Annotated in this window: 97 protein-coding genes, 1 tRNA gene and 2 pseudogenes (1 of these 100 only partly in view); 63 read left to right on the top strand and 37 right to left on the bottom strand. The window is 70.6% G+C overall.

Translation table 11 applies throughout. The features are described from left to right. The 3 genes from yidC to ABZS37_RS03915 all read left to right on the top strand — a co-directional run. A protein-coding gene (gene yidC, locus ABZS37_RS03925; protein ID WP_355165295.1) for a membrane protein insertase YidC crosses the window boundary here: on the top strand, positions 1-232 show its 3' portion. It extends 524 nt beyond the left edge of the window; only the last 232 of its 756 coding nucleotides appear in the window; its start codon lies off the left edge, out of view; it ends in the stop codon at positions 230-232. A gap of 71 nt (positions 233-303) precedes the next feature. After that, complete coding sequence (locus tag ABZS37_RS03920; RefSeq protein ID WP_355165293.1) at positions 304-1722, top strand: carbohydrate-binding protein; 1419 nt, start codon at positions 304-306, stop codon at positions 1720-1722. A 149-nt stretch (positions 1723-1871) separates the two neighbouring features. Then, complete coding sequence (locus tag ABZS37_RS03915; protein ID WP_355165291.1) at positions 1872-3290, top strand: cellulose binding domain-containing protein; 1419 nt, start codon at positions 1872-1874, stop codon at positions 3288-3290. Positions 3291-3340: 50 nt separating this feature from the next. On the opposite strand, the gene ABZS37_RS03910 is transcribed toward ABZS37_RS03915, so the two are convergent. Together ABZS37_RS03910 and ABZS37_RS03905 are read right to left on the bottom strand one after the other, a co-directional pair. Beyond that, positions 3341-4012 (bottom strand): DedA family protein, encoded by a 672-nt coding sequence (locus ABZS37_RS03910; protein ID WP_355165289.1) that lies wholly within the window; start codon positions 4010-4012, stop codon positions 3341-3343. A 59-nt stretch (positions 4013-4071) separates the two neighbouring features. Further along, the gene (locus ABZS37_RS03905) at positions 4072-4686 is read right to left on the bottom strand and encodes a DUF1349 domain-containing protein (RefSeq protein ID WP_355165287.1); all 615 of its coding nucleotides are present in this window, start codon (positions 4684-4686) and stop codon (positions 4072-4074) included. Positions 4687-4765: 79 nt separating this feature from the next. Between ABZS37_RS03905 and ABZS37_RS03900 the strand changes: the two genes are divergently transcribed. Both ABZS37_RS03900 and fabG read left to right on the top strand, forming a co-directional pair. Beyond that, positions 4766-6418, top strand: coding sequence for an alpha-amylase family protein (locus ABZS37_RS03900; protein WP_355165285.1), 1653 nt, complete (start codon positions 4766-4768; stop codon positions 6416-6418). 63 nt (positions 6419-6481) lie between these two features. Then, entirely contained in the window at positions 6482-7240 is a 759-nt protein-coding gene (gene fabG / locus ABZS37_RS03895; RefSeq protein ID WP_355165283.1) for a 3-oxoacyl-ACP reductase FabG, read from the top strand. Between the two features lie 129 nt (positions 7241-7369). Here fabG and ABZS37_RS03890 read toward each other — a convergent pair whose 3' ends face one another. Both ABZS37_RS03890 and ABZS37_RS03885 read right to left on the bottom strand, forming a co-directional pair. Then, a complete protein-coding gene (locus ABZS37_RS03890) occupies positions 7370-7786 on the bottom strand; it encodes a hypothetical protein (RefSeq protein WP_355165281.1) in 417 nt (138 codons plus the stop codon). Further along, the gene (locus tag ABZS37_RS03885) at positions 7779-8174 is read right to left on the bottom strand and encodes a hypothetical protein (protein WP_355165279.1); all 396 of its coding nucleotides are present in this window, start codon (positions 8172-8174) and stop codon (positions 7779-7781) included. Before ABZS37_RS03885 ends, ABZS37_RS03890 begins: the two co-directional genes overlap by 8 nt. A 291-nt stretch (positions 8175-8465) precedes the next feature. Here ABZS37_RS03885 and ABZS37_RS03880 point away from each other — a divergent pair, with 291 nt between their 5' ends. Further along, positions 8466-9371: a Gfo/Idh/MocA family oxidoreductase gene (locus tag ABZS37_RS03880; protein ID WP_355165277.1), complete on the top strand. Its 906-nt coding sequence runs from the start codon at positions 8466-8468 to the stop codon at positions 9369-9371. 117 nt (positions 9372-9488) lie between these two features. On the opposite strand, the gene ABZS37_RS03875 is transcribed toward ABZS37_RS03880, so the two are convergent. Next, on the bottom strand, positions 9489-9680 hold the full coding sequence (locus ABZS37_RS03875; protein WP_354995282.1) for a DUF2795 domain-containing protein: 192 nt from the start codon (positions 9678-9680) through the stop codon (positions 9489-9491). Between the two features lie 128 nt (positions 9681-9808). Between ABZS37_RS03875 and ABZS37_RS03870 the strand changes: the two genes are divergently transcribed. After that, entirely contained in the window at positions 9809-11065 is a 1257-nt protein-coding gene (locus ABZS37_RS03870; RefSeq protein WP_355165275.1) for an erythromycin esterase family protein, read from the top strand. Positions 11066-11204: 139 nt separating this feature from the next. Here the strand turns inward: ABZS37_RS03870 and ABZS37_RS03865 are convergent, their stop codons facing one another. The 3 genes from ABZS37_RS03865 to ABZS37_RS03855 form a co-directional block, all read right to left on the bottom strand. Then, positions 11205-13442 carry an MMPL family transporter gene (locus ABZS37_RS03865; protein WP_355165273.1) on the bottom strand — a complete coding sequence of 746 codons (2238 nt, stop codon included), beginning with the start codon at positions 13440-13442 and terminating at the stop codon, positions 11205-11207. Continuing rightward, positions 13442-14029, bottom strand: a complete 588-nt coding sequence (locus tag ABZS37_RS03860) for a helix-turn-helix domain-containing protein (RefSeq protein ID WP_355165271.1) — start codon at positions 14027-14029, stop codon at positions 13442-13444. Before ABZS37_RS03860 ends, ABZS37_RS03865 begins: the two co-directional genes overlap by 1 nt. 101 nt (positions 14030-14130) lie before the next feature. Continuing rightward, positions 14131-14565 (bottom strand): helix-turn-helix domain-containing protein, encoded by a 435-nt coding sequence (locus tag ABZS37_RS03855; protein WP_355165269.1) that lies wholly within the window; start codon positions 14563-14565, stop codon positions 14131-14133. A 74-nt stretch (positions 14566-14639) separates the two neighbouring features. Between ABZS37_RS03855 and ABZS37_RS03850 the strand changes: the two genes are divergently transcribed. From ABZS37_RS03850 to ABZS37_RS03830, 5 genes are read left to right on the top strand one after another with little or no spacing between them, the layout of a single operon-like run. Beyond that, on the top strand, positions 14640-16115 hold the full coding sequence (locus tag ABZS37_RS03850; protein WP_355165267.1) for an MFS transporter: 1476 nt from the start codon (positions 14640-14642) through the stop codon (positions 16113-16115). Beyond that, positions 16112-17071 (top strand): ATP-dependent DNA ligase, encoded by a 960-nt coding sequence (locus ABZS37_RS03845; protein WP_355165265.1) that lies wholly within the window; start codon positions 16112-16114, stop codon positions 17069-17071. The genes ABZS37_RS03850 and ABZS37_RS03845 overlap by 4 nt, the downstream gene beginning before the upstream one ends. Before the next feature lie 26 nt (positions 17072-17097). Then, on the top strand, positions 17098-17547 hold the full coding sequence (locus tag ABZS37_RS03840; protein WP_354995275.1) for a helix-turn-helix transcriptional regulator: 450 nt from the start codon (positions 17098-17100) through the stop codon (positions 17545-17547). 5 nt (positions 17548-17552) lie between these two features. Next, on the top strand, positions 17553-17963 hold the full coding sequence (locus tag ABZS37_RS03835) for a VOC family protein (protein WP_355165263.1): 411 nt from the start codon (positions 17553-17555) through the stop codon (positions 17961-17963). A 28-nt stretch (positions 17964-17991) separates the two neighbouring features. Continuing rightward, positions 17992-20373 (top strand): excinuclease ABC subunit UvrA, encoded by a 2382-nt coding sequence (locus ABZS37_RS03830; protein ID WP_355165261.1) that lies wholly within the window; start codon positions 17992-17994, stop codon positions 20371-20373. Between the two features lie 23 nt (positions 20374-20396). Here ABZS37_RS03830 and ABZS37_RS03825 read toward each other — a convergent pair whose 3' ends face one another. After that, a complete protein-coding gene (locus ABZS37_RS03825) occupies positions 20397-21023 on the bottom strand; it encodes a TetR family transcriptional regulator (RefSeq protein WP_355165259.1) in 627 nt (208 codons plus the stop codon). A gap of 123 nt (positions 21024-21146) precedes the next feature. On the opposite strand from ABZS37_RS03825, the gene ABZS37_RS03820 reads away from it, so the two are divergent. Then, the gene (locus ABZS37_RS03820) at positions 21147-23288 is read left to right on the top strand and encodes an ABC transporter permease (protein ID WP_355165257.1); all 2142 of its coding nucleotides are present in this window, start codon (positions 21147-21149) and stop codon (positions 23286-23288) included. A 106-nt stretch (positions 23289-23394) separates the two neighbouring features. Here the strand turns inward: ABZS37_RS03820 and ABZS37_RS03815 are convergent, their stop codons facing one another. Together ABZS37_RS03815 and ABZS37_RS03810 are read right to left on the bottom strand one after the other, a co-directional pair. Beyond that, positions 23395-23694 (bottom strand): hypothetical protein, encoded by a 300-nt coding sequence (locus tag ABZS37_RS03815; protein WP_355165254.1) that lies wholly within the window; start codon positions 23692-23694, stop codon positions 23395-23397. A gap of 69 nt (positions 23695-23763) precedes the next feature. Then, entirely contained in the window at positions 23764-24189 is a 426-nt protein-coding gene (locus ABZS37_RS03810) for a VOC family protein (RefSeq protein ID WP_355165253.1), read from the bottom strand. A 107-nt stretch (positions 24190-24296) separates the two neighbouring features. On the opposite strand from ABZS37_RS03810, the gene ABZS37_RS03805 reads away from it, so the two are divergent. After that, positions 24297-25265 carry a WYL domain-containing protein gene (locus ABZS37_RS03805; RefSeq protein WP_355165252.1) on the top strand — a complete coding sequence of 323 codons (969 nt, stop codon included), beginning with the start codon at positions 24297-24299 and terminating at the stop codon, positions 25263-25265. A 205-nt stretch (positions 25266-25470) separates the two neighbouring features. Here ABZS37_RS03805 and ABZS37_RS03800 read toward each other — a convergent pair whose 3' ends face one another. Further along, entirely contained in the window at positions 25471-26127 is a 657-nt protein-coding gene (locus tag ABZS37_RS03800; RefSeq protein WP_355165251.1) for a TetR/AcrR family transcriptional regulator C-terminal domain-containing protein, read from the bottom strand. An 80-nt stretch (positions 26128-26207) separates the two neighbouring features. Between ABZS37_RS03800 and ABZS37_RS03795 the strand changes: the two genes are divergently transcribed. After that, positions 26208-27467 carry an integrase gene (locus ABZS37_RS03795; protein WP_355165250.1) on the top strand — a complete coding sequence of 420 codons (1260 nt, stop codon included), beginning with the start codon at positions 26208-26210 and terminating at the stop codon, positions 27465-27467. A gap of 218 nt (positions 27468-27685) precedes the next feature. Here the strand turns inward: ABZS37_RS03795 and ABZS37_RS03790 are convergent, their stop codons facing one another. From ABZS37_RS03790 to ABZS37_RS03765, 6 genes and pseudogenes are all read right to left on the bottom strand, one after another. After that, complete coding sequence (locus ABZS37_RS03790) at positions 27686-28033, bottom strand: peptidase inhibitor family I36 protein (RefSeq protein ID WP_355165877.1); 348 nt, start codon at positions 28031-28033, stop codon at positions 27686-27688. 341 nt (positions 28034-28374) lie between these two features. Next, positions 28375-28470 (bottom strand): annotated as a pseudogene (locus ABZS37_RS03785) (haloacid dehalogenase); the annotation flags it as partial. A gap of 375 nt (positions 28471-28845) precedes the next feature. Further along, a tRNA-Arg gene (locus tag ABZS37_RS03780) sits at positions 28846-28920 on the bottom strand. 92 nt (positions 28921-29012) lie between these two features. Beyond that, complete coding sequence (locus ABZS37_RS03775; RefSeq protein WP_354995402.1) at positions 29013-29705, bottom strand: winged helix-turn-helix domain-containing protein; 693 nt, start codon at positions 29703-29705, stop codon at positions 29013-29015. Between the two features lie 614 nt (positions 29706-30319). Then, complete coding sequence (locus tag ABZS37_RS03770; protein ID WP_355165249.1) at positions 30320-30988, bottom strand: DUF305 domain-containing protein; 669 nt, start codon at positions 30986-30988, stop codon at positions 30320-30322. 8 nt (positions 30989-30996) lie between these two features. Further along, on the bottom strand, positions 30997-31809 hold the full coding sequence (locus ABZS37_RS03765; RefSeq protein WP_355165248.1) for a DUF3105 domain-containing protein: 813 nt from the start codon (positions 31807-31809) through the stop codon (positions 30997-30999). A 97-nt stretch (positions 31810-31906) separates the two neighbouring features. On the opposite strand from ABZS37_RS03765, the gene argS reads away from it, so the two are divergent. The 10 genes from argS to ABZS37_RS03715 all read left to right on the top strand — a co-directional run bounded on the left by argS (position 31907) and on the right by ABZS37_RS03715 (position 50213). Further along, a complete protein-coding gene (gene argS / locus ABZS37_RS03760; protein ID WP_355165247.1) occupies positions 31907-33574 on the top strand; it encodes an arginine--tRNA ligase in 1668 nt (555 codons plus the stop codon). 4 nt (positions 33575-33578) lie between these two features. Continuing rightward, entirely contained in the window at positions 33579-34964 is a 1386-nt protein-coding gene (gene lysA / locus ABZS37_RS03755) for a diaminopimelate decarboxylase (RefSeq protein WP_355165246.1), read from the top strand. Positions 34965-34972: 8 nt separating this feature from the next. Further along, positions 34973-36283: a homoserine dehydrogenase gene (locus ABZS37_RS03750; protein ID WP_355165875.1), complete on the top strand. Its 1311-nt coding sequence runs from the start codon at positions 34973-34975 to the stop codon at positions 36281-36283. 135 nt (positions 36284-36418) lie between these two features. Next, positions 36419-37468, top strand: coding sequence for a threonine synthase (gene thrC / locus ABZS37_RS03745; RefSeq protein WP_355165245.1), 1050 nt, complete (start codon positions 36419-36421; stop codon positions 37466-37468). Positions 37469-37620: 152 nt separating this feature from the next. Next, positions 37621-40884, top strand: a complete 3264-nt coding sequence (locus ABZS37_RS03740) for an efflux RND transporter permease subunit (protein ID WP_355165244.1) — start codon at positions 37621-37623, stop codon at positions 40882-40884. A gap of 134 nt (positions 40885-41018) precedes the next feature. Continuing rightward, positions 41019-41861: a polysaccharide deacetylase family protein gene (locus ABZS37_RS03735; protein ID WP_355165243.1), complete on the top strand. Its 843-nt coding sequence runs from the start codon at positions 41019-41021 to the stop codon at positions 41859-41861. 11 nt (positions 41862-41872) lie between these two features. After that, positions 41873-43117 (top strand): MFS transporter, encoded by a 1245-nt coding sequence (locus tag ABZS37_RS03730; RefSeq protein WP_355165242.1) that lies wholly within the window; start codon positions 41873-41875, stop codon positions 43115-43117. A 64-nt stretch (positions 43118-43181) separates the two neighbouring features. After that, the gene (thrB, locus tag ABZS37_RS03725; protein ID WP_355165241.1) at positions 43182-44126 is read left to right on the top strand and encodes a homoserine kinase; all 945 of its coding nucleotides are present in this window, start codon (positions 43182-43184) and stop codon (positions 44124-44126) included. Positions 44127-44423: 297 nt separating this feature from the next. Continuing rightward, positions 44424-46583 carry a transcription termination factor Rho gene (rho, locus tag ABZS37_RS03720; protein WP_355165240.1) on the top strand — a complete coding sequence of 720 codons (2160 nt, stop codon included), beginning with the start codon at positions 44424-44426 and terminating at the stop codon, positions 46581-46583. 153 nt (positions 46584-46736) lie between these two features. Next, positions 46737-50213 carry a phosphodiester glycosidase family protein gene (locus ABZS37_RS03715; RefSeq protein WP_355165239.1) on the top strand — a complete coding sequence of 1159 codons (3477 nt, stop codon included), beginning with the start codon at positions 46737-46739 and terminating at the stop codon, positions 50211-50213. A 45-nt stretch (positions 50214-50258) separates the two neighbouring features. On the opposite strand, the gene ABZS37_RS03710 is transcribed toward ABZS37_RS03715, so the two are convergent. Next, positions 50259-51155 (bottom strand): AAA family ATPase, encoded by an 897-nt coding sequence (locus ABZS37_RS03710; RefSeq protein ID WP_355165238.1) that lies wholly within the window; start codon positions 51153-51155, stop codon positions 50259-50261. Positions 51156-51430: 275 nt separating this feature from the next. Between ABZS37_RS03710 and rpmE the strand changes: the two genes are divergently transcribed. Next, positions 51431-51655 (top strand): 50S ribosomal protein L31, encoded by a 225-nt coding sequence (gene rpmE / locus ABZS37_RS03705; protein ID WP_030333150.1) that lies wholly within the window; start codon positions 51431-51433, stop codon positions 51653-51655. Between the two features lie 133 nt (positions 51656-51788). Continuing rightward, positions 51789-52877 carry a peptide chain release factor 1 gene (gene prfA, locus ABZS37_RS03700; RefSeq protein WP_355165237.1) on the top strand — a complete coding sequence of 363 codons (1089 nt, stop codon included), beginning with the start codon at positions 51789-51791 and terminating at the stop codon, positions 52875-52877. Between the two features lie 104 nt (positions 52878-52981). Here prfA and ABZS37_RS03695 read toward each other — a convergent pair whose 3' ends face one another. Then, positions 52982-54529 carry a GGDEF domain-containing protein gene (locus ABZS37_RS03695; RefSeq protein ID WP_355165236.1) on the bottom strand — a complete coding sequence of 516 codons (1548 nt, stop codon included), beginning with the start codon at positions 54527-54529 and terminating at the stop codon, positions 52982-52984. 72 nt (positions 54530-54601) lie between these two features. On the opposite strand from ABZS37_RS03695, the gene prmC reads away from it, so the two are divergent. The 4 genes from prmC to ABZS37_RS03675 all read left to right on the top strand — a co-directional run bounded on the left by prmC (position 54602) and on the right by ABZS37_RS03675 (position 59029). Continuing rightward, the gene (gene prmC / locus ABZS37_RS03690) at positions 54602-55549 is read left to right on the top strand and encodes a peptide chain release factor N(5)-glutamine methyltransferase (protein ID WP_355165235.1); all 948 of its coding nucleotides are present in this window, start codon (positions 54602-54604) and stop codon (positions 55547-55549) included. Further along, positions 55549-56196, top strand: a complete 648-nt coding sequence (locus tag ABZS37_RS03685; RefSeq protein ID WP_354995400.1) for an L-threonylcarbamoyladenylate synthase — start codon at positions 55549-55551, stop codon at positions 56194-56196. The genes prmC and ABZS37_RS03685 overlap by 1 nt, the downstream gene beginning before the upstream one ends. Then, positions 56197-56808, top strand: a complete 612-nt coding sequence (locus tag ABZS37_RS03680) for a phosphotyrosine protein phosphatase (protein ID WP_355165234.1) — start codon at positions 56197-56199, stop codon at positions 56806-56808. It abuts the gene before it with no gap. A 106-nt stretch (positions 56809-56914) separates the two neighbouring features. Next, positions 56915-59029, top strand: a complete 2115-nt coding sequence (locus ABZS37_RS03675) for a transglycosylase domain-containing protein (protein WP_355165233.1) — start codon at positions 56915-56917, stop codon at positions 59027-59029. 237 nt (positions 59030-59266) lie between these two features. Here ABZS37_RS03675 and ABZS37_RS03670 read toward each other — a convergent pair whose 3' ends face one another. After that, positions 59267-60730 (bottom strand): SDR family oxidoreductase, encoded by a 1464-nt coding sequence (locus ABZS37_RS03670; protein ID WP_355165232.1) that lies wholly within the window; start codon positions 60728-60730, stop codon positions 59267-59269. A gap of 35 nt (positions 60731-60765) precedes the next feature. On the opposite strand from ABZS37_RS03670, the gene glyA reads away from it, so the two are divergent. The 13 genes from glyA (at position 60766) to ABZS37_RS03605 (ending at position 71769) form a co-directional block, all read left to right on the top strand. Next, a complete protein-coding gene (glyA, locus tag ABZS37_RS03665) occupies positions 60766-62055 on the top strand; it encodes a serine hydroxymethyltransferase (protein ID WP_355165231.1) in 1290 nt (429 codons plus the stop codon). Between the two features lie 7 nt (positions 62056-62062). Further along, a complete protein-coding gene (locus tag ABZS37_RS03660) occupies positions 62063-62473 on the top strand; it encodes a hypothetical protein (RefSeq protein ID WP_355165873.1) in 411 nt (136 codons plus the stop codon). A 189-nt stretch (positions 62474-62662) separates the two neighbouring features. Further along, positions 62663-62899: a hypothetical protein gene (locus tag ABZS37_RS03655; RefSeq protein WP_354995248.1), complete on the top strand. Its 237-nt coding sequence runs from the start codon at positions 62663-62665 to the stop codon at positions 62897-62899. An 11-nt stretch (positions 62900-62910) separates the two neighbouring features. Next, complete coding sequence (gene atpB / locus ABZS37_RS03650; RefSeq protein ID WP_355165230.1) at positions 62911-63708, top strand: F0F1 ATP synthase subunit A; 798 nt, start codon at positions 62911-62913, stop codon at positions 63706-63708. A gap of 66 nt (positions 63709-63774) precedes the next feature. Next, on the top strand, positions 63775-64017 hold the full coding sequence (locus ABZS37_RS03645) for a F0F1 ATP synthase subunit C (protein ID WP_328419844.1): 243 nt from the start codon (positions 63775-63777) through the stop codon (positions 64015-64017). Positions 64018-64043: 26 nt separating this feature from the next. Further along, positions 64044-64583, top strand: coding sequence for a F0F1 ATP synthase subunit B (locus ABZS37_RS03640; RefSeq protein WP_355165229.1), 540 nt, complete (start codon positions 64044-64046; stop codon positions 64581-64583). Further along, positions 64583-65404 carry a F0F1 ATP synthase subunit delta gene (locus tag ABZS37_RS03635; RefSeq protein WP_355165228.1) on the top strand — a complete coding sequence of 274 codons (822 nt, stop codon included), beginning with the start codon at positions 64583-64585 and terminating at the stop codon, positions 65402-65404. Before ABZS37_RS03640 ends, ABZS37_RS03635 begins: the two co-directional genes overlap by 1 nt. Positions 65405-65545: 141 nt before the next feature. Continuing rightward, positions 65546-67198 carry a F0F1 ATP synthase subunit alpha gene (gene atpA / locus ABZS37_RS03630; protein WP_355165227.1) on the top strand — a complete coding sequence of 551 codons (1653 nt, stop codon included), beginning with the start codon at positions 65546-65548 and terminating at the stop codon, positions 67196-67198. A gap of 4 nt (positions 67199-67202) precedes the next feature. Then, the gene (locus ABZS37_RS03625) at positions 67203-68132 is read left to right on the top strand and encodes a F0F1 ATP synthase subunit gamma (RefSeq protein ID WP_354995243.1); all 930 of its coding nucleotides are present in this window, start codon (positions 67203-67205) and stop codon (positions 68130-68132) included. Then, entirely contained in the window at positions 68132-69568 is a 1437-nt protein-coding gene (gene atpD / locus ABZS37_RS03620) for a F0F1 ATP synthase subunit beta (RefSeq protein ID WP_354995242.1), read from the top strand. Before ABZS37_RS03625 ends, atpD begins: the two co-directional genes overlap by 1 nt. Positions 69569-69788: 220 nt before the next feature. Further along, positions 69789-70931, top strand: a complete 1143-nt coding sequence (locus tag ABZS37_RS03615) for an LCP family protein (RefSeq protein WP_355165226.1) — start codon at positions 69789-69791, stop codon at positions 70929-70931. Positions 70932-71019: 88 nt separating this feature from the next. Then, positions 71020-71301: a F0F1 ATP synthase subunit epsilon gene (locus tag ABZS37_RS03610; RefSeq protein WP_354995240.1), complete on the top strand. Its 282-nt coding sequence runs from the start codon at positions 71020-71022 to the stop codon at positions 71299-71301. A 12-nt stretch (positions 71302-71313) separates the two neighbouring features. Continuing rightward, a complete protein-coding gene (locus tag ABZS37_RS03605; RefSeq protein WP_355165225.1) occupies positions 71314-71769 on the top strand; it encodes a DUF2550 domain-containing protein in 456 nt (151 codons plus the stop codon). Between the two features lie 222 nt (positions 71770-71991). Here the strand turns inward: ABZS37_RS03605 and ABZS37_RS03600 are convergent, their stop codons facing one another. Further along, entirely contained in the window at positions 71992-72564 is a 573-nt protein-coding gene (locus tag ABZS37_RS03600; protein ID WP_355165224.1) for a cob(I)yrinic acid a,c-diamide adenosyltransferase, read from the bottom strand. On the opposite strand from ABZS37_RS03600, the gene murA reads away from it, so the two are divergent. Together murA and ABZS37_RS03590 are read left to right on the top strand one after the other, a co-directional pair. Then, positions 72563-74005 carry a UDP-N-acetylglucosamine 1-carboxyvinyltransferase gene (murA, locus tag ABZS37_RS03595; protein ID WP_355165223.1) on the top strand — a complete coding sequence of 481 codons (1443 nt, stop codon included), beginning with the start codon at positions 72563-72565 and terminating at the stop codon, positions 74003-74005. The two genes, ABZS37_RS03600 and murA, sit on opposite strands and share 2 nt — an antisense overlap. 80 nt (positions 74006-74085) lie before the next feature. Next, positions 74086-74934, top strand: coding sequence for a 3-hydroxyacyl-CoA dehydrogenase family protein (locus ABZS37_RS03590; protein ID WP_089019239.1), 849 nt, complete (start codon positions 74086-74088; stop codon positions 74932-74934). 238 nt (positions 74935-75172) lie between these two features. Here ABZS37_RS03590 and ABZS37_RS03585 read toward each other — a convergent pair whose 3' ends face one another. Both ABZS37_RS03585 and ABZS37_RS03580 read right to left on the bottom strand, forming a co-directional pair. Further along, a complete protein-coding gene (locus tag ABZS37_RS03585; protein WP_355165222.1) occupies positions 75173-76018 on the bottom strand; it encodes an ABC transporter permease in 846 nt (281 codons plus the stop codon). Beyond that, a complete protein-coding gene (locus ABZS37_RS03580; RefSeq protein WP_355165221.1) occupies positions 76015-76866 on the bottom strand; it encodes an ABC transporter ATP-binding protein in 852 nt (283 codons plus the stop codon). Before ABZS37_RS03580 ends, ABZS37_RS03585 begins: the two co-directional genes overlap by 4 nt. A gap of 150 nt (positions 76867-77016) precedes the next feature. On the opposite strand from ABZS37_RS03580, the gene ABZS37_RS03575 reads away from it, so the two are divergent. Then, complete coding sequence (locus ABZS37_RS03575; RefSeq protein ID WP_355165220.1) at positions 77017-79023, top strand: protein meaA; 2007 nt, start codon at positions 77017-77019, stop codon at positions 79021-79023. Between the two features lie 18 nt (positions 79024-79041). Here the strand turns inward: ABZS37_RS03575 and ABZS37_RS03570 are convergent, their stop codons facing one another. After that, complete coding sequence (locus ABZS37_RS03570) at positions 79042-79338, bottom strand: DUF1540 domain-containing protein (RefSeq protein WP_355165219.1); 297 nt, start codon at positions 79336-79338, stop codon at positions 79042-79044. Positions 79339-80353: 1015 nt separating this feature from the next. On the opposite strand from ABZS37_RS03570, the gene ABZS37_RS03565 reads away from it, so the two are divergent. Beyond that, entirely contained in the window at positions 80354-80908 is a 555-nt protein-coding gene (locus ABZS37_RS03565) for a hypothetical protein (protein ID WP_355165218.1), read from the top strand. A gap of 71 nt (positions 80909-80979) precedes the next feature. Here the strand turns inward: ABZS37_RS03565 and ABZS37_RS03560 are convergent, their stop codons facing one another. Next, entirely contained in the window at positions 80980-81597 is a 618-nt protein-coding gene (locus ABZS37_RS03560; protein WP_355165217.1) for a DUF4126 domain-containing protein, read from the bottom strand. Positions 81598-81668: 71 nt separating this feature from the next. On the opposite strand from ABZS37_RS03560, the gene nucS reads away from it, so the two are divergent. Beyond that, positions 81669-82328, top strand: a complete 660-nt coding sequence (gene nucS, locus ABZS37_RS03555; protein ID WP_355165216.1) for an endonuclease NucS — start codon at positions 81669-81671, stop codon at positions 82326-82328. Between the two features lie 5 nt (positions 82329-82333). Here the strand turns inward: nucS and ABZS37_RS03550 are convergent, their stop codons facing one another. Both ABZS37_RS03550 and ABZS37_RS03545 read right to left on the bottom strand, forming a co-directional pair. Beyond that, entirely contained in the window at positions 82334-82993 is a 660-nt protein-coding gene (locus ABZS37_RS03550; RefSeq protein ID WP_355165215.1) for a class I SAM-dependent methyltransferase, read from the bottom strand. An 80-nt stretch (positions 82994-83073) separates the two neighbouring features. Further along, positions 83074-84570, bottom strand: a complete 1497-nt coding sequence (locus ABZS37_RS03545) for an aldehyde dehydrogenase family protein (RefSeq protein ID WP_355165214.1) — start codon at positions 84568-84570, stop codon at positions 83074-83076. A 255-nt stretch (positions 84571-84825) separates the two neighbouring features. Between ABZS37_RS03545 and ABZS37_RS03540 the strand changes: the two genes are divergently transcribed. The 7 genes from ABZS37_RS03540 to ABZS37_RS03510 all read left to right on the top strand — a co-directional run bounded on the left by ABZS37_RS03540 (position 84826) and on the right by ABZS37_RS03510 (position 91212). Beyond that, positions 84826-85242: an FHA domain-containing protein gene (locus tag ABZS37_RS03540; protein ID WP_355165213.1), complete on the top strand. Its 417-nt coding sequence runs from the start codon at positions 84826-84828 to the stop codon at positions 85240-85242. 103 nt (positions 85243-85345) lie between these two features. Next, complete coding sequence (locus tag ABZS37_RS03535) at positions 85346-86410, top strand: alpha/beta hydrolase (RefSeq protein WP_355165212.1); 1065 nt, start codon at positions 85346-85348, stop codon at positions 86408-86410. 135 nt (positions 86411-86545) lie between these two features. Beyond that, positions 86546-88336, top strand: a complete 1791-nt coding sequence (locus ABZS37_RS03530; RefSeq protein WP_355165211.1) for a 3-hydroxybutyryl-CoA dehydrogenase — start codon at positions 86546-86548, stop codon at positions 88334-88336. A gap of 40 nt (positions 88337-88376) precedes the next feature. Beyond that, the gene (locus tag ABZS37_RS03525) at positions 88377-88871 is read left to right on the top strand and encodes a SigE family RNA polymerase sigma factor (protein ID WP_355165210.1); all 495 of its coding nucleotides are present in this window, start codon (positions 88377-88379) and stop codon (positions 88869-88871) included. Next, positions 88868-89935 carry a hypothetical protein gene (locus ABZS37_RS03520; protein ID WP_355165209.1) on the top strand — a complete coding sequence of 356 codons (1068 nt, stop codon included), beginning with the start codon at positions 88868-88870 and terminating at the stop codon, positions 89933-89935. The genes ABZS37_RS03525 and ABZS37_RS03520 overlap by 4 nt, the downstream gene beginning before the upstream one ends. 64 nt (positions 89936-89999) lie before the next feature. Next, a complete protein-coding gene (locus tag ABZS37_RS03515; RefSeq protein ID WP_355165208.1) occupies positions 90000-90323 on the top strand; it encodes a hypothetical protein in 324 nt (107 codons plus the stop codon). Between the two features lie 79 nt (positions 90324-90402). Next, the gene (locus ABZS37_RS03510) at positions 90403-91212 is read left to right on the top strand and encodes an alpha/beta hydrolase (protein WP_355165207.1); all 810 of its coding nucleotides are present in this window, start codon (positions 90403-90405) and stop codon (positions 91210-91212) included. 15 nt (positions 91213-91227) lie between these two features. Here the strand turns inward: ABZS37_RS03510 and ABZS37_RS03505 are convergent, their stop codons facing one another. From ABZS37_RS03505 to mce, 6 genes are all read right to left on the bottom strand, one after another. Next, entirely contained in the window at positions 91228-92307 is a 1080-nt protein-coding gene (locus ABZS37_RS03505; protein ID WP_355165871.1) for an AI-2E family transporter, read from the bottom strand. A gap of 311 nt (positions 92308-92618) precedes the next feature. After that, positions 92619-92807 (bottom strand): DUF397 domain-containing protein, encoded by a 189-nt coding sequence (locus ABZS37_RS03500; RefSeq protein ID WP_355165206.1) that lies wholly within the window; start codon positions 92805-92807, stop codon positions 92619-92621. A 343-nt stretch (positions 92808-93150) separates the two neighbouring features. After that, a complete protein-coding gene (locus ABZS37_RS03495) occupies positions 93151-95382 on the bottom strand; it encodes a hypothetical protein (protein ID WP_355165205.1) in 2232 nt (743 codons plus the stop codon). Positions 95383-95559: 177 nt separating this feature from the next. Then, positions 95560-96822 (bottom strand): DivIVA domain-containing protein, encoded by a 1263-nt coding sequence (locus ABZS37_RS03490; protein ID WP_355165204.1) that lies wholly within the window; start codon positions 96820-96822, stop codon positions 95560-95562. A 311-nt stretch (positions 96823-97133) separates the two neighbouring features. Next, complete coding sequence (ccrA, locus tag ABZS37_RS03485) at positions 97134-98489, bottom strand: crotonyl-CoA carboxylase/reductase (RefSeq protein WP_354995397.1); 1356 nt, start codon at positions 98487-98489, stop codon at positions 97134-97136. 382 nt (positions 98490-98871) lie between these two features. Further along, the gene (gene mce / locus ABZS37_RS03480; RefSeq protein ID WP_355165203.1) at positions 98872-99345 is read right to left on the bottom strand and encodes a methylmalonyl-CoA epimerase; all 474 of its coding nucleotides are present in this window, start codon (positions 99343-99345) and stop codon (positions 98872-98874) included. 63 nt (positions 99346-99408) lie between these two features. Between mce and ABZS37_RS03475 the strand changes: the two genes are divergently transcribed. The 6 genes from ABZS37_RS03475 to ABZS37_RS03450 all read left to right on the top strand — a co-directional run bounded on the left by ABZS37_RS03475 (position 99409) and on the right by ABZS37_RS03450 (position 106494). Next, complete coding sequence (locus tag ABZS37_RS03475; protein WP_354995216.1) at positions 99409-100608, top strand: acetyl-CoA C-acetyltransferase; 1200 nt, start codon at positions 99409-99411, stop codon at positions 100606-100608. Beyond that, a complete protein-coding gene (gene meaB, locus ABZS37_RS03470) occupies positions 100605-101609 on the top strand; it encodes a methylmalonyl Co-A mutase-associated GTPase MeaB (protein ID WP_355165202.1) in 1005 nt (334 codons plus the stop codon). The genes ABZS37_RS03475 and meaB overlap by 4 nt, the downstream gene beginning before the upstream one ends. A gap of 172 nt (positions 101610-101781) precedes the next feature. Continuing rightward, complete coding sequence (locus tag ABZS37_RS03465; RefSeq protein WP_355165201.1) at positions 101782-102192, top strand: Asp23/Gls24 family envelope stress response protein; 411 nt, start codon at positions 101782-101784, stop codon at positions 102190-102192. 95 nt (positions 102193-102287) lie between these two features. After that, positions 102288-103976, top strand: a complete 1689-nt coding sequence (locus ABZS37_RS03460; protein WP_355165200.1) for a methylmalonyl-CoA mutase family protein — start codon at positions 102288-102290, stop codon at positions 103974-103976. Between the two features lie 172 nt (positions 103977-104148). Next, positions 104149-105066, top strand: a complete 918-nt coding sequence (locus ABZS37_RS03455; RefSeq protein ID WP_355165199.1) for a tetratricopeptide repeat protein — start codon at positions 104149-104151, stop codon at positions 105064-105066. A 66-nt stretch (positions 105067-105132) separates the two neighbouring features. Beyond that, positions 105133-106494 carry an arginase family protein gene (locus ABZS37_RS03450; RefSeq protein WP_355165198.1) on the top strand — a complete coding sequence of 454 codons (1362 nt, stop codon included), beginning with the start codon at positions 105133-105135 and terminating at the stop codon, positions 106492-106494. A 143-nt stretch (positions 106495-106637) separates the two neighbouring features. On the opposite strand, the gene ABZS37_RS03445 is transcribed toward ABZS37_RS03450, so the two are convergent. Further along, positions 106638-108602, bottom strand: coding sequence for a penicillin-binding transpeptidase domain-containing protein (locus ABZS37_RS03445; RefSeq protein ID WP_355165197.1), 1965 nt, complete (start codon positions 108600-108602; stop codon positions 106638-106640). Between the two features lie 287 nt (positions 108603-108889). Between ABZS37_RS03445 and ABZS37_RS03440 the strand changes: the two genes are divergently transcribed. After that, the gene (locus ABZS37_RS03440) at positions 108890-113971 is read left to right on the top strand and encodes an NAD-glutamate dehydrogenase (protein ID WP_355165196.1); all 5082 of its coding nucleotides are present in this window, start codon (positions 108890-108892) and stop codon (positions 113969-113971) included. Between the two features lie 71 nt (positions 113972-114042). On the opposite strand, the gene ABZS37_RS03435 is transcribed toward ABZS37_RS03440, so the two are convergent. Next, positions 114043-114747 (bottom strand): class F sortase, encoded by a 705-nt coding sequence (locus ABZS37_RS03435; protein WP_355165195.1) that lies wholly within the window; start codon positions 114745-114747, stop codon positions 114043-114045. A 1-nt stretch (position 114748) separates the two neighbouring features. Next, positions 114749-115343 (bottom strand): annotated as a pseudogene (locus ABZS37_RS03430) (hypothetical protein); the annotation flags it as partial.

Raw genomic sequence — 115343 nt, 5'->3', positions numbered from 1 at the left:
GGCGTCGGCGGCGGTCGGCACGGTGGCCGGTACGCCCACCGAGGGCCCGGGTGCCGCCACGCTCGCCCGGCTGCTGCCCCTGCTGCCGTTCACGACGGTGCTGGTGGCGCTGGTGCTGCCGCTCGCGGCGGTGATCTACCTGGTGACCACGACCGCCTGGTCGGCTCTGGAGCAGGCGGTGCTCCGGCGCCCGCAGGCGGCTCCGGCAAACGTCGACGTAGATCGACGTTGACAACTGTCCCGGTGGGACGTACAACTCTGAGAGAGCGCTCTCTCGACCCGTCCCCGCAGAGAGGCATGTCCATGCCACCTCCTTCGGCGGCCACCGCCGCCCCACCCGCCCGACGCCGCCTGCTGGCGTCCGTCCTGCTCGTCGCCACCACCACCGCCCTGGCCGGCATCACCGTGACCGCGCAGGCCGCCGTTCCGCCCCCCGCCGCAGGCTGGAGCACGGTCTGGAGTGACGACTTCACCGGCGCGGCCGGCACCCTGCCGTCGGCCGCCAACTGGATCATCGACACCGGGCACAACTACCCGGGCGGCCCGGCCAACTGGGGCACCGGCGAGATCCAGAACTACACCGCCAGCACCGCCAACGTCAGCCACGACGGCGGCGGCAACCTGCGGATCACGCCACTGCGCGACGGCGGGGGTGGCTGGACCTCCGCCAGGATCGAGACCGTGCGCAGCGACTTCAAGGCCCCGGCCGGCGGCGTGCTGGCCATCGAGGGTCGGATCCAGATGCCGAACGTCACCGGTGCGGCGGCGGCCGGCTACTGGCCGGCGTTCTGGGCGCTCGGCGCGCCCTACCGCGGCAACTACCAGAACTGGCCGGGCATCGGCGAGTTCGACGTGATGGAGAACGTCAACGGGATCAACTCGGTCTGGGGTGTGCTGCACTGCGGCGTCGCCCCCGGCGGGCCGTGCGACGAGTTCAACGGCATCGGCGCCTCCCGGGCCTGCCCGGGTGCCAGCTGCCAGTCGGCGTTCCACACCTACCGGTTCGAGTGGGACGCCTCGATCAGCCCCCAGCAACTGCGCTGGTACGTCGACGGGCAGCTCTTCCACACCGTCACCCAGAGTCGGGTCGGTGATTCGGCCTGGTCCCAGATGACCTCGCACGCGGGCTACTTCCTGCTGCTCAACGTGGCGATGGGCGGGGCGTTCCCGAACGGGGTGGCCGGCAGCGGCACGCCGACCGCGGCGACCGTCCCGGGTCGGCCGATGCTGGTCGACTACGTGGCGGTGTACCGGCGAGGCGGCGGGACCACCCCGCCCACCACTCCGCCTCCCACCACGCCGCCGCCCGGCGGCACGAGGGACGCGTACGGGCAGATCCAGGCCGAGGCGTTCAGCGCGCAGAACGGCGTGATCGTCGAGGCGTGCGCCGAGGGCGGGCAGAACATCGGCGCGCTGCGTAACGGGGACTGGGTGCGCTACGACAACGTCGAGTTCGGCTCCACGCCGGCGCGGGACTTCGTGGCCCGGGTGGCCTCCGGCGCGGGTAGCGGGGTGAGTGGCCTGGTCGAGGTGCGGCTGGACAGCCCGACAGCGGCTCCCATCGGCAGCTTCGCGATCGGCAACACCGGCGGCTGGCAGAGCTGGAGCTCGGTGCCCGGCAACGTCGGCGCGGTGACCGGCCGCCACGCCGTCTACCTCACCTTCACCAGCGGCCAACCGAACGACTTCGTCAACGTCAACTGGTTCACCTTCCGCCGCTGAGGCGGGCCACTTCCGGGCCTCCCGTCGCGTAGTCGCGCGGCGGGAGGCCCAATCTTCCGCGTCCACCCCTGGACAGAAACAGTTAACTGTCTTAATAATTAGCGCCAACGTTGACGTCCATGGATGCCCGCCCGGGCGTGGAGGGTCGCATGAAACCTGCCAGATCCCTTGTTCTGTCCCTGGTCACCGCACTCGCGGCGACGATCGGCGCGGCCTGGGTGGCGCTGCCCGCGTTCGCCGCCGGACCGACCGCCAGCTTCGTCAAGACCGCCGAGTGGGGTGCCGGCTGGGAGGGGAAGTACACCATCACCAACGGCGGCAGCTCGACAATCAACGGCTGGAGCCTCGCCTTCGACCTGCCGTCCGGCACCACGCTCGGCAGCTACTGGGACGCGTTGCTGAGCTCCGCGGGTCAGCGGCACACCTTCACCAACCGGTCCTGGAACGGCAGCATCGCCCCGGGCGCCTCGGTCTCCTTCGGCTTCCTGGCCAGCGGTTCCGGATCGCCGAGCGGCTGCCAGCTCAACGGTGCGCCCTGCGGCGGCGGTACCCCGCCCACCACCCCGCCGCCCACGACCCCACCCCCCACGACCCCGCCGCCCACGACGCCACCCCCCACGACGCCACCCCCCACGACGCCACCCCCGACGACCCCGCCGCCCACCGGTGGGCTGCCCAAGCACCTGCTCACCGGCTACTGGCACAACTTCGACAACCCCGCCGTGGAGCTGCGGCTACGCGACGTCCCCGCCGACTACGACCTGGTGGCGGTCGCCTTCGCCGAGGCCACCGCGACGCCCGGTGCGCTCACCTTCGGCATCGACCCCGGGCTCGCCGCGTCGCTCGGCGGCTACACCGACGCGGACTTCACCGCAGACGTACGCACCCTGCACGCACGCGGCCAGCGGGTGATCCTCTCGGTCGGCGGTGAGGCCGGCCGGGTCACCGTGAACGACGTCGCCTCGGCCACCGTCTTCGCCGACACGGCCGCCGCGCTGATCGCCCGTTACGGCTTCGACGGGATCGACATCGACCTGGAGAACGGGCTCAACCCGACGTACATGGCGCAGGCGCTGCGCTCGCTCCGGGCCAAGGTCGGTGCTGGTCTGATCATCGCGATGGCGCCGCAGACCATCGACATGCAGTCCCCGGCCGGCGGCTACTTCAAGCTGGCGTTGGACATCAAGGACATCCTCACCGTCGTCAACACCCAGTTCTACAACTCCGGGGCGATGCTCGGCTGCGACCAGAACGCCGCGTACGGCCAGGGCACGGTGAACTTCATCGTCGCGCTGGCCTGCATCCAGTTGGAGGCTGGGCTCCGCCCCGATCAGGTCGGCCTCGGTCTGCCCGCCGGGCCGGGCGCGGCCGGTGGCGGCATCGTCGCGCCCAGCGTGGTCAACGCCGCGTTGGACTGCCTGGCCCGGGGCACCAACTGCGGCAGCTTCCGCCCGCCGCGCACCTACCCCGGCATTCGTGGCGCGATGACCTGGTCGGTGAACTGGGACGTCAGCAACGGCAACGGCTTCGCCCGCACGGTGGCCCCGCACCTGGACACCCTGCCCTGACAGCCCGGTTGGCGTCGTTCAGGGCGCCAGCGTCAAACCGGTAACGCGGATCAGCGACCGGCGGTCACCGACCGCCGGTCGTCGCGCTCCCGACGTCGACGGATCTTGCGGATAACCCAGCCGACCACCATGACGACGAAGACCGCGACGATCGCGTAGTTGAACCAGTCGCTGTAGCGCTCGACGTTCTGCCAACGGCTGCCGAGCGCGTAGCCGGCCCCGACGATGAGACCGTTCCACACCCCGCTGCCGATGGTGGTGAGCAGGATGAACTCGCCCAGCGGCATCCGGTTGGCGCCGGCCGGGATGGAGACCAGGCTGCGGACCACCGGCACCACCCGGCCGATCAGCACCGCCCACCGGCCGTGCCGCTCGAACCAGCGGTCGGCCTTCTCCAGGTCGTCGCGGTCCACCAGCGGGATGCGATCCAGCCAGCTCTTGAGCCGCTCCTCGCCGAGTGCCGCGCCGAGCCAGTAGAGCACCAACGCGCCGACCAGCGAGCCGACCGTCGCGGCCAGCACCACGAGTACGACGTTGAACTGGCCCTCATGGGCCAGGTAGCCAGCGAGCGCCAGCACGATCTCACTGGGGATCGGCGGGACGATGCTCTCCAGCGCCACCAGCAACGCCACGCCCACCGGGCCCATCGCCTCGATCACGGAGGCCACCCAACCGGTCAACCCGGTGAACTCGGACGGGTCGCCAGTCTGGGCGTACGCCATGGTCGTCCTTCCGTGGTCGGCTGTCGGGGATCAGGTGGTGATACCCGACAGCCGACCACCTACACCTGCGGGTGCAGCGCGGTGTCCGCCGGCCCCTGCCGCCAGCCGGTGAACACCACGGTCAGGCCGGCGCGGGACGGCGCGCAGCAGAACGGGCCGGCCATGGCCTCGGCCGCCGGGTCCAGGGGGGCGAGCCGAACCAGTCGCCACGGCTCGCCGTCGGCCCGGGCCCGGACGGTCAGCGCGTCGCCGGCCCGGCTGACCCGGACGGTCACCTCCCGGCCCGCCCACTCCGGCACCGGGGCAACCGACCAGTCGGAGAACTCCCGGGTCACCACCGCGCCGAGCTGTGACTCGCCGTCGCTCATCTCGACGCCGGCCTTGGTCCAGACCCGTTCGTCGACGCGGACGAGCGCGCCGGCCTGGTCGAACTGCGCCGAGAAATCGAGCCGGAAGCTCACCTCCATGGCGCTGCCGACCGGCAGCGGGGCCAGCAGGGCCGGACCGTTGTCGTGTACGAAGCCGTAGCTCGTCCGCCGCCACAGGTCGCTCTCCGCCGCAGGCTCGACGACCAGCTCACCGGTCGGGCCCTCCTCGACGCGGACCGGCGGGTGCAGCCAGCTGCCCCGGGCCCAGTCCAGCGGTTCGCTCGGCGGTACGACGTCGATCTCCATGACCGGCACGGTAACCAACCGCCTTCGACGACCGCCGGACGGGTTTGCCGCGGTGATCAACAGGAGATGTTCCTCCGGCATGGGTGACCGTTGGTATTCCGAAGCCGTCGTCTACTGCCTCGACATCGACACGTACGCCGACTCGGACGGCGACGGGGTCGGTGACATTCGTGGCTTGATCGGGAGACTGGACTACCTGGCCCGGCTCGGGGTGACCTGTCTGTGGCTGCACCCGATCCACCCGTCGCCCAACCGCGACGACGGCTACGACGTCACCGACTTCTACAACGTGGACCCGCGCTTCGGCACCCTCGGCGACTTCGCCGAGCTGCTGCACCAGGCGCAGAACCGGGGCATCCGGGTGATCATCGACCTGGTGGTCAACCACACCTCCGACGAGCACCCGTGGTTCCAGTCCGCCCGCTCCTCGCCGGACTCGCCGTACCGTGACTGGTTCCTCTGGTCCGACACCGAGCCGGACGACCGGCACCAGGGCATGGTCTTCCCCGGTGAGCAGAAGGAGACCTGGAGCTACGACCGGACGGCCAAGGCGTGGTTCTACCACCGGTTCTACAAGTTCCAACCGGACCTCAACTTCGCCAATCCGGAGGTCCGGGCGGAGGTCAAGAAGATCATGTCGTTCTGGCTCCAGCTCGGTGTCGCCGGCTTCCGGATGGACGCGGTGCCGTTCATCATCGAGCTGACCGAGCCGGGCAACCCGAACTCCCCGAAGGACTTCGAGTTCCTCACCGAGATGCGCCAGCACGTGCAGTGGCGCCGCGCCGACGCCGTCCTGCTGGCCGAGGCGAACGTCGAGCCGGACCAGCTGCCGACGTTCTTCGGCGACGCCGGCGGCTCCGGCAACCGCATCCACATGCTCTTCGACTTCATGCTCAACGGGCGGCTCGTGCTGGCCCTGGCCCGGCAGGACCCGGAGGCGCTGATCGAGGCGCTGCGGGACACTCCGAAGTTGCCCGTCGGCGGCCAGTGGGCCACCTTCCTGCGTAACCACGACGAGATCGATCTGTCCCGGCTCACCACCGAACAGCGCAACCAGGTGTACGCGGAGTTCGGCCCGGACGAGAACATGCGCATCTACGACCGGGGCATCCGCCGCCGGCTCGCCCCGATGCTCGGCAACGACCGGCGGCGCATCGAGCTGGCGTACGCCCTGCAGTTCTCGATGCGCGGCACGCCGGTGCTGCGCTACGGCGAGGAGATCGGGATGGGCGAGGACCTGTCGCTGCCCGGTCGGGAGGCTATCCGTACCCCGATGCAGTGGTCGTACCAGCCGAACGCCGGCTTCTCCACGGCGGACCCGGAGAAGCTGGTCCGCCCGGTGATCGACAAGGGTGAGTTCGGCTATCAGACGGTCAACGTCACCGCCCAGCGTGGCGACTCCAAGTCGCTGCTCGCCTGGTTCGAGCGCATGATTCGCACGCTGCGCGAGGCCCCCGAGATCGGCTCCGGCTCCACCACCCACATCGACGTGGCGATGCCGGCCGGAGTGCTCGCGCACCGGGCGGACGGGCCGACCGGGACCATGGTCTTCGTGCACAACCTGGGCACCGACGACGTCGAGGTGGACCTGAGCAGCCTCGAACCGGAGGCCGACCTGCCGATCGACGTGCTCACCGACCAGGGCTACGGCGAGCTGGGCAAGCTCGGTGCGGTGAAGGTCTCCGGCCACGGCTACCGCTGGATCCGGCTCTGCCGGGGCCCCGCCTGCTGACCTCAACGGGAGGGCTGCGGGGTTAAGCTCCTTCGATCGACCCCAAGTTACCGGGAGGTAATCATGTCGGAGGAGCCCCGCGTCGCCATCGTCACCGGAGCCGCACGCGGTATCGGTGCGGCCACCGCCCGGCGGCTGGCCGCCGACGGAATGGCCGTCGCCGTGGTCGACATCGAGGAGGCGGCCACCAAGGAGACGGTGGACGCCATCGCCGGCCTCGGCGGCCGGGCGCTCGGTGTGGGTGCCGACGTGTCCGACCGGACCCAGGTCGAGGCGGCGGTGGACCGCATCGCCGCCGAGTTGGGCGCGCCCACCGTGCTGGTCAACAACGCCGGTGTGCTCCGCGACAACCTGCTGTTCAAGATGACCAACGCCGACTGGGACACGGTGATGGGCGTGCACCTGCGCGGCGCGTTCCTGTTCAGTCAGGCCGCCCAGAAGCACATGGTGGACCGTAAGTGGGGGCGGATCGTCAACCTCTCCAGCACCTCCGCCCTGGGCAACCGGGGCCAGGCGAACTACGCCGCCGCCAAGGCTGGCCTGCAGGGCTTCACCAAGACGCTCGCCATCGAGCTGGGGCCGTTCGGGGTGACCGTCAACGCGGTCGCGCCCGGCTTCATCGTCACCGACATGACCGCGGCCACCGCCGCCCGGATGAAGGTCGACTTCGACGACTTCCAGAAGCACGCCGCAGCCGAGATCCCGGTGCGTCGCCCGGGGCGGCCCGAGGACGTCGCGCACACCATCTCGTTCCTGACGAGCGAGGGTGCCGGCTTCGTCTCCGGCCAGGTCATCTATGTCGCCGGCGGCCCACGGAACTGACCCGTACTCCCGACGAGGGCGCTTCCCGCGCGGAGGGAACGCCCTCGTCGCTGGGCCTTGCGGGTCGCTGAGGGAACGCCCTCGTCGCTGGGCCTTGCGGGTCGCTGAGGGAACGCCCTCGTCGCTGGGTCAGGCGGGGTCGCGGCGGGTGCGCCAGAGCCAGATCAGGCCGAGCACCGGCAGCACCAGCGGGATGTAGCCGTACCCGCTGCCGAACTGCGACCAGACCGTCTCGTCCGGGAAGAGCTCCTTGTCGACCAGGCTCAGGACGCCGACCGCGAGCACCCCGACCAACTCCACGGAGCAGCAGGCCAGCGCGACCCGTCGGCCGGTGTGCCCGGCGCGGGCCAACCCCACCGCCGCCACGATGTAGATGAGCGCGGCCACCGCGGACAGCAGGTACGCCACCGGTGCCTCGTCGAACTTGGTGGCGATCTGCAGGCCGGCCCGGCTGGTCGCCGCGATGGCGAAGAGCAGGTAGACCGCGATCAGCAGCCGGCCCGGGCCGGCGTTCGTGGCGCGTCCGGCCGGTCGTGTCTCAACCACCAAGCACCTCCCAGGTCTGCTGCAACCGGATCACCACCACCGGGGCCACCAGGCAGACCGCGCAGACGATCGCCGAACCCCAACGGGTCGGCTCCATCCGGGCCAGCACCCAGGCCAGCGGAGGCAGGCACACCAACGTGACCAGGTAGCCGAAGAAGGCGCCCGGCTCACCAGGCCGGTCCCCGCCGCCCACCGCGACCAGGGCCAGCACGCTCAACGCGATAAGCGCCAGTTCGAGGACGGCCAGGCCGATGAACTGCACCCGGTCTGGTGGTCGGTGGCGCAGCGTCACCACCAGCGCCCACGCCGCGACGAGCAGCGACAGCACGATCGATGCCGTCGCCAGGATCCCGTCCACCGGCGAGTTGGTCGCCGCCACACTGGTCATCGGCTCCACCCGGTCGTTGCCTCGGTCACCGGCACAGCCTACTAACCGTCGTAGTAATCGGGTGAACCTGCCTCGGCGCGCGTCCGTCGAGGTGTCGACAGGCTCTGCTCGGGCCACCTCGGCCACCGCCACGCTGCCCTTATCCGGGGCGGGCAGCCCGACCGCGTGGCCCCGGAAACGAAGGCTGGGCGGCTCCGGTTGGTCGACCCGCCACCGGTACGACCGGCGGGGCGACTAGCGTGGATCACGTCCGTGGCGTTGCCGCGGCGGGGGGAAAAAGCGGAGGTACACGTGCTGCGGTTCGGCTTGTTCGGCACCGGTCACTGGGCGATTGAGACGCACGGGAAGGCGTTGCACGCACATCCGGACGCGGAGCTGGTCGGGGTGTGGGGCCGTAACCCGGAGCGGGCCTCCAATCTGGCCGAGCTGTACGGGGTGCCCGCCTTCGCCGACATCGACGCGCTGATCGAGCAGTGCGACGCGATCGCCGTCGCGCTGCCGCCGAACATCCAGGCCGACATCGCGGTCCGGGCGGCCGCCGCCGGCCGGCACCTGCTCCTGGACAAGCCGCTGGCGCTCAGTGTGGCCGACGCGGACCGGGTGGTGGCCGCCACCGAGGAGTCCGGGGTGGCCTCGGTCGTCTTCTTCACCCAGCGGTTCCAGCCGAACGTGACCGCTTTCCTCGCCGCGACCGCCGCCGCCGGGGGTTGGCAGCACGGGCGGACCACCGCGTTCGCCTCGATCTTTCAGGAGGGCAGCCCGTACGGCGGCTCGTTGTGGCGCCGGGAGCACGGCGCGCTCTGGGACATCGCCCCGCACGCGCTCTCCATCCTCCTGCCGGTGCTGGGCCGGGTGACCCAGGTGGCGGCGATGGACGGACCGAGCGGGATGGTGCACCTGCTGCTCACCCACGAGGGCGGTGCCACCAGCAGCGCCTCACTCTCCCTGGATGCGCCGACCGAGTCGATGACCCGGGAGTTCGTGTTCTACGGCGAGAACGGCATCGAAACCGTCCCGCTCGGCGAGAACGACGCCGCCACGGCGTTCGGCGTCGCGATCGACCAACTCGTCGAGCAGGTGCAGGCCGGTACCCGGGATCACCGCTGCGACGTCCGTTTCGGCCGCGAGGTCGTCGGCATCATCGCCGCCGCCGAAACCGCCCGCACCGAATCCCGCACCATCCCCCTCCTCCCGTAACCCCCACCCCCACCCTTTACTGCGGTGATCAAGAGGTTTGCGTCATGCGGCACGGCGTGTCGTGACGCAAACCTCTTGATCACCGCGCGCAGGAGGGGGACACGCTGGCCGGGCGGGTTAGGAAAGGGTGGTTAGGGCGGCGTTTAGCTCGTCTGGTGAGTCGAACTGCTCCGCCGGCAACGCCTGCAACATCTGCAACATCGCCGTGCTGGCCCCGTTCTCCTGCCCCCAGCGGATCAGATCCTCCCGGGAGACCGGGTAGTCGAGCCCGGCCAGATACTCCTGCAACTGAACCCCGGTGACGGTCATGCCGGCCGGCTACCCGCTCGCTGTGCCCGTACACCGTCTCGGTTGGCCTGCACGGTGGCCCGGCGACCGGCGTGTCGGCCCACGACGCGCCGACGGTTTGTCGCAGCGGCGGCCGGGTAGCCGCTGCCATGCTGGTTCAGCGGCTCGGCACGCCGAGCGATTTCGACCCGTTGCTGGAGCGCGTTCGGGACGCCCGGGTGGTGATGATCGGCGAGTCCACCCACGGCAGTTACGACTACTACCGGCTGCGTGAGCAGCTCACCCGCCGGTTGATCGCGGAGTGCGGCTTCTCCTTCGTGGCCGTGGAGGGCGACTGGCCGGACTGCGACCGGGTGCACCGCTCGGTGACTGGCGCGCCGGGTGGGGCACTCGAGCCGCAGCTCGCGCTCGAACGGTTCGAGCGGTGGCCGACCTGGATGTGGGCCAACGCCGAGGTGGCCCGGTTCGCCAGCTGGCTGCGGGTCTGGAACCTGGAGCGGCCGGAGGGGCAGCGCGCCGGGTTCCACGGGCTCGACGTGTACAGCCTCTGGGAGTCGATGCAGGCGATCTTCGACTATCTGGGGGAGGAGGACCCGACGTCGCTGGAGGCGGCGCAGGACGCGTACCGGTGCTTCGAGCCGTACGGCAAGAGGGTTGAGGAGTACGGCGCGGCGAGCCGCTTCGTCTCCGCCCGTTGCGAGGAGGAGGTTGTCCGGCTGCTGGCCCGGACCCGCGAGCATGCGCTCTCCGACGGCCCGGACCGCTTCTCGGCCTGGCAGAACGCGGAGGTGGTGGCCGGCGCGGAACGCTACTACCGGGCGATGGTGGCCGGCGGGCCGGACTCGTGGAACATCCGCGACACCCACATGCAGGACACACTGGATCGGCTGCTGGAACGGTACGGCCCGGATGCCCGGGGCATCGTCTGGGCGCACAACACGCACGTCGGGGATGCCCGGGCCACCGACATGGCCGCGGACGGGATGATCAACATTGGCCAGTTGGCTCGGGAGCGGCACGGCGACGACGCGGTGGCGCTGGTCGGCTTCGGCAGCTACCGGGGCACGGTGATCGCCGCTCCCCGGTGGGGTTCGCCTCCGGAGCCGATGGTGGTGCCACCGGCTCGGGAGGGGTCGGTCGAGCGGCGGATGCACGAGCTGATGCCGGAGCGGGCGGTGCTGATCTTCGGCGGCGACGACCAGCCGGGTTGGGTGACCGGCACCGCGGACCACCGGGCGATCGGGGTGGTCTACGACCCGTCCTTCGAGTCCTGGGGCAACTACGTGCCGACGCGGCTCGGCGACCGATACGACGCCTTCATCTGGTGCGACGAGACCACAGCCCTGCACCCGCTGCCGGTTCCGGCGGTCCCCGGCGAGATGGAGACCTATCCGGCCGGCGTCTGACCCAGGCCCGTCGCCGATCATGGAGTTGTGGTGCTCGACGAAGGCCCCGGATCGGGGCACAACAGGCACCACAACTCCATGATCGACTGAGTGGAGGGGTGGAGGGGTGGAGGGTGGAGGGTGGAGGGTGGAGGGGTGGTTAGACCCGGGTTGGGGTGCGGTCCTCGATCTGGGCGCGCAGGCCTTCGCCTTCGATGTCGACGTTCGGCAGAATGCGGGAGAGCCAGCGGGGAAGCCACCAGGCGCGGTCACCGAGTAGTGACATGACCGCCGGGACGATGGTCATCCGGACCACGAACGCGTCGATGGCGACGCCGATGGCGAGCGCGAAGCCCATCGACTTGATCACCGGGTCCTCCAGGAAGACGAAGCCCCCGAAGACCGAGATCATGATCAGCGCGGCGGCGGTGACCACCCGCGCGCCGTGCCCCATGCCGCTGATGGTGGCCTGCCGGGCGGACTCACCGTGGACGAAGTCCTCCCGCATCCGGGACACCAGGAACACCTCGTAGTCCATCGCGAGCCCGAACAGGATGCCGATGAGCAGGATCGGCAGGAAGCTGATCAGCGGGGCCGGACTGTCCAGGCCGACCAGATTGGCGAGGTGCCCCTGCTGGAAGACCGCCACCGTGATGCCGAACGTGGCGGCGACGGTGAGCAGGAAGCCCAGCGCGGCCTTGAGCGGCACCAGCAGTGAGCGGAAGACCAGCATCAGCAGCAGAACCGAGAGCCCGACCACCAGCAGCAGGTAGGTCGGCAGCGCGTCGGAGAGCTTCTCGGAGACGTCGATACCGACGGCGGTGGCACCGGTGAGCAGCACGTCCACGTCGCGGATCCCGCCCATCGAGTCACGGACCTCGTGCACCAGGGTCTCGGTGGCCTCGTCGGTCGGGCCGGTCTTCGGCACCACACCGAGCAGCGCGGTACGGCCGTCCGGGCTGACCTGCGCTGGCGCCACCGCGAGCACGTTCTCCGTGCGCTGGAGCAGCGCCGTGACCTGCGGCACGGCGGCCGAGGTGGCCTGAGGCGTGTCACCCGCGACCACCACCGCGAGCCGGCCGGTGAAGCCCGGGCCGAAGCCCTCGGTGGTCAGGTCGCTCGACACTCGGGCAGGCGAGCCGACGGCCGCCGTCGAGGGGTCCGGCAGAGCCAGCCGCATGTCCGGCGTGGGCAGCGCGAGCAGCCCCAGGCCGAGCAGGCTGAGCAGGATGACCGGTACCCGGAAACGGGTGACCAGCCGCGCCCAGCGGAAGCCGAACCCGGACTGGTTCTCGCTCGGTGCCGCCTCGGCGGCCGGCCGGTTGGCGACGTCCGTGTCGTCCGTCGGCGCGCTGGTGTCGGCAGCCGTGCCGTCGGTGGCGACCCCGCGCAGTCGGCGGGGGAGCACCCGGCGGCCGGCGAAGCCGAGCAGTGCGGGCTGGAGGGTGATCGCGACGAGCACCGCGACGGTGACCGTGCCGGCGGCGGCGAGACCCATCACGGTGAGGAACGGGATGTTCACCACGGCCAGCCCGGCCAGGGCGATGACCACGGTGGCGCCCGCGAAGACAACGGCGGAGCCGGCGGTACCCACGGCACGGCCGACCGCCTCCTCCGGGGACAGGCCGTCGAGCAGGTTCTGTCGGTGCCGGGAGGTGATGAACAGCGAGTAGTCGATGCCGACCGCCAGGCCGAGCATCAGCGCCAGGATCGGCGCGGTGCTGGTCAACTCGATGACGCCGCTCAGCGCGAACAGGCCGGCCATGCCGGCGCCCACGCCGATCAGGGCGTTGAGCATGGTCATCCCAGCGGCCACCAGTGAGCCGAAGGTGATGATCAGAACGATCGCGGCGACCAGGACGCCGAGCGCCTCGGTTGAGCCGATCTCCGGCTCACCACCCAGCACCTCACCACCCGGGGCGACCTGCCAACCCTTCGCCTCGGCGGCGGCGCCAACCTCCTCGTACGCGGTGCGCTGCTCATCGGTCACCCCGTCGCTGCCGGTGGCGAACTGGACCTGGACCAGTGCGTACTGCCCGTCGGGCGAGACCGCGCCGACCTGGAACGGGTCGACCGCGCCGACCACGCCGGGCAGCGTGGAGGCCTGCTGGACGAGTTCCTGCACCACGGCCTGGCCCTGCGGGGTGGCCAGTTGGCCGTCCCCCGGTGCCTTGACCGCGATGGTGCCGGTGGCACCGCTGGCCGCGGGGAACTGCTCGGCGAGCAGGTCGAGCGCCTGCTGGCTCTCGGTGCCGGGCATGGTGAAGTTGCTCGCGGTCGGGCCGCGCAGGGTCGCCGCCGCCAGTCCGGCGGCGACGAGTACGACGAGCCAGAGCGCGACGACGAGCCGTCGCCGGCGCAACGCGCCCCGGCCGAGCCGGTAGAGCAGGGTGGCCATCAGGAGTCCTTGTCCTTGGTCGTGGGTTGTTGGGGCAGAGGTGCGTCGACGGGTTCGATGGCCCGCCGGACGAGAGTGAGCAGGGCGGGGCGCAACTCGTCGTCGGGGATGTCGATGAACTCGCCGCACGCCTCGGAGATGCCGGCGAGCAGCACCAGCGCGGCAATCCGGGCGCCCGGCCGGTCGGAATGCCCACCCAACGCGTCCCGCAGCCGCTCGGAGATCTGCTGGATGTGCGCGAAGGCCGGCTGGCACAGCAGCTCCGGGAACTCGCCGCGCAGTACGGCGATCTCCCGCCGGAACCGGACGGCGAGGTCGACGAAGCCGGTCGCGGCGACCTCCTGGGCGACCGCTCCGGTCAGGCCGGTGAGCTGGTCGTCGAGGTCCTGCAGCACCGCGATCGCCGGGGCCATCAGCTCGGCGAGCAGGGCTTCCTTGTTGGCGAAGTGGTAGAGAACGGTGGCCTTGGAGCAGCCGACCTCGCGGGCGATGTCCTGCAGGGAGGTGCCCCGGTAACCGGTCCCCGCGAACCGTCGCGCCGCCGCGGCGAGGATCTCGCCGTGCGTTTCGGACACCGCTCTGACCATGGCCGGTCCACCTCCCGCAGACCAGCATGCCTGACCGATCGGTCAGACCCTGACCGATCGGTCAGATTGGCGCGGTGGCGTTCCCCACACCCCGGTCTGGTTTAACCGGCGTGCTCCTGGTCGTACCTGGTCCGCGCCTCGGCGATGGCCCGGCGGTGCCGCTCGGCCCAGCTGGTCAGCGCCACCAGTGACTCGTACAGCTCCAACGCCATCGGGGTGGCCCTGTACTCGACCTTGGGCGGAACGGTCGGATAGACCGTGCGGTGCAGCAGGCCGTCACGTTCCAGGTTGCGCAGGGTCAGCGTGAGCATCCGCCGGCTGATCCCCTCGATGTTCCGCTCCAGCTCGGTGAAGCGCACCGGGCCGTGCGAGGCGGCCACCAGGATGCTGATGCTCCACTTGCCGCCGACCCGGTCGAGCACCTCACGGACGGTGCACGCCCGGGCCTGCCCCGGGGTGAACGGCACGTTTTCGGCCGTGCAGGTCAGCTCGGCCTCGACCAGCGCGGACACATCGCTGTTCCTCTGGGACATCACAGTGCCTCCTTCCGCTCTCGCTCATGGTCACAGACGATGACGTCGGTAACAAACCGTGCACCAAGGAGGCTTCCATGGATCCCGTCGTCCCGTCCCGCTGGCCGGCGCTGCTCGTGCTCTGCGCCGGCAGCCTGATGATCATTCTGGACGGCAGCGTGGTCTCGGTGGCGTTGCCCGCCGTACAGCGGGACCTGGGCTTCACCGCCGTAGGCCTCGCGTGGGTGGTCAACGCCTACCTGGTCGCGTTCGGCGGGCTGCTGCTGCTCGCCGGTCGCCTCGGCGACCTGCTCGGCCGGCGGCGGGTCTTCCTGGCCGGCGTCGCGCTGTTCACCCTGGCCTCGCTGGCCTGCGCGGTCGCCACCGGGCCGGCCCTGCTGGTCGCCGCGCGCTTCGGTCAGGGCGTCGGCGGCGCGCTCGCCATGGCGGTCAGCCTCGGCATGATCGTCCGGCTCTATCCCGAGCCAGCCGAGCGGGCGCGCGCGATCGCCGTGTTCAGCTTCACCGGGGCGGCCGGCGCGTCGGTCGGCACGGTGGCCGGTGGGGTGCTCACCGACCTGGCCGGCTGGCGGTCGATCTTCCTGGTCAACCTGCCGATCGGGGCCGTCATCCTGCTCGCCGCCGTCCGCCGGCTCCCCGCCGAACCGGGGATCGGTCTGCGGGCCGGCCTCGACCTGCCCGGCGCACTGCTCGCCACCGCCGGCCTGATGGCCGCCGTGCTGGGCATCGTGGGGACCGGCGAGCACGGCTGGACCAGCCCGCGAACCCTCGGCGCGGCGGCTCTCGCGGCGCTGCTGCTCGGCGGGTTCGCCGTCCGCCAACGCATGACCGCGACCCCGCTGCTGCCGGGCCGGGTGCTGCGCGTACCGGGCCTGGTCGCGGCGAACACCGTGCAGTTCCTCACGATTGCCGCGTTCTTCGGCTTCCAGTTCCTGCTCGCCGTTGAACTGCAACTGGTGCTCGGGCTGGACGCGGCGGCGACCGGCTGGGCCTTCCTACCCACCCCCGTGGTGATCGCGGTGGTCTCACTCGGCCTGGCCGGGCGGGTGATCGCCCGCTGGGGGGCCCGGACCGTGCTGCTGGTCGGGCTCGGCCTGGCAACCGTCGGTTTCCTGCTGCTCGCCCGCCTGCCCGCCGACGGTGGTTACGTCGCCGACGTGCTTCCCGCGATGCTCATCTTCGGGATGGCCGGTGGCCTGACCCTGCCGGCGGTCACCACGCTGGCCATGGCCGGCGCGACCGACGTGGACGCGGGGCTCGCATCCGGCCTGGCCAACACCACCCAGCAGGTCGGCGGTGCGGTCGGCCTGGCCGCGCTGAGCACGCTGGCCGCCGCGCGCGCCGACGGCCTGCGGGCCGACGGCTGGGCCGAGACGGCCGCTCTGGCCGGCGGCTACCGGACCGCGTTCGCCGTGGCCGCCGCCCTGGTGGTCGCCGCGCTGCTGGTCGCGCTGACGACACTGCCCCGAGACGCGGATCGTCAGAACCATCCCGCACCGAAGCGTCGCGTCCAGTTGACCGACGACACCAGGGCCGGGAGGGTGGTCGGGTGACCGAGGCTGACGAGACCCGTGACGGCGTGGCCCTGACCAACCTGGACCAGCCGCTGTCCGACCGCGACGACGCGACCAAGCGTGACCTGGTCGACTACCTCGACGCGGTCCGGGACCAGATCCTCCGGCAGCTGCGGGGGCGGCCGCTGTCGGTGATCCGGGTCCGCCCCGGCCAGCCGCCGTTCATGCAGAAGAACCTGCCCCGCTACACCCCGGACTGGGTCCGCCGGGTCCCGGTCTGGGCGGAGGCGTCGCACCGGGAAATCTCGTACGCCCTCTGCGACGACCGCCGCACCCTGCTGTGGTTCGCCAACCAGCGGGCCGTGGAGTACCACCCGACGTTGGCCACCGCCGCGGATCTGCACCGCCCGACCCACCTGGTGCTCGACCTGGACCCGCCGGAGGGCGACGGGTTCCGCGCCGCGGTGGCCGCGGCCCTGCTGGTCCGCCAGGCGCTCGCCGCCGCCGGCCTGGCCGGTGCGGTCAAGACCAGCGGCGCCAAGGGCGTGCACGTGTTCGTCCCGGTGGCCGATGACCCCACGGCGGAGGAGTTGGCCGCCGCCACCCGGGCGCTCGCCGTCCGCACCGAGCGGCTCGACCCGGCGCTGGCCACCACGGCGTACATCAAGGAAGACCGGGGTGGCCGGGTCTTCGTGGACGCCACCCGGGCCGGCGGGGCGACCGTGGCGGCGGCGTACAGCCCTCGGCTGCGCCCCGGGATGCCGGTCTCCTTCCCGGTCGACTGGGCCGACCTGACCGAGGTGACCCCCGCCGACTTCACCATCCGGACCGCGCCGACGCTGGTCGCCGACGGTGACCCGTGGGCCACCCTGATGCCGGCCCCGCAACCGCTCCCCGCCGACCTGGTGGCCGAGGGCCGGACCATCCCGGTAGCCCGGGTGCAGGCCATGCACGAGGGAAAGCGCCGGGCCCGCGCTCGGCGGCAGGCCGATTGACGGGGGGTTGTGGCACGATTTCCCAGGTGACCAGCAAACCCGACGCGAGCCAGCGACTGAGCGACCTGGCGCGGCTGCGCCGGGTCCGCGACCGGATCGACCGGGAGTACGCGTCTCCGCTGGACGTCGAGGCGCTCGCCCGTGGCGCGCACATGTCGGCCGGGCACCTCAGCCGCGAGTTCCGGCTCGCCTATGGCGAGTCGCCGTACAGCTACCTCATGACGCGCCGCATCGAGCGCGCGATGGCACTGCTGCGTCGTGGCGACCTGAGTGTCACCGACGTCTGTTTCGCGGTCGGCTGCTCGTCGCTGGGCACCTTCAGCACCCGCTTCACCGAGCTGGTCGGCGTGCCGCCCAGCGTCTACCGGCGTCAGGCGGCGCAGGCGACGGCGGGGATGCCGTCGTGCGTGGCCAAGCAGGTGACCAGACCGGTCAGGAATCGAGAAGCGCGGGTGACCGAGCCGCAACTAGCGTGACCAGCATGGACATCACCATTCACTCCAGTTTCCTTCCGCACACCGACCCGGAGGCCTCGCTGGTCTTCTACCGCGACATCCTCGGCTTCGAGGTCCGCCTCGACGTCGGGTATGAGGGGATGCGATGGATCACGGTCGGGCCGGTCGGTCAGCCCAGCACCGCCATCGTCCTGCACCCACCGGCCGCCAACCCGGGCATCACCGACGACGAGCGGCAGACCATCCTTGAGCTGATGGCCAAGGGCAGCTACTTCGGCGTCAACCTGGCCACCTCCGACCTCGACGCCACCTTCGCCAAGCTGGAGGCCAGCGACGCCGAGGTCGTCCAGGAGCCCACCGAGCAGCCGTACGGCGTACGTGACTGCGCGTTCCGGGACCCCGCGGGCAACATGATCCGCATCCAGGAAGTGCGCTGACCCGTCCGACCCGACAGATGGAGAGACGATGAGCACGGCCACCCAGCCGTCCGCGCCGCACCTTGCTGACAGCCACGACCTGATCCGCGTGCAGGGCGCACGCGTGAACAACCTCAAGGACGTCAGCGTCGAGATCCCGAAGCGCCGGCTGACGGTGTTCACGGGCGTCTCCGGCTCCGGCAAGAGCTCGCTGGTGTTCGGCACCATCGCCGCCGAGTCGCAGCGGATGATCAACGAGACCTACAGCGCCTTCGTGCAGGGTTTCATGCCGACGTTGGCGCGGCCCGAGGTCGACCTGCTGGATGGCCTGACGACGGCGATCATCGTGGACCAGGAGCGGATGGGGGCCAACTCCCGATCCACCGTCGGCACCGCCACCGACGCCAACGCGATGCTGCGCATCCTGTTCAGCCGGCTCGGGCAGCCGCACATCGGCTCGCCCAACGCGTACTCGTTCAATGTCCCCTCGGTGAAGGCCACAGGTGCGATCACCGTCGAGCGCGGCGCCGGCAGGACGAAGACCGAGAAGGCGACCTTCACGCGTCTCGGCGGCATGTGCCCGCGCTGCGAGGGCATGGGCGCGGTCACCGACATCGACCTGTCGGCGCTCTACGACGACAGCAAGTCGCTCAACGAGGGCGCGATCACGATCCCCGGCTACAGCATGGAGGGCTGGTACGGCCGGATCTTCCGCGGCTGCGGATACTTCGATCCGGACAAGCCGATCAGCAAGTACACCAAGCGGGAGCTGCAGGACCTGCTCCACAGGGAGCCGACCAAGATCAAGGTCGAGGGCATCAACCTGACGTACGTCGGCCTGATCCCGCAGATCCAGAAGTCCTTCCTCTCCAAGGACGTCGACGCGCTCCAGCCGCACATCCGCGCCTTCGTGGACCGGGCGGTGACCTTCACGACCTGCCCCGAGTGCGACGGCACCCGGCTCAGCAAGGAGGCTCGGTCCTCGAAGATCAACGGCAGGAACATCGCCGACGTCTGCGCGATGCAGATCAGCGACCTGGCCGCCTGGGTGCGGGACATCGAGGAGCCATCGGTGACCCCGCTGCTGGCGGGGCTGCAACACCTCCTCGACTCGTTCGAGGACATCGGGTTGGGCTACCTCTCGCTCGACCGGCCGTCGGGCACCCTCTCGGGCGGGGAGGCGCAGCGCACCAAGATGATCCGCCACCTCGGCTCGTCGCTGACCGACGTCACCTACGTCTTCGACGAGCCGACGATCGGGCTGCACCCGCACGACATCGCGCGGATGAACGAGCTGCTGCTGCAGCTGCGCGACAAGGGCAACACCGTGCTGGTCGTGGAGCACAAGCCGGAGGCCATCGCCATCGCCGACCATGTCGTCGATCTGGGCCCCGGCGCCGGCACGGAGGGCGGCGCCGTCTGCTACGAGGGCACCGTGGAGGGCCTGCGGGCCAGCGGCACCATCACCGGCCGCCACCTCGACGACCGGGCGGCCCTCAAGGAGACCGTGCGTACACCCACCGGCAAGCTGGAGATCCGTGGCGCGACGGCCAACAACCTGCACGACGTCGATGTCGACGTACCGCTCGGGGTGCTCGTCGTCGTGACCGGTGTCGCCGGCTCCGGCAAGAGCTCCCTGGTGCACGGGTCGATCCCCGGCGGCGCGGGTGTGGTGTCGATCGACCAGGGCGGCATCCGCGGCTCGCGACGGAGTAACCCGGCCACGTACACCGGGCTGCTCGACCCGATTCGCAAGGCGTTCGCGAAGGCCAACGGTGTGAAGCCGGCACTGTTCAGCGCCAACTCCGAGGGCGCCTGCCCGAGCTGCAACGGCGCTGGCGTCATCTACACCGACCTGGGGATGATGGCCGGTGTCGCCGCTCCCTGTGAAGACTGCGAGGGAAAGCGGTTCCAGGCATCGGTGCTGGAATACCGCCTCGGCGGTCGCGACATCAGCGAGGTGCTCGCGATGTCGGTGACGGAGGCCGAGAAGTTCTTCGGCACCGGCGAGGCACGTACGCCGGCCGCGCACGCCATCCTCGACCGGCTCGCCGACGTCGGGCTCGGCTACCTCAGCCTGGGTCAGCCGCTCACGACCCTGTCCGGCGGCGAGCGGCAGCGACTCAAGCTGGCCACCCACATGGCCGAGAAGGGCGGCGTCTACGTCCTGGACGAGCCGACGACCGGCCTGCACCTCGCCGACGTCGAGCAGCTGCTCGGTCTGCTCGACCGCCTCGTCGACGCCGGCAAGTCGGTGATCGTCATCGAGCATCACCAGGCGGTCATGGCGCATGCCGACTGGATCATCGACCTCGGCCCCGGGGCCGGGCACGACGGTGGCCGGATCGTCTTCGAGGGCACGCCGGCGGACCTCGTCGCCGCCCGCTCGACGCTCACCGGCGAGCACCTGGCGGCCTACGTCCGCACCTGAGCCCGCGTGGGCAGTGGTGGGGGTCAGCCCTGCGCGCGGCTTGGTCGGCTGATGGGGGCGGTGAGCATGCCGGTGATGGTGTCGACGAGGAAGTCGCCGACCTCGGGCCAGCGGGGGTCGTCGCCGTCGCGTTCGGCACTTGCCTCGACCTGGGCGGTTGCGGTGCTGACGATGCGGGTGATCAGGAGCGCCCGGCCGGCGACCACGTCCGGGTCGAGGTGCCGTAGCCGCGAGGCCAGTGATGCGCGCAGTTCCAGCGCCTGCGGCGTGGTGTCCTGGGCTTCCCAGACGATCGGCCGTGTGGCGGGGTTGTGGAGCACGTGATCGAGGAACCGGGCCCGCCAGCTCGGGCGCGGCAGCTTGTCGAGGACCTGCATGCTTGGTGCCACGAGACCCCGGATGTCGCCGAGGACGGAGTCCTCCGGTGGGGGCATTACCTCGCGTTGTTGGGCCACGTCGTGCACGTGGCGGGCTATGAGTGCCTTCAACAGACCCTCCCGCCCACCGAAGTAGTAGCGCACCGCTGAGTGGTTGGTGTTCCCGGCTGCCTCGGCCACCCTGCGGTCGGAGATCTCCGCGACTCCCGACTCGGCGAACAGCCGCTCCGCCGCGTCCAGCAGCGCGGTGCGTGCCGCCTCGGACCGCCTCATGACCGGCCCCCTCGTGTCTCCGCCCGGATGTGACTCAGCTCAACCTAGCTGGATTCCCGATTCCGACCAGCACCCCCTACAGTTTGTAAGTCACTTGGCGTACAAACATGGCCTGGAGCATGCATGGACACCGAAGCCGCGATCGAGGCTGCCGACGTCATCGACGGCCGCCCGCCCGGCACGGACCGCAAGGAACAGATCATCCGCATGGTTGCCCTGTTCGTGATGCCGTTCCTCATGGTCACGATGATGTTCGCGACCTACATGTCGACCATGCACTCACCGCACCCCCGGGACATGCCGGTCGCGGTCGTCGGCAGCGGTGCCACGGCGCAGGCCGTCGTCGACGGGCTCAACGCCGCGCCGGGTGACACCACCGAGGCCACGCTGGTGGCCACCCGCGACGACGCGGTTGACCTGCTGCACGACCAGGAAGCCACCGGCGCGCTCGTCCTGCCCACCGACGGCAGCGCCAGCGCGACCATCCTCACCGCCTCGGCGGCGGGAGCCTCGCAGAACGCCACCGTTCAGCAGTTGCTCGCGCCCGTGGCCATCCAGAACAGCTGGCAGACCACCACCGAGGACGTCGCACCGCTACCCGCCGGTGACTCGGCCGGCATCGCGGTCCTGTTCGCCGCGATGGGCATGATGCTGGCCGGTTACGTGCCGCTGAGCATCATGGTGATGGGCGTCCCCCACCTGCTGCGGCTGCGACGGTTCCTGCCCGTGCTGGCCGGCTGGTCCGCGGTCACCAGTTCGATCATCTGGCTCATCCTCGGGCCCATCGTGGGCGCCGTCGACGGTCACTACCTCACCTTCCTCGGCGTCGGCATGCTCGCCACCGCCGCCGTCGGCATGGCCCAGCTGCTGCTCTCCAAACTGATCGGGCCCCTCGCAGTGCTGCCCGGCATGCTGCTCTGGGTCGTGTTCGGTATGCCCGCGTCGAACCTGGCCCTCTCCGTTCACAACATGCCCGGGTTCTTCCAGTTCCTGCACGGCGTGCTGCCGCTCCCGGCGGCCGGTGAGGCGCTGCGCTCGGTCCTGTACTTCGACGGCAACGGTCTGGGCACCCACCTGATCGTCCTGGCCGTGTGGATCGTGGCCGCCCTCGCGCTCTGCCTGCTCAAGGAGCGCAGCGCGAGCGGGGACATGATCCCCGGCGTCCCGCCGATCGCCGACCCCGACGCGAAGGCCCCTGCCCTCGCCGGCGGGCCCCCGCGCTCCAAGCGATTCCGGTACGTGGCCGCGGCCGCCTTCCCGCTGTCCATCCTCGTCGTCGTCGTGGGCGCCATGGGCTTCTCCATGCACAAACCCCAACCGCACGACATCCCGGTCGTCGTGGTCGCCGCCGCTCCCGGGCAGGCCCAGCAGACCGCCGCCGGCCTCAACAACCAGCTCGACGGCATCCTCGACGTCACCGTCGCCGACACCGTGGATGACGCCACTGAGCAGATCCGCTCCCGCGACGTGGTCGCCGCCTTCGTCCTGCCGTCGGCACCGGACACCCCGGCAACGCTGTACTCGGCGTCCGCCGCCAACGCCAGCCAGCAGTCCACGATCCGCGCGATCTTCCAGCCGATCGCTGCGAGCCAGGGCATCCCGCTCACGCTGACCGATGTGCAACCCCTGAGCGAGACCGACACCGGCGGCAGCAACAGCATGTACGTCGGCATGTCCTGGATCATGGCCGGCTTCCTGTTCCTGGCCGTCCTGCGCGGCGGTGCCCCGCACGTGCGCCGCCTGCCCCAGTTCCTGCCGCTGCTGGGCGGCTGGGCGATCGGCATGTCCGTCTGGCTGTGGTTCCTCTTCGACGTCCTCATCGGCGCGATCAGTGGGAACGCCCTGGAGATGATCGCCTACGGTGCCCTGACCATCTTCTCGGTCTCCCTGGCCACCGGAGTCCTCACCCGCACCGTCGGCCTGGCCGGGATCATCCCGATGATGGTGGTGCTGATGATGGCCGGCGTACCCGCCTCCGGCGGTGGCATGTCGGTGTACCTGGTCCCCGAGGTGTTCCGCCCACTCCAGGACGTGCTGCCGCTGCCCGCAGCGGTCGACATCGCCCGATCACTGCGGTACTTCGACGGCGTCGGCGTCGGACAGAACCTGCTGGTCATCGCCATCTGGGGCGCTGCCGGACTCGTCCTGAACCTCGTGATCGACCAGTGGCTCAAACGCCGCGAGCGCCGCTTGGGCGCCGACGGCCCGGACGCTGGTTTGGCACCGGAGGTGCCCTTGAAGCTGGTGCCGGCCGACGCGCACTGAGCGGCATCGAGGAGGTCCACCGCCGATCGCCCAGGATCGGCGGTGGACCTCTCAACCTGATCCCGCACGAGGTCCGTCACGGCACCGCCGAGAAGGCCATCGAGTTCTATGCGACCGGCCGGCGTGCGCGCTGTGCCGTCGTGGCGGCGAGGACTCCGCACGTGGCCGTGATCAGCCCGAGGACCGCGGTGGTCGGATTGACGTACCCGGGCACGGATGAGGTGACGTACGCGCCGCCGCTGCTGAGGTGGCACTCGAAGCGGAGCGGTAGATAGCTGACCTCGTACCCGTCGACCTGGCCTGCCCGCTGCGGCCCGGCCTCCCGACAGGGTTCGATCGGGAAGGAGCCGGCGCCGCCGTCCTCCGCCTGCATCACCGCGTAGCCGAGGTGGAGCAGGCACAGCATGGCTCCATTCTTGATCTCGTGCGATCGCAGGCCTTCGCGGGGTGGAGGGCTGGCCGAAACCGGAGTTGGTCAGGAGGGGTTGTAGTCGGCGGCGACGTCGAGCACCCAGGTGGTGCCGAACGGGTCGGTGAGCATGCCGTAGAGGGGAGCCCAGCCGGCGGGTGCGAGGTCGACCACGACGGTCGATCCCTCGCTGAGCTTCTTCCAGTAGCCGGTGACCTCGTCGGCGTCCCTGCCGCGGACCGAGACGAAGAACGGGCTCTCACCCTGGCTCCACGGCCGCACCGACGGCACGTCGTACGCCATGATCTGGAAGCCCTCGGTGGACGTGACCTGACCCCACATGATCTGGTCGGCCTCGTCCGGGTTCTGCACGTTGTGAGCGTCGGCGTAGGTCACCGCGACGAGGTCCCCGCCGAACACGGACCGGTAGAACTCGAGAGCGGCCCGCGCGTTGCCCCGAAGGTTGATGTGCGCGACGGTGTTGATGCTCATTGCTGCTCCTCGTGTCACGGGTGCCCGTGGCTGTTGCCCCGGTACGGGGTGAACAATGGCAGGGGTAGCGGTCAGGTTGTGGCCGCTACCTGGGGAAGACTGGATGCATGCCAAAGACGTCGGCGAGACTGCTGTCGCTGCTCTCCCTCCTTCAGGCACGGCGCGACTGGCCGGGCGGCCTCCTGGCCGAAAGGCTGGACGTCAGCCCGCGTACGGTGCGGCGCGACGTCGACAGGCTGCGCGAGCTCGGCTACCCGATCAGAGCCTTCAAGGGACCGGACGGCGGGTACCGGCTCGACGCCGGAGCTCAGATGCCACCGCTGCTGTTCGACGACGAGCAGGCGGTTGCCATCGCCGTCGCACTCCAGGTGGCCTCGGCCTCCGGGGCGGACATCCAGGAGGGCGCGGTGCGAGCGCTGAACACCATGCGGCAGGTCATGCCCAGCCGGCTGCGGCACCGCATCGACACCCTGCAGGTCACCGCCGTCGAGCAACCCACCACCCGCGCGGACTCCCGGGTCGACAGCACCGTGCTGACAGCCATCGGCGCGGCCGTCCACGCCCACGACGTTCTCCGCTTCGACTACGCCTCGGCGACCGCCGGCACGGACGCGCCGCCACGCCGCGTGGAACCCCACCACCTCGTCACCTGGAAGGGACGCTGGTATCTCGTCGGCTGGGACCTCGACCGCGACGACTGGCGAACCTTCCGCGTCGACCGCATCAGCCCGCGTACGCCCACCGGGCCCCGCTTCACCCCACGGCAACTGCCCACGGCAGACGTGGCCACGTTCGTCGCCGGCCGCTTCCGAGGCTCGACAGACACCTTGGAGTGGCCGTGTGTCGGCGAGGTCATCCTCGACCTTCCCGCCAGCGTCGTCGCCGCGTACACCCGCGACGGGCTCGTCGAGGAACTCGGCACCGACCGTTGCAAACTCGTTCAGGGCTCCTGGTCCTGGACCGGTCTGGCAGCCGCCCTCGGCAGGTTCGACGCCGACATCGAGGTGATCGGGCCCGCAGAGCTCAAGGCCGCCTTCGCAGGGCTCGCCCGCCGCTACGCCAGCGCGGCAGAATGACGCCACCACGAAATCGATGCCCCTCGCAGGCGCCTGCGGGCAGAAACGCAAAACCGGGCGCGGGGAGTCAACATGCTCCTGCGCCCGGCGAGGGTCTGGTGAAATCCTCCGAATGGTGATCTTGAGGCCGACGGCGCCCGGCGTGGACGAGGGGGCAGGATCTGGACCGTCTGGTCCGGAGTCTCCCCATCAGGAGGTCATCAGTTCACAGGCTGAGGCCATGTCGAGCACCGTCCTGCGGTTGCGGGGTTGTGTGTTCGCTCGTGGCCGCCACTCCTCGGATCATCATGCGGACGCCGTAGGCGAACTCGGCTTCCAGGGGTACCGGTAGGTGCCCGGCGAGTGCCTGGATGGTGGGGTACTGCCGTGTGTCGGCGCGTTCGAACACGGCGCTGACGTTCTGACTGTCGTCGCTGGTGGCGTGCATCTGCATCGCGAATCCGAGGGTGTAGCGGCCGAGAGTTGCGGCCGAGGCAGCCGCCGTCGTCGGGGCGAGTCCGGCCTTGAGCATCACGGCGAGGCATGCCTCCCGGAAGGCCATTGCGTGCGGGCCGGTGGGGACGTGTTCGGCGAACAGCGGGGTGGCGCGTTGGTGGCGGGCCAGGACGGCGAACAATTCGTCGCACAACGCCGCGACGGCGGTTTGCCAGTCCTCGTGGTGCCCGGCCCCGGCGGTGAGGTCGACCTCGCCGAGGATGTGGTCGACGACTTCGCTGACCAGTTCCGCCCGGTCAGCCATGTGCCGATACAGCGTGGCCGTGCCTGATCCCAGACGTTCGGCCAGCGCTCGGAACGTCAACGCTTCGACTCCGCCGGTATCGACCAGCTCGACCGCCGCCTGGATGATCCGCTCGCGCGGCATACGAGGGCGGCCGGTACGACGGGAAGAAGGGTCGCACCTACCGTGTTCGCTGGCAGGTTGCCGGCCAGCGACGCAAAGAGGTGTTCAAGACTAAAGCTCTCGCGGAGAGCTTCCGGTCTGAACTGGTAACGGCTTCCCGAAAGGGTGAAGCGTTTGACGTTGAGTCGGGGCGTCCGGTCACCATGCGGCGTGAAACAGTCGCCATGTCGTGGTATGACCTGGCGTGTTCTTTCGCCGACATGAAATGGCCGCACGTAGCCGCCACGACTAGGCGCACTCACGCCGAAGCACTGACCGCGCTTACCGTGCTCATGCTGACCAATGGAAAGGGTCGACCGGACGGCAAGTTACTTCGCCACGCGCTAGGCCGGTGGGCATTCAACACTGCCCGCCGCAGCGCTGAGGACATGCCCGCCGACGTGGCGAAGGTGCTCAGTTGGGTGAAGCGGAACACCCGAGACGTGGCAAGCCTTAGCCGCCCGGAAGTGCTGCGGCCGGTGCTGGATGGCCTCACAGTGCGACTCGACGGCGCACCGGCCGCGCCGAGCGTCATCAGTCGCCGCCGGAAGATTTTCAACACGGCAATCGAATACGCAGTGGAAAGACGGGCGCTGCTGGCAAACCCGCTGCCGCAACTGAAGTGGAAGCCACCAAAAACCGTTGTGACGATCGACCGGCGATCAGTGGCAAACCCGGTTCAGGTACGGACTCTGTTAAACGGGGTCCGAGAGCAGGGGCGCATCGGTCCGCGCATGGTCGCCTTCTACGCCTGCCTCTACTACGCGGCTATGCGACCGGAGGAAGCGGTTCACCTCGCAAAGCCGAACCTTCACCTACCGGAGAAGGGCTGGGGAGAATTCACGCTCGACGGAGCTAACCCACACGCGGGTCGGGAATGGACCGACAGTGGGAAGAATCGGGACAGCCGCCAACTCAAGCAGCGCGCCCGAGGGGAGACACGAACGGTTCCCTGCCCACCCGAACTAACCGCAATCATTAATGCCCACATCGCGCTATTCGGCTACGGCCCAGACGGTCGGCTGTTCGTGGGAGAGCGCAACAAGGAGGAATTACCCAAGGGCACGATCAACCGCGTCTGGCGGTGGGCACGCGCCGCCGTGTTAACGCCCGAGGTCTACGCCTCCCCGCTGGCACGCACCCCGTACGACCTGCGGCACGCCGCCGTGTCGACACAGCTAAACGGGGGAGTGCCGCCGACCCAGGTAGCCGACTGGGCCGGACAGTCAGTGGAGGTGCTGCTCAGGATCTACGCCAAGTGCCTAGACGGCGGTGAGGCTGCTCTCCGGCAACGCGTCGAACGAGCGTTCGGCCACGGCTGACCCGTGCCGAACTTCGGCACTCAGGACTGCGATGGCCGGCCGCTTGCGTGCGGGCGATTGCGCGACGTATAGCCGATGCTAACAAGCCGAGAGCCGCCTACTGGTACTCGATTCGGGCGGGTCCATCCGTCCACCCTGATTGCTGAGGTGACTGGACGACGCGCGGTTGGACGCGTCGTCCAGTACCACCTTGTGAGTTGCCAGCCGTCAGGTAGGGATCATTGCCAACGGTGTGACCGTGCGTAGTAGTAAACGTCGCTGTTTTTCACGCCTTGCGCAAGATTATGTTGAGCAGTCACATAATTCGCGCCTTGGTAGAGTGTGACGCCACGGTAGGCCGAGCTGGTCCCGCGGTTGTAGACCGAGCGCACTGGCCAATTGAGAGACCAGGAGCAAGTGATACCGCTGCGCCAGTCGGGGTCGGCGTCACTCCAAAAGCAGCGCGCGCCCGTTCCACCCGTGCCGTCCCAGACGCAGAGGTTTCCGGAGGGGCAATCCCAAGCTGCCAGGGCTGCTGCCGGCTGCGGGGTGGCGGCTTGAGCGGCTACGGGTGGCGCGACGGCCATGCCTAGCGCTATAAAGCCCAAAACGGCAATGGCTTTTCGGATGATCCTCATATGCGCTCCCCGTTCGTTGTGCCCGCACTCGATTTTCCGGCGATCTCAAGCTGAAGATGCTGCGAAGTTGTCGGTACTTCTGGACCTTCATCATTGATTAGCGCGGCATATCGAGATATGGAAGTTAACAAGATCCTATCAACGGTATTTTGATGTGTCAAGGACTGGGGAGGAGGTAGCAAGGCGCTCCCGTGTCCACTTCTGTCGGTTAATCTAAGCCTCACTCTTTTAAAGGTGGGCCAGCGGGCAATCGTGGTGGGTATCTCAGTACACCTTCCCAAGTGTCGGCGCGCCGGGTATTCGGCGAAGCTGCCGCACACCGAGCCGTCGATGTTGAGCAGCGCCGCGCCTACCTCGCCGAGCAGCCGCCCGAGGTAGGCGTTCATCCGTCGTGCCGGAAGGTGACGGTCGGCCATGCCGAGTCGAACCACGCTGGCCCCTTAACGGCCGGCGATACATGCGCCGTGTTGACCTGGTTCAACGGGGGAGTCTTGCCGACCCAGGTAGCCGGCTGGGCCGGGCAGTCGGTGGAGGGGGTGCTGCTCAGCATCTACGCCAAGTGCCTAGACGGCGGTGAGGCTGCTCTCCGGCGACGCGTCGACCGAGCATTTCGGCCACGACTGACCGAGCGGCCGAACTTTGGCACGGATATGGCACAGACGCCCGCCACGCGCCGCTGACGGCCGGACACAGCCGGACACACGAGTAAGGCCCTTGACCGGGTTTCCCCTGGTCAAGGGCCTTTTCGTGCTGGTCATTGATGGTGCCCCCGGCAGGATTCGAACCTGCGCCCCCGCCTCCGGAGGGCGGTGCTCTATCCCCTGAGCTACGGGGGCTCAGCGACTGGAGAAGACTAGCAAACCTCCTCCGTGCACGCCGAATCGGTATCGGGTGAGCCGATCGTGTCGGCAACCGGCCCACCCGGTGCTCAGGCCGCGATCGCGCGCCCGCAACTGGGCAGCGGGTGCAGGACGATTCGCCGAGGGAGTCGACGTGGCCACTCGTTGCGCGGCCAGGAGCCGTCCACGATCAGGTGCACGGTGCGCTGCTCCTCGCCGCTGAGCCGCAGCACGAAGTCGCGGGGGAGCGGCGGGTCGACCGTCGGCGTGGTGATCATGAAGCGCACCCTGCCGCGGGACGAGACTGCGGAGATCACGTCGGCTGTCGGCATGGTGCCCCGCAGCCGGACCCGGCCGATCCAGTAGACCTCCGCGAGGTGCTCCTGGGCGGCCCGGGTGATCGCCGGGTATTCGCTGCGGACCCAGCGCTCGACCGCGCTGACGCAGAGCCCACAGGCCCGCTCGCGCGGCTCCCGCGGACCCAACCCCCAGGCCCGCAGGTACGCTCCGACCGCCCCAGCGTCCAGCGGCAGGTCGAACCGCCGTTGGATGAGCGTGGTGAGGCTCTGCCGCGTCCACAGCTCCTCGTCCAAGCCGAACTCGTCGGGGTGGACGCCCCGCAGTGTGTCGATCAGTTCGAGTTCCTGTTCGCGGCTGAGCATTCCCGGCTCGCCCTGCCGCTGTCCGCGACGGACGGCTGCCACCGCCCCGTCACCACCGATGGTGTGGCGTCGGCACCAACTGGTGACCGAACGCCGTGCGTCTCTGAGTGCAACCCCCACGTCTTGGGCAACGAGCCCGAATCGCAACTGGTCACGATATGTGCGGAGAAAACTCTCTAAGCAACGTAATCGGTTGGACCGCTCCAATCGCCCAAACCATGCCTTAAGGTGCAAGACCCCATAAGACCGGCCTGCCGAGAGCGAGTCATCCGCGCAGGCAGTGGTTCAGCCCTTGATCCACTCCATGTCGCCGATGTGGGGCCATCCACTCGCCAGGACACCCCCACGTCGCCGACGTGGAGTGGATCAAGCCGCGGCCGGTGCCCGTCGTGCGCGGGCATGACGAGACGGGCGCTGGCCGCGGGCCGCGTCCCGCGTTGCGCCGACATGACGAGACGGGCGCTGGCCGCGGCCGTGTCCCGCCCTGCGCCGACATGACGCGGCCCGCTGCCCGCGCCCCGCCGTGCGCCGACATGACGAGGCCTCCGGCCCGCGCCAGCCCTTGATCCACTCCATGTCGCCGATGTGGGGCCATCCACTCGCGAGGACACCCCCACGTCGCCGACATGGAGTGGATCAAGCCGCGGGCCGTGCCCTGCTGTGGGTGGACATGACGCGGCCCGCGTCCCGCCGTGTGCGGCGGTGACGCGGGCCGGATGCGCCCGTCCGGTCGATCAGCCCTTGGCCTGCGCCTGGAGCTGCCGGAGGTTGTTCAGCTCGGTCTGCTGGGTGGACTTCATGGTCCGTGCCACCCGCAGCACCTCGGCGTTGTCAGTCTCGCCCAGCACCGCGTCGATCATGTGGATGCCGCCCAGGTGGTGGTTGTACATCAGGGCCAGGAACTGCCGGTCGACCTCGATGCCCTGAGCGTCGCGCAGGGCGGTCATCTGCTGCGGGGTGGCCATCCCGGGCATCAGCCCGTCCTTGACGGTGGCCCCGTCGGACATCCACGACATCGGCGGCTGCGACCCGGTCGGGCTCAGGTCCCACTCACGCAGCCAGGTCTGCATGGCACCGATCTCGCCCTGCTGCCCGGTGGCGATGTCGACGGCCATCTGTCGTACCGCGGGCAGTGTCGCCGAACGGTACGCGGTCAGGCTCATCTCCACCGCCTGCGCGTGGTGGGTGGTCATGTCCCGCGCGAAGCCCGCCTCGACCGAGGTGTCACCGGGTTGGGTGAGCCGTGGGGTGAGCAGACCGCCGGCGTACCCGAGAAGCAGCCCCACCACCAGCAGGGCAGCCAGCGCGAGCACCCCGTAGCGCCGCGCCGGGGCCCGGCCGTCCTCCTCGGGGGCGGCCGGGACCTCGTCGTGCTCGCTGTCGGTGGTGGCGGGAGCAGTCATCGCCGTCCTTACTGGGTGGGCATCTGGGCGTCGAGGTCACGCGGCGTGGTGCCGGTGGCGGTCACGCCCTGGTTGCACAGCGCGGTCGGACCCTCGACGGAGGCGTTCACCCGCAGATCCTTGATGAACTCGTCGATCCGCGTGTCGTCGGCGTTGTCGACCTTGAGCTGGTAGCCCCACGCCTGGAGCGAGATCGGCTTGTCCAGGCCCTCGAACGGGCTCATCATCGTCTTCTCGACGCCGCGCACCTTGCCGGCGAGCTTGTCGATCTGGTCCTGCGGCAGGCCGGGGCGGTAGGTGATCCAGACAGCGCCGTGCTCCAGGCTGTGCACCGCGTGCTCGCTGGCGATCGGGGCGTCGTACACCTCACCCATGCAGTTCTGCCAGGCGGCGTTGTGCACCCCGCCCACCGGCGGCGAGTACTTGAAGGTCAGCGGGCCGGACTTGTGCGCCTCGTACTTCAGGCTGTCGGGGTCCGTCTTGCGGATGTTGACGATGCCGTCGATGGCGTTGGCCCGCTTGTCCCACGGCTTGGCGCCCTGGAACGACGCCCAGGCGCCGTACCCGATGATGCTTGCCGCGAGCACGCCGACCGCGACGAAGAGCGCGATCGGGCCCCAGGCCCGCCCCTGGCTCACCTTGATCGGGGTGATCGGCTTGCGGGGGCCCTTGCCACCTGCCCGCGGGGAGCCCGCCGGCTTGCCCGTCGGCTTGCCGGAACCGGCCTTGGCGCCGGACGCCGGCCGGCCTGCGGCCGGCTTCTTGCCGGTGCTGACCACGGTCGGGCGGCGCTCAGGGCCACCGGGGGTGCTGATGCTCATCGTGCCTCGTCAAGTCGGTCGGTCAGGGGAGTGGCGGGCCGGATGACGCGCAGGGTAGCCACCGAGTGCCCGAGTCTACCCCCGATAACATGGTTGGGTGACTCCTGCAGAACTCGCCTCGGTCGTCCTTGCCGCCGCCCACGCCGTCTTCAATGAGCGTGGGCTCGACCGCGCCGCGCTGCCGGAGCGCACGGTGGTGGAGCGACCGCGCAACCCCGAGCACGGCGACTACGCCTCGACGCTCGCTCTGCAGCTGAGCAAGAAGGTGGGGGTCCCGCCCCGGGACCTGGCCGCCGCCCTGGCCGACGAGCTGGGCCGGGCACCGGGTGTCAAATCGGTGGAAATCGCCGGGCCGGGCTTCCTGAACATCCGGCTCGACGCGGCTGCGGCCGGTCAGCTCGCCCGGGTGATCGTCGAGGCCGGCGCGGAGTACGGCCGCAGCGACCGGCTCGCCGGCGAGAAGATCAACCTGGAGTTCGTCTCGGCCAACCCGACCGGCCCGGTGCACATCGGCGGGGTCCGCTGGGCGGCCGTCGGCGACGCGCTGAGCCGGCTGCTGCGGGCCACCGGCGCCGAGGTGGGCACGGAGTACTACTTCAACGACGCCGGCTCGCAGATCGACCGGTTCGCCCGGTCGCTGCTCGCCGCCGCCAAGGGTGAGCCGGCGCCGGAGGACGGCTACGGCGGCGCGTACATCGCCGAGATCGCCACCGAGGTGCAGGCCCGCCGGCCGGAGGTGCTGACCCTCGACGACGCCGGCGCCCAGGAGATCTTCCGGGTCGAGGGCGTCGCGCTGATGTTCGACGAGATCCGCTCCTCGCTGCGGGACTTCGGGGTGGAGTTCGACACCTACTTCAACGAGAAGGACCTGCACGACCGGGGTGAGTTGGACCTGGCGTTGAACCGGCTGCGTCAGCAGGGGCACCTCTACGAGTCCGAGGGCGCCACCTGGTTGCGCACCACCGACTTCGGCGACGACAAGGACCGGGTGCTGCGCAAGTCCAACGGCGAGTGGACGTACTTCGCCGCGGACTGCGCCTACTACCTGGACAAGCGGGAGCGCGGCTTCGAGCGGGTCGTGATCATGCTGGGCGCCGACCACCACGGCTACATCGGCCGGATGAAGGCGATGGCCGCCTGCTTCGGCGACGACCCGGAGCGCAACCTGGAGATCCTCATCGGGCAGCTCGTCAGCCTGGTGCGCGACGGCGCCCCGATGCGGATGAGCAAGCGGGCGGGCACCGTGATCACCCTGGAGGACCTGGTCGACGCGATCGGCGTGGACGCCTCCCGGTACGCGCTGGCCCGCTACTCCAGCGACTCGCCGATCGACATCGACATCGAGCTGTGGACGCGGGCGACCCGCGACAACCCGGTCTACTACGTCCAGTACGTCGCCGCCCGGACGGCGGGCGTGGCCCGTAACGCCGCCGAGGTGGGGCTGGTCCAGGGCGACGCCGACGCCTTCCGCCCCGAGCTGCTCGATCACGAGAAGGAGAACGAGCTGCTCAAGGCGCTCGCCGAGTTCCCGGCGGTGGTGGCGACGGCCGCCGAGCTGCGGGAGCCGCACCGGGTGGCCCGCTACCTGGAGGAGAGCGTCGCGGCGTCCTTCCACCGGTTCTACGACAACTGCCGGGTGCTGCCGTTGGGCGACGAGGAGGTCACCGACCTGCACCGCGCCCGGCTCTGGCTCAACAACGCCACCCGCACGGTGATCGCCAACGGCCTGCGCCTGCTCGGCGTCTCCGCCCCCGAGAGGATGTGACGTCGTGCGCGCTCACGAGGCTGGTGCGCTGCACGCGGACATCAGCAACCGGGGGCCGGCGTGGCTGCGTACGCCGGAGGACGTCAACGCCCTGATGCCGGCGCTGTGGCCGCGCAGCGTGGCGCGCGGCGCCGACGGCGCGGTCGCCGTCGCGGGCCTGAGCGTCCGCGACATCGCGGCCGAGTTCGGCACCCCGGTGTACGTCCTCGACGAGGCCGATCTGCGCTCGCGCTGCCGCGACTTTCGGGCGGCCTTCCCGGGCGAGGACGTCTTCTACGCGGGCAAGGCGTTCCTCTGCCGGGCGGTGGTCCGGATGATCGCCGAGGAGGGGCTGCATCTGGACGTCTGCACCGGAGGCGAGCTGGCCACCGCGCTCTCGGCCGGGATGCCGCCGGAGCGGATCGGCTTCCACGGCAACAACAAGTCGGTCGCTGAGCTGACCCGGGCGCTGGACGCCGGGGTGGGACGGATCATCGTCGACTCGTCCACCGAGATCGACCGGCTCACCGCGCTGGCCCGTGAGCGCGGGGTCCGGCCCCGGGTGCTGGTCCGGGTCACCGTCGGCGTCGAGGCGCACACCCACGAGTTCATCGCCACGGCTCACGAGGACCAGAAGTTCGGCTTCTCGCTCGCTGGCGGGGCCGCTGCCGCTGCCGCGTTCAAGATCCTCGACGAGGGTGTGCTGGAGCTGCGTGGCCTGCACTCGCACATCGGCTCACAGATCTTCGACGCCAGCGGCTTCGAGGTCTCGGCCCGTCGGGTGCTCGCCCTGCAGTCGCAGATCCGCGACGCGCGCGGGGTGGAGCTGCCCGAGCTGGACCTGGGCGGCGGCTTCGGTATCGCGTACACCACCCAGGACGACCCGGCCACGCCCCAGGACCTGGCCAAGCGACTGCGCAAGATCGTCGACTCGGAGTGCGCGGCGGAGAACCTGGCCGTGCCGCACCTGTCGATCGAGCCGGGGCGGGCCATCGTCGGGCCGTCCGTGTTCACGCTCTACGAGGTCGGCACGGTCAAGGACCTCGACGGCATCCGGACGTACGTCAGCGTCGACGGCGGGATGAGCGACAACATCCGCACGGCCCTGTACGACGCGTCCTACTCGGCGACGCTGGCCTCCCGGGCCTCGGGCGCGCAGCCGTTGCTCGCCCGCGTGGTGGGAAAGCACTGTGAGTCCGGGGACATCGTGGTGAAGGATGAATTCCTGCCCGCCGACGTGCAGCCCGGAGATCTTGTCGCGGTGCCAGGCACCGGTGCGTACTGCCGGAGCATGGCCAGCAACTACAACCATGTGCCCCGGCCACCGGTGGTCGCGGTGCGCGACGGCCAGGCGCGCTTGATCGTCCGGCGGGAAACCGAAGAGGACCTGCTCGCTTTGGATGTGGGATGACGTCACCTGTGCGCTTGGCGCTGCTCGGCTGCGGCACGGTCGGCCAGGAGGTGGTCCGGCTGCTGCACGAGCAGTCGGCCGACCTGGCCGCGCGGATCGGCGCTCCGCTGGAGATCGCCGGCATCGCCGTCCGTCGGCTCGGCCGCGACCGGGGGGACCTGCCGGTCGACCCGGCCCTGTTCACCACCGACGCGCTCGGCCTGATCAAGCGTGACGACGTGGACGTCGTGATCGAGGTGGTCGGTGGCATCGAGCCGGCCCGGGGCTGGCTGGTCGAGGCGCTGCGGGTCGGCAAGAGCGTGGTCACCGCCAACAAGGCGCTGCTCGCCGAGGACGGCGTGGCCCTGCACGAGGCGGCGGCCGAGGGTGGTGGCGACCTCTACTACGAGGCGTCCGTGGCCGGGGCCATTCCGCTGCTGCGCCCGCTGCGCGAGTCGCTGCACGGCGACCGGATCAACCGGGTCACCGGCATCGTCAACGGCACCACCAACTTCATCCTCTCCGCGATGGACGCGACCGGCGCCGGCTTCGCCGAGGCTCTCGAAGAGGCCACCGCACTGGGGTACGCGGAGGCCGACCCGACCGCCGACGTGGAGGGCTTCGACGCGGCGGCTAAGGCGGCGATCCTCGCCTCGCTGGCGTTCCACACCCGGGTCGGCGCCGCCGACGTGCACCGCGAGGGCATCACCGAGGTGACCGCCGCGGACATGGCCAGCGCCCAGGCGATGGGCTGCACGATCAAGCTGCTCTGCATCGCGGCCCGGGGCGTCGACCCCGCCGGCCGGGAGACGGTCAGCGTCCGGGTGCACCCGGCGATGATCCCGCGCAGTCACCCGCTGGCCAGCGTCGGCGACGCGTTCAACGCGGTCTTCGTGGAGGCGGACGCGGCCGGGCAGCTGATGTTCTACGGCCGGGGCGCGGGAGGCGCGCCGACGGCCAGCGCCGTGCTCGGTGACGTGGTCGCGGTGTCCCGCAACCGGCTCGCCGGGGTGCGCGCCCCCAGCGAGAGCGCGTACGCGGACCTCGCGGTCCGGCCGATGGGCGAGGCGTTGACCCGCTACCACGTCAGCCTCGACGTGGCCGATCGTCCGGGTGTGCTGGCCTCGGTGGCGAGCGTGTTCGCCCGGCACGACGTGTCGATCGCGACCGTACGACAGGGCTCGGCGAGCGGGCCGCCCGGTCGTGACGGCGATGCCGAGCTGGTCATCGTCACCCACGTGGCACCGGACGCCGCGCTCGCCGCGACGGTTGGCGAGCTGCGCGGTCTGGACATTGTCCGGTCAGTGACCAGTGTGCTGCGGGTCGAGGGCGGGGCGTGAGTCGTTGTACCGGTGGGACGGCTCGCTCGTCCCGCCAGGTGGGTATCCCGGGGCCTGCCACGGGGCACTCCGGCAGGCTGGTCCAGGGTGTCCTGGTGCTCGGGTCGGCACGGCGGTAGAGGCGAGGAGAACGACATGTGGCGGGGTCTGATCGAGGCGTACCGGGATCGGCTGCCGGTCACCGCGGCCACGCCGGTCGTCACGCTGCACGAGGGGAACACCCCACTGTTGCCCGCGCCGGTGCTGTCCGCCCGGATCGGTTGCGACGTCTACCTCAAGGTGGAGGGCGCCAACCCGACCGGCTCTTTCAAGGACCGGGGGATGACCCTCGCGGTGTCCAAGGCGGTCGAGGCCGGTAACAAGGCCATCATCTGCGCCTCCACCGGCAACACCAGCGCCTCCGCCGCGGCGTACGCGGCTCGGGCCGGGCTGACCTGCGCGGTGCTGGTGCCGCAGGGCAAGATCGCGTTGGGCAAGCTGGCCCAGGCGCTGGTGCACGGCGCGAAGCTGCTCCAGGTGAGCGGCAACTTCGACGACTGCCTGTCGCTCGCCGCGAAGCTGGCTCAGGACCACCCGGTCGCGTTGGTCAACTCGGTCAACATCGACCGGTTGCACGGCCAGAAGACCGCCGCCTTCGAGATCGTCGAGGCGCTCGGTGACGCGCCCGACATCCACTGCCTGCCGGTCGGGAACGCCGGCAACATCTCCGCCTACTGGATGGGATATTCAGAGGAGCACGCCGCCGGCGCCACCACCCGGGCGCCCAAGATGTACGGCTTCCAGGCCGCCGGGGCGGCCCCGATCGTGACCGGCCAGATGGTGCCGGAGCCGTCGACCATCGCCACCGCGATCCGGATCGGCAACCCGGCGAGCTGGACCAAGGCGTTGGACGCCCGGGACGCCTCCGGTGGCCTGATCGCCGCGGTGACCGACCGGGAGATCCTTTCCGCGTACCGGCTGCTCGCCCGTGAGGTGGGGGTCTTCGTCGAGTTGGGCAGCGCGGCCAGCGTGGCCGGCCTGCTTCAGCAGGCCGCGGCGGGCGCGGTGCCGCCCGGTTCGACGGTGGTCTGCACGGTGACCGGCCACGGGCTGAAGGACCCCGAGTGGGCGATCTCCACCGCGCCGGCGCCGTTGACCATCGCGAACGACCCGATGGCCGCGGCCCGGGCCCTCGACCTGGCCTGAGTGCGCCGCCACCCGCCCGTGCGGGCAGGTGGTGACCGGCAACGGGCACACGGTCGGCGGCCGGTGTGGGGGCGGCCGGGGTCGGGGTGATCGAGTCCGGCACACTTTCGGGTATCCCCGCCCGCATTCTCGTTCAGGAGTGAGCCAGGCCGATGTCGCTGCTCGCCAGATTCAGCCTCGCCAACCGAGCGCTGGTTGCCCTCATCGCGGTGGTGATCACGGCGTTCGGAGCGTTCGCCGTGCCATCGCTGAAGCAGCAACTGCTGCCGTCGCTCGAATTCCCGGCCGCGTTCATCGTGGCCCCCTACCCCGGCGCCGGGCCCGAGATCGTCGAGTCGCAGGTGACCGAGCCGATCGAGAATGCCCTCCAGGGCATCCCGGGGCTGGACAAAATCACCTCCACGTCCCGTGAGGGATCGGCAACCGTCCAGGTCATGTACGAGTTCGGTATCGACCTGGACGACGTGGTCAACAAGATGCAGACCGCGCTGAGTCGGATCGACTCCCAACTGCCGGACAGCGTCGACCCGCAGGTCATCGCGGGTAGCACCGACGACCTGCCGGCGGTGGTGTTGGCCGCGACCGGTGCGGCGGACGAGCGGGCGCTCGCCGAGAAGCTGCGCGCGACGGTGGTGCCGGAGTTGGAGGGCATCGAGGGGGTTCGCACGGTCGAGGTGACCGGCACCCGCGACAACGTCGTGGTGGTCACTCCGAACCCGACGAAGCTGGCCGCGGCGCAGATCCAGCCCACGGCGATCGGCGCGGCGCTGAAGACCAACGGCGTGGCGATTCCGGCTGGCACGGTGACCGACGGCGCGCTGGCCCTTCCGGTGCAGGTCGGCACGCCGATCGCCACCCTGGACGACCTGCGCGGCATCGTGGTCGCCCCGGGCGCGGCACCCGTCCGCCTCGCTGACGTGGCGACCGTCGAGCAGCAGCTCGCCCCGGCCACCGCGATCACCCGGACCAACGGCAAGGACAGCCTCGGCATCGCGGTCACCGCCGCGCCGGACGGCAACGCCGTGCAGATCTCGCACGATATCCGCGACCGGCTCGCCGACCTGAAGGACGGTTCCGGCGCGGAGCTGACCGTGGTCTTCGACCAGGCGCCGTTCGTCGAGAAGTCGATCGAGTCGCTGACCACCGAGGGCCTGCTGGGCCTGGTGATGGCGGTCATCGTCATCCTGGTCTTCCTGCTGTCGGTGCGCTCGACGGTGGTCACCGCCGTCTCCATCCCGCTCTCCGTGCTGGTGGCGTTGATCGCCCTGTGGATCGGTGACTACTCGCTCAACCTGCTCACCCTCGGCGCGCTGACCATCGCGGTCGGCCGGGTGGTGGACGACTCGATCGTGGTGTTGGAGAACATCAAACGACATCTCGAGTACGGCGAGGAGAAGCGGCACGCCATCATCACCGGCGTCCGTGAGGTTGCGGGTGCGGTGACCGCGTCCACCCTGACCACGGTGGCGGTGTTCGCGCCGATCGCGTTGGTCGGCGGGTTCGTGGGCCAGCTCTTCGCGCCGTTCGCGATCACTGTGACGGTGGCCCTGCTCGCCTCGCTGCTGGTGTCGCTGACCGTGATCCCGGTCCTCGCGTACTGGTTCCTCAAGCCGCGCGGCGGCACCGCCGACGACGAGGCGGTGCGGCGCGGCGCGGAGGAGAAGGAGCTGCGTAACCCATTGCAGCGGGCGTACCTGCCGGTGATCGGGTTCGCCACCCGCAAGCGGTCGACTCGCTGGATCACCGTCGGGCTCGGCCTGCTGGTGCTCTTCGGCACCTTCGGCCTCGCGCAGAAGCTGGAGACCAACTTCCTGGACGACTCCGGCCAGGACACCCTCAACATGAGCCAGGAGCTGCCGGCTGGCAGTGGCCTGGCGGCCACCGACGCGGCGGCCAAGCAGGTCGAGTCGGTGCTGTCCCGCACCGAGGGCGTGGAGACCTACCAGGTGACCGCAGGCGGTGGGGACAACCCGTTTGCCGGCGGCGGCAACAACGCCGCCAGCTGGTCGCTGGCGCTCGACGGTGACACCGACGCGAAGCAGATGCGTGAGGTGCTCCGCAAGGAGTTCGACAAGCTCGGCACCGGCGTGGGTGAGATCAGCTTCGGTGGCGGGCAGGAGGCGTCCACCAGCCAGCTGGCGGTGATCGTCCAGGCCAGCGACCCGGAGGTGCTGACCCGGGCCGCCGAGCAGGCCAGGGCGGCGATGGCCGGTGTTCCGGACGTCGAGGACGTCTCCACCAGCCTGGCCGAGCGGGTGCCGCGAGTCGACGTGACGGTCGACCGGGTCGCCGCCGGTCGGGCCGGGCTCACCGAGGCCGCCGTGGGGCAGCTCGTGTCGCAGGCGTTCCGGGGAGCGCCGCTGGGTCAGGTCGCGCTCGACGGCCAGCAGCAGAACGTGGTGCTGCGGCTGGGCGCGCAGTCGCCGATGTCGGTGGAGCAGCTGCGAGCGCTGCCGGTGGGTTCGGTCAAGCTGGACGACATCGCGGACGTCACTCAGAGCGAGGGACCGCAGCTGGTCACCCGGATCGACGGTGAGCGCAGCGTGTCGGTGACCGGTACGGCGACCGGCTCGAACCTGGGCGCGACCAGTCAGGAGCTGCAGAAGCGGCTGGACGGCATCGACGTGCCGGGTGCGAGCTTCACCATCGGTGGCGTCAGCGCTGATCAGGCGGACGCCTTCGGTGACCTGGGCCTGGCGGTGCTGGCCGCGATCGCGATCGTCTTCCTGATCATGGTGGCCACGTTCCGCAGCCTCACCCAGGCGCTGATCCTGTTGATCTCCATCCCGTTCGCGTCGACCGGTGCGATCGGCCTGCTGCTGATCACCGGGACGCCGCTCGGCGTGCCGGCGTTGATCGGTGTGCTGATGCTGGTCGGCATCGTGGTGACCAACGCGATCGTGTTGCTCGACCTGATCAACCAGTACCGGGCGCAGGGCATGGGAGTCCGCGAGGCGGTGGTCGAGGGCGGTCGGCGCCGGCTCCGCCCGATCCTGATGACCGCGGTGGCGACCATCTTCGCGCTGCTGCCGATGGCGCTCGGGTTGACCGGAGAGGGCGGCTTCATCTCTCAGCCGCTGGCGGTCGTGGTGATCGGTGGTCTGCTCAGCTCGACGCTGCTCACGCTGATCCTGGTACCGACGCTGTACACGATGGTGGAGCACACCAAGGGGTCGCTGCGGGATCGGCGCAGTCGGCGTCGCTCCGGCGGCCCGGCGGAGACCGACGAGGTGGCGGGCCCGAACCAGGTCGCGGTGCCGAGCGGTGCGCCTACCTCGGCGCCGGCTGAGGGTTCACAGCCGGCCGGGCGACCCGCCCCGTCGGGCGCGCTCGTGGATGGAACGGACCAGTTCGAGGTGCTGCGGCTGCCCCGTAGCCGCACTTCGCCACTGCCTCCGGCGGAGCCGACCGAGTAAGTCGGACCGCAACACTGAAACGCCCTCGGCAGGGTTCTGCCGGGGGCGTTTCAGGTTTACCGGCCGAGACACTCCGACCCGAGCGAGCCTGCACTTTGTGTCATGTCTTGCATACTCCTGGTAGGTGTATGGGGGTGCGGGTGGAGCAGGGCGGGCGGATGACCGAGGGCGCGCGCGGGTGGGGGCGTCGCGACCTGCTGCGCCGTGGCCTGCTGGTCGCCGGTGGTGTTGCCCTCGGCGCGGGGACGTCCGAGGCGTGGTGGAGGACCAATCGTCGGATTCCGCTCGCCGGCGGCCCGGCCAGTGCCACCCTCGGCAACGGGCGCCAGGGCGTCGGCTCCGGCGCGGTGGAGGTCGTCTGGTCGGGACCGACCAGGCAGCGACTGGTGGCGCTCACCTTCGACGACGGCCCGGCACCACAGTGGACTCCGATGGTGCTGGACACCCTCGCCGAACACCGGGTCCCGGCCACCTTCTTCATGGTCGGGGCGCAGGTCCGGCGGCACGCCGACGTCGTCCGCGATCGGCTCGCGGGGCACGAGGTGGGCAACCACAGTTGGGAACACCGGGACCTGGCCGCGATGGACGCCACCGAGGCGTACGACGACCTGCGCCGCAGCCACGACGCGATCGCCGACCTGACCGGGAGCCCGCCCCGACTGCTTCGCCCACCGTACGGCCACCTGGGTGGGGCGGTGCTGCACGCGGCGGCCCTGCTGGACTATCGGCTGGTGCTCTGGACGCTGCAGATGGTGGAGCGCGAGTTTCCCGGCGATCCGGTCGGTCACGCCCAGCGGATCGTGGCCGGTGTCCAACCGGGAACCATCGTGCTCGGGCACGATGTGGGAGCGCGGCGGCGGCTGGTCGCATTGCACGGCCTGCCCGACATGATCAACGGGCTGCGGGGGCGTGGCTACACCTTCGTCACCGTCTCGGCGCTGCTGGGAGCAGGCGTAGGCCCGACTCCAAGCGGGTAGGGTGCCGCTCCGTGGCGTCCACCCTCTCGGTCCTCACCGGCAATCGGAGCTTTCGCAACCTCTTCCTCGCTGAGTTGGTGGTCTTCGGGGCCGACTGGTTCGTCATGGTGCCGCTGCTGGTGCTGCTGCCGCAGCTGACCGGCAGCGGGGTCTGGGGTGCGCTGGTGTTGGCGGTGGACACCGGCATCGTGGCGCTGCTGCTGCCGTACACCGGCACGATCGCCGACCGCTTCGACCGGCGGAAGATCATGATCGCCGCGAACGTGGCCGCGCTGGCGGGCGTGTTGCTGCTGCTCGGCGTGCGAGGCGCCGGAACGGCGTGGCTGGCGCTGGTCGCGATCGGCGTGGTGGCGGTCGCCAAGGCGTTCTACTCGCCGGCCGCCCAGGCCGCGCTGCCCAACGTGCTGGAGCCGCATGAGCTCGCCGCCGGTAACGCCGTGGCCGGCTCGGCCTGGGGAACCATGACGGTGGTCGGCGCCTCGCTCGGCGGCGTACTCAGCACCGTTGTCGGCCCGTACGCCTGCTTCTGGGTGGCGGCGGTGGGCCTGGCACTGGCCGCGGGCATCGCCACGCGGATCCGTCGGCCGTTGCAGGCGCCCCGGGACGCCGACCGACCGGCCCAGCGGACCTGGGCGGCGGTCCGCGAGGCGCTCGGCTACATCGGGCACCGGCCCCGGGTGCTCGCGCTGGTCACGGTGAAGTCGGCGGTCGGCCTGGGCAACGGCGTGCTGACCGTGTTCCCGTTGCTGGCCGGCGTGTACGGCGTCGGCCCGCTCGGCGCTGGCCTGCTCTTCGCGGTGCGCGGGGCCGGGGCGTTGGTGGGGCCGATCCTGATGCGCCGGGTGCTGACCAACCGGGCCTGGCTGCTGCCCGGGCTTGCGCTGTCCATGTCGCTCTACGGCCTGTCCTACCTGGGCGCATCGGTGGTCCGTTGGTTTCCGTTGGTGCTGCTGTTGGTCTTCGTGGCGCACTTCGCGGGCGGCAGCAACTGGGTGATGTCGAACTTCGCCCTGCAGGGCGAAGTTCCGGACCGCTTGCGTGGGCGCGTCTTCGCCACCGACATGATGCTCGCGACGCTGGCGATCTCGGTGAGCCAGCTGGCGGTGGCCCTGGTGGTGGACGTGGTCGACGAACGGGTGGTGCTCGCCGGCTGCGGGCTGATCACCCTCGTGTACGCGGTCGGCTGGCGGATCGCCACCCGCCGGCTCTCGCTCACCGACCCGGCCGCGGAGCCGGTTCCGGAGCCGGCCGGCTGACTTCGGCGGTCCCAGGCTGCGGACGCGGAAGCGGATCGTCGGTGCCGAGCCCTAGCATGGGCGCGTGCCGACGAACTTCACCGCCGGACCGGTTCGTGTCCGGGTTCCCGCGACCAGCGCCAACCTTGGCCCGGGCTTCGACGCGCTGGGTCTCGCCCTCGGGCTCTACGACGACCTGGCCGCCGAGGTCGCGCCGGGTGGGGTCCGGGTGACGGTGACCGGGCAGGGTGCCGGCGAGCTGCCCGACGATGACCGGCACCTGGTGGTGCGGGCCATGCGGGCCGCCTTCGACGTGCTCGGCGCCCACCCCGAGGGGTTGCGCGTGGAGTGCGTCAACCGGATCCCCCAGGCGCGAGGGCTCGGCTCCTCGTCAGCCGCGATCGTCGCCGGGGTGCTGCTGGCACGCGCCCTGGTCACCGACGGAGAGCAGCAGCTGGACGAGGCAGGCGTGCTCCGGCTGGCCGCCGAGATCGAGGGCCATCCCGACAACGTCGCGCCGTGCCTGCTCGGCGGTTTCACGGTGGCCTGGTCAGAGTCGACCGGCGCCCGGGCGGTGTCCCTGCCGGTCGCCGACGGGGTGCGGCCCACCGTTTTCGTGCCGGCGGAGCGCGGGTTGACCGCGACCGCGCGGGCCGTGTTGCCGGCCACCGTGCCGCACAGCGACGCCGCGCTGACCGCCGGGCGGGCCGCATTACTGGTGCACGCTCTCACCGCCGACCCGGCCCTGCTGCTGCCGGCCACCGTCGACCGGCTCCACCAGGAATACCGCGCAGCCGGGATGTCAGGCACATCTTCCCTGGTCAGCGCGTTGCGAGCGGCGGGTGTGGCGGCTGTGGTCAGTGGGGCGGGTCCGACTGTGCTGGCGCTCAGCGAGCCCCCGGCGAGCTTCCCGACGGGAACAGACTGGCAGATCTGGCAGTTACCGATAGACGTCAGCGGTGCGCGGGTCGCCCGGGGTAGACTTGGACACGCCGAGCGGGACCCTGTTGCCGCAGGTCGGAAGAGTTGATTACGCTCTAGACCTAGCACAGCCGCGAAGCACGCGATCTCCTGCGGGTCGGCGCACCCCCGAAGCTATCGGCGGTCAGCCCGTCACCCCTGCCAAAGGCCCACGCCGCACCGCAGTTTCCACAGGTCGCCGCAGACGGCGAGACCTGCTCACCGATTTTGGTGAGTCGGGATACCGACCGGCTGCTGTGTCACAGACTCCCGCGACGCGTCCTTGCGAGGCGGGTGCACCGAGGCCGCCCGGCCACCTAAGTTCCGACTCCGGGCAGTCCCGGCCTTTATCGAGGGAAGGAATCCATTGAGCGACACCACCGACGTGACGTCGGATGTCTCCAACGTCGCCGGCGATGCCACCGCCGCCGCTCCCGCGCGTCGTCGGCGTAGCGGCACCGGTCTGTCGGCGATGCTGCTGCCAGAGCTGCAGAGCCTGGCTGCGTCGCTCGGCATCTCCGGCACGGCTCGCATGCGTAAGGGCGAGCTGATCGCCGCGATCTCCGAGCGGCAGGGCGGCAACGCCGCCGGCACCCCTCGACCGCGGGCCGAGGTCGCGGCCGCGGCTGCACCCACCCGTGAGGGGGTACGCGCCGACGTGCGGGAGACCGCCGACCGGCCGGCAGCCGAGGGGCGCAGCGCCGAGCAGGCGCCGGCCGCCGAGCCGACAGAGGGCCGCAGTCGCACCCGGCGGAGCCGGACCGCAGCGGCGGAGGCTCGTCCGACTGAGGAGCGTCCCGCTGAGGCGCGTCCGGCTGAGGAACGTCCTGCCGAGGCGCGTACCACCGAGGCGCGTACCGAAGAGGCGGAAGCCGGCGAGCGGGCCGACCGTGGCGAGAACCGCCGGGAGCGCGCCGAGCGTCCGGAGCGTGCTGAGCGGGGCGAGCGTCCGGAGCGCACCGAGCGTGCGGACCGGGGCGAGCGTGCCGATCGGGGCGAGCGTGCCGAGCGTCCGGAGCGGGGCGAGCGTGCGGACCGGGGCGAGCGTCCGGAGCGCACCGAGCGTGCGGACCGGGGCGAGCGTCCGGAGCGCACCGAGCGTGCCGACCGGGGCGAGCGTTCCGATCGGGGCGAGCGTTCCGATCGGGGCGAGCGTTCCGATCGGGGCGAGCGTGCCGAGCGCAACGACCGTCCTGAGCGCAACGACCGTAACGACCGCAATGACCGTGGTCAGCGCGTGGAGCGGGACAGCGACGAGGACGACGGCGAGGGTGGCGGCCGGCGCGGCCGGCGCAGCCGTTTCCGGGACCGTCGCCGCGGGCGCGGCGAGCGCACCGAGACCGGTGCCGACACCGGTGGACGTGAGCCGCAGGTCAACGAGGACGACGTTCTCGTTCCGGTGGCCGGCATCATCGACGTGCTCGACAACTACGCCTTCGTACGGACGACCGGTTACCTGGCCGGCCCGAACGACGTGTACGTCTCGATGTCCCAGATCAAGAAGTACGGCCTCCGCCGCGGTGACGCGATCACCGGTGCGGTGCGGTCGGCCCGTGAGGGTGGCAACACCGGCGATCAGCGACGGGACAAGTACAACCCGCTGATGCGGCTGGACACCATCAACGGCATGGAGCCGGAGGAGGCGCGGCGCCGGCCGGAGTTCTACAAGCTCACCCCGCTCTACCCGCAGGAGCGTCTGCGGCTGGAGACCGAGCCGCACATCCTCACCACCCGGGTGATCGACCTGGTCATGCCGATCGGCAAGGGCCAGCGGGCGCTCATCCAGTCTCCGCCCAAGGCGGGTAAGACGATGGTGCTCCAGGCGATCGCGAACGCGATCACCCGGAACAACCCGGAGTGCCACCTGATGGTGGTGCTGGTGGACGAGCGGCCCGAAGAGGTCACCGACATGCAGCGGTCGATCAAGGGCGAGGTCATCGCGGCCACGTTCGACCGGCCGCCGCAGGACCACACGACGGTGGCGGAGCTCGCGATCGAGCGGGCGAAGCGCCTGGTCGAGCTGGGCCACGACGTCGTCGTGCTGCTCGACTCGGTGACCCGGCTCGGTCGGTCGTACAACCTGGCGGCGCCGGCCAGCGGCCGGATCATGTCGGGTGGTATCGACTCCACCGCGCTCTACCCGCCGAAGCGCTTCCTCGGTGCGGCCCGCAACATCGAGAACGGCGGCTCGCTGACCATCATCGCCACCGCGCTGGTGGAGACCGGGTCCATGGCGGACACGGTCATCTTCGAGGAGTTCAAGGGCACCGGTAACGCGGAGCTGAAGCTGGACCGGAAGATCGCTGACAAGCGCACCTTCCCGGCCATCGACGTCAACCCGTCCGGTACCCGTAAGGAAGAGGTCCTGCTCGCCCCTGAAGAGCTGGCCATCATCCACAAGCTCCGCAAGGTGCTGCACTCGCTGGACTCGCAGGCCGCCATGGACCTGCTGCTGGACCGGCTCAAGAAGTCCCGCACCAACATCGAGTTCCTGATGCAGATCGCGAAGTCGACGCCGGGGGAGTAACCGTCCCCGGTTGACCGACGACGAAGGGGCACGGCCACAGCGGCCGTGCCCCTTCGTCGTGAGGGAGGCCGGAGCCCGCCCTCGGTGGAATTTTCCTTCAGTTCAGTCCTGAGGTATTGAAACTTCTATTCACTGCCGGGTTGACTGTGGTCCATGCGTACCCGCAGACAATCCGCCCGTCGCACCGGCGTCCTGCTGCTGTCGCCGCTGCTCGCCCTGGCCGCGCCGTTGCCGGCCGCCGCCGCGCCTCCGGCCCCGCCCGTCGTGGCCTCGTCCACCATCCCTGAGGATCTGCCACCCGCATCGTCCCGGCCGGCCGGCTCGGTCAGCCTGGCCGCCGACCCCGCAGCCGCGACCTCTTCGACCGCCGCCGCGGGTGGTCTGGAGCCGGCCGGCGGTCTGGAAACCACGAAGTCCACCCGGCCGGTCGCGCCGGGCGTTCAGCTCACGTCCTTCGACCGGTACGACGCCGACGGCTGGCTGCGCGCCGACGCTCTCACCACCGACCTCGCCGGCGACTCGACCGTCGACTACGTCAACTCTGGGGCGGTCAGCCGGGCCGAGCCACTGCGGAAAGCGGTGGACGACTCGCGCGCGGTTGCTGCCGTCAACGGTGATTTCTTCGACATCAACAACTCCGGGGCCGCCCAGGGCGTCGGCGTCCGCGACGGCGAGCTGGTCCAGTCGGCGGTCAGCGGTCACCGCAACGCGGTGGCGATCACCGCGAACGGGCTCGGCCGGGTGATCGAGGTGAACTTTGACGGTAGCGCCACCCTTCCCACCGGGCCGGTCCCGCTGACGCAGTTCAACAACATGGTGCAGGCCGACGGCATCGGCGCGTTCACCGAGCTGTGGGGCACGTACTCCCGGCAGCGTGCCGTGGAGAGTGCGGCTCGCGTGGTCGAGGTCACCGTGACCGGCGGTCGGGTGGCCACGGTGACCGGTGTGGCCGGCAGCGGCCCGATCGTCGCCGGCAGCACCGTGCTGCTCGGCCGCGACGCCGGCGCGGACGCGCTGGCCGGGCTGCGCCCCGGTGACCCGGTGACGGTGGCCTGGCGGCCGAAGCCGTCCGACGGCAGCACCCTGCACGTTGCGGTCGGGGGCGGCAACGTCCTGGTCCGCGACGGAGTCGTGCAGAGCATCGCCGACCCGACGCTCGCCCCGCGCACGGCGGTCGGGTTCAGCGCCGACGGTCGGAAAATGATCATGCTGACGGTGGACGGGCGTCAGGTCGACAGCCGCGGCGTGACGCAGACCGAGATGGGCCGGATGATGGCCGAGATGGGCGCCCACCACGCGCTCAACCTGGACGGCGGCGGCTCGTCCACGCTGCTGGCCCGGGAGCCGGGCGCGCCGGCCGTGCAGGTGGAGAACGGCCCCTCCGACGGGAGCGAACGGGCCGTGCCCAACGGCCTGGCCATCTACGCGCCGAAGGGCAGCGGCCGACTCAAGGGCTACTGGATCGAAACGGCGAGCGACCCCACCGCCGCCCCGGGAGTCTCACCTGTGCGCGGTGGCCGGCCGGATCGGGTGTTCCCCGGGCTGACCCGCACCCTCACCGCTGCCGGCTACGACGAGACGTACGGTCCGGCGGCCGGTCAACCCGCCTGGCGGGCCACCCCGGCGGTACGCGGCCGGGTCGATCGCGACGGGGTGTTCCACGCTGGCACGCCGGGGCCCAGCACGGTCACCGCCTCGCGCGGCCGGGTTACGGGCTCGCTGGGCCTCACCGTGCTCGGCCCGCTGGCCCGGATCGGCACCACCGCACAGCGGGTCGGTCTGACCGGCCGGGACGGCAACGCCCTGGTCGGCGTGGTGGGGTACGACGCCGAAGGCAACACCGCGCCGATCGAGCCGGCCGATATGACCCTCGACTACGACCGGGACCTGCTGCGCGTGACCCCGACCGGAGACGGCAACCTGACCGTCACCGCGTTGCGGGACACCGGCTCTGCCCTGGTAACCGTTCACGTCGGACGCCGGAGCACCGTCCTGCCGGTAACCGTCGGGCTGACCGACGTTCCGGTCGCCGGCTTCGACGACGCCGCGTCCTGGCGGTTCAGTCAGGCCCGGGCCAGTGGATCGGTCGCGCCGGCGCCGGGGCACACCGGCACCGGCCTGCGGATGTCGTACGACTTCAGCCAGTCCACCGGCACCCGGGCCGCGTATGCCGACCCGCCCGCCTGGATCGAGGTGCCCGGCCAGCCGCAGGCCTTCGGGATGTGGATCCACGGCAACGGCACCGGGGAGTGGCCCAGCCTGCACCTGCACGACGCCCAGGACACCCAGCACGTCCTGCGCGGTCCGCTGATCACCTGGACCGGTTGGCGTTACGTGGAGTTCGCGGTGCCGGCCGGAGTGCAGTACCCGCTGCGGGTGCGCCGCTTCTATGTGGCCGAGACGAACGCCGCCGCGCAGTACACCAGCGAGGTGATCATCGATGACCTGGTAGCGAAGGTGCCGCCCACGGTCGACGTGCCGGCGGTGGCCCCGCGTACCGATCAGGTGGTGGTCCGCGACGGCACGGTGGACGGCGCGCCCTGGCGGTTCGCGGTGCTCTCCGACGCTCAGTTCGTCGCGGCCGACCCGGACAGCGACCTGGTCGCCCAGGCTCGGCGGACACTGCGCGAGGTGCGGGCGGCCCGGCCGGACTTCCTCCTGATCAACGGCGACTTCGTGGACACCGCCTACCCGGCGGACTTCGCGCTGGCCCGGCGGATCCTCGACGAGGAGTTGGGCGATGCGCTGCCCTGGTACTACGTGCCCGGCAACCACGAGATCATGGGGGCCCCGATCAGCAACTTCGAGGCCGCGTTCGGTGCCACCTCACGGGTGTTCGACCACAACGGCACCCGGTTCGTCACGCTGAACTCGTCCACCGGGACGCTCCGCGGCGGCGGCTTCGACCAGGTACGGATGCTGCGCGAGACGCTGGACGCGGCGGCCACCGACCGGCGCGTCGGCTCGGTCGTCGTCCTGCACCACCACCCGGCGCGCGACCCTAGCCCGGCGCAGGCCAGCCAGCTCGGCGACCGCAAGGAAGCGGCGCTGCTGGAGCAGTGGCTGGCCGACTTCCAGCACCGCACCGGCAAGGGCGCGCTGTTCGTGGGCGGGCACGTGGGCACCTTCCACGCCGACCGGGTGGACGGGGTGCCGTACGTGATCAACGGCAACTCGGGCAAGGCGCCGTCCACCCCTGCCGACCAGGGTGGTTTCACCGGATGGACGGAGTTCGGCGTGGACCCGGTGACCCCGGCCGAGGCCGACCGGGCCCGCCGTGACCCGCTCGCCGAGGGGGCACGCTGGGTGGACGCGGAGTTCCACGCACACGTCGACCGGCTCACGGTGACCGCCCCGGCCAGCGTCGCGGTCGGCGCCCCTGCCGAGGTCACCGCCACGCTGACCCAGCCCGGCGGGCGTACGGTCCCGGTGACCGTACCGGTCAGCGCGGACTGGTCGGCCTCCACGGCGGTCCACATCGGCGCGGCGGCGGGAGTGCGCCCGTGGCACACCGCCCGCTTCGACCCGGCCACCGGCACGCTGACCGCTCTGCGGCCCGGCGCACCGATACGCCTGACGGTCACCGTCAACAACGTCCGAGCCGAGGCCACCGTCGCCCTCACCCGCTGAGGTGTGGGCCCCTCGCTATCGCCGAGAGCGAGGGGCCCACACACCTCAGAAGTCGCCGTCGGCCACCTGGAAGACGGTGAGGCCGAGGGCTCGCCACATCTGGACCACCTGGACGCGGTCGTCGAAGACGCCGGCCACCCGGTAACGGTCCCGGATCTCCCGGTCGTAGATCTCCCGCTTGACGATCGAGTCCTTGCGGGAGTCGCCGACGGCGCGCAGGTGCAGGCCGAGGTAGGGAACCCGTACGTGCCGGGCCAGCCACGCCTCGGTGGCCGCGCGGGCGGAGGCGTCCCGCCCGGAGCAGAAGACCACCCCGTACCCGGCGGTGTGCATCGCCCGGACCGCCGCGATCACCGCCGTGTTCGGCTGGTCCTCGCCCACGCGGGTCATGTCGTAGGGGCTGCGTGAGACGGCCAGGGCGACGGTGCCGTCGATGTCCACCAGGACGATCTCCGGTGGCTCGGTCGACGGTGGGTGCACGATGGCGGGGCGTCCGCTGCGAGCCTGCGGCACCGGCAACGGCAGTGTCCGCCCCTCCAGGTACCGCTCGTGCAGGCGGCGAATCGCGTCCGCGCCGACCTGGTCGGCCGCCGGGCGAGCGGCGTCGCGGCGCAGGCACTCGGCCAGTGGCACGTCGGTGAAGTCGTGCACCTCGAAATCCGCGCCGTGGCGGGCGGCCAGGTCGGCCCATCCCCGTAGGGTCCGCGCGCGCAGGTTGGTGTCGTCCACGCAGACGTCCGCCCGGGCCTGCAGCAGCGCCTCGACCTGGGCCCGCTGTACGACGGTCACCTGCGCCTCGGCCCACTGGGTGAAGAGCCGCTCGCCGTGCAGCATGCGGCGCAGATCGTCCCGGTTGACCCGCAGCACGGACGGCTGGAGCGTACGGGCGAACGTTGTCTTGCCCGAGGCGGGTAGCCCTCGGGTGGCGATCAGGCGGGTCATCGGTGCACCCCCGGCTCGACGGGCGTACCCCCTGGGGGGTACCCGGCGGTGGCCCGCCGGGTGGGCGAATGCCCCGCCGGGCGGCGGGAATGCGGATGGGGAGGCATGTGTTGACGATGCCGGACGAGGTGTGCGGCCCGATTACCGGGTCGGCTCAGGCCCATGGCACACTGGTCAATCGGCCACCGGTTCCGGTTCACGCCCGAGCCCGTCGCGTACGGCGCGACGGGCGGTGACGGCGACCCGGCGACCACCAACGAGAGGACCGAAGCGAGATGAAGGCAAACATCCACCCGGAGTACGTGACCACCGAGGTCAGCTGCTCCTGTGGCAACACGTTCACGACCCGCAGCACCGCCAAGGGCGGGGCGATCCACGCCGAGACCTGCAGCGCCTGCCACCCGTTCTACACCGGTAAGCAGCGCGTTCTCGACACCGCCGGCCGGGTCGCGAAGTTCCAGCAGAAGTACGCCAAGGTTCAGGCCAAGAAGGCGAAGTAACTCCTCGTTCGGCGCCCGCGTCCGGTTTTCCGCCGGAGGCGGGCGCCGTCCGCGTTTCACCCAGTTTCCGCACGGCCGCCGGCCTTCCGGGCCGGCCCGACCGGCGCCGTACCGTCGAAGGAGCATCCGCAGCATGAGCAGCGAGCGTCTGGCTGGCCTCCTCGACGAGTACGCGGAGCTGGAGAAGCGGCTGGCCGATCCGGCCATCCACGCCGACCAGGCCACCGCGCGCAGGGTCGGCCGGCGGTACGCCGCGCTGGTGCCGCTGCACAAGGCCGCCGATGAGCTGGAGCAGGCCCGTGCCGATCTGGCCGCGGCGCGCGAGCTGGCCGCCGAGGACCCGTCCTTCGCGGGCGAGGCGGACTCCATCGCGATGTCCCTGCCGATGCTGGAGGAGCGCCTCGCCGAGCTGCTCATTCCGCGCGACCCGCACGACGCCAAGGACGTGATCGTCGAGATCAAGGCCGGTGAGGGTGGCGAGGAGTCGGCGCTGTTCGCCGGTGATCTGCTGCGGATGTACACGCGGTACGCCGAGCGGCACGGCTGGATCACCGAGGTGATCGACGCACAGGATTCCGATCTCGGCGGGGTCAAGGACGTCTCGTTGGCGATCAAGACCAAGGGTGTGCCGGCGGGTGGCAACGGCGTCTGGTCCCGACTGAAGTGGGAGGGCGGCGTGCACCGGGTGCAGCGCGTCCCGGTCACCGAGTCGCAGGGCCGGATCCACACCAGCGCCGCCGGCGTGCTGGTGCTGCCGGAGGCCGAGGACGTCGATGTCACCATCGACCAGAACGACCTGCGCATCGACGTGTTCCGCTCTTCTGGCCCGGGCGGCCAGTCGGTGAACACCACCGACTCGGCGGTGCGGATCACCCACCTGCCGACCGGCATCGTCGTCTCCTGCCAAAACGAGAAGTCCCAGTTGCAGAACCGTGAGCAGGCGATGCGGATCATGCGGGCCCGCCTGCTCGCCGCCGCCCAGGAGCAGGCCGACGCCGCCGCCTCGGACGTCCGCAAGGCGCAGGTGCGCACGATGGACCGCTCGGAGCGGATCCGCACCTACAACTTCCCGCAGAACCGGATCACCGATCACCGGATCGGCTACACCGCGTACAACCTCGACCTGGCGCTCGGCGGCGAGCTGGACGGGGTGCTGGACGCCCTGGCTGAGGCCGACCGCGCCGCCCGGCTAGCCGGCGACACCGAGCTCACCCGCCGCTAACCGCAGCGCCCCCGTCGATCATGGAGTTGTGGTGGGTGGATTGTTGCGTCGTGAGCCTTTTGTGAGGCACCACAACTCCTTGATCGACGCCAGCGCGTGGGCGATCAGCTCGCGCGGGGGCGGGACTTGGCGCGGAGCATTTCCCGGTCGGCCTGCTCGAAGGCGACGCTGAGCGCGTCGCGCAGCCCGCTGCCGCCGGAGACCTCGGCGAAGCCGATGCTCACCCCGACCGGGGTCCCGGGCACCAGCGACTCCCAATCCTCAAGTCGGACCGCCGCCTCGATCCGGCGGGCCACCTCGGCGGCCTCGGTCATGCCGGTGTCCGGCAGCACCACCACGAACTCGTCACCGCCGTAGCGGGCCACGAAGTCGCCTCGACGCATCACCCGGTTGATCACTCCGGCGATGCGTTGGAGCACCAGATCGCCGGAGTGGTGCCCGTGCCGGGTGTTGACCGCCTTGAAGCCGTCCAGGTCGCAGACACCGATCACCACCCGCCTGCCCCGGTTGACCACGGCGGTGATGTACCGCTCCAGCCGGCGCCGGTTGGGCAGCCCGGTGAGTGGGTCGGTCAACGCCTCGCCCTCGAAACGCGCCGCCTCGCGACGCATCTCCTCGTGGTCGATGCGGGCGGCGATGCCGTCGATGTAGACGTCACGCAGCCGGTCGTTGCGCTGGGCGGCGAGTCGGAACGCCAGCCGGTCGGCGCGGTGCGCTGCCAGGTGATCGCCGGCTCGGGCCAGCGCGATGCTGCGTAGTCGGGCCGGCTCGGCTGCCCCGAGCGTCTCGTTGGACACCTGGACCGTGTCCAACCGGGTGACCGCCTCGATCGGCCGCCCGTCGGCGACGGCCAGGCACACCTGCCCGAGTTGACGCATGTCGCGGGCGCGGGCGCTGTCCCCACCGTGGCTGATCAATCGGGCCGGCTCGGCGTCCCCGTCGGTCTCCACCTGGTCACCGAGCGCGGCCTGCCGAGCCGCCGCGTAGCCGTACGCGGCGAGGCTGCTCGGACGCAGCCGACCGGACCGCCCCGTGCGTACGAAGCGGGCCAGGTCGGCGGCCACGTCCCGCAGCACCCGCAGACAACCGTCGCTGTCGCCGTTGTGGTCCAGTGCCACGGCGTTGCGCAGCCGGATGCCCGGCGCGGCGAACGTCTCCTCCGGGATCCCGGCCGTCAGCCCGAGCTGTCGGGCCCGTTCGATGGCGCCCAGCGCGTACCCGTGGAAGCTGAGATAGCTGTAGGCCATGGCCAGGTCGTGCCAGCCCCAGGCGGTGTCCCGGTCCGGATCTTCCACGGCGCCCAGCGCCCGGGCGGCTCTGACGAGGTGCGTGACGCAGCGGTCCAGTGCGCCCTGGTGGTGCGCGGCGAGCGCGGCCAGTGCGTTGAGGTGCCCGTGCAGGTACGGCTCGGCGAGGTCGCGGACCGCCGCGGACGCCTCCTCGATGGCGCGGGTGAACTCCGCGGTCCGGCCGAGATTGATCAGCGCGGAGAGGCGCTGCACCATCGCGTCCGCTCGCGCCGCCGGGTCGGTGGTGGTGCGGATCACATGCTCCAGCAGAACGTACGACTCTGCTGAACGGCTGGCCTCCTGCAGCGCCCGGGCGTGCGTGAGGGCATCAACCTGGTCATCGACCCGGTCGAGCCAGCCCACCCGCCAACCTCCCGTCGTGCGCGTCCGCGCGCACCGTTCGTCACGTCGTCCGCGACGCTTCATGATTATGTCGTGAGTACTCTGCCGCAACACCCCCCCGAAGGGACAGGCCCCATCCGTCCGTCCGCCGCGGTGGCCCGGGCGGCCCGCGCGCTCGCCGCCGCCGGGGTTGGCTCGGCCCGGGTGGAGGCCGAGTTGCTGGCGGCGTACGTGCTGGGGGTGCCCCGGGGTCGGCTGGCGCTCGCCGACGACCTCAGCGATGACCAGTTGGCGCGGCTCGACGGCCTGACGCGTCGTCGTGCCGCGCGCGAGCCGTTGCAGCACCTGACCGGTCGGGCCGGGTTCCGCCACCTCGAGCTGGCGGTCGGCCCGGGTGTCTTCGTGCCCCGGCCCGAGACCGAGCTGCTGGCCGGCTGGGGCGTCGAGCAGGCCCAGGGCCGGCCCGACCCGGTGGTGGTCGACCTGTGCAGCGGCTCGGGCGCGATCGCGCTGGCGGTGGCCCAGGAGCTGCCGCGGGCGCGGGTGATCGCGGTGGAGCGGTCTCCGGCGGCGCTGGTTTGGTTGCGGCGCAACGCGGCGGAGCGGGCCGCGGCAGGGGACCGCCCGATCGAGGTGGTCGAGGCCGACGTGACGGCGCCGAGCCTGCTCGCCGACCTGGTGGGTCGGGTGGACGTGCTGCTCTGCAACCCGCCGTACGTTCCGGACGATGTGGTGGTCCCGCCGGAGGTGGCCGGGCACGACCCGGCGGAGGCGGTCTTCGGCGGCGCGGACGGTCTGGCGGTGATCCGGCCGGTCGTCATCCGGGCGGCGGCGCTGCTGCGCCCCGGCGGCGTGGTCGGCGTCGAGCACGACGACACGCACGGCGCGGCGGTGCCTGGGCTGCTCGCCGAGGGCGGCCAGTTCACCGCCGTCACGGAGCATCTGGACCTCACCGGCCGCCCTCGCTATGCCACCGCGTCCCGACGGGCGGACGGCCAGCACGCCCCGATCGGCGCGGCGTGGCAGACTGACTCCTCGTGATGCTCTACGACTGCCGGTCGCCCGCCGATCGGGACCGCGGCATTGCTGCGGCGATCGAGGCGGTCAAGAACGGCGAGCTGGTCGTCCTTCCGACGGACACCGTGTACGGGATCGGCGCGGACGCGTTCACCCCGTACGCGGTCAAGGCGCTGCTGGACGCCAAGGGCCGGGGCCGGCAGATGCCGCCGCCGGTGCTGATCGGCTCGCGACACACGCTGGACGGGTTGGTCTTCTCGCTGCCCACGGCCGCACGGGACCTCGTGGAGGCGTTCTGGCCGGGTGCGCTGACGATCGTGGTCGAGCACTCGCCGAGCCTGCAGTGGGACCTGGGCGACAAGTCGGGCACGGTCGCGGTGCGGATGCCGCTGCACCCGGTGGCGCTGGAGGTGCTGCGCGAGACCGGCCCGATGGCGGTCTCGTCGGCCAACAAGACCGGCCAGCCCGCCGCGGTGACCGCCGAGGAGGCGCGTGACCAGCTCAGCTATTCGGTGCGGGCATACCTGGAGGCCGGGCCCTGCCCGGACCCTGTGCCCAGCACGATCGTGGATCTGACCGGCGAGGTGCCGCGGCTGCTGCGGGCCGGTGCGATCCCCCTGGAGAAGCTGCGCGACGTCGTGCCGGATCTCATCGACGAGCGGGGGGTCTGAGTGCCCCCGTTCACGGTTCTGCACGTCTGCATGGGCAACATCTGCCGCTCGCCGATGGCGGAGCGGCTGCTCGCCCTCGCGGTGCGGGAGCGGTTGACGCGGCGTGCGCAGGACCCGGGTGGGGCCGAGGAGTTGGTGCACAGCCACAGCGCTGGCACAGGTGGTTGGCACGCGGGCGAGGAGATGAACCCGCCGGCGGCGCGGCAGGTCACCGGCCGTGGTGGGGACGTGGAGGGCTTTGCCGCGCGCAAGCTGCGCTCAGATCACATCGACGCCGCCGACCTGGTCCTGACCGCCACCGCCGATCAGCAGGAGTACGTGGTGGCGCTGCGGCCGGACGCGGCGGCCCGCACGTTCGTGCTGGGTGAGTTCGGCAGGCTGCTGGCCGCGGTGGACGCCGCCGCGTTGCCGTCGGGCGAGGCGAACCCGGAGGCCGTGTACGCCCGGGGTGTGGCCCTGGTGGCGGCGGCTCACGACGCCCGGTTGGGCGCTTCGGCGCTGCCCACCGATGATCTGGATGACCCGTGGGGTCGCGGCGACCAGTGTTTCAGCCGGGTCGCTGACGAGATCGAGGAGACGGTCCACCCGCTGGCCGGCGCGCTGCTGCCCTGAGCGTGGCGCGAGTTTCCTCCGGGTTTGGGGAAAACCCGGGGCGAAAGGTGTGTTCCGGGTCATTCTGAACGGGTCCTAGCGTGACCGGCTCCTGCGGGGAGAGCTGATGATCCGGGCCCATCTCGACAAACTGCTGACCGTGGTGATCGCCGGTGTGCTGGCCGGATTGGTGCTGGCCGTCGCCGCCCTACCGGTGGCCCTGGTCTTCGGGATCGGCTTCAACGCCCTGTCGACGCCCTACTCGGAGCTGCCGAACACGCTCCGCGCGCCGCCCACCGCCCAGCGCTCCAACCTCTACGCCAACGACGGCACCACCCTGATCACCTCCTTCTACCAGGAGGACCGAACGGACGTGCCGCTGCACGAGGTGGCCCCGGTGATGCGCCAGGCGATCGTGGCCGCCGAGGACGTCCGGTTCTACCAGCACAGCGGGGTGGACCTGCGGGGCGTGGTACGCGCGTTCACCATCAACAGGCGCGACGGCCAGACCCGGCAGGGCGCCTCCACGCTGACCATGCAGTACGTCCGCAACGTGCTCAGCAGCGACCCTCGGCTGACCGAGCAACAGCGCCAGGCCGCCACCGAGCTCACCACCGTTCGCAAACTTCAGGAGATGCGGTACGCGCTCGCGCTGGAGAGGGAACTCGACAAGGAGGAGATCCTCACCCGCTACCTCAACATCGCCTACTTCGGCGCCGGGGCGTACGGCATCGCGGCGGCCAGCAAGCGCTACTTCTCCCGGTCCCCGGCCGAGCTGACCCTGGCCCAGGCGGCGCTGCTGGCCGGCCTGGTCCAGTCGCCGGACACCGACGACCCGATCAACGGCGACGCCGACAGCGCGCTGGCGCGGCGGTCGTACGTGTTGGAACGGCTGGTGGAGTCGGGGCAGGTGCCCGCGGACGCGGCGGCGGTGGCGCGGGCCGAACCATTGCAGCTACGGCCCAGCGAGACCCCGAACGACTGCGCCGCGGTGCCCGAAGGGCACAACGACTGGGGCTTCTTCTGCGACTGGTTCACCCGCTGGTGGAGCAGTCAGTCCGCATTCGGGGCGACCGCTGACGAGCGGCAGCGCACGCTGCGCCGGGGCGGGCTCTCCATCGTGTCGTCGCTGGACCCGGGGGTGCAGCGGGCCACCACCGAGCAGGTGCTGAAGATTTATCAACCGACGAATGCCAAGGCGGTGCCGACCGCCGTGGTGCAACCGGGCACCGGGCGGGTGCTGGCGATGTCGGTGAACCGCGCCTACAGCGTGAAGGGCAACCCGGTCGGGCAGAAGAACCACCCGAACACGGTCAACCAGTTGATCGCCGGCGGCGGTGCGATCGAGGGGTACCAGGGCGGCTCGACGTTCAAGCTCTTCACCATGCTGGCGGCGCTGGAGTCCGGCCTGCCGCTGTCGACCGACTTCGTGGCGCCGACCCAGTTGCTCACCCGCTTCCCGGCGACCGGTGAGGCGAGCTGCGACGGCCGCTGGTGCCCGGAGAACGCCGACCCGTCGTCGATGGACGGCCCGCGCACCATGTGGAGCGCGTTCGGGCGCTCGGTGAACACCTACTTCGCCTGGCTCACCGAGCGGGTGGGCGCCGACCGGGTGGTGGAGATGGCCGAGCGGCTCGGCATCGTTCTGCGCGCTGACTCCGATGCCCACCTGGCCCGGTACGAGGCGAAGAGCTGGGGCGCGTTCACCCTGGGCGTTGCCGCCACCACCCCACTCGACCTGGCCACCGCGTACGCCGCGGTGGCGGCCGAGGGAACCTGGTGCGCGCCACTGCCGGTGGTCTCGATCACCGACGCGGGCGGACGGCCGGTCGACGCCGCCAAGCCGGACTGCCGACAGGTGCTCGACGCCGACGTGGCCCGCGCGGCCACCGACGCGGCCCGCTGCCCGGTCGGCGACCAGTCGATGTACGGGCGATGCGACGGTGCCACCGCACCCGACCTGCGCGCGAAGGTCGGCCGTCCGGTGGCGGGCAAGACCGGCAGCTCGGAGCGGTACGAGACGGAGACGGTGGTGGCGTTCACTCCGCAGCTCGTGGTCGCCTCGATGGCGGCGAACCCGGACGATCCCCGGGACGCGGTCGGTCAGGCGGTGCAGACCCGAATGGTGAACGCGGTCAGCGAGGTGCTCTCCGTCGCCCTGCGCGACCAACCGGTACGCGACTTCGTCCCGCCAAGCGAACGCACCGCCCTCCAGGTCACCGGAGCACGCACCGGCAACTGACCCACCCCACCCGCCCCACCCGCCCCACCCACCCCACCCCCACCCCACCCCCACCCCGCCCCCGCCCCCGCCCCCCACCCCGACTCAGTTGATCAAGGAGTTGTGGTGGGCGTTTGCTCCATACACGCCCCTTCTGCGCGGCACCACAACTCCATGATCGACGCGGGCGCGGTGGCGCGGTGGCGCGCGGGCGCGGGGTCGAGGTCGGGGCGGTGGGGCGGGGGTGGGGGGTGGGGGTTAGGGGGTTTGTTCGGCGTTGCGGCCTATGTTGCGCGCCATTCCGCCGAAGACCACCGCGTGGAACGGGGCCACCGATCCCCAGTAGGCGTGCCCGGCCAGCCCGCGTGGCAGGAAGACCGCTCGTTGCTGGTAGCGGCTGCGGCCATCGTCGGTCGGCAGCACCCGCATCTCCAGCCAGGCCCGGCCGGGCAGCCGCATCTCGGCGCGCAGCCGCAGCAGCTCGCCCGGGATGATCTCCTCGACCCGCCAGAAGTCCAGCCCCTCACCGACCTGCAGGCGATGCGGGTCGCGCCGGCCCCGACGCAGCCCCACGCCGCCGACCAGCCGGTCCAACCAGCCGCGGATCGACCAGGCGAGCGGGAACGAGTACCAGCCGTGTTCGCCGCCGACGCCTTCGATGACCCGCCAGAGCGCCGCCGGTGGAGCGTCCACCGCCCTCTCGCGAACATCGATGTAGGTGGTGCCGCCGGACCAGTCCGGGTCGCTGGGCAGCGGCTCGGCGGGCGCGTCCGGGCCGCTGGCGGTCGACCAGCGGGTCTCCACCTGGGCGTCGCGCACCTTGGCGAGCGCCAGCGCCACGGCCTGGTCGAAGCCGGTCAGCCCGCCGGGTGGGTCGGGCACGTACCGGGCGATGTCGTGTTCGTGCGCGACCGCCTCGTGGATCAGGCTCTCCACCAGGGGGCGGGCGATCGCGTTCGGCACCGGGGTGATCAGGCCGACCCAGTGCGAGGAGAGCGACGGGGTGAGCGGGCGGACCGGCACGATGACCCGCCGGCGCAGCCCGGCCACCCGGGCGTAGCGCTGCATCATCTCGCTGAAGGTCAGCACGTCCGGCCCGGCGATGTCGAAGCCCCGGTTGACCTCCGGTGGCAGCTCACCGCAGCCGGCCAGGTAGCGCAGCACGTCGCGGACCGCGATCGGCTGGATCCGGTTGCGGACCCAGCGCGGGGTGATCATGGCGGGCAGGCGCTCGGTGAGGTACCGCAGCATCTCGAACGACGCCGAGCCGGAGCCGATGATGACCGCGGCGCGGAGCACCGCCGTGGGCACCCCGCTGGCCAGCAGGATCCGGCCCACCTCGGCCCGGGACCGCAGGTGCGGGGAGGGCACCTCCGCGTCGGACGCCGGCTCCGGGCCGCCCAGGTAGACGATTCGGCGTACGCCGGCCGCGCGGGCCGCCTCCGCGAAGTTGGTCGCCGCCGTCCGGTCAGCCTCCTCGAAGTCGGGCCGGCCCAGCGAGTGCACCAGGAAGTAGGCGACGTCCACGTCGGCGAACGAGGCGGGCAGTGTCTCCGGCCGGCTGAGGTCCCCCTCGACGATCTCGGCCGCCGAGGCCCAGGGCACGTCGCGCAGCCGCACCGCCTTGCGGGCCAGGCAGCGCACGGTGTGCCCGTCGGCGAGCAGCAGTGGTGTCAGCCGCCCGCCGATGTAACCGGTGGCTCCGGTGACGAGGCATCTCACAAGTCCCAGTGTGCGGCCCCCTAGACTCGTTCGCTGTGGAGACCGAGACGAGCACCTTCTGGGGGCCGGATTTTGCGCAGCTCAGGGCCACTGATCCGGAGATCGCCGGGGTGGTCCTCGGCGAACTGGACCGGTTGCGGGGCGGCCTGCAACTCATCGCCAGCGAGAATCTGACCTCGCCGGCGGTGCTGGCCGCGCTTGGTTCGACGCTGACCAACAAGTACGCCGAGGGCTACCCGGGTCGGCGTTACTACGGCGGCTGCGCCGAGGTGGACCGGGCCGAGGAGATCGGCATCGCGCGGGCCAAGGAGCTCTTCGGGGCCGAGCATGCCAACCTCCAGCCGCACTCCGGGGCGAGCGCCAACCTGGCCGCGTACGCCGCGCTGGTGCAGCCGGGGGACACGGTGCTGGCGATGGACCTGCCGCACGGTGGGCACCTCACCCACGGCAGCCGGGTGAACTTCTCCGGCAAGTGGTTCCACCCGGTCGGCTACCCGGTCCGGCCGGACACCGAGCTGATCGACTACGACGAGGTACGGGACCTGGCGCGCGCGCACCGACCCAAGCTGATCATTTGTGGGGCGACCGCGTACCCCCGCCTGATCGACTTCGCGCGGTTCCGGGAGATCGCCGACGAGGTCGGCGCGTACCTGATGGTGGATGCGGCGCACTTCATCGGCCTGGTCGCCGGTCGGGCGATCCCGTCCCCGGTGCCGTACGCCGACGTCGTCTGCGCCACCACCCACAAGGTGCTGCGCGGCCCGCGTGGCGGCATGATCCTGTGCCGCGAGTCGCTTGCCCAGCGGATCGACAAGGCGGTCTTCCCGTTCACCCAGGGCGGCCCGCTGATGCACGCGGTCGCCGCCAAGGCGGTCGCGCTGCGCGAGGCCGCCCAGCCGGAGTTCCAGACGTACGCCAGGCAGGTGATCAGCAACGCCCAGGCGCTCGCCGCCGGGCTGGCCGACGAGGGGATGCGCCCGGTGTCCGGCGGCACCGACACCCACCTCGCCCTGATCGACCTGCGGGAGCTGGGGGTGACCGGCGCCGAGGCCGAGCGTCGCTGCGACACCGCGTTGATCACCCTGAACAAGAACGCCATCCCGTACGACCCGCAGCCGCCGATGGTCGCCTCCGGCATCCGGGTGGGCACGCCGAGTGTCACCACGCAGGGCATGCGGGAGGGGGAGCTAAGGCAGGTCGCCTCCCTGATCGCCCGTGCGGTGCGCACCGATCCCGGGGCACCGGGCGGCGCTGACGAGCTGACCCGGGTCGGTGCCGAGGTGGCCGAGCTGGTCGCGGCGTTCCCGGCGTACCCCCGTGGCTGAGCCCGGGATGGTCGAGGCCGACACCGACCGGCGTTGGCGGCTGCGACACCTGCCGGTGCTCCTGACCGCGTCGGCCGCGCTGGCCGCGGTCGCCGCGGTGGTGGGTGCCGTGACCGGCGGGGCGACGGCCGCGCTCGGCGCGGCGGCCGGGGTGGGCGTCACGGTGCTCAGTTACACCCTCACCACGGTGGTGCTGGCCCGGGCAGACCAGATCAACCCGCAGTTGTTGTTGCCGCTCGGGCTGGGCCTGTACGTGCTGAAGTTCACCCTGTTGGGTGTGGTGATGGTAGCGGTGGCATCCACCGGCTGGCCTGGGTTGATCCCGCTCTGCCTCGGCATCGTCGCCGGGGTGGCAGTGTGGACTGCGGTGCACATCTGGTGGCTGACCACGGTGCACGCCCGTCGGTCGCGCAGCTGACCTGCCGATCGGCCGGTCGTCCCACCTAGCGGACGCGCGGCAATGTGTCGGCCTCCGGTCATTTTCCGACGGGCGGAAGGGGAGTAGCGTGCCCACAGACGACGGCGCCCACGAGAAGCCCACACAACCACGGTTGTGCGGGGGGTGAGGCACAGCCTCGTCTTCCCGGCTGATATCGTTCGCCCCGTCATGGCTGGTGACCAAACCCCCCGTCCCGCCGGCGAACCAGACGAAATTCCGTCCGGTGCCGGTCAGGGTTGGACCGCGCTCAGCTACCTCATCGGAGGCATGCTCGTGTGGGGTTTCATCGGCTGGCTGGTTGACCAGTGGCTCGACACCGGCGGCGTCGCCACCGGGATCGGCGTCGTGCTCGGTATGGCCGGGGGAATCATCCTGGTCGTCCGCCGACTCGGCACGCCTACTTAGGAAGGGACGCGGTGTTCGGACAGGCGAACGTTCTGGCAGCGGGCCAGGCGGCATTCCCACCCAGTGTGGAGGACTTTTACCTGCCCAGCATCCTGCCCTGGGGTGCGCACGACTCGTACTGGTTCACCAAGATCACGGCGATGGTCTGGATCGCGGTCGGCGTCCTGATCATCTTCTTCCTGGCGACCTACCGGAATCCGCAGCTGGTGCCGACCAAGAAGCAGTGGTTCGCCGAGTCGATCTACGGCTTCGTGCGGAACAACATCGCGGTCGACATGATCGGTCACGCGGGTGTGCGGTTCGCCCCTTACTTCACGACGCTGTTCTGCTTCGTGCTGTTGACGAACGCGTTCGCGATCATCCCGTTCTTCCAGATCTCGCCGAACTCGCACATCGCCTTCCCGGCGATCCTCGCGATCATCAGCTACGTGCTGTTCAACTACATCGGCATCCGGCACCACGGCTTCGTGAAGTACTTCAAGAACTCGCTGATCCCGCCGGCACCGTGGTACATCCTGCCGCTGCTGATCCCGATCGAGCTCTTCTCGACCTTCATCGTCCGGCCGTTCTCGCTCGCGGTTCGTCTCTTCGCGAACATGTTCGCCGGTCACATGCTCCTGCTGGTCTTCACGCTCGGCGGCTTCGCCATGCTGAGCGCAAACGCCTGGCTGGCTCCGGTTTCGGTGCTCTCCTGGGTGATGACCATCGCGCTCACCTTCCTGGAGTTCCTGGTGATCTGCCTGCAGGCATACGTCTTCACCGTCCTCACCGCCAGTTACGTGCAGGGCGCGCTCGCCGAAGAGCACTGATCCACCGCACCAACCGTTGTCGTCCCGCGTGAGAGTCACGCGTGATAACCAGGAGGAACCACACCAATGGACGCTAGCGTTCTCGCCGAGGTCACCGGTAGCACCGCTGCCATCGGCTACGGCCTCGCCGCCATCGGCCCGGGCATCGGCGTTGGCCTGGTCTTCGCTGCCTACATTCAGTCGACCGCCCGTCAGCCGGAATCCTCGCGGATGACCCTGCCCTACGTCTGGATCGGCTTCGCCGTCATCGAGGCGCTGGCGCTGCTGGGCATCGCCTTCGGCTTCATCTGGGCCGGTACTGCTAGCTGATTCCGCCCTTAGACCGGGAGGTAACCATGTTTTTCCTCGCCGCTGAGGGTGGTGAGTCGACCCACAACCCGATCATCCCGCTCTGGCAGGAGATCGTGGTTGGTTCGGTCGCCTTCGCCGTGCTCTGCTTCGTGTTGATGAAGTTCGTCTTCCCGCGCATGGAGCAGACGTTCCAGGCTCGGGTCGACGCGATCGAGGGCGGCATCAAGCGCGCCGAGGCCGCCCAGGCCGAGGCGAACCAGCTGCTCGAGCAGTACCGTGCCCAGCTCGCTGAGGCCCGGACCGACGCCGCCAAGATCCGTGACGACGCTCGGGCCGACGCCGAGGGCATCCGGCAGGACATCCTCGCCAAGGCGCGGGAAGAGTCCGACCGGGTCATCCAGTCCGGTAAGGACGCGCTCGCCGCCGAGCGGGCCACCATCGTGCGTGAGCTGCGTGCCGAGGTCGGCACGATCGCGGTGGACCTGGCCAGCAAGATCGTTGGCGAGTCGCTGGCCGACGAGGCGCGACGCAAGGGCACCGTCGACCGGTTCCTGAGCGGTCTCGAAAGCACGGGGGCCCGCTGATGCAGGCCGCCAGCCGGGAGTCGTACAAGGTCGCGGCCGAGCGCCTCGACGCGTACGTTCGCGGCACCGACGCGGTCGACGTGGCGCACACCGCGAACGACCTGCTCGCCGTCGCCGGGCTGCTGCGACGGGAGCCCCGGCTGCGCCGGGCGCTCTCGGACCCGGCCCGGTCCGGCGAGGACCGCGCCGAACTACTCAGCGGGATGCTGCGCGGCAAGATCGGCGAGGCAGCGCTCGAGCTGCTCGCCGCGCTGGTCGCCGGCCGCTGGTCGGCGCCGTCGGAGTTGCTCGACGGCACCGAGAGGCTCGGTGTGGAGGCGGTGCTGGCTAGCACCGAGGCCGCCGGTGACCTGGGCGAGGTCGAGGACGAGCTGTTCCGTTTCGGGCAGGTCGTCACCGGCCAGCCCGCGCTCTCGGCGGTGCTGTCCAACCCCGCGGCCCCAGTGGACCAGCGGGGGGTCCTGGTCGGCGAGTTGCTCGCCGGCAAGGCTCGCCTGGCCACCGTCCGCCTCATCGAGGTGGCGCTGTCCGGCTTCGGTGGGCGCTCCTTCAGTGGATCGCTCACCCGGCTGGTCGAGCTCGCCGCCGAACGGCGGGACCGTCAGGTGGCCTACGTCACCGTGGCGGCCCCGTTGAGTGACGAGGAGGAGCGCCGCCTGGGTGCGAGCCTCAGCGCGATATACGGTCGAGAGGTCTCCGTCAAGCAGACGGTCGACCCCCACGTCCTGGGTGGCGTGAGCGTGCGGGTCGATTCCGACCTGTACGACGGCACCATCCTCCGCCGCCTCAACGAGACCCGCAACGCGCTCGCGAAGCGCTGATCGGCTTCGCCGTCCAACGGCTGAGCGGCTCCGCCGCCCAGCGTTGGGGCGGCTTCGTCGCCCAGCGCCCGGATTGACAGACGCCATTCGGACCGGTCGGTACTAGGTATCCCGGGCCCCTGAATTTTAAGGAAGCAGAGGATGGCCGAGCTGACCATCTCGACGGAAGAGATCCGCGGCGCCCTGGAGCGCTACGTCTCCTCCTACTCGTCCGACGTCTCCCGCGAGGAGGTCGGCACCGTCGCCGACACCGGCGACGGCATCGCCCACGTCGAGGGCCTGCCCTCGACCATGACCAACGAGCTCCTGGAGTTCGAGGACGGCACGCTCGGCGTGGCGTTGAACCTCGACGTCCGGGAGATCGGTGTCGTCGTTCTCGGTGACTCCTCCAAGCTGGAGGAGGGGCAGCGCGTCAAGCGCACCGAGCGGGTGCTCTCCGTCCCGGTCGGCGACGCCTTCCTCGGTCGCGTGGTCGACGCGCTCGGCCAGCCGATCGACGGGCTCGGTGACATCGCCAACGAGGGCTTCCGCGAGCTGGAGCTGCAGGCTCCGAACGTGATGTCCCGCCAGTCGGTGTCCGAGCCGCTGCAGACCGGCATCAAGGCGATCGACGCGATGACCCCGATCGGTCGGGGCCAGCGGCAGCTGATCATCGGTGACCGGAAGACCGGCAAGACCACGGTCGCGCTGGACGCCATCCTCAACCAGCGGGACAACTGGCGCACCGGCGACCCGAAGAAGCAGGTTCGCTGCATCTACGTCGGCATCGGCCAGAAGGCCTCCACGATCGCCTCGATCAAGGGGCAGCTGGAGGAGGCCGGGGCGATGGAATACACCACCATCGTCGCTTCCCCGGCGTCCGACCCGGCCGGCTTCAAGTACCTCGCCCCGTACACCGGCTCGTCCATCGGGCAGCACTGGATGTACGGCGGCAAGCACGTCCTCATCGTCTTCGACGACCTGAGCAAGCAGGCCGAGGCGTACCGGGCAGTGTCGCTGTTGCTGCGTCGCCCGCCGGGCCGGGAGGCGTACCCGGGTGACGTCTTCTACCTGCACTCCCGCCTGCTGGAGCGCTGCGCGAAGCTCTCCGACGAGCTGGGTGGCGGCTCGATGACCGGTCTGCCGATCATCGAGACGAAGGCCAACGACATCTCGGCCTTCATCCCGACCAACGTCATCTCGATCACCGACGGCCAGATCTTCCTCGAGACCGACCTGTTCAACCAGGGCGTCCGGCCGGCGATCAACGTCGGCACCTCGGTCTCCCGGGTCGGCGGCGCGGCGCAGGTGAAGCCGATGCGTAAGGTCGCCGGTTCGCTGCGGCTCAACCTGGCCCAGTACCGCGAGCTGGAGGCGTTCGCCGCCTTCGCCTCCGACCTGGACCGGGCCTCCCGGGCCCAGCTGGACCGCGGCGTCCGCCTGGTCGAGCTGCTCAAGCAGCCGAACTACTCGCCGTACCCGGTGCAGGAAGAGGTCGTCTCGGTCTGGGCCGGCACCGAGGGCAAGCTGGACGACATCCCCGTGGGTGAGATCCGGCGCTTCGAGGCGGAGTTCCTCCAGTACCTGCGGCACAAGCACGCGGGTGTGCTGGCCGGGATCGCTGACAACCAGTGGAGCGATGACATCATCGCCTCCCTGGACTCCGCGATCAGCGAGTTCAAGCAGGTCTTCCTCGGCAAGGCCGACGAGCGTCAGGTCAACGACGCACCGGCCGCGCCGCTGGAGGGCGAGGAGAACCGCGAGACGGTGACCCGCTTCCGCGACGGCACGACCGACCGCCCGGCCGAGAGCTGATCCCGTGGCGGCCCAGGTACGCGTTCTTCGTCAACGGATCCGCTCGGCGAAGTCGATGAAGAAGATCACCAAGGCGATGGAGCTCGTGGCGACGAGCCGGATCGCCAAGGCCCAGGCCCGGGTGCAGGCGTCCCTGCCGTACGCCCAGGCCATCACCGGCGTGCTCACGGCGCTGGCGTCCAACGCGCGGATCGACCACCCGTTGCTCACCCCGCGCGAGCGGGTGCGGCGGGCGGGCGTCCTGCTGGTCACCAGCGACCGCGGCCTGGCCGGCGGTTACAGCTCCAACGCGATCAGGATGGCGGAGTCGCTGATCGCGCGGCTCAAGGCGGACGGCAAGGAGCCGGTGCTCTACGTCATCGGGCGTAAGGGCGTCGGGTTCTACCGGTTCCGCGATCGGCCGATCGAGGCGAACTGGACCGGGTTCAGCGAGCAGCCGTCGTTCGAGGACGCCCGCGCGGTGGGTGAGACGCTGATCAAGGCGTTCACGGCCGGTGCGGACGACGTCGACGGTGGTGCCGGTGCGGACGGGGTGCTCGGCGTCGACGAGTTGCACATCGTCTACACCGAGTTCCACTCGCTGATGACGCAGAACCCGGTCACCAAGGTCATCGGTCCGATGCAGGTGGAGGACCGGCCGCGCTCCGAGGGGCTGCTGCCGGCGTACGAGTTCGAGCCGGAGGCGGAGGCGCTGCTCGACGCGCTCCTGCCGAGGTACATCAACACGCGGATCTACGCGGCGTTGATCGAGTCGGCGGCGAGTGAGTCGGCGGCACGGCGGCGGGCGATGAAGAGCGCCACCGACAACGCCGAAGACATGATCGACAAGTACACGCGTGAGATGAACTCGGCCCGGCAGGCCGGGATCACCCAGGAGATCAGCGAGATCGTCGGCGGCGCGAACGCGCTGGCCGCGTCGGGAAGTGAAGTGTGATGACTGCACCAGTAGAGACCAAGACGGCCACGGGTCGCGTGGTCCGGGTCATCGGCCCGGTCGTCGACGCCGAGTTCCCGCGCGACGCCATGCCGGCCCTGTTCAACGCCCTGAACGTTGACGTGAACCTGTCCGGCGGTGAGAAGACGCTGACCCTGGAGGTTGCCCAGCACCTGGGTGACAACCTGGTTCGCGCCATCTCGATGCAGCCGACGGACGGTCTGGTTCGCGGCGCGGAGGTGCGTGACCGCGGCGAGCCGATCAGCGTTCCGGTGGGCGACGCGGTCAAGGGCCACGTGTTCAACGCGATCGGCGAATGCCTCAACCTCACCGAGGGTGAGACCATCCAGGCCGACGACCGGTGGGGCATCCACCGCAAGGCCCCGGCCTTCGCCGACCTGGAGCCGAAGACCGAGATGCTGGAGACCGGCATCAAGGTCATCGACCTGCTCGCCCCGTACGTCAAGGGCGGCAAGATCGGTCTGTTCGGCGGCGCGGGTGTGGGCAAGACGGTGCTCATCCAGGAGATGATCACCCGTGTGGCCCGCAACTTCGGTGGTACCTCGGTCTTCGCCGGCGTGGGTGAGCGCACCCGTGAGGGCAACGACCTCATCGCCGAGATGACCGAGTCCGGCGTCATCGACAAGACCGCGCTGGTCTTCGGCCAGATGGACGAGCCGCCGGGCACCCGGCTGCGGGTGGCGCTCTCCGCGCTGACCATGGCGGAGTACTTCCGCGACGTGAAGAAGCAGGAGGTGCTGCTCTTCATCGACAACATCTTCCGCTTCACCCAGGCCGGTTCGGAGGTCTCCACCCTGCTCGGCCGTATGCCGAGCGCGGTGGGTTACCAGCCGACCCTGGCCGACGAGATGGGCGAGCTCCAGGAGCGGATCACCTCCGTCCGGGGCCAGGCCATCACCTCCATGCAGGCGATCTACGTGCCGGCGGACGACTACACCGACCCCGCCCCGGCCACCACGTTCGCCCACCTGGACGCGACCACCAACCTGGAGCGGTCGATCTCCGACAAGGGCATCTACCCGGCCGTGGACCCGCTGGCGTCCTCGTCCCGGATCCTCGCCCCGGAGTTCGTCGGCGCCGAGCACTTCCAGGTCGCCACCGAGGTGAAGCGGATCCTGCAGCGCTACCGCGACCTGCAGGACATCATCGCCATCCTCGGCATCGAGGAGCTCTCCGAGGAAGACAAGATCACCGTGCAGCGCGCGCGGCGGATCGAGCGCTTTCTGTCGCAGAACACCTACGCGGCGGAGCAGTTCACCGGCGTGGCGGGCTCGACGGTCCCGATCAAGGAGACCATCGAGGCGTTCCGCAAGATCAGCGAGGGCGAGTACGACCACTTCCCCGAGCAGGCGTTCTTCATGTGCGGCGGTCTTGAGGACCTGGAGCGCAAGGCCGAGGAACTGATGAAGGACTGACAGCTCGATCAGAGCTGAAACAAAAGACTGCCCCGGCAACGCCGGGGCAGTCTTTTGTTCATCTTCGCGTCCTATCATCGTCGCGGTCCGTTACTCCTGGTCGTCGGTTCCGAGTCGCCCGAGATACGGTCGATCCGCGCTCACCTTGAACGAGCGTTGATCTTTGCAACCTTTCGACGACGTGCGCCCGTCTTCCTCTTCGTGGGCGTAACGAACGGAGATGCTCGTGGGTAAGGCCGGCAAGAGTGGCCGCAAGTCGTCCGTCTGGCGTGGTGTGCCGCGCTGGGCCAGGATCTGCACGGTGTTCGGCACCGTGCTGACCGTGCTCAGCGGGGCGGTGCTGGTCGGCACTGAGGTCCTCCTGGCCCGCTACGAGGGGGCGGTCGGCAAGGCCGACCTGTTCGGCGACCAGGCGGCGGGTGCCCAGGCGAAGAAGAGTGAGATCAAGGGCCCGCTCAACATCCTGCTCGTGGGCATCGACCCGCGTACGCCGACGGCGGCGCCCCTGGCCGACTCGATCATGGTGCTGCACGTTCCGGCGTCGATGGACCGGGCCTACCTGTTCTCGATGCCACGGGACCTCTACGTGCACATCCCGCCGTTCAAGAAGGCCGAGTTCCCGGGCGAGACCACGAAGATCAACGCCGCCATGTCGTTCGGCAGCCGGGTCCCCGGGGCGAACCCGGACGCGGCGCGGGGCTTCGAGCTGCTGGCCACGACCGTGCAGAACGTGACCGGCATCAAGCGGTTCGACGCTGGCGCGATCATCAACTTCACCGGCTTCCAGAAGATCGTCGATGCCATCGGCGGTGTTGACATGTACATCGAGCGGGACGTGAAGTCCGAGCACAAGCAGCCGGACGGCACGGCACGGCCGGGCAATACGCGCGGCGAGGGCTATGTCGGCCCGCAGGCGATCTACAAGAAGGGCAACCAGCACCTGAGCGGGTGGCAGGCACTGGACTACGTCCGGCAGCGTTACCCGAAGAATGGTGTCCTGGACTCCGACTACGGCCGGCAGCGCCACCAGCAGCAGTTCGTCAAGGCCATGGTCGGCCAGGCGTTCAGCGCAGACGTGGTGTCCAACCCCATCAAGCTGGACAAGGTGCTCCGCGCCGCCGGCCAGTCGCTGATCTTCAACGGTCGGGGCAACAGCGTTGTCGACTTCGGGATCGCCCTGAAGGACGTCCGCCCCAACACGATCCAGATGATCAAGCTTCCCGGTGGTGGGGTCTTCGAAGGCAAGAAGTACCTGGGTGAGCAGTTCCAGGCAGGCGTACCGGACTTCTTCACAGCCCTGCACAACGAGCAACTCGACCCGTTCCTACTGGAGCACCCGGAATTCCTGAACAAGGCCAAATAGACGTGGCGCGGTTCTCCCCACCCGTGTTGGGAGCGCGTGAGCGTCAGGCTAGACTTTCGGCAATCCGTCGCCGCAGCAAGGAGACAGCGTGGCACAGCAGCTTCACGTCGAGCTCGTCGCCGTCGAGGAGAAGGTCTGGTCGGGTGACGCCGAAATGGTCGTCGCCCGGACGACCGAAGGCGAGCTCGGTGTCCTGCCAGGGCACGCGCCGCTCCTCGGTCAGCTCGCCGAGCCCGGCCAGGTGCGCATCAAGCTTGCCGGCGGTGAGCAGGTCTCCTACGAGGTGGCCGGCGGCTTCCTCTCGGTGAGCGCCAACGGCGTCATCGTGTTGGCCGAGAGCGCAACCCCGGTTTCCGCGCAGAGCCGCTGAGCCGTACCGGGGATGGAGATCGTCGGAGGATTCGGAATCGGCGTTGTCGTCATCCTCGGCGCGCTTCTCATCCTCTTCGTCCGGCGAGCTCTGGTCACCCGCAGCGGTGGCATCATCCGGCTCAGCGTCCGGGTCACCACCATGCTCGACGGTCGCGGCTGGTCACCGGGCTTCGGCCGGTTCGCGGGTGACGAGCTGCGCTGGTATCGGATGTTCAGCTTCGCGCTGCGGCCCAAGCGTGTGCTCTCCCGCAAGGGCCTCGCGGTGGAGCGCCGTCGCTTGCCGGAGGGTCAGGAGCGGCTCTCCATGCCGGCCGACTGGGTGATTCTCCGCTGTACCAGTCACCACGCACCGGTGGAGATCGCCATGGCGCGGTCGACCGTGACCGGCTTCCTTTCTTGGCTCGAGGCCGCCCCTCCGGGGGCGGTCTCGCCGCGTATGGCCTCCCAGGACTGGCCCGCCGCCTGACCCGTCGTTGGTCGCTGTCAGGGTTTCCGGCGGCTTGATCGACACGGTATCGGCGATGTCGGGGTGTCCGGCTGGCTTGGATGCCCCGACATCGCCGACCTGGAGTTGATCAAGGGGTCGGGTCAGCCGGCCAGCCCAGCTTGTCGAGGAGCCGCCCCCGGCTACGCGTGGGGGCGGCCAGATCGGGAACCCACACCTCGACGTGGTGCAGAGTGCCCCCGTTCAGCGCTTGCCGCCCGGCACCCATAGCACATCGCCCGCCGGATTTGCCGTTCTTGACAGGATAAAGAGCAGATCGGAGAGCCGGTTGAGATACTTTGCCGGGAGCGGGCTGGTCCGTTCCGGATCGTGGCTCACCAGCGCCCACGCTGACCGTTCGGCACGCCGGGCGATGGTCCGCGCCACGTGCAGCAGCGCCGCACCCGCGGTGCCGCCGGGGAGGATGAAGGAGTCGAGGTTGCTCAGGCGTGCGTTGTACTCGTCGCACCAACCTTCCAAGCGCTCGACGTACTCCTCGGTCACCCGCAGCGGCGGGTACTTCGGGTCCGGCTCGACCGGGGTGGCCAGGTCGGCGCCCACGTCGAAAAGGTCGTTCTGCACCGACCCCAGCACGCCCCGCAGTTCCTCGTCGAGATCGCCCAGGGCGATAGCGGCGCCGATCGCCGCGTTGCACTCGTCGACATCCGCGTACCCGGCGATCCGTGGATCGGTCTTCGGCACCTGCTCGTTGTTGCTCAGCCTGGTCATGCCGGCATCGCCGGCCTTGGTGTAGATGCGCGTGAGGTGGACGGCCATGACGCACAGCCTACGGATTCCCGACCTGACGATCCCGACGCGGCCGGACAACACTGCCGGCTGGCCGGTGGTGGCGGGTCCCGGCGACGCCGGCGATCCAGCGGTCAGCGATGTCGACGTCATCCGGGTCCACGGTGACGCCCGACTGGCCGGCACCGTGCACGTGGTCGGCGCCAAGAACTCGGCGTTGAAGTTGATGGCCGCCGCGCTGCTCGCACCGGGCCGCAGCGTGATCACGAATGTCCCGCGGATCACCGACATCGCGATCATGGGGGAGGTGCTGCGTCGGCTGGGCTGTGACGTCCGGTTCGACGCGGACGACCCGGTGGACCCGATGGTCGCCCGCGGTGGCGTGGCCCGGTCCCGTTCGGTGACCATCGACGTGCCTGAGCAGCCGGGCGCGGACGCCGACTACGACCTGGTCCGACGGTTGCGCGCGTCGATCTGCGTGCTCGGCCCGCTGCTGGCCCGCCGGGGGTACGTGCGGGTGGCCCATCCCGGCGGCGACGCCATCGGGTCACGGGGGCTGGACATGCACATCTCCGGGCTGACCCGGATGGGCGCGGAGATTTCCGGTGAGCACGGCTTCGTCATCGCCTCCGCCCCGCACGGGCTGCGCGGCGCGGACATCGTGCTGGACTTCCCGAGCGTCGGCGCGACCGAGAACCTGGTGATGGCGGCGGTGCTGGCCCAGGGCACCACGATGATCGACAACGCGGCCCGGGAGCCGGAGATCGTCGACATCTGCACGATGCTCAACCAGATGGGCGCACGGATCTCCGGTGCCGGCACGTCCATGTTGCGGATCACCGGGGTGCCCGGCCTACGACCGGTCCGGCACGCCACGGTGGGGGACCGCATCGTCGCCGGCACCTGGGCGTTCGGGGCGGCGATGACCCGGGGCGATGTGACGGTGACCGGGCTGGACCCGGCGTTCCTGGAGGTCGCGCTGGACAAGGTGGTGGCGGCCGGCGGCCTGGTGGAGACCCAGGGGGACGGCTTCCGGGTACGCATGGACGACCCGCCCCGAGCGGTGGACGTGGTGACGCTGCCGTACCCCGGCTTCGCCACCGACCTCCTGCCGATGGCGATCGGGCTGGCCGCGGTCAGCGACGGCGCCTCCCTGATCACCGAGAACATCTTCGACGGCCGGTTCATGTTCGCGAACGAGATGATGCGGCTGGGCGCGGACATCAAGACCGACGGGCACCACGCGGTGGTCCGGGGGCGGGACCGGCTCTCCGGTGCCCCGGTGCGGGCCACCGACATCCGCGCCGGCGCAGGGCTGATCATCGCCGGGCTCTGCGCGGAGGGGGTCACCGAGGTCTCCCATGTGCACCACGTCGACCGGGGTTACCCGGACTTCGTGGCCGACCTGCGGGCACTCGGGGTGGCCGTCGAGCGGGGCACCACGCCGGAGGAACCGGCGCTGGAGATCTGACGCCCGACCGGGCTTAGCCATCGTTCAGGCTCGCCGACTAGGGTGCAGGGAGGCACTCAATCGCAGCGAGGGAGAAGTAGATGGCGGGTCGACTCGCAGTCGTCGGGGCCGGGCTGATGGGCTCCGGCATCGCCCAGGTGGCGGCGCAGGCCGGCTGGCAGGTGACGTTGCGTGATCTGGACGACGCGGCCACCACCCGGGGGCTCGGCGGCATCCGGAAGTCACTGGAGAAGTTCGCCGAGAAGGGCCGGATCGAGGCGTCCGAGGTCGAGGCGACGCTCGCCCGGATCACCCCGACCACCGACCTGGAGGCGGCGGCGGACGCGGACATCGTGGTCGAGGCGGTCTTCGAGCGGCTGGAGATCAAGCACGAGGTGTTCCGCGCCCTGGACAAGATCTGCAAGGCCGATGCGGTGCTCGCCACCAACACCTCGGCCATTCCGGTCACCCAGATCGCCGCGGTCACCGAGCGGCCCGAGGCCGTCGTCGGTACGCACTTCTTCTCCCCGGTGCCGATGATGCAGCTCTGCGAGCTGGTCCGTGGCTACAAGACCAGCGACGCCACGCTGGCCACCGTGCGGGCCTTCGCCGAGGAGATCGGCAAGACGGTCGTGGTGGTCAACCGGGACATCGCCGGCTTCGTCACCACCCGGCTGATCTCCGCCCTCGTGGTGGAGGCGGTCAAGCTGGTCGAGTCCGGCGTGGTGTCCGCGGAGGACCTGGACACGGCCTGCCGCCTGGGCTTCGGGCACGCCATGGGCCCGCTGGCCACCACCGACCTGACCGGCGTCGACGTGCTGCTGCACGCCTCGAAGAACATCTACACCGACACCGCGGACGAGAAGTTCTTCCCGCCGGAGCTGCTCCAGCGGATGGTCACCGCCGGAGACCTGGGCCGCAAGACCGGCAAGGGCTTCTACACGTACTAACCCCCACCGCGCCCCCGCCCCGCCGCCCGCCCCGCCCCGCCCCGCCGCGCCCCGCCGCCCCCGCGCCCCGCCGATCTAGGGCTAATCGCTGTCGTTTGAGATCAACAAGCAACAACGAGCCCTAGATCGGCGGGGTAGGGGCGGGCGGGGTAGGGGCGGGCGGGGTAGGGCGGGGCGGGGTAGGGGTGCGGGGTAGGGGGGCCGGGCGGGTGACTGGGCCGGGCCGGAGGCGGGTGGGTTAGCCGTCGCGCTTTGTGGTCCAGCGGAAGGTGGTTAGGCAGAGCACCACGCCGATCACGCACCACAGGGCCAGCACCAGCGCGACCCGGCCCAGCTCGAACGAGCCGCCCGGTTCCTGGGCGCCGAAGCTGGACGGCAGGAAGACCGACCGCAGCCCCTGGCACATCCACTTGAGCGGGAACAGTGCCGCCACCTGCTGCATCCAGGTGGGCAGGTCGGTGAAGACGAAGAAGACGCCGGAGATGAACTGGAGCACCAGGGCGACCGGGGTGACCACCGCCGAGCCACTGCGGGCGGTGCGGGCCAGCGAGGAGATCGCGATACCGCACAGGGTGCAGGCGGTCACGCCGAGCACGGAGACCCAACCGAAGGTGAGCCACTTCCCGGCCGTACCCGGCAGGTCGAGGTCGAACAGCGCCACCGCGACGGCCAACAGCAGCGCGGTCTCGGCGATGCCGATCGCCACCACCATGATCACCTTGCCGGCGAACCAGACCCACTTCGGCATCGGCGTGCCCCGGTAGCGCTTGAGCACGCCCCGGTCCCGCTCGATCGGGATCCAGATGCCGAGGTTCTGGAAGCTCACCGTCATCAGGCCGGTCGCGATCATGCCGGTGATGAAGTACTGGGTGAACTTGACCCCGCCGCCGATCTCTCCGCTGAAGATCGACGCGAAGATCAGGATCATGATGACCGGGAAGCCCATGGTGAAGACCACGGACTCCCGGCTGCGCAGGAACTGGGTGATCTCCAGCCGGCCCTGCCGCAGGGCGAGAGCGCCGGCACCCGGCCGTCGGCTGCGGGTCGCGGCGACCGGCGTCGCCGGCTTCGTCGTGGTCGTCATCGCGCGTGTCCGATCATGGTGAGGTAGACGTCCTCCAGGGTCGGCCGGGTCACGGTGAGGCCGGGGACCTCGCCGCCGTAGCGCGCGGCCAGGTCGGCCACCAGGGCCGTCGGCGTCGCGCTCTGCGCGCTCTCCAACGTCCCGTCGGGGGTACGCCAGGAGACCGTCGCGAGGGCCTCCTGCCGGTTGCCCAGCCGGTTCGGGGCGGCCACCTCGACCAGCCGGCCGCCAGCGATCACACCGACCCGATCGGCCAGCGACTCCGCCTCGTCCAGGTAGTGGGTGGTCAGCACGATGGTGGTGCCGGCGGCAGCCAGATCGCGGATCAGGTCCCAGAACTCGCGGCGCGCCTCCGGGTCGAAGCCGGTGGTCGGCTCGTCGAGGAAGAGCAGCTCGGGCCGGCCGATGATGCCGAGCGCCACGTCGAGGCGGCGCTTCTGCCCACCGGAGAGGGTGTGGGTGCGTGCCTTCGCCTTACCGGCCAGCCCGACCCGCTCGATCACCTTGTCCGGGTCGTCGGCGTCGGGGTAGAAGCCGGAGAAGTGCCGGATCACCTCGGCCACGGTCAGCTCGTCGAACTCGCCGGTGCCCTGCAGCACGATGCCCACCCGGGACCGCCAGTCGGGGCCGGGATGCGCGGGGTCCACGCCGAGAACCGAGACCTCGCCGCCGTCCCTGGCCCGGTAACCCTCCAGGATCTCCACCGTGGTGGTCTTGCCGGCGCCGTTCGGGCCGAGCAGGGCGAACACCTCGCCACGGTGTACGTCGAGATCCACGCCCGCCACCGCGACGTTGTCGCCGTACGCCTTGCGCAGCCCCCGTACGGAGATCGCCAACTCGTCATCCATGGCATCCAGTGTGCGCCTGGCCGGGGTTGCCTGGTTCCCCGGGTGTGTCGGTGTGCGCCATTGCGCGTGCTTCGCAGCCGGACGTCCCCGACATGGACCTGTGTGGTTTTCCACAGCCCGTTTTACTGAACGGTAACTTAAACTCCGGCCATGGATGAGACGGCATCTTCGGGGCGGCTGCCCGAGCGGGACCGCCCGTGGGTGATGCGCACCTACGCTGGCCATTCGTCGGCCGCCGCTACCAACGCCCTCTTCCGCCGCAACCTGGCGAAGGGGCAGACCGGCCTCTCGGTCGCCTTCGACCTGCCGACCCAGACCGGGTACGACCCGGACCACGAGCTGGCAGCCGGTGAGGTCGGCCGGGTCGGCGTGCCAGTGGCCCACCTCGGCGACATGCGGGCGCTCTTCGACGGTCTCCCGCTCGCCGAGATGAACACCTCGATGACCATCAACGCCCCGGCGATGTGGCTGCTCGCCCTCTACGGCACCGTGGGGCTGGAGCAGGGCGCCGAGCTGGCCCGCTGCGCCGGCACCACGCAGAACGACATCATCAAGGAGTACCTGTCCCGGGGCACCTACATCTTCCCGCCAGCGGCGTCGTTGCGGCTCACCGCCGACGTCGTGGCGTACACGCTGCGCGAGATGCCACGGTGGAACCCGGTCAACATCTGCTCGTACCACCTCCAGGAGGCCGGTGCCACGCCCGTGCAGGAGGTCGGCTTCGCGCTGGCCACCGCGGTCGCCGTGCTCGACGAGGTCCGCGACTCCGGCCAGGTGCCCGCCGAGCGGATGGGCGACGTGGTGCAGCGGATCTCGTTCTTCGTCAACGCCGGGGTGCGCTTCGTCGAGGAGATAGCCAAGATGCGCGCGTTCGGCGTGCTCTGGGACGAGATCACCCGGGACCGGTACGGGGTCACCGACGCCAAGCAACGCCGGTTCCGCTACGGCGTGCAGGTCAACTCGCTCGGCCTCACCGAGGCGCAGCCGGAGAACAACATCCAGCGCATCGTGCTGGAGATGCTCGGCGTGACGATGTCCCGCGATGCCCGGGCCCGCGCGGTGCAGCTGCCCGCCTGGAACGAGGCGCTCGGCCTGCCCCGCCCCTGGGACCAGCAGTGGTCGCTGCGGATGCAGCAGGTCCTGGCGTACGAGTCGGACCTGCTCGAATATCCCGACCTCTTCGCCGGCTCGCACGTGATGACCGCGCTGGTCGACGAGATCGTCATTGGGGCGCGGGCCGAACTGGACAAGGTGCTGGAGCTGGGCGGCGTGGTCGCCGCCGTGGAAACCGGCTACCTCAAGAGCGCCCTGGTCGCCGCACTGGCCGAGCGCCGCCGCCGGATGGAGTCCGGTGCCGACGTCGTGGTCGGCGTCAACCGGTACGCCGAGACCGAACCCTCCCCGCTGACCGCCGCCGGTGCGGAAGCCGTCGAGCAGGTCGACCCTTCGGTCGAGGCAGCCGCCGTCGACGGCGTACACCGGTGGCGGGCCGATCGGGACACGGCCGCCGTCGATGCGGCCCTTGCCCGGCTCCGCGCGGACGCCGCGACCACCACCAACCTGATGCCGGCCACCCTGGAGTGTGTGCGAGTTGGCGTGACCACCGGCGAGTGGGCCGGTGCGTTGCGCCAGGTCTTCGGCGAGTACCGGGCACCGACCGGCCTGGCCGGCGGCACCGGCAGCGGCGGCGACCCGGGCCTCGCGGCCGTCCGCGAGCGGGTCACCGCCACCGCCCGCGAGCTGGGCAGCGGCCGGCTGCGGCTGTTGGTCGGCAAACCAGGCCTGGACGGGCACTCCAACGGCGCGGAGCAGATCGCGGTACGCGCCCGTGACGCCGGCTTCGAGGTCGTCTACCAGGGCATCCGGCTGACCGCAGGGCAGATCGTCGCCGCCGCCGTCGAGGAGGACGTCGACCTGGTCGGGCTGTCCGTGCTCTCCGGGTCGCACCTGGCCGCCGTGCCCGCGGTGCTCGACGGGCTGCGCGCCGCCGGCCGGGCGGACCTACCGGTGGTCGTGGGCGGCATCATCCCCGCCGGTGACGCGGACACGCTCCGGGCCGCCGGGGTTGCCCGCGTCTTCACCCCGAGGGACTTCGCCCTCACCGGCATCATCGACGACCTGGTGACGGTGATCCGCCGCGCCAACGACCTGTCCTGAACGGCCTGGGGTGGAGGGTCAGCGGCCGTCGTAGGTCATGCAGTCGGCCAGGTCGTTGTCCGGGCCGACCTTGATGGACGACGCGTGGCACTCGAGCTGCTCATTGTGCCGGCAGTCGGACCGCTGGCACGCGCCCACCTGAGCGATCAGGCTCTCCACGCCGCCCCGCACCGACGACTCGAAGAACGTGTGGCAGTGCGCGTGATCCATGCTGCCGATCGTGATCGCGAAGGCGTGGCAGTCGCCGGCGTTGTTGTACGCGCAGGCAGCGACCACACATTCCTGCACTCGGGGCATCTCCAACGCTGCGGTCATGACGACCTCCTCTAGTCTTTTGCCCGATCGTAGGCTTTTGTCGGCTTCGTGACCCTCGCTATGCCAGCCCATCCCGCCGATGGGTGGCCGGCCCCGCCCGGTCGGGGCGTGTTCGCCGTGGCCTCGCCCGGTCCGCGTGTTCGGCGTGGCCTTGCCCGGTGGGCGTGTTCGGCCTGACCTTGCCCGGTCCGCGTGCTCGCCGCGACCTCGCCGGGTCTGGTGGCGGGGACGTTGCTCGGTGGGCGCGATACCTCACAGGCATAAATATGCCTGTGAGGTAAACGCTGACTGTCGACCCGCCCGGGGTGCCTCGTCGCGGCGTCCGTACCCCCGTATCGGCGATATTGCGGTTTCCCGACCCCGGGATGCCCCCATGTCCGCGACATGGAGTCGATCAACCCCTCTGGGGTCGGTCCACGCCCGGAACGTTCGATTGTTTATGGCCCGAGTGTCCAGTATGCGAGTTTCGTCCTGTGGTCGATCGCACCCGTGGCCTGGAATCATGGCCGGCCCGGGGTCGTTACATACCCTGACGATCGCAGTACCACCGGCCCGCCACCCCGCGCCTTGGGGTGCCCCACGGGCTGGAGCGTTGGCCCCGAGGATTTGGAATGCTCGGCGCCGCCCGGTCGTTACAGTCCCCACGAACGACCCCCGGTCACCGCCTCGCCGTGGGTGCCGATGGAATTGGGCGCCGATGGATGGGCCACCCCCGGAATGACTCCCGGCCCCCGGTCGTTACACCTGGACCCGCCGCCACGAGCCTTTCGCCCGTAGGCCGCCGAACCCGGCGCCACGAGCCCCTCCGCCCGTAGGCCGCAGATCCAGGCGCCATGAGCCTTCCGCTCGTAGGCCGCCGACCCCGGCGCCCCAAGCCACCCCCGGCCGTAGGCGCCGAACCCCAAAAGACTTTTCCCCCTGATTTCTGATGCGCCCGGACGAGGTGCTCACACCCGCGTGACCGTTGCCCCTGATCGGTTGGTGGGTGTCCTTACCCCCGAAGGAGCTAACCCTCATGAACACGATCATTCGTAAGAGTGTGTTGTCTGTTGCTGGTCTCGCGTTCGCCGGTGGTGTCTTCGCCGGCCCGATCGCCGCCCACGCCAACCCGGTCGACACCAAGCCGGTAGCGGTCGCGGTGCAGACGGCCAAGCCGCAGGGTGACCAGTCCCGGATCACCCTGAACGAGGAGCAGACCACCAACGTCAAGGCCATCATCGCGGCGACGAAGAAGGCCGGTCTGCCGGAGCGGGCCGCGGTCATCTCCATTGCCACGAGCCTGCAGGAGTCGAAGCTGGAGAACCTGGGCCACCTCGGCGACGCCAACGACCACGACTCGCTGGGCCTGTTCCAGCAGCGTCCGACCAGCGGTTGGGGCACGCCGGAGCAGATCACCGACCCCGCCTACTCGACGGCCGCGTTCCTGAAGGGCCTGAAGCAGGTCGACGGGTGGCAGGACATGCCCCTGACCGTCGCCGCGCAGACCGTGCAGGTCTCGGCCTACCCGGACGCGTACGCCCAGTGGGAGCAGCAGGCCACCGACCTGGTCGCCCAGCACTGGAACAGCTGACCTCCACACAAGCACCTAGACCGCTGGCCGGCACCCCAACCCGGGGTGCCGGCCAGTGGCATGCGACCTCGTCAGACGCGGAAGCCGGCGGCGCGCGCCGCTTCGCGTTCCCGGCGGCGTTCGGAGCGTCGGCGGAAGAACCAGTAGACGAAGACCACCAGGCCGAGCAGGAAGACGAGCACCAACACCGGCAGGATGATCGCCACCAGGGAGACCACCACGCTGGTGGCGTCCTCGGCGGTGCTGGCGACCGGGGCGCCGAACCCGGCGGTGGTCGCGTTGACGATGGGACGTGCCGCGGACTTGAGCAGGTGCACGCCGAATGCCAGCAGTACGCCCGTGACGACCGGCACCCATTGGTGGGACGAGAAGAAGCTCCCCGGGTCGCTGACCGTCACCGTCTCCGACGAGGACCCGGCGCCGAAGGCCAGGCCGCCGGCGGTGGGTCGGACAACGGTCTGCACCAGGTCGTTGAAGTGGTCGACCACGGGCACCTTGTCCGCCACCATCTCCACGACGAGCAGCGCCGCCAGGATGACGATGACCCAGCCGTTGCCAAGCCAGGTCCAGCCGCTGGGGAGGTCGATCAGGTCGGTGTAGCGGCCGAGAAGACCGAGGATGAGCAGGGGTATGTAGGCGTTCAGCCCCGCTGAAGCGGCGAGGCCGGTGCCGGTGAGGACTTCGAACACGTTCTCAGCATCGCATCGACGCGCCAGTGCCGCTCGATGGCGACCGGCGGGTGCTCGGCTACCCTCGTCGGGTGCGGTTGGTCATTGCGAAGTGCTCGGTGGATTACGTCGGACGGCTCTCGGCTCATTTGCCGCTGGCCACCCGGTTGCTCATGGTGAAGGCGGACGGGTCGGTGTCGATCCACGCCGACGACCGGGCGTACAAGCCGTTGAACTGGATGAGCCCGCCGTGTCGGCTTGAGGAGGCCCCCGGCGTGTGGCGGGTGGTCAACAAGGCTGGCGAGGAGTTGCGGATCACCCTGGAGGAGATTTTCCAGGACACCTCGTACGAACTGGGTGTGGATCCGGGCCTGCGCAAGGACGGCGTGGAGGCGCACCTGCAGGAGTTGTTGGCCGCGAACCCGGGCACCTTGGGTGAGGGGTTCACGCTGGTCCGTCGCGAGTACATGACGGCGATCGGGCCCGTCGACCTGCTCTGCCGGGACGCCAACGCCGGTGCGGTCGCCGTCGAGGTCAAGCGGCGTGGCGACATCGACGGGGTGGAGCAGTTGACCCGCTACCTCGAGTTGATGAACCGTGACCCGCTGCTCACCCCGGTCGCCGGGGTCTTCGCCGCGCAGGAGATCAAGCCGCAGGCCCGGGTGCTCGCCACCGACCGGGGCATCCGGTGTGTGGTCGTGAACTACGACAAGCTGCGGGGCATCGAAAAGGACGAGCTGACTCTCTTCTGAGCGGCTTACTTCCCGGTACGCACCGCGATCAGCGACTTGGGTAGGCCGAACACCCGCTCGACCAGCATGCTCGAGTCGGGGAAGTAGTGGCGCATCTGCGAGCGGTCCAGCAACTCGGTCCAGAGCACCTGGTGGATGGCGGCGGCATGGCTGCGGGTTGGCTTGTGCCCCAGGGGCCACCGTTGGGCGAACGCGGTGCGCAGTCGCACCGGCAGGAACTGCATGCCGGGCGCGATCCAGTGTGGCTCGATGGGGAAGTAGCGGTAGGGCGTCTGCACCCAGTGCCGGTCGGCCAGTGAGCGGGCCGCCGCGGCGAAGCGAAGTCGGCGTTCGTGCCCGCCCACATGCTCCAGCACCGAGTTCGAGAAGACCATGTCGTAGTCGCCCTTGGCGAGGTGCGGCGGCAGGTCGCAGGCGTCGGCCTGTTCGACGTGTGCCCACTCCGGGACGACGGCAGGCGGCTGCTCCAGGTTGACGACGGTCACCCGGGCCGGCCGGACAGTGGCGCGGTGCCAGGTGCCGAGCCGGCCGCCGAGATCGACCACGTGCATGTCACCGATGTCAGGGAAGATGCGTGCCAGCCAGTCCGAGCGGTGCCGACGCCGTCGGGCGCTCCACGACTGGTCACTGTCGACAAGGCGGTAGCGCAATCGATTGGGGCCCATTTAACGCAATGTACCGCCGTGACCACGGTGCACAAACATGTGGATACGCCGATCTTATTTGAAGATCGGTTATCCGACACTCACCTTCCGTACATCATCTTGATGGCCTTGACGAGCCGGGCCATGTCGGTCGGGGTTCGTTCGAAGGTCATCGACGGCAGCAGCGACCGGGCCCGACGGCGGGTGATCGCCTTGGCGCGGCCGAACTCACGCAGCCCGTCCTCCCCGTGGATCCGCCCGAAGCCGGAGTCGCCGACCCCGCCGAACGGCAGGGTGGACATGCCGGCGAAGGTCAGGGTGGAGTTGATCGAGGCCATCCCGGAGCGCAGCCGCCGGGCGATGGCCACTGCGCGCCGTCGGCCGAAGACCGAACCGCCAAGGCCGTACGGCAGGGCGTTGGCGCGCGTGACGGCCTCGTCGGCGTCACGGACCCGGCTGATGGTCAGCGTGGGGCCGAAGGTCTCCTCGCGGACGGCTGCCGAGTCCTCCGGGACGTCCACGAGCACGGTCGGGTGGACGTACGGCGGCTGCACCGCGCTCGGGCCGCCGAGCACGGCACGCCCGCCGGAGGTGATCGCGGCGTCGATGTGCCGGCGGATCACGTCGAGTTGGCGGGGCATGGTGATCGGGCCGATGTCGGTGCCCTCCGGCCCGACGGTCAGCTTGCCGGCGCGGGCCACCACCTTGTCGAGGAAGGCGTCGAAGACCGAGTCGACGGCGTACACCCGCTCGATGCCGATGCAGGTCTGGCCCGCGTTCGTCATGCCGCCCCAGACGCACGCCTCGGCGGCGGCATCCAGGTCGGCGTCGCTGTCGACGATCATGGCGTCCTTGCCGCCGCCCTCGATGATCACCGGGGTCAGCGTCTCGGCGCAGGCGGCCATCACCTTTCGGGCGGTCGCGGTGGAGCCGGTGAAGGCCAGCTTGTTGACCCCGGAGCGGCACAGCGCGGCGCCCACGTCGCCCAGCCCGTGCACGGCGGTGAACACCGGCTGCTCGGGCACCACCTCGGCGAAGCTGTCCACCAGCCATTGGCCGACGGCGGGCGTGTATTCGCTCGGCTTGAACACCACGGCGTTGCCAGCGGCCAGCGCGTACGCGGCGGAGCCGATCGGCGTGAAGACCGGATAGTTCCACGGCCCGATCACGCCGACCACGCCGTACGGCTGGTATTCGAGATGTCCGGAGAACTCGGCGAGGATGAGCCGGGACCGCACCCGGCGCGGACCGAGCACGCGGCCGGCGTTGCGGGCGGCCCAGTCGATGTGTTCGATCGCGGTGACGATCTCGACGATGGCGTCGGGGATAGGCTTGCCGCCCTCGACGTGCACCAGCTCGGCCAACTGCTCGATGCGCTTGGCGAGCAGGGCGCGCCACTGCAGCATCCGTTCGCGGCGGCCGGTGAAGCCGAGCCCGCCCCACCACTCGCTGGCGGCGCGGGCTTGGTCGACGGCCCGCCGCACGTCCGCTTCGGTGGCGACCGGGAGGCGACCGGCCTCCGCGCCGGTGGCCGGGCTGGTCGAGACCAGCCGGCCCGCCTCGATGACCGGGGTACCCGGGACATGCACAGCCGTCATGTCGGAAGTCTAGACCCGAAGATTACTCGCCGGTAGTTCTCCGATCGGGGCGGCGGGACCGGAGTCGCACCGGCCCGAACGATCGTTGATCAGTGCAGGTCAGGGTGCTGGTGTCCGATACGGCCCGCCCGAACCGTCGAACGGCAGATGGCCGGGAGGTGACGAGGAGCTGACCGGCCGGTCGGTATTGACGACTACCGTCTGATGGCAGGCTGACGCGCGGAGTGACGGTGCGGGGTGGAGGGCTGACTGTCCATGGAGGAACATCCGGAACTGATGCCGCTGTTGACGGTCGCGGGTGGGCCGATGCGCGGGGCGAGCTTTCGAGTGCGTGCCGAACCGCAGGTGATTGGCCGGGCGCCGAGCGGCGACGTGGTCATCAACGATCCGCACCTGAGCCGTCGCCACGCCGAGGTGTGGCTGGCCCCGGAGGGCCCGTCACTGCGGGACCTGGGCTCCACCAACGGCACCTGGCTCAACGACCGCCGGATCACCGAGGTGGAACGGCTCTCCGACGGCGACGTGATCCGGCTCGGTCGCACCGAACTGCGCCTGTTCGACCCCGGAGTGGCGCACACCGATCCGGTGGGGCTCAGCTTCGGCCCGTCCCGGCGTGACGTCCGACCGACACTGCCGCTGCCGTTGGCCACGCCGCCCAGCGCGCGCCGCTGACCGCGGGCCGGACCTCCTGGTGGTGGGGGCCACACCGGGTAGTGCGGCCGGGTGGCTGTCCGGCATATGGACCGGCGGGGGCGGGCATGGCAGCATGCCGCGGATGGAGACCGAGCAGCGGACCGTGACGGCGAACGGCATAACCCAGGCGGTACGGGTCGCCGGCCCGCCGGACGGCACGCCGGTGCTGCTCATCCACGGCAACTGCTCGTCCGCGCTGTTCTGGGAGCCTCTGGTCCGCAGGCTGCCGCCGACGCTGCGGGTGGTCGCCCCCGACCTGCGGGGGTACGGCGACTCCGCGACGGCCCCGGTGGACGCCACCCGGGGTCTGCGGGACTTCTCCGACGACGTGGCCGCCCTGCTGGACGACCCGACGCTCTTCAGCGCCAGCAACGCCCGCCCGGTGGTCGTCGGGCACTCCCTCGGTGGCGGAGTGGCGATGCGACTGCTGGTCGATCACCCGCACCGGGTGGGCGCGTTGCTGCTCGCGGCGCCGGTCTCCCCGTACGGCTTCGGTGGCACCCGCGACCTGACCGGCACGCCGACCACCCCCGACTTCGCCGGCACCGGCGCCGGCACGGCGAACCCGGACTTCGTCGCCCGCCTCGCGGCCGGCGACCGGAGCGCGGACGCCCCGGCCAGCCCTCGCGCCGTGCTGCGGGCGACCTATGTGGCCGATCCGGCCTCGCTGGGCGCGGACGAGGAGTTGCTGTTGGACACCGTTCTGTCCACCGCCACCGGGGACGACAACTACCCGGGCACGGCGGTGCCCTCGGAGAACTGGCCGGGCACGGCACCGGGGGAGCGGGGGGTGCTCAACGCGCTCGCGCCGACCTTCTTCCGGCTCGCCGACGAGCTGGTGGCCGTCGCCGAGAAGCCCCCGGTCACCTGGGTACGCGGGGACGCCGACGTCATCGTCTCGGACACCTCGCTGTTCGACCTGGCGTACCTGGGCTCGCTGGGTCTCGTGCCCGGCTGGCCCGGCGAGGAGACCTGCCCGCCACAGCCGATGATCGGCCAGACCCGGGCGGTGCTGGAGCGGTACGAGGCGGCCGGTGGCGCGTACCACGAGGTCGTGCTGCCCGGCTGTGGTCACAGCCCGCACCTGGAGCGCCCGGCGGAGTTCGTCGCGGAGCTGCTGGCCCTGACCACCGTGCCCGCCGCCTGAAGGCGTCCGGGCACCTGCGGCGTTGTGGGTGAAATATGCCACGGCGCCTCGACAACTGAGCGTCACGTGGCAGACTCGCGCGCATAACCTTAGCGGCCGTTCAGTGGCCGTGCGGAGTGTCTGGGGAGGCCGGTCGTGGCGCGCGAGTTCAGCACCGTAGGCGTGGTGGGGCTGGGCACCATGGGTGCCGGCATCGTCGAGGTCTTCGCCCGCAACGGCATCGACGTGGTGGCGGTCGAGATCTCCGAGCCGGCGCTGGAGCGGGGCCGGGTCACCCTCACCGGCTCCACCGACCGGGCGGTCGCCAAGGGCAAGCTCGCCGCGGCCGACCGGGACGCCCTGCACGAGCGGGTGCACTTCGCGGTCGGGCTGGAGGCCCTGCACTCCGTCGACCTGGTCATCGAGGCGGTGCCCGAGCACCTGGACCTCAAGCAGCGGATCTTCGCGGAGCTGGACCGGATCTGCCGGCCGGAGACCATCCTCGCCACCAACACCTCGTCGCTGAGCGTCACCGAGATCTCCGTGGCAACCAGCCGGCCCAACCAGGTGATCGGCATCCACTTCTTCAACCCGGCGCCCGTGATGAAGCTGGTCGAGGTGGTCCGCACGGTCGTCACCGCACCCGAGGTGGTCGCCGACGTGGAGGCGCTCTGCTCCCGGCTCGGCAAGGTCGACGTCACCATCAACGACCGGGCTGGCTTCATCGCCAACGCGTTGCTCTTCGGCTACCTCAACCACGCGGTCGGCATGTTCGAGTCGCACTACGCGACCCGGGAGGACATCGACGCCGCGATGAAGCTCGGCTGCGGCCTGCCGATGGGTCCGCTGGCGCTGATGGACCTGATCGGCCTCGACACCGCGTACGAGATCCTGGACACCATGTACCGGCGCGGCGGGCGGGACCGCCGGCACGCACCGGTGCCGCTGCTCAAGCAGATGGTCACGGCAGGGCTGCTCGGCCGGAAGTCCGGTCGGGGCTTCTACACCTACGAGCGGCCCGGCTCACCGGTGGTCGTACCGGACGAGGCGACGCCGCTGGCCACGGAGTCCGCGCTCGCCGACGGCGCGCGAGCCATCACCAAGGTTGGCGTGGTCGGCTCGGGGACGATGGCCACCGGGATCATCGAGGTCTTCGCGAAGGCCGGCTACGAGGTCATCTCGGTGACCCGTGGCATGGAGAAGTCCGCGAAGGTCTGCGAAGCGGTGAAGACCTCGCTGAACAAGGGCGTCGTACGCGGCAAGCTCGCCGAGGCCGACCGGGACGCCGCGCTCGGCCGGATCAGCTGGTCGGCCACGCTCGACCACCTCGCCGACGTCGACCTGGTGGTCGAGGCGGTGGTCGAGGAGTTGAGCGTCAAGAAGGCGCTCTTCGCGAGCCTCGACGAGATCTGCAAGCCGGGCGTGGTGCTGGCCACCACGACCTCCTCGCTGCCGGTGATCGACGTGGCGATGGCCACCCACCGGCCGGCCGACGTGGTGGGGCTGCACTTCTTCAACCCGGCGCCGGTCATGCCGTTGGTCGAGGTGATCCGCACCATCCGCACCTCCCCGGAGGCCACCGCGACCGCACGGGCGGTCTGCGCCGCACTGGGCAAGACCGGCGTGGTCTGCGGCGACCGGTCCGGGTTCATCGTCAACGCGCTGCTCTTCCCGTACCTGAACGACGCGGTGAAGATGCTGGAGGCCAGCTACTCGACGGCCGACGACATCGACCACGCGATGAAGCTGGGCTGCGGCTACCCGATGGGCCCGTTCGAGCTGCTCGACGTGGTCGGGCTGGACGTCTCGCTGGCCATTCAGCGGGAGCTGTACCTGGAGCTGCGCGAGCCGGGCTTCGCACCCGCGCCGCTGCTGGAGCACCTGGTCACCGCCGGCTACCTGGGCCGCAAGACCCGCCGGGGCTTCCGCGACCACTCGCACCGCTGACCGGGTCAACGCCGGACGGCCCCGGCGGCGTCTGCAGGGTGTGACCTTCGAGGAGTACGTCGGTAGCCGCGGCCCGGCCCTCGTCCGGCTGGCCCGGCTGCTGACCGGTGACGAGCACCGGGCCGAGGACCTCACCCAGGAGGTGCTGTCCCGGGCGTACGTGCACTGGCGCAAGATCGCCCGAGCCGACCGGCCCGACGTGTACGTACGCCGGATGCTCGTCAACGCCAACAACTCCTGGTGGCGTCGCCGGTCGAACCGTGAGCTGGTCGTCGACACCGTCGTCGACAGGCCGCAGCGTGGCGATCTCGGCGGCGAGGTGGCCGACCGGGACGAGATGTGGCGGCTGATCCTCGGCCTGCCCGACCGTCAGCGTGCGGTGCTGGTGCTGCGCTACTACGAGGACCTCGACGACGCGACCATCGCCCAGATCCTGGACTGCTCGCCGGTCACCGTCCGTACCCATGCGATGCGGGCGTTCGCCAACCTCCGGGAGCGCTGCGGTGCCCCGGCCACGAACGGGAGCCGGCCGTGATCGACCTCGACGAACAGATCGTCCAGACCCTGCGGGAGCGTGCCGAGGGTGACGTGGACACCAACCGGCTGCTGCGGGCGTCCCGTGCTCGGGGCCGCCGCCGACAGGTGCACCGCCGGGTCGCCGCCGGCACCGCGCTTTCCCTGCTCGGAGCCCTCGGCGTCGTCGGGGTGACCGGGACGGGCCTCGACGGGCTGACCGGCCGCATGCCCTGGACCACCGCTACTCCCGCCGTGGTCCCGCCGGTGCCACCCCGCGCCGACGGGGTGCCCGGTGCCGCCGCCGACCCGACGCTGGTGGGTGCCGATCCGCAGGTGCTGCACGTCGGCCTCGACCCGACCCGAGCCCGCTACCTCGGCTGGGAGGTGATCCGGGATCAGGGCGAGACCGTACGGCTCAGCGTGGCAGGCAGCGAAGAGGTGCGCATCGACGTCGGCAGGTCGGCCGACTTGTTCAGCAGCGTCAACATCGACGGCGTGTCCTTCGAGGTGACCGAACTGGGACGCCCGAACTTCGACGGTGCGGTCCGTCCGGCCAGCGGCATGGCCCGTGGGCTGGTCAAGTTGTGGCAGCCCGCGCCGGGCCTGTACGCCCGTGCCGTCATGCTGCATGGGGACCCGGCCGTGCTGAAGCAAGCGGTCGAGGCCCTGCGCTGGAAGGAGGCCCGCCGGTGCGCCGCGCCGCTGCGGCTCGGTGCCCTGCCCGAAGGCGCGAAGCTCACCGTCTGCACGGTCGACGTCGCCTCGTACCCGAGACTGGTCACCGCCCGCTTCGGTCTTCAACGGGCCGCGAGGGAAAACATGTCGGTGGAGTACCGGTACGCGAGCCGGGCGGGCACCTATACCGAGGCAGATCGGACCATCGCCGGCCGACCCGCGCTGCTCTCCGCGAAGGGGACGAGGTTGGAACTGATCGGCATCCCCCACACGAGGGTGATCGCCGACTTCGGCTGGCCCTGGGACGGCGAAAGACCCGCGAACATCTTCACCGAGGCGGAGGCGACGGCCCTGCTGGCGGAAGTGAAACTGTCCGAGGACCCGACCCAGCCGCAGAGCTGGCAGTGACCTCAACCGTCGGGCGGGCCGGCCGCGAGGTCGTCCCGCCCGACGGACCGTACGCTTGGTGACTGTGAGCCCTCGTCGCAATCGCCCTCGCCGGGACGAGAACGTCAACCTGGACGACGATCGGGTCCGGCAGGGCGTCGCCTCGGTGCAGCAGTGGACCGACGGCGCCTGGCAGGTCCGCGGGATCGGCGCGGGCGCGTCGGTCAAGACGTACCGCTGCCCCGGCTGTAACCAGGAGATCCGACCCGGGGTGGCGCACCTGGTGGCCTGGCCGGCGGACGGCCTGGGTGACCTGACGGACCGGCGGCACTGGCACAGCGGCTGCTGGCGCGCCCGGGACCGGCGTGGCCCGGCGGTGCAGCGTGGCCGGGGCGCCCCACGCTACTGAGCGGCGCTACTGAGCGACCTGGATCACCCTGTTCGTGCCTGGGCGGGCGGTGGCGGTGAGTTCGCGACAGACTTGGGCGGTGAGCACAGCGATCCGCGCGTCGTCGATCCTGCCCGGCCGCCGGGAGGACATCGAGCTGCACACCGCCGACGGTCTGCGGCTGGTGGGCGAGCTGGCCCTGCCGGCCGACCGGCCGCCGGTGGCCACCCTGGTCTGCCTGCACCCGCTGCCCACCCACGGCGGGATGATGGACAGCCACGTGTTCCGCAAGGCGGCCTGGCGGCTGCCCGCGCTGGCCGACGTGGCCGTGCTGCGGTTCAACACCCGGGGCACCAGCAGTCTGCGCGGCACCAGCGAGGGAGCGTTCGACGGCGCGGTGGGGGAGCGGTACGACGTGGCGGCCGCCATCGAGTACGCGGAGTTCGCCGAGCTGCCCAACATCTGGCTCGTCGGCTGGTCGTTCGGCACCGACCTGGCCCTGAAGTACGGCTGCGATCCGGCGATCGCCGGCGCGATCCTGCTCTCCCCGCCGCTGCGCTTCTCGGCCCCGGAGGACCTGGCCACCTGGGCCGGCTCCGGTCGGCCGCTCGTGGCGCTGGTGCCGGAGTTCGACGACTACCTGCGCCCGGCCGAGGCGCGTGAGCGGTTCGCCGCGGTGCCGCAGGCCGAGGTCGTCGGGGTGCCGGGCGCCAAGCACCTCTGGGTGGGCGACGCGGAGACGGTGCTCGACGAGATCGTCCGGCGGGTCAACCCGGCCGCCGAGGTGCCGCTGCCGACGACCTGGGACGGCCCGATGGAGGCCGGCGACGTCAGCGCGTACGCCGATCGGACGGTGGCCTCGTTCGCCGACACACCCGTTCCCGGCCCGACCGCCGGCAAGGCCGACTGACCTGCGGGACGCGGGTCAGCGCGTCTCCTGGCGGGGCAGCACCACCTCGCGCAGGATCAGTTGCAGCGCGGCCACCGTGGGGATGGCGATCAGCGCGCCCACCACGCCCAGCAACGCCACCCCGAGCAGCGCGCCCAGCAGGGCGGCCACCTCGTTGACCTCCACCGAGCGCCGCATCACCTTCGGGTAGATCAGGTAGTTCTCCACCTGCTGGTAGATGAGGAAGAAGACCGCGCAGGCGATGCCGATGGGTAGGTCGCTGGCGAAGCCGACCAGACTCACGATCACCGCGCCCAGGGTGGCGCCGATCTGCGGGATCAGGTCGGTCACCGCGACCACCACGGCCAGTGCGAACGGGTACGGCAGCCCGACGATCAGCGCGAACACGAAGGTGGTCGCGCCGGCCAGCACCGCGATGCTCAGCGCGCCGACCATGTACGCGCCCACCTTGGCCAGGATCTCGTCGCCGATCAGCTGCACCCGCTGCCGCCGTGACCGGGGCACCAACGAGTAGCCCAGGGAGCGCAGCCGGTTGAAGTAGGCCAGGAAGTAGATGGTCAGCACCAGCACGGTCAGCGTCCGGAACACCGTGCCGAAGATCAATTGGGCGCCGCCCAGCACCCCGCCGAGCGCCCGGCCGACGGTCTGGGCGTTGGCCGCGCTCTGCACCCGCTCCACCACGTCGTACCGCTCCACCAGGTCGTTGACCGTCGGATTGCGGCGCAACTCGTCGAGCAGGCTCGGGATCTGGTCGATGAACTGCCCGGACTGGGTCACGATCGGCGGGACCAGCGCCACCACGCCGCCGCAGAGCAGCAGGACCACGGTCAACGCGACCACCGCCACCGCCAGGCCGTGCGGCACCCCCCAGCGGTGCAGCCGGACCACCGCCGGGTTGAGGCCAACCGCGAGGAACAGCGCGATCACCACCAGCACCAGGATGCCGCCGGCATTGCGAATGCCCAGATAAAGGGTGTACGCCAGCAGCACGCCCAGCGCACCGGTGAAGCCGATCAGGAAGCTGCTGCGCCGCAGCGGACGCCCCGGCGTGCCGAACTTCCCGGACGGGACCGCCGGCGGCTCATCCGGGTCGATTCCCGGGGCGGGGACCGGCACCGGAGGTGGCGCCTCGGTGTGCGGCGTTTCAGTGTGCGGTGCCGCGCTGTGCGGTGCCTCGCTGTGCGGCGTATTGGTGTGCGGCGTCTTGGTGTGCGGCGCCACAGTGTGCGGTGCCGGCGTGTGCGGCGCCTCGGTGTGCGGTGCCTGGGTGTGCGGTGCCTCGGTGTGCGGTGCCTCGGTGTGCGGCGTCTCGGTGTGCGGTGCCTGGGTGTGCGGCGTCTCGGTGTGCGGCGTCGCGTCCGGGTCGTCGGCGGAGCTGCCGTGCTGCGGCACCAGGACCTCCCGGATCAGGCGGTGGGACGACGGGCGGCGGCGACGAAAGCCCGCCAAGCGGTCGGCGCGAACACCAGCACCGGGCCGACCGGGTCCTTGCTGTCGCGCACGCCCACCGCCCCGGGAAGATTGTCCGCCACCTCGACGCACTCGCCGTTGCCGCTACGGGTGGACGCGCGCCAGTTTGCACCGGTCAGGTCCATGACGTCACAACTTTCTTCATCAGCTCGATCGACTGCCGGCAGGACCGCGTCCCAACGCGCCAGCAGCGTAGCCACCTCTTGGTGCACAGGCGACCCCGCCGTACAGCTTCGCCGACACAGGAGCCCGGTTCGGACAAGACGCGCGGCTGGTGAGAGCGGGTTGGCCGCCGACTTGCCGTCCTGGGCGTGATCCACTCGACATCCCCGATATAGGGGTGTCCGGGCAGTAGGACACCCCTATATCGGGGATGTGGTGTCGATCATGAGCCGGGGCGGACGACGTGGACGGCGCGGTCGACGTGGTCGACGCGAGCGGAGTTCATGCCGCCGCGCCTGACCGCAGTCAGTCCTTTTCGATGGTGACCTTGCTGGGCTTGGCGCTGCGCTCGTCGGTGGTCGGCTTGGTGGGCCGCTTGCCGTTCTCGCCGGTGCTGGTGATCTTGGTGGGCTTGGCGCCCCGGCCACCCTCGCCCGGAACGGCGGCCACGGTCGGCTCCCCGTCCACCCCGGCGCTGGCCGTCCCGCCGTCCACGGTGGTCACCGGCTCGGCCACCGGCCGCCTCGTGGACTGGCCGGCCTCCTCCGCGCCCGCGTTCACCGGCTGCCGGGCGTCGGCGGGCTCGGCCTTGAGCCCGGTGGCCGCACCCGATCCGGTCGCCGTGCCAGCGTCGGCGGTTGCCGTGCCGGCGTCGACGGTTGCCCTGCCAGCGTCGGCGGGCGCCGTGCCGGCGTCGGCGGTTGCCCTGCCAGCGTCGGCGGGCGCCGTGCCAGCGTCGGTTGCCGTGCCGGCGTCGACGGTTGCCGGGGCGGACACGGTCGCGCCGTCGTCCCCGCCGCCGGCCACGCTCTTGCTGGCGCCGTCGCCGGCGGTCGGCGCGGTCGGCCCGTCGATCGGGCCGGTGACGGTCTGCAACCGCAGCTCGGCCATCTGCCGCTGAATCTCGTCGGACTCCTGCCGGGACTTCCAGGTCTCCTGCCGCAGGTCGGCGAGCTGCTGTTGGGCCTGGGCGATCTCCAACATCACCTGGGCGAGCTGCTGCCGACCCGCCGCCGACTCCTGCTGGGTGGCGGCCAGGTGTTGCTGGGTGGTGGCCAGGTGCTGCTGGGTGGTGGCCGCGTACTCCTCGAACTGCCGACGGGAGGCCGCGACATGCTCGTCGGCCTTGCGGCGCTTGTCGCCGGCCTCGGTCTCGGCCCGGCTCAGCAGCTCGGCGGCCTCCGCCTCGGACCGCTGACGCAGCGCCGCCGCGTCCTGCTCGGCCGCCTGGCGGACCCCGGCCGCGCCCTGCTCGATCTCGTTCTTGCGGGCGGTGTATTCGGTTTCCAGCTCGTTCTTGCGGCCGGAGTACGAGGTTTCCAGCTCGTCGTGGCGGGCGGTGAAACCCGCCTCCAGCTCCTGCTGACGGCTGGTGAACCCGGTCTCCAGCTCCTGCTGGCGGGACTTGTGCTGCTTTTCCAGCTCATCGCGGCGCTTGGCGAACTCCTGCTCGGCCGTGGCCCGCCGCTGCGCCAACTCCTGGTCGGCCGCCTCCCGACGGGAGTTGACCTCCTGCTCCACCCCGGCCCGCCACGCGCCCAGCTCCTGCTGCGTCTGCGCCCGGGACTGCTGCACGTACGCCTCGGTCTCGGTGCGCATCCGCTGCACGTACGACTCGGTCTCGGCGCGGCTGCGCTTGGCCGACTCGGTGGCCTGCGTGGTGAGCCGCTCCGCCTCCTGCTGCGCCTTGGCCCGGGTGGCCCGGCCGGCCATCGACGCGTCGTCGATGATCTGCTTGGCCTCCTGCTGCGCCTTGGCGTGGGTGGCCCGGCCGGCCTCGGTCGCGGTGTCGGTGAGCCGCTTGGCCTCCTGCAGGGCCTTGGCGTGCACCTCCTTGGCGGCCTCGCGCAGATCGCTGGCCTCCTGCCGGGCGTTGGCCAACGTCTCGCGGGCCGTCTCGCGCAGCTTGGTCGACTCCTGCTGGGCCCGGCTGTGGATCTCCTTGGCGGTGTCCCGCAGCTGGGTGGCCTCCTGCTGGGCCTTCGCCAGCGTGTCCTGCGCCGCCTTGCGCAGCTGCGCCGACTCGTTCTTCGCCGACTGCAGGGTCTCGTTCGCCTCGGCCCGCCGGGCCGCGCTGTGTCGTTCCTCCTCGGCGCGCCGCGCGGCGAGAGCGAGCTCGAAATCCTTCAGTGCTCGCGCGGCCTGCTCGCGGGCCTCCTCGACGATGTGCTCGGCCGCGGCACGACGGGCATCGATCTCAGCGTGCGCCTCGGACACGATCTGCTCGGCCTGCTCCTCGGCGAGCGTGAGGATCGACTCGACCCGGGGGCCGAGGTGCCGGAACGAGGCGCGGTCGACCACGTTCATCTGCTTGCGCACCTGCGTCAGGTCGCGCTGGAGCACCTCGACCTGGCCGGCGAGCTTGTGGATCTGTGTGTACGCCTGTTCCCGTTCGGAGGCGAGGGTCGCGATCTCGTGCTCGGCACGCGCAACATACCGGTCGACCTGTTTCTTCTCGTACCCCCGCAGAGCGGACTCGAAGCTGGGCTCCGTCGTCACGTCTCCGCCGAGAGCGAACAGTTCCTCGCCGTGCGACATGCCCCCATCCTCACACGCAACGGGCCCTGCTGGGGCGATACGGACGCGCCTTGTGGGAGCTACCTCACTCGGTTTCCGGCGCGCGACGCCCGGGGACGGGAAACGCACACGGCGCGAGGGGGCACCGGTTACCCGGTGTCACCTCGCGCCGTCGATGCCCCAACCTGACGCCTCGCGTCAGCCGGCGGTCTCCGCAGTCACCCGCTCCTGACCGCCATCGGTCTTCTTGACCTCCGGCTTGGCCGCCGGTGCGGCCGGCGCCGGCATGCCCGGAACGATGCCGGCGAGCCCGGAGAGCATCTGGCCCAGCTGCGAGGTGACCGCGTCCTTCTGCCGGGTGAGGTCGTCGACCTCGCGGCGGGCGGCCTGCGTGGTCAGCTCCGCCTCGGTACGGGCCTCGGTGAGCAGGCGCTGCGACTCGGCCTTGGCCTCGTTGAGCGTCTTCTCGGAGTGCGCCTTGGCCTTGTCCACCGTCTCGGCGGCGTTGCGCTCCGACTCGACCCGGCGGGCCTCGGCGCGCTGCTCGATCTCCTTGGCCCGCTCCTGCGCGGCGCGGGCTCGCTGCTCTGCCTCGCTGACCATCTTCTGGGTCTGCGCGACCTGGGAGGCGTGCCGCTCGGACTCCTCGCGCTCGGCCTTTTCGCGCCGCTCGGCCAGCTGGAGCTCCAGGGCCTGGAGGTCCTTGTCGCGCTTGTCCCGCGCGTCGGTGAGCAGCTTGGTCGCCTCGGCGCGCTTCTCCTCGGCCTCGCGGGCGGCCTTCGACCGGTGCTGGGTGATCTCCCGCTCGGCGGTGGCACGGAGGGTGGCCACCTCCCGCTCGACGGTCGACTTCAGCTCGGCCACCTCGTGCGCGGTGACGGTACGCAGCTGCTTGGTCTCGCGGTCGGCGTCGGCGCGCAGCGTGTCGGCCTCGCGGCGGGCCTGCACCCGGACCTCGGCGGCCTCGCGCTCGGCGGCGGTGCGCAGATTGCCGGCCTCGCGCTCGGCGCTGGCCTTCATCGCGGCGGCCTCGGCGCGAGCCTTGTCCGTGATCTCACGAGCCTCGAGGCGGGCGGCGGAGAGGATGCCCTCCGACTCGCGCTTGGCCTCGTTGCGGTGGTCGTTGGCCTGCTCCTCGGCGAGCCGGAGGATCTGCTCGACGCGGGTGCCGAGCCCGGAGAGGGTGGGCCGGCTGTTCTCTTCGAGCTGCTTGTTCGTGTCGGTGAGCTTCTGCTCCAGCGCACTCATGCGCTGTTCGGCTTGGCGGAGCCGACGCTGGGCGTCGTTCATCCGCTGCTCGGCCTCGGCGCGGGCCTGTTCGGACTGGGTCAGCGCGGCGGTCATCCGGCCGAGGAAGTCGTCGACCTGGTGAGTGTTGTATCCGCGCAGGCCAACGGTGAAATCTGGCTGCGAGTTCGCGTTATCGAAGAACGCGAGAGGGGAGGACTGCTGCTGGGGCATTGGGACATACTGGCAGACGCCCCAGGGTGCTTCGCAAGAGCGGTGCGAAGCTTTCGTGTCCTCTTTACATGGTCAACTCCCGCGATCGGTGCGGCCGGACCAATCGGCGATCTTGGCAGGTCCCGGGCGGGTCGGACGCCACGCAGCGTGACGCGAAAAAGGGCCCCGGGGTTGCCCCGAGGCCCTTTGTTCGATCCGGGTGGGTTTTCCGCTAATGGGGCGGAAGAACAATGACCGATCACCGCATTGGCCATCCGGTGTTGACCCGTCCGGCCGGTGGCGGTCGGTGCCCCGGAAACCGGCGGTGCCGGTCAGTGCCCGCGGAACCGGTTGATCGCGTCCTCGTGCCGGGCCCGCAGCTCCCCGTCGCGTACGCCCAGCCCGTCGGTGGGTGCGAGGCAGCGCACCCCGACCTTGCCCTGGTGGGCGTTGCGGTGCACCTCGTACGCCGCCTGGCCGGTCTGCTCAAGCGGATAGGTGCGGGACACCGTCGGGTGCACCTTGCCGAGCGCGACCAGGCGGTTGGCCTGCCACGCCTCGTGATAGTTGGCGAAGTGGCTGCCGACGATCCGCTTGAGGTGCATCCACAGGTAGCGGTTGTCGTACTGGTGCTGGAAGCCGCTCGTGGACGCGCAGGTGACGATGGTCCCGCCGCGCCGGGCCACATAGACGCTGGCGCCGAACGTCTCCCGACCGGGGTGCTCGAAGACGATGTCCGGGTCCTCGCCGCCGGTCAGCTCGCGTATCCGCTCACCCAGGCGCTTCCACTCGTCCGGGTCCTGGGTCTCCTCGTCCTTCCAGAACCGGAAACCCTCGGCCGCCCGGTCGATGACCAGATCCGCGCCCATCTTGCGGCACAACTCGGCCTTCTCGGGCGAGGAGACGACGCAGACCGGGATCGCGCCGCCGTTCAGCGCCATCTGGGTGGCGTACCCGCCGAGGCCGCCGGAGGCGCCCCAGATCAGCACCACGTCGCCCTGCTTCATGTTGGCCCCGTGGTGGGAGACGAGCTGCCGGTACGCGGTGGAGTTGACCAGCCCGGGGCTGGCCGCCTCCTCCCAGCTCAGGTGCCGCGGCTTGGGCATCAGCTGGTTGGCCTTGACCACAGCCATCTCGGCCAGCCCGCCGAAGTTGGTCTCGAAGCCCCAGATCCGCTGCTGCGGGTCGAGCATGGTGTCGTCGTGCCCGGCCGCGTCCTCCAACTCGACGGAGAGGCAGTGCGCCACCACCTCGTCGCCGGGCGCCCACCGGGTCACCCCGGGGCCGGTACGCAGCACCACGCCCGCCGCGTCCGAGCCGACCACGTGGTACGGCAGGTCGTGCCGGCGGGTCAGCTCGGAGACCCGGCCATAGCGCTGGAGGAACTTGAAGGTGGGCATTGGCTCGAAGATGCTGGTCCACACCGTGTTGTAGTTGATCGCGCTCGCCATCACCGCGACCAACGCCTCGCCCGGCGCCAGTTCCGGCGTCGGCACCTCCTGCACGTGCAGCGCCTTGCGCGGGTCCTTGTCCCGGGTGGCCATGCCGTCGAACATCCGGGCTTCCTCGGCGCGGACCACCACGCCCCGGTAGCTCTTCGGTACGGGCAGCCTGGCGACGCCGGCGAGCTCGCGGTCCGGATCGTTCGATTCCTCCGCCGCCATGATTGCTTCGAGGATGTCCTGCACGGTGACCTCCGGTTCGTCCGCACCCGCACGGGCCTGGGTGCTGCCATCGTCGGTGCCGGTGGGCACGACCGCCATGTCGGCATTCGACACATCCGGCACCGGTCGCGCTCCTGTGGGGCCGGACGTTACTGAACGGTAGCTAGGCCGGGAAGTCCTCTGTGAAAAACTGCATCGACCGATGCGTGAAGATGTCCGGCCACCCCGCCAACCGCGCACTGACGTGCGTGCGGACGGGCGTCACGGTCGACGCGGTGGGATGGGGAGGCACAACGTCAGGGATGTAGTGGCCGCACACGCGGCGGAGGCAACTACATCCCCGACGTTGGGTGGATCGTGACGTCGAGGTCCCGCGAGCGTGCGGCGCTGGACGGCGCGCGGGCGGTCAGTGGGTGGTGGCGGGCTCGACGAGTTCGACGAGGACCCCGCCGGCGTCCTTCGGGTGCACGAAGTTGATCCGGGAGTTCGCGGTGCCGCGCCGCGGGGAGTCGTAGAGCAGCCGCATCCCCCGCGCGCGCAGCGCCGCGCAGGCCGCGTCGATGTCCACCACGGTGTACGCGACCTGCTGCACGCCCGGCCCGTTGCGGTCCAGGAACTTGGCGATCGTCGACTCCGGGGTGAGCGGGGCGAGCAACTGCACGCAACCGCCCTCGGTGGTCGGCCCGACGGCCAGCATCGCTTCCCGGACGCCCTGCTCGGCGTTGGTCTCGGTGTGCACGCAGCGCATCCCGAACGTCCGCGCGTAGAAGTCGATCGCCGCGTCCAGGTCGGCCACGGCGATGCCGACGTGGTCAATCTTGCGAAGCCCGATGTCTGTGACGTAGTCCGCACCGGGCTCGACGGGGGAGTTGTCAGTCATGGCGCTAGTCTGGCCGAACAATCGTTAAGGCGTACAGCTCGGCACCCCCCCTCGGAGGCAGGCATGGCTTCGGTGATCGTCAGCGGCGCGCGGACCCCGATGGGGCGCCTGCTGGGCAACCTCAAGGACCTCCCGGCCACGAAGCTCGGCGGGATCGCCATCAAGGCGGCGCTGGAGCGTGCCGGCGTCAGCCCGGACCAGGTCCAGTACGTGATCATGGGGCAGGTGCTGCAGGCCGGCACCGGTCAGATCCCGGCGCGGCAGGCAGCGGTCGAGGCCGGCGTGCCGATGTCCGTGCCGGCGCTGACCATCAACAAGGTCTGCCTCTCCGGCCTGGACGCGATCGCCCTGGCCGACCAGCTGATCCGTGCCGGTGAGTTCGACATCGTGGTGGCCGGCGGCATGGAGTCGATGACCAACGCCCCGCACCTGCTGATGGGCCAGCGCACCGGCTACAAGTACGGCGACGTGGTGGTCAAGGACCACATGGCGCACGACGGGCTCAGCGACGCCTGGGACTGCTGCTCGATGGGCGAGTCGACCGAGCGGGTCGGCGCCAAGCACGGCATCTCCCGCGAGGAGCAGGACGCCTTCGCCGCGGCCAGCCACCAGCGGGCCGCCGCCGCGCAGAAGAACGGCCACTTCGCCGAGGAGATCGCCCCGGTGGTGATTCCGCAGCGCAAGGGTGACCCGCTGGTGATCAGCGAGGATGAGGGCATCCGTCCGGACACCACCGTCGAGTCGCTGGGCAAGCTGCGCCCTGCCTTCGCCAAGGACGGCACCATCACCGCCGGCAGTTCGTCGCCGATCTCCGACGGCGCCGCCGCGGTGCTCGTGATGAGCAAGGCCAAGGCCAAGGAGCTGGGGCTGACCTGGCTGGCAGAGATCGGTGCGCACGGCAACGTGGCGGGCCCGGACAACTCCCTGCACTCGCAGCCGTCCAACGCGATCAACCACGCCCTGAAGAAGGGCGGCCTGAGCGTCGCGGACCTCGACCTCATCGAGATCAACGAGGCGTTCGCCCAGGTCGGCGTGCAGTCCACCCGTGACCTCGGCATCAGCCCGGACAAGGTGAACGTCAACGGTGGCGCGATCGCGCTGGGCCACCCGATCGGCATGTCCGGCGCGCGTCTCGTACTCACCCTCGCACTGGAGCTGAAGCGGCGCGGCGGCGGCACCGGCGCGGCGGCGCTCTGCGGTGGCGGTGGCCAGGGCGATGCGCTGATCATCCACGTTCCGGGTAAGGCTGCGACGGACCAGTGAGCGAAACGGCCGAGCACGTCCCGGCAGCGGGCACCACGTCGGTGCGCCGCAGCCGGGACGTACCGCTGCTGGTCGAGCGGGCCCGCACGGGTGACCCCCGCGCGGTGGCCCGGCTGATCACGCTCGTGGAGAACGGCGACGAACTGCTGCCGGAGATCGCGGCCGCGCTGGCGCCGTACGCCGGGCAGGCCCAGATCGTCGGGCTGACCGGCTCGCCCGGGGTGGGCAAGTCGACCACCACGAATGAGCTGGTCCGCGCGCTGCGGGCGCGCGGTCACCGGGTCGGCGTGCTGGCGGTCGACCCGTCCAGCCCGTTCACCGGTGGGGCGATCCTCGGCGACCGGGTGCGGATGCAGGACCACGCGACGGATCCGGGCGTCTACATTCGGTCCATGTCCAGCCGGGGGCACCTCGGCGGGTTGGCCGCGTCGACGCCGCAGGCGGTCCGGGTGCTGGAGGGCGCCGGCTGTGACGTGGTGCTGGTGGAGACCGTCGGCGTCGGGCAGGCCGAGGTGGAGGTCGCCTCGCTGGCAGACACCACGCTGGTGCTGCTCGCCCCCGGCATGGGCGACGCCATCCAGGCGGTCAAGGCCGGCATCCTGGAGATCGCCGACGTCTTCGTGGTCAACAAGGCCGACCGGGACGGCGCCGACGCCACCGTCCGAGACATCCAGGGCATGATCGCTCTCGGTGAGCGCGGCCCCGGGCAGTGGCGGCCGCAGGTGGTCCGCTCGGTCGCCGCGCGCGGCGAGGGCATCGACGACATCGCCGCCGCGATCGACAAGCACCGCGGCTGGCTGGTCGAGCATGGCGAGCTGCGCCGCCGCCAGGAGGCGCGGGCCGCCGCCGAGATCGAGGCCATCGCGCTCGGCGTGCTCCGCGGCCGCATCGGCTCACTACGCGACGGTACGGAGCTACCCACGCTCGCCGCCAAGGTCGCCGAAGGCGCCCTGGACCCCTACGCAGCAGCAAACACCCTGCTAACCCAACTAGCCCGCTAACCCCCCCGCCCCCCGCCCCCGCCCCCACCCCGCCGATCTAGGGCCTATCGTCGTGAGTCGATCTCCACAAGCGACAACGGTCCCTAGATCGACGAGGCAGTAGGCTCGCGGACGCGCGGGAGTTTCCGTGCGGCGGAGGCCGGCAGGCGTGGACTAGGGCGGGGAGTGGGACATGAGTGACGAGGCGACGCGAGAGTTGACCACGGTGTCGGCGGTGGCCGGCGGGACGACGCAGGTCTCCGATGAGGTGATCGAGAAGATCGCCGTCGCGGCGGCCCGCGCGGTGCCCGGGGTGGCCGAGTTGGGCGGGGACGTGGCCCGGTTCTTCAACTCGTTCCTCGACAAGGTGGGGCTGGACCAGGTGGGCGACGCCCGGCGGGGTTGCTCGGCCCACGTGACCGGGGACGCGGCCGTGGTGAACCTGGTGTTGGTGATCCAGGCCGGTCAGCCGGTTCCGGAGATCACCGGCCAGGTGCGGGCGCGGGTGACCGAGGCGGTCGAGGCGTACGGGCTGCGGGTCGACGAGGTCAACATCCGGGTCGACGACGTGGCGATGGGCGGGCCGGCGGCTCCAACGCCCTGACCTGGTTACCGACGGGTACGGCGCTACTTAGCGATCGTTCAGGTGAGGGCTCTACACTCGACGTGCAGTCGAGGACCCGAGGAGGAGCCCTGCTCATGGACGCCGACGAGATCGACGCCGGACGGGCACGCTGGCAGGCCCGGTACGACGCCGCGCGCAAGCGGGAGGCGGACTTCACCACGCTCTCCGGAATGACGGTGGACCCGGTCTACGGGCCGCCGGAGGGCAGCGCGTACCCGGGCTTCGAGCGGATCGGCTGGCCGGGCGAGTATCCGTACACCCGGGGTTTGTATCCGACCGGTTATCGCGGGCGGACCTGGACGATCCGGCAGTTCGCCGGCTTCGGCAACGCCCAGCAGACCAACGAGCGCTACAAGATGATCCTCGGCGCGGGCGGCGGCGGCCTCTCGGTCGCGTTCGACATGCCGACGCTGATGGGCCGCGACTCGGACGACCCGCAGGCGCTCGGCGAGGTCGGCCACTGCGGCGTCGCCATCGACACCGCCACCGACATGCAGGCGCTCTTCGACGGCATCGACCTGGCCGACGTCACCACCTCGATGACCATCTCCGGGCCGGCCGTGCCGGTGTTCTGCATGTACCTGGTCGCTGCCGAGCGGCAGGGCGCCGACCTGTCCAAGCTGGACGGCACCCTGCAGACGGACATCTTCAAGGAGTACATCGCGCAGAAGGAGTGGCTCTTCGATCCGGAGCCGCACCTGCGCCTGATCGGCGACCTGATGGAATACTGCGCTGCGGAGATCCCGCGCTACAAGCCGCTGTCGGTCTCCGGCTACCACATCCGCGAGGCCGGATCGACCGCCGCGCAGGAGCTGGCGTACACCCTGGCCGACGGGTTCGGCTACGTGGAGCTGGGCCTTTCGCGCGGGTTGGACGTCAACGTGTTCGCGCCGGGGCTGAGCTTCTTCTTCGACTCGCACCTCGATTTCTTCGAGGAGATCGCCAAGTTCCGGGCCGCCCGCCGGATCTGGGCCCGCTGGCTGCGCGACGTCTACGGCGCGACCAGCGAGAAGGCCCTCTGGCTGCGGTTCCACACGCAGACCGCCGGGGTGTCACTGACCGCGCAGCAGCCGGTCAACAACGTCGTACGCACCGCCGTCGAGGCCCTCGCGGCGGTGCTCGGCGGGACCAACTCGCTGCACACCAACGCGCTGGACGAGACCCTGGCGCTGCCCACCGACGAGTCCGCCGAGATCGCCCTGCGTACGCAGCAGGTGCTGATGGAGGAGACCGGCGTCGTCAACGTGGCCGACCCGCTCGGCGGTTCCTGGTACGTCGAGGCGCTCACCGACAAGATCGAGGCCGAGGCGGAGGAGATCTTCGCCCGGATCCGGCAGCTCGGCGGGGATGGACCGCACCAGATCGGCCCGATGACCTCGGGCATCCTGCGCGGTATCGAGGACGGCTGGTTCACCGGGCACATCGCCGAGTCGGCCTTCGTCTACCAGCAGGCACTCGAAAAGGGCGACAAGAAGATCGTCGGGGTCAACTGCCACACCGGCACGGTGGCCAAGGAGTTGGAGATCCTGCGCATCTCGCACGAGGTGGAGCTGGAGCAGCGTCGGGTGCTCGCCGAGCGCAAGGGTGCCCGGGACGAGTCGGCGGTCCGCGAGGCGGTGACCCGGATGGTCCAGGCCAGCCGGACCGACGAGAACATGATCCCCGCGATGCTCGACGCGGTCCGCGCCGAAGCGACCCTGGGCGAGATCTGCGACGCCCTCCGGGCCGAGTGGGGCACCTACCGCGAACCCGCCCGCTTCTGACCCCACACACCTTCGTCGATCTTGCACTTGCTGTCGGGACGGATGCCGCATATGCCGCGTCTCCCCGACAGAAAGTGCACGATCGGCGGGGTGTGGGGTAGGGCGTGAGAGTCGCAACGTCGGGGTTGCGGGTGAGCTGAGATCGGGGGCTCACGTGCGAGACTAGGTAACCATGAGCGACCCACGGATCACCTCGTCGATCTTCACCCGCGGCGCGGTCGACCTCAGCACGCTGCGCGGCCCCGCACCAGCCAGTACCCGCCCCGGCACACCCCCGCAGAGCGGCCCGTCCAACGGCGCCCCCGGCACGCCCACCCCCGGCGGTGACATCGTCGACGTCACCGAGGCGACCATCCAGTCCGACGTGCTCGAACGGTCGATGGCCGTGCCCGTCGTCGTGTTCTTCGGCGCGGCCGGCTTCCCGGAGAGCGACGAGTTCGCCCCGGTCCTGGAGCGGATGAACGCCGAGGACGCCGGCACCTGGGTGCTGGCACGGGTCGACGTGCAGGAAAGTCCCCGAATCGCCCAGATGTTCCGGGTTCAGGGCATCCCCATGGTCTACGCGGTCGTCGGCGGTCAGCCGGTCGACGCCTTCTCCGGTGTGGTGCCCGAGGCGCAGCTGCGGCAGTGGATCCAGGCCGTGCTCAAGGCCGGCGGTGTGGCCGTCGCCGAGCCGGAGGACCCGCGCCTCGACGAGGCGGACGACGCGCTGATGAGCGGCGATCTGGACGCTGCCGAGCAGGCGTACCGGAAGATCCTGGCCGACGCCCCGGCGGACGCCGCGGCCACGGCGGGGTTGGCCCAGGTCGGGGTGGCCCGCCGGGTGGCCGGCGCAGACCCGGCCGCCGCGCTGGCCGCTGCCGAGAGCGCCCCCGACGACGTGGCCGCTCAGCTGCTGGCCGCCGACATCGAGGTGCTCAGCGGCCTGGCCGAGCAGGCGTACGCCCGGCTCGTCGGTCTGGTCCGGCGCACCGCCGGTGAGGACCGCGAGATGGTCCGCCAGCACCTGGTCTCGCTCTTCTCCATCGCGGGCCCGGACGACCCGGCGGTCGCCTCGGCACGCCGGGCACTGGCCAGCGCCCTGTTCTGATTTCGTAGCACGCCAGCGCGGGCCGGCGTTCCGGCCGGCCCGCCCGACCACCGAGGACGGGAGCTCATGATGCGCCGGATCGCCGTCCTCGACGCGCCGACAAATCTCGGTCTGCGGCCGCCGACGTCCACGTCGGTTCCGGGCTGCGGCAAGGCGCCCGGAGCGCTGCGTGACCACGACCTGCTGGCCCGCCTGCGGGCCCGCGACGCCGGCTGCGTCACCCCACCCCGGTACGACCCGGGCGACTGGCGGCCCGGCGACGGGGTGTGCCACGCCCGGGAGATCGCCGACTACTCGCTGGCCCTCGCCGAACGGATCGGCTCGATCATCGACCGGGGCGAGTTCCCGGTGGTGCTGGGCGGCGACTGCTCGGTGCTGCTCGGCTCGGCGCTGGCCATGCACCGCCTCGGTGAGGCGGTCGGCGGGCGGATCGGGCTGGTCTTCGTGGACGGGCACTCCGATTTCCGGCACCCCGGCAACGCCTCCTACGTCGGCGCTGCCGCCGGTGAGGACCTGGCTCTCGTCACCGGGCGGGGGCAGGCCGACCTGGCCGCGCTGGAGGGGCGCCGGCCCTACTTCCGCGACGTCGACGTGGTGGTGCTCGGCATCCGGGCGCAGGACGAGTACCGGCTCGACCTCCAGGCCGCCGGGATCACCACCCGGCCGGTGCCGGCGCTGCGTGCCGAAGGTGCCGCCCGGACGGCCCAGTGGGCGCACGAGCAGCTCGCCGACTGTGCGGGCTACTGGGTGCACATCGACGTGGACGTGCTCGACCCCGCGGTCATGCCCGCCGTGGACGCTCCCGACCCGGGTGGGATCGCCTTCGCCGAGCTGGAGATCCTGCTCGCCGGCCTGGTCGACACCCCACACTGCCTCGGCGTGGAGCTGACCGTCTTCGACCCCGACTACGACCCGGACGGCTCGTACGCGGCCGAGATCGTCAACACCGTGGTCGCCGGCCTGGCCCCGGTCACCGCCCCGGAGGCGGTGCCGCCGCGGCTGCTCTCGTCCCGGTCCACCCCCAGCCCGCGGCGCGGTAACGGCCGGACCAAAGCCGCCGCCGAGCGACCCAACGGCCCGCGAACCGCGCACCGCGACGAGGCGCCGTACGCCGCGCCCGACTTCGCCGCCGGTTCCCCCGCCGACGCGGAGCCGGACAGTGTGCGTGTGGAGGAGCCCTCCGGCGTGCGTGTGGCCGAGCAGACCGGTGCTGACGTGGCTGGCCGGCTGTCCCTCGGCGGTCTGGCCCCGGCGGAGTCGGATCCGCTCCGCATCCTCGGCCCGATCCACTCGGAGCCGGCCGGCGCCTCGGCCCCCGTCGAGCGGGAGCCGGTGGGCCCACCCGCTTCGGCGGGCCCAGGCCTGCTGCGGCGACCGTCGTCAACCGCGCCGGACTCCAGCGACAACCCCAACGCCGACACGGCCTGACTCGCCCCTCCGGCCACACTCGCGGCTCCACGCCGATGGACTGAGCTGATCGTCACGCTGTCGGCGATGGGGGCGTCCCGGTTGTCGGGACACCCCACGTCGCCGATCTGGAGTTGATCACCGCGCCTGAGCAGCGCTCGGGGTCAGCGGGCCGGGAGGGCGCGGAGGAAGCGCTCGGCGATCGGGACGGCTGAGGCCGTGCTGGCGCCGCCCTTCTCCACGAAGACGGCGAACGCCACGTCGCCGCGCCAGCCGACGAACCAGGCGTGGGTGTGGGCCGGGTTGTCGTCGTACTCGGCGGTGCCGGTCTTGCCGTACACCTCGCCTGGCACATCCTTGAGCGCGCTGCCGGTGCCGGTGGTGACCACCTCGCGCATCATCGTGCGCAGCGCCGCGACCGATTCCGGCTTGAGCTGCTCGCCCGCCGGGGCCGGCTTGGCCGGCGCCGGGTCGATCAGCAGCTTCGGCTGTTCGAAGCGGCCTCGGGCGACGGCGGCGGTGGCACCGGCCATGGCCAGCGGGCTGACCAGCGTGGTGCCCTGCCCGAACGAGGCTGCGGCCTGCTCGGCCAGGCTGCCGGCCGTCGACACCTTGCCGGTGAAGGCGTCCGTGCCGAGGTCCCACGGACCCTCCAGGCCCAACGAGCGGCCGGCAGCGGCCAGCCCGTCGCCGCCGAGCTTCGGCGCCAGCGAGGCGAACGCCGTGTTGCAGGACTTGGCGAAGTCGGTGCGGAACGGCACCGAGCCGAGCTCGAAGTTGTCCGAGTTCTTGAAGGACCGACCGTCCACGGTGAAGGTCTTCTTGCAGTCCACCGGCCCGTCCAGGGTGACCGCGCCCCGGTCCAGCAGGCCCAGGGTGCTGACCATCTTGAACGTGGAGCCCGGCGGCACCTGGGCGGTGAAGGCCAGGTTCTCCCCGGCTGGCCCGGGGCCGTTCGACGCGGCGAGCACCGCACCATCGCTGATCCGGAGCGCCACCAGCGCGGATCGGCGCGACTCGGCACGCAGCGCCCCGTCGGCCGCGTTCTGGACGGCGACGTCCAGCGTGGTCTTCAAGGCCTGACCGGGCTGCGGCTCCCGGCGGAACAACTCGGTGCCGGTGGATTCCAACTTGCCGCCCTCGACGGGACGCTCGACCACCACGGTCAGCCCGGGGGCGCCGCGCAGCCGTTCGTCGTAGCGGCCCTGCAGCCCGCCGTGCCCGACCAGGTCGCCGACGACGTACCGGTCGGGGTGCGCGGTCAGGTCGTCGGCCTGCGCCTGGTCGACCGTGCCGAGCACCGCCCGGGCGAACTCCCGGGTCGGCGCCAGATCGATCTTGTCGGTGCTGAACTTGGTGCCGGGCAGGTCGTAGATCCGGGGCTTGATCTGCAGGTACGCCTCCTGGCGGAGCGACACCACCTCGACGAAGGCGCCCGGGTCGGCCTTGGCCACCCGATCGGGCAGGTCGGCCAGGTCGACGCCGGGAACGAGCGCCGGGCGGATCGCCTTGAACGCCGCGTCGAGGTCCTTGACCAGCTTCTTGAGGTCGGCGACCTCGTTGGGTTGTACGCCAACCCGGACCACGGGGCGGGGAGCCACGATCGGTTGCCCGGCGGCGTCCAGCACCCCGGCGCGGGCACCGGCGTCGCGGCGCAGCCCCAACCGGTCACCCTTGGTGAGCTGCTCGTGCACCACCCTCGGCTCCCAGATCACCTGCCACTGGTCGCCATCGCCCTGAGCGAGCCGCACCTCCCGGTCGTAGGACCAGCGGGTCTGACCGGGCAGGTTCCACTCCACCTGGACGGTCGCGGTCGCGATGTCCGCCGTGACCTTCGGCTCGCCCCGACGCGTCAGCGTGGGCGGGGTGGCCGCCAGCTCACCGGAGAGCTCCTTGATCTCGCGAGTCACCTCGGCCGACGGCAGCTTGGTGCCGGTCGGGTCGATCAGGCCGACCGCCTGGAGGTCGCCGCTGCGCCAGCCGGCGAGGAAGGCGTCAACGGTGCGCTGCGGCCCGTCCTCACCCGAGCAACCAACCAGAACGGTGGTCGTGAGCAGCGCCGTGGTGAGGGCGGCGACCAGACGGCGGGCGGGGTTCGGCCGGTGGGGCCGGGGGTACGACAAGGGCATGGAGCGGGTCCTTCCGATCTCGGACTGACCCCGCACGGTAGTACGCGATCGGTGTCCTCGACGTCCCCCCGTGCCCGGGCGCGCCAAAGACGGGCCGCGCCCGTGTGATGAACATCGCGTGGCGGGGTATCCCGCAACCGGCCAACCTCGGACCCGCAACGGGTGAAAGGACAAAGTCCCGATCCGGATGTCCGGCCAGTGGTCCGCCGACGGAGGCGCAGAACGGCAGGGCCTAGGCTGGGCGTCAGAGTGACCCACAACGCGGTGGGTCGAGGGGAGTGGCACCGATGGACCGGCGTCCGGCGATCAAACCGGAACCCGACCTCCGGCAGGATGACACCGGCCGGGACGACGACAGCTTCGATTCGGCTACCGACGGGGACGGCTACGGCCGGCTCGACACGGGAGTCACCGGGCTGACCGGGTCGAGCATCGACACCATCTACGATCTGGGCCTGCCGACCGAGGCGTTGGCCGACGACGTGGAGGACGCCGAGCTCGACGAACCAGTTCCCAACGCGGAGCGCCTGGTGGCCCAGGCTGTCGCGCTCGCAGGGGACGACCACGACGCGGCGACCCTGGTCAGCCGTTTCTGGCGGTTCGCCCCGGACGAGGAGCTGGTCGGCTTCACGGCAGAGGAAATGCTCGACGCGGCCCGGGCACACCGGGATCTCGCCCAGCAGCGGGTGCCTGGCGAGCTGAAGCTGCGGATCCACGAACCGCACGCGGACCAGCACCACACGGTCGTCGAGATCGTCACGGACGACATGCCGTTCCTGGTCGACTCGGTGACCGCGCTGCTCAACTCGTACCACCTCGACGTGCACCTGCTGGTGCACCCGCTCGTGGTGGTGCGGCGTGAGCCGCTGGGCCGGCTCACCGAGGTCTCCGCGGACGTGGAACCGGACGACGCGATCGCCGGCGACATCATCGAGAGCTGGATGCGGATCGAGATCGACCCGGTCCGGGACGCCGCCGAGCGGGAACGGCTGCGCCGCGAGTTGCAGCGGGTGCTCACCGATGTGCGGGAGGCTGTGGAGGACTGGCCGAAGATGCGTCAGCGTGCCCTCGCGCTCGCCGACGACCTGGCCTCGGCCCGCACCTCCGACAACCGCCCACCGGTGCCGGAGAAGGACATCACCGACTCGGTGGAGCTGCTGCGGTGGCTCGCCCAGGACCACTTCACCTTCCTCGGCTACCGGGAGTACCGGCTGGTGGGCGCCCCCGGGGGCGACGCCGCCGACCCGGTCGACGGCAAGGCGTTGGAGGCGGTGCTCGGCACCGGTCTGGGCATCCTGCGGTCGGATTCGCCGGAGGCCCGGTCGCTGTCGTCGATGACGCACGAGGCGCACGAGAAGGTGCTGGAGAAGCGCCTTCTCATCATCACCAAGGCCAACTCGCGGGCCACCGTGCACCGCTCGGCGTACCTGGACTACATCGGCTTCAAGATCTTCAACTCCGACGGCGAGGTGATCGGCGAGCGGCGCTTCCTGGGCCTGTTCTCCACCGCCGCCTACCGGACCAGCGTCCGCGAGCTGCCGGTGGTACGCCGCAAGGTGGCCGAGGTGCTGGACCGCTCCGGCCTGAGCCGGCGCAGCCACTCCGGCAAGGATCTGATCCAGATCCTGGAGACCTACCCGCGCGACGAGCTGTTCCAGATCAAGACCGACGACCTGTACCACGCGGTGATCGGCGTGCTGCGGATGGCTGGCCGTCGGCAACTGCGGGTCTTCCTGCGCCGGGACGCGTACGGGCGGTTCATCTCCTGCCTGATCTACCTGCCCCGGGACCGGTTCACCACACAGAACCGGCTGCGGATGCAGGACATCCTGCTGCGCGAGCTGAACGGTGTCGGGGTGGACTACACCACCCGGGTCACCGAGTCGATGCTGGCCCGGGTGCACTTCATCGTCCGTACCGACCCGACCCGGCCGCCCGGTGAGATCGACGCCGACCTGTTGGCCGAGGAGTTGGCCGACGCGACCCGGCTCTGGGACGACGACTACCGGCTCGTGCTGGAACGCAAGCTCGGCGACGAGCAGGCCAAGCACCTGTTCGCCAGGTACGCCGACGCGTTCCCGGAGGGCTACAAGGACGGGCACACGCCGTACGAGGCGATGAAGGACCTGGCGAAGCTGGAGCTGCTGGAGGAGCCCGGCCAGCTGGAGATGCACCTGTTCCGCAAGCAGCTCGCGCCCCGACCCGGCACCCGGGTGCCCGGGGCGGACCTGGCCGAGGCGATGGACGTCCGGTTCAAGGTCTACCGGTACGGCGAGCCGATGATGCTCTCCGCCGTGCTGCCGGTGCTGCACTCGCTCGGTGTCCGGGTGGTCGACGAGCACCCGTACGAGGTGGACCGGATCGACGGTCGGGTATACCTGTACGACTTCGGCCTGAGGTTGCCCGAGGGGCACCAGGAGCTGGCCGAGGTGCGCCCGCACGTGGAGAACGCGTTCGCGGCGGCCTGGCGTGGCGAGGCCGAGGTGGACCGGTTCAACGAGCTGGTGCTGCGCGGCGGGTTGACCTGGCGGCAGGTGGTGGTGCTCCGGGCGTACGCGAAGTACCTGCGGCAGGCCGGCACGGTCTTCTCGCAGGACTACATGGAGCAGACGTTCATCGCGTACCCGAAGCTCGCCGCGTTGCTGGTGGAGCTGTTCGAGACCCGGTTCGCGCCAGGCGAGCTCACCGCCGAGGAGCGTCAGCAGCGCAGCGGTGAGCTGGTGGAGACGATCCGGGACGCGCTGGACGACGTGGCCAGCCTCGACCAGGATCGCATTCTGCGCTCGTACCTCACGCTGATCGAGGCGACCCTGCGGACCAGCTTCTACCAGAAGCCCGCCGGCGGGCGGCCGAAGGCGTACGTGGCCTTCAAGCTCGACCCGCAGGCCATTCCGGACCTGCCGGCGCCGCGGCCGAAGTTCGAGATCTTCGTCTACTCACCCCGGTTCGAGGGCGTGCACCTGCGGTTCGGGCCGGTGGCCCGGGGCGGGTTGCGCTGGTCCGACCGGCGGGAGGACTTCCGTACCGAGGTGCTCGGCCTGGTCAAGGCGCAGATGGTGAAGAACACCGTGATCGTGCCGGTGGGCGCCAAGGGTGGCTTCGTGCTGAAGCAGAAGCCGGGTGACCGGGATGAGGCGGTCGCCTGCTACCAGGAGTTCGTCGGCGCGATGCTCGACGTCACCGACAACATCGTCAGCGGGCAGATCGTGCCGCCCGAGGACGTGGTCCGGCACGACGGCGACGACCCGTACCTGGTGGTGGCGGCGGACAAGGGCACCGCGACGTTCTCCGACATCGCCAACGAGATCTCCAAGACCCACAACTTCTGGATGGGCGACGCGTTCGCCTCCGGTGGTTCGGCCGGCTACGACCACAAGCGGATGGGCATCACCGCCCGGGGCGCCTGGGAGTCGGTCAAGCGGCACTTCCGGGAGTTGGGCCTGGACACCCAGACCCAGGACTTCACGGTGGTGGGCGTTGGCGACATGTCCGGTGACGTGTTCGGTAACGGGATGCTGCTCTCCGAGCACATCCGGCTGGTGGCCGCCTTCGACCACCGGCACATCTTCCTCGACCCGGAGCCGGACGCGGCCACTTCGTACGCCGAGCGTCGGCGGCTGTTCGACATGCCCCGTTCGTCCTGGGAGGAGTACAGCCCGGAGCTGATCTCGGCCGGTGGCGGCATCTTCTCGCGTACCGCGAAGTCCATCCCGATCACGCCGCAGGTCCGGGCGGCGATCGGCCTGGACGACGACGTCACGCAGCTCTCGCCGCAGGAGCTGATGAAGGCGATCGTCACCGCTCCGGTGGACCTGTTCTGGAACGGCGGTATCGGCACCTACGTCAAGGCGTCCACTCAGACCAACGCCGAGGTGGGCGACAAGTCCAACGACGCGATCCGGGTGGACGGGCGTAGCCTGCGCTGCCGGGTGGCGGGCGAGGGCGGCAACCTGGGCTGGACCCAGCTCGGCCGGATCGAGTACGCGTTGACCGGTGGCCGGATCTACACCGACTTCATCGACAACGCGGCCGGGGTGGACACCTCCGACCACGAGGTGAACATCAAGATCCTGCTGAACACCGCCGTCGCCGACGGCGAGCTGACCACGGCCGAGCGGGACGAGCTGCTGGCCGGGATGACCGACGAGGTCGCCGAGCTGGTGCTGCGGGACAACTACGACCAGGCCCGGGCGATCAACAACGCCCAGGCCCAGGCCGCCTCGCTGCTCCCGGTGCACCGCCGGATGATCAACGACCTGGAGCGCTCGGGTGCGTTGGACCGGGCACTGGAGGCGTTGCCACCGGACGAGGAGCTGGCGGTCCGCAGCGAGTCGGGGCTGACGGCGCCCGAGTTCGCGGTGCTGCTCGCGTACGTGAAGATCGTCCTGGAGCGGGAGATCCTCACCGAGGGCCTCGCCGACGAGGAGTGGACGACCGAGGTCCTGGTCAACTACTTCCCGACGCCGATGCGCGAGCGGTTCGCCGACCGGATGGGCCGGCACCGTCTGCGCCGGGACATCGTCACCACCGTGCTGGTCAACGAGGCGATCAACCGGGGCGGCATCTCGTTCGTCTTCCGGGTCGTCGAGGAGACCGCGGCCAGCGCGGCCGACGTGATCCGGGCGTACGTGGTGGTCAGCGAGGTGTTCGGGCTGCGTGAGCTGTGGGACGCGGTCGAGGCACTGGACAACAAGGTCGCACCGGACCTGCAGACCAGCGTGTACCTGGACACTCGGCGGCTGCTCGACCGTGCGGTGCGGTGGCTGGTGTCCAACCGGCGCTCGCCGATCGACGTTCCGGGCGAGATCGCCCGGCTGCGCGACGGGGTGGCCCGGCTGCTGCCGGGGCTGGAGGAGCTGTTCTACGGCACCGAGCGGCAGGGCATCGTGGCGCACATCGACTCGATGACCGACCGTGGCCTGCCCCGGGAGCTGGCGGAGCGCGCGACGCGGCTCATGTACAGCTTCGGTCTGATGGACGTGGTGGAGACCGCGACCGGCAGCGGGCGGGACGTCAGCGAGGTGGCCTCGGTCTACTTCGTGCTCTCCGACCTTTTCCGGGTGGATTCGCTGCTGTCGAAGATCTCCCTGCTGCCGCGGGAGGACCGCTGGCAGACGCTGGCCCGGATGGCGCTGCGCTACGACCTGTACGCCGCGCTGGCCGCGCTCACCGCGGAGGTGCTCGACTCGACCCCGGACGAGCTGCCGCCGCACGAGCGGGTGCAGCAGTGGGAGCAGTCGAACGCCACCCCGATCCACCGCGCCCGCCGGGCGATGGGGGAGTTCGACGAGTCGCGGGCGGATCTCGCCGCCCTGTCGGTGCTGCTGCGCCAGATCCGCACCCTGGTGCGGACCTCCGCCGCAGCCTGACTCAGGTACGCCGGACGCGGTCCGGCCGGACGGGGTGACCCGACCGGCCGGACCGCGTTCGTGTTGGCGGGTCACCCCACCAGGGTGGCGAAGACGACCACGTTGTCCGGGTAACTCCTGACGGTCTCGTCGAACTGACCGCCACAGGTCACCACGCGCAGGCCAGGCCGGTCGTTCGGCCCGTAGACCAACTCGGTGGGGAAGGACGTCTTCGGGTACGACTTCACCGAGTCGACCCGGAAGGCGACCGGCTGTCCGTCCGCCCGCCCCACGGTGATCGTGTCGCCCGGGACGAGGGAGCCGAGGTCGAAGAAGACGGCCGGGCCGAGTTTCGCCGAGTCCACGTGACCGACGATGACCGCGTTACCGGTCTCGCCGGGGCTCGCGCCCGGCTCGTACCAGCCGGCCTGGTCGGCCTTTTCCAGCGGGGGGACCTGGACCGTGCCGTCCGGGTTGGTGCCCAGCGACATGAGCGGCGCGTTGACGCCAATCCGGGGGATCTCGATGGTGGTCGGTGCGGAACGGGCCAGTCCGGCCGGAGCGTCCCCCTGCGCGACGGGTTCCCCGTCGACCGGAGGGACGTCGGTGCCGTTGACCGCCGGCCCGGTGACCTCGGGGCCGGCCTGGGCCAGCGGCTGCGGCGGGCGGGGAGCGGGCGTGGTCTTCAGGGAGGCGCCGATCATGCCGGCGCCGATCAGGGCGAGGGTGACGACGACGGCCGCGCCGGCGGCACGCCACGGTTTCCCGTGACGGCCGCCGGCCCGTGTCGTCGTCACGTCAGACGAGCGAACCATCGGTCCGCCGACGACGCATCAGCACGATCCCGCCCAGCGCGGCCGCGCCGAGCGCGCTCGCCCCGCCGGTGGCCAGGCCACGGTCGGTGCCGGTGCTGGCGCCACCGTCACCACCGTCGACACCGCCGTGCGGCAGCACGACGAGCTCGCCCTCGCCGCACGAGCCCTTGAGCTCGTAACGACCCGGCTTCGCGTCCTTGTCGACCTTGGCCTCGCCGTAGTAGACGAACTCGCGCTCCTTCTCCCAGCTGCGCTCGTCCGAGCTGCGCTCGTCGGAGCCGTTCTCCTTGGACTCCCAGCCCTTGTCCGAGCCGTACTCGTCGGAGCTGTTCTCCTTGGACTCCCAGCCCTTGTCGGAGCCGTACTCGTCGGAGCTGTTCTCCTTGGACTCCCAGCCCTTGTCCGAGCCGTACTCGTCGGAGCTGCGCTCGTCCGAGCCGTACTCGCCGTTCTCCTTCTTGCCTTCGTCCTTGGACTCCCAGTCCTTCTTGCCTTCGTCCTTGGACTCCCAGTCCTTCTTGCCTTCGTCCTTGGACTCCCAGTCCTTCTTGCCTTCGTCCTTGGACTCCCAGTCCTTC

This window comes from Micromonospora sp. NPDC005413 (assembly GCF_040606435.1).
In the GTDB taxonomy this organism is placed as follows: domain Bacteria; phylum Actinomycetota; class Actinomycetes; order Mycobacteriales; family Micromonosporaceae; genus Micromonospora.
This window is presented reverse-complemented; position numbering and strand designations above follow the sequence as displayed.

Coding starts and splice junctions, on each gene's coding strand:
- ABZS37_RS03915 (WP_355165291.1), top strand. CDS start 1,872: ATGAAACCTGCCAGATCCCTTGTTCTGTCCCTGGTCACCGCACTCGCG.
- ABZS37_RS03655 (WP_354995248.1), top strand. CDS start 62,663: ATGGCTGGTGACCAAACCCCCCGTCCCGCCGGCGAACCAGACGAAATT.
- ABZS37_RS03535 (WP_355165212.1), top strand. CDS start 85,346: ATGGAGACCGAGCAGCGGACCGTGACGGCGAACGGCATAACCCAGGCG.
- ABZS37_RS03585 (WP_355165222.1), bottom strand. CDS start 76,018: ATGACGACCACGACGAAGCCGGCGACGCCGGTCGCCGCGACCCGCAGC.
- rpmE (WP_030333150.1), top strand. CDS start 51,431: ATGAAGGCAAACATCCACCCGGAGTACGTGACCACCGAGGTCAGCTGC.
- mce (WP_355165203.1), bottom strand. CDS start 99,345: ATGACTGACAACTCCCCCGTCGAGCCCGGTGCGGACTACGTCACAGAC.
- fabG (WP_355165283.1), top strand. CDS start 6,482: ATGTCGGAGGAGCCCCGCGTCGCCATCGTCACCGGAGCCGCACGCGGT.
- ABZS37_RS03860 (WP_355165271.1), bottom strand. CDS start 14,029: ATGGTCAGAGCGGTGTCCGAAACGCACGGCGAGATCCTCGCCGCGGCG.
- ABZS37_RS03830 (WP_355165261.1), top strand. CDS start 17,992: ATGAGCACGGCCACCCAGCCGTCCGCGCCGCACCTTGCTGACAGCCAC.
- ABZS37_RS03765 (WP_355165248.1), bottom strand. CDS start 31,809: ATGAGCATCAGCACCCCCGGTGGCCCTGAGCGCCGCCCGACCGTGGTC.
- ABZS37_RS03645 (WP_328419844.1), top strand. CDS start 63,775: ATGGACGCTAGCGTTCTCGCCGAGGTCACCGGTAGCACCGCTGCCATC.
- ABZS37_RS03740 (WP_355165244.1), top strand. CDS start 37,621: ATGTCGCTGCTCGCCAGATTCAGCCTCGCCAACCGAGCGCTGGTTGCC.
- ABZS37_RS03490 (WP_355165204.1), bottom strand. CDS start 96,822: ATGCCCCAGCAGCAGTCCTCCCCTCTCGCGTTCTTCGATAACGCGAAC.
- ABZS37_RS03920 (WP_355165293.1), top strand. CDS start 304: ATGCCACCTCCTTCGGCGGCCACCGCCGCCCCACCCGCCCGACGCCGC.
- ABZS37_RS03870 (WP_355165275.1), top strand. CDS start 9,809: ATGCTGGTTCAGCGGCTCGGCACGCCGAGCGATTTCGACCCGTTGCTG.
- ABZS37_RS03440 (WP_355165196.1), top strand. CDS start 108,890: ATGGACCGGCGTCCGGCGATCAAACCGGAACCCGACCTCCGGCAGGAT.
- ABZS37_RS03905 (WP_355165287.1), bottom strand. CDS start 4,686: ATGGAGATCGACGTCGTACCGCCGAGCGAACCGCTGGACTGGGCCCGG.
- ABZS37_RS03685 (WP_354995400.1), top strand. CDS start 55,549: ATGCTCTACGACTGCCGGTCGCCCGCCGATCGGGACCGCGGCATTGCT.
- ABZS37_RS03675 (WP_355165233.1), top strand. CDS start 56,915: ATGATCCGGGCCCATCTCGACAAACTGCTGACCGTGGTGATCGCCGGT.
- ABZS37_RS03635 (WP_355165228.1), top strand. CDS start 64,583: ATGCAGGCCGCCAGCCGGGAGTCGTACAAGGTCGCGGCCGAGCGCCTC.
- ABZS37_RS03885 (WP_355165279.1), bottom strand. CDS start 8,174: ATGACCAGTGTGGCGGCGACCAACTCGCCGGTGGACGGGATCCTGGCG.
- ABZS37_RS03575 (WP_355165220.1), top strand. CDS start 77,017: ATGGATGAGACGGCATCTTCGGGGCGGCTGCCCGAGCGGGACCGCCCG.
- ABZS37_RS03820 (WP_355165257.1), top strand. CDS start 21,147: ATGGACACCGAAGCCGCGATCGAGGCTGCCGACGTCATCGACGGCCGC.
- atpA (WP_355165227.1), top strand. CDS start 65,546: ATGGCCGAGCTGACCATCTCGACGGAAGAGATCCGCGGCGCCCTGGAG.
- ABZS37_RS03580 (WP_355165221.1), bottom strand. CDS start 76,866: ATGGATGACGAGTTGGCGATCTCCGTACGGGGGCTGCGCAAGGCGTAC.
- ABZS37_RS03455 (WP_355165199.1), top strand. CDS start 104,149: ATGAGCGACCCACGGATCACCTCGTCGATCTTCACCCGCGGCGCGGTC.
- ABZS37_RS03605 (WP_355165225.1), top strand. CDS start 71,314: ATGGAGATCGTCGGAGGATTCGGAATCGGCGTTGTCGTCATCCTCGGC.
- ABZS37_RS03835 (WP_355165263.1), top strand. CDS start 17,553: ATGGACATCACCATTCACTCCAGTTTCCTTCCGCACACCGACCCGGAG.
- ABZS37_RS03600 (WP_355165224.1), bottom strand. CDS start 72,564: ATGGCCGTCCACCTCACGCGCATCTACACCAAGGCCGGCGATGCCGGC.
- ABZS37_RS03805 (WP_355165252.1), top strand. CDS start 24,297: ATGCCAAAGACGTCGGCGAGACTGCTGTCGCTGCTCTCCCTCCTTCAG.
- ABZS37_RS03565 (WP_355165218.1), top strand. CDS start 80,354: ATGAACACGATCATTCGTAAGAGTGTGTTGTCTGTTGCTGGTCTCGCG.
- ABZS37_RS03850 (WP_355165267.1), top strand. CDS start 14,640: ATGGATCCCGTCGTCCCGTCCCGCTGGCCGGCGCTGCTCGTGCTCTGC.
- ABZS37_RS03810 (WP_355165253.1), bottom strand. CDS start 24,189: ATGAGCATCAACACCGTCGCGCACATCAACCTTCGGGGCAACGCGCGG.
- ABZS37_RS03590 (WP_089019239.1), top strand. CDS start 74,086: ATGGCGGGTCGACTCGCAGTCGTCGGGGCCGGGCTGATGGGCTCCGGC.
- ABZS37_RS03460 (WP_355165200.1), top strand. CDS start 102,288: ATGGACGCCGACGAGATCGACGCCGGACGGGCACGCTGGCAGGCCCGG.
- ABZS37_RS03770 (WP_355165249.1), bottom strand. CDS start 30,988: ATGACTGCTCCCGCCACCACCGACAGCGAGCACGACGAGGTCCCGGCC.
- ABZS37_RS03615 (WP_355165226.1), top strand. CDS start 69,789: ATGCTCGTGGGTAAGGCCGGCAAGAGTGGCCGCAAGTCGTCCGTCTGG.
- ABZS37_RS03790 (WP_355165877.1), bottom strand. CDS start 28,033: ATGGCCGTCGCGCCACCCGTAGCCGCTCAAGCCGCCACCCCGCAGCCG.
- ABZS37_RS03445 (WP_355165197.1), bottom strand. CDS start 108,602: ATGCCCTTGTCGTACCCCCGGCCCCACCGGCCGAACCCCGCCCGCCGT.
- thrC (WP_355165245.1), top strand. CDS start 36,419: ATGTGGCGGGGTCTGATCGAGGCGTACCGGGATCGGCTGCCGGTCACC.
- ABZS37_RS03550 (WP_355165215.1), bottom strand. CDS start 82,993: ATGGGCCCCAATCGATTGCGCTACCGCCTTGTCGACAGTGACCAGTCG.
- prfA (WP_355165237.1), top strand. CDS start 51,789: ATGAGCAGCGAGCGTCTGGCTGGCCTCCTCGACGAGTACGCGGAGCTG.
- ABZS37_RS03815 (WP_355165254.1), bottom strand. CDS start 23,694: ATGCTGTGCCTGCTCCACCTCGGCTACGCGGTGATGCAGGCGGAGGAC.
- ABZS37_RS03450 (WP_355165198.1), top strand. CDS start 105,133: ATGATGCGCCGGATCGCCGTCCTCGACGCGCCGACAAATCTCGGTCTG.
- ABZS37_RS03715 (WP_355165239.1), top strand. CDS start 46,737: ATGCGTACCCGCAGACAATCCGCCCGTCGCACCGGCGTCCTGCTGCTG.
- atpD (WP_354995242.1), top strand. CDS start 68,132: ATGACTGCACCAGTAGAGACCAAGACGGCCACGGGTCGCGTGGTCCGG.
- ABZS37_RS03540 (WP_355165213.1), top strand. CDS start 84,826: ATGGAGGAACATCCGGAACTGATGCCGCTGTTGACGGTCGCGGGTGGG.
- ABZS37_RS03475 (WP_354995216.1), top strand. CDS start 99,409: ATGGCTTCGGTGATCGTCAGCGGCGCGCGGACCCCGATGGGGCGCCTG.
- ABZS37_RS03800 (WP_355165251.1), bottom strand. CDS start 26,127: ATGCCGCGCGAGCGGATCATCCAGGCGGCGGTCGAGCTGGTCGATACC.
- murA (WP_355165223.1), top strand. CDS start 72,563: ATGACGCACAGCCTACGGATTCCCGACCTGACGATCCCGACGCGGCCG.
- ABZS37_RS03640 (WP_355165229.1), top strand. CDS start 64,044: ATGTTTTTCCTCGCCGCTGAGGGTGGTGAGTCGACCCACAACCCGATC.
- ABZS37_RS03500 (WP_355165206.1), bottom strand. CDS start 92,807: ATGGACCTGACCGGTGCAAACTGGCGCGCGTCCACCCGTAGCGGCAAC.
- ABZS37_RS03825 (WP_355165259.1), bottom strand. CDS start 21,023: ATGAGGCGGTCCGAGGCGGCACGCACCGCGCTGCTGGACGCGGCGGAG.
- ABZS37_RS03465 (WP_355165201.1), top strand. CDS start 101,782: ATGAGTGACGAGGCGACGCGAGAGTTGACCACGGTGTCGGCGGTGGCC.
- ABZS37_RS03660 (WP_355165873.1), top strand. CDS start 62,063: ATGGTCGAGGCCGACACCGACCGGCGTTGGCGGCTGCGACACCTGCCG.
- ABZS37_RS03545 (WP_355165214.1), bottom strand. CDS start 84,570: ATGACGGCTGTGCATGTCCCGGGTACCCCGGTCATCGAGGCGGGCCGG.
- ABZS37_RS03875 (WP_354995282.1), bottom strand. CDS start 9,680: ATGACCGTCACCGGGGTTCAGTTGCAGGAGTATCTGGCCGGGCTCGAC.
- ABZS37_RS03570 (WP_355165219.1), bottom strand. CDS start 79,338: ATGACCGCAGCGTTGGAGATGCCCCGAGTGCAGGAATGTGTGGTCGCT.
- ABZS37_RS03865 (WP_355165273.1), bottom strand. CDS start 13,442: ATGGCCACCCTGCTCTACCGGCTCGGCCGGGGCGCGTTGCGCCGGCGA.
- ABZS37_RS03495 (WP_355165205.1), bottom strand. CDS start 95,382: ATGTCGCACGGCGAGGAACTGTTCGCTCTCGGCGGAGACGTGACGACG.
- ABZS37_RS03710 (WP_355165238.1), bottom strand. CDS start 51,155: ATGACCCGCCTGATCGCCACCCGAGGGCTACCCGCCTCGGGCAAGACA.
- ABZS37_RS03900 (WP_355165285.1), top strand. CDS start 4,766: ATGGGTGACCGTTGGTATTCCGAAGCCGTCGTCTACTGCCTCGACATC.
- ABZS37_RS03910 (WP_355165289.1), bottom strand. CDS start 4,012: ATGGCGTACGCCCAGACTGGCGACCCGTCCGAGTTCACCGGGTTGACC.